General features: G+C 71.2%; 88 protein-coding genes and 3 pseudogenes (1 of these 91 running past the window's edge). 46 read left to right on the top strand and 45 right to left on the bottom strand.

Annotated features, from left to right (window positions below; translation table 11 throughout):
- The 7 genes and pseudogenes from P3T35_RS22020 to P3T35_RS21990 all read left to right on the top strand — a co-directional run.
- On the top strand, nt 1-1000 hold the 3' portion of the coding sequence (locus P3T35_RS22020; protein WP_101385504.1) for a hypothetical protein. It extends 401 nt beyond the left edge of the window; 1000 of the gene's 1401 nt are visible here — the last part of the coding sequence; its start codon lies off the left edge, out of view; the stop codon is at nt 998-1000.
- Entirely contained in the window at nt 997-2418 is a 1422-nt protein-coding gene (locus P3T35_RS22015; RefSeq protein WP_101383990.1) for a VWA domain-containing protein, read from the top strand. Before P3T35_RS22020 ends, P3T35_RS22015 begins: the two co-directional genes overlap by 4 nt.
- Nucleotides 2419-2558: 140 nt before the next feature.
- Nucleotides 2559-3680, top strand: coding sequence for an AAA family ATPase (locus tag P3T35_RS22010; protein WP_101383991.1), 1122 nt, complete (start codon nt 2559-2561; stop codon nt 3678-3680).
- A 30-nt stretch (nt 3681-3710) separates the two neighbouring features.
- Nucleotides 3711-6506 carry a DUF5682 family protein gene (locus P3T35_RS22005; protein ID WP_101383992.1) on the top strand — a complete coding sequence of 932 codons (2796 nt, stop codon included), beginning with the start codon at nt 3711-3713 and terminating at the stop codon, nt 6504-6506.
- A gap of 195 nt (nt 6507-6701) precedes the next feature.
- Nucleotides 6702-8345: a multicopper oxidase family protein gene (locus tag P3T35_RS22000; protein WP_180356765.1), complete on the top strand. Its 1644-nt coding sequence runs from the start codon at nt 6702-6704 to the stop codon at nt 8343-8345.
- Nucleotides 8346-8487: 142 nt separating this feature from the next.
- Nucleotides 8488-8751, top strand: a pseudogene (locus P3T35_RS21995) (helix-turn-helix transcriptional regulator); the annotation flags it as partial.
- Nucleotides 8752-8842: 91 nt separating this feature from the next.
- The gene (locus P3T35_RS21990) at nt 8843-9697 is read left to right on the top strand and encodes an alpha/beta fold hydrolase (protein WP_101385506.1); all 855 of its coding nucleotides are present in this window, start codon (nt 8843-8845) and stop codon (nt 9695-9697) included.
- Between the two features lie 16 nt (nt 9698-9713).
- On the opposite strand, the gene P3T35_RS21985 is transcribed toward P3T35_RS21990, so the two are convergent.
- A complete protein-coding gene (locus P3T35_RS21985) occupies nt 9714-10604 on the bottom strand; it encodes an oxidoreductase (RefSeq protein ID WP_101383995.1) in 891 nt (296 codons plus the stop codon).
- A gap of 848 nt (nt 10605-11452) precedes the next feature.
- Here P3T35_RS21985 and P3T35_RS40430 point away from each other — a divergent pair.
- Nucleotides 11453-11749 (top strand): hypothetical protein, encoded by a 297-nt coding sequence (locus tag P3T35_RS40430; protein ID WP_348533427.1) that lies wholly within the window; start codon nt 11453-11455, stop codon nt 11747-11749.
- 256 nt (nt 11750-12005) lie between these two features.
- Here P3T35_RS40430 and P3T35_RS21975 read toward each other — a convergent pair whose 3' ends face one another.
- From P3T35_RS21975 to P3T35_RS21955, 5 genes are all read right to left on the bottom strand, one after another.
- Nucleotides 12006-12737 (bottom strand): class I SAM-dependent methyltransferase, encoded by a 732-nt coding sequence (locus tag P3T35_RS21975; protein WP_101383996.1) that lies wholly within the window; start codon nt 12735-12737, stop codon nt 12006-12008.
- A 207-nt stretch (nt 12738-12944) separates the two neighbouring features.
- On the bottom strand, nt 12945-14243 hold the full coding sequence (locus P3T35_RS21970; protein WP_101383997.1) for a DUF3533 domain-containing protein: 1299 nt from the start codon (nt 14241-14243) through the stop codon (nt 12945-12947).
- Between the two features lie 92 nt (nt 14244-14335).
- A complete protein-coding gene (locus P3T35_RS21965) occupies nt 14336-15274 on the bottom strand; it encodes an AraC family transcriptional regulator (RefSeq protein ID WP_101383998.1) in 939 nt (312 codons plus the stop codon).
- A gap of 45 nt (nt 15275-15319) precedes the next feature.
- A complete protein-coding gene (locus tag P3T35_RS21960) occupies nt 15320-16243 on the bottom strand; it encodes an NADP-dependent oxidoreductase (RefSeq protein ID WP_101383999.1) in 924 nt (307 codons plus the stop codon).
- A 185-nt stretch (nt 16244-16428) separates the two neighbouring features.
- Nucleotides 16429-17556 (bottom strand): MFS transporter, encoded by a 1128-nt coding sequence (locus tag P3T35_RS21955; protein ID WP_280707404.1) that lies wholly within the window; start codon nt 17554-17556, stop codon nt 16429-16431.
- 356 nt (nt 17557-17912) lie between these two features.
- On the opposite strand from P3T35_RS21955, the gene P3T35_RS21950 reads away from it, so the two are divergent.
- Together P3T35_RS21950 and P3T35_RS21945 are read left to right on the top strand one after the other, a co-directional pair.
- Nucleotides 17913-18281 carry a helix-turn-helix domain-containing protein gene (locus P3T35_RS21950; protein WP_101384001.1) on the top strand — a complete coding sequence of 123 codons (369 nt, stop codon included), beginning with the start codon at nt 17913-17915 and terminating at the stop codon, nt 18279-18281.
- A gap of 181 nt (nt 18282-18462) precedes the next feature.
- Nucleotides 18463-18885, top strand: coding sequence for an SsgA family sporulation/cell division regulator (locus tag P3T35_RS21945; RefSeq protein ID WP_101384002.1), 423 nt, complete (start codon nt 18463-18465; stop codon nt 18883-18885).
- Nucleotides 18886-18892: 7 nt separating this feature from the next.
- Here the strand turns inward: P3T35_RS21945 and P3T35_RS21940 are convergent, their stop codons facing one another.
- A complete protein-coding gene (locus P3T35_RS21940; RefSeq protein WP_101384003.1) occupies nt 18893-19384 on the bottom strand; it encodes an NUDIX domain-containing protein in 492 nt (163 codons plus the stop codon).
- Nucleotides 19385-19408: 24 nt separating this feature from the next.
- Nucleotides 19409-20893 carry an SDR family NAD(P)-dependent oxidoreductase gene (locus P3T35_RS21935; protein WP_101384004.1) on the bottom strand — a complete coding sequence of 495 codons (1485 nt, stop codon included), beginning with the start codon at nt 20891-20893 and terminating at the stop codon, nt 19409-19411.
- A 364-nt stretch (nt 20894-21257) separates the two neighbouring features.
- On the opposite strand from P3T35_RS21935, the gene P3T35_RS21930 reads away from it, so the two are divergent.
- On the top strand, nt 21258-22229 hold the full coding sequence (locus P3T35_RS21930) for a 2-hydroxyacid dehydrogenase (RefSeq protein ID WP_280707361.1): 972 nt from the start codon (nt 21258-21260) through the stop codon (nt 22227-22229).
- A gap of 29 nt (nt 22230-22258) precedes the next feature.
- Here P3T35_RS21930 and P3T35_RS21925 read toward each other — a convergent pair whose 3' ends face one another.
- On the bottom strand, nt 22259-23050 hold the full coding sequence (locus P3T35_RS21925) for an arylamine N-acetyltransferase (protein ID WP_280707357.1): 792 nt from the start codon (nt 23048-23050) through the stop codon (nt 22259-22261).
- Between the two features lie 360 nt (nt 23051-23410).
- Here P3T35_RS21925 and P3T35_RS21920 point away from each other — a divergent pair.
- The 3 genes and pseudogenes from P3T35_RS21920 to P3T35_RS21910 all read left to right on the top strand — a co-directional run.
- A pseudogene (locus tag P3T35_RS21920) lies at nt 23411-23998 on the top strand (IS630 family transposase); the annotation flags it as partial.
- 91 nt (nt 23999-24089) lie between these two features.
- Nucleotides 24090-24386 (top strand): transposase, encoded by a 297-nt coding sequence (locus P3T35_RS21915; protein ID WP_280707402.1) that lies wholly within the window; start codon nt 24090-24092, stop codon nt 24384-24386.
- Nucleotides 24387-24406: 20 nt separating this feature from the next.
- The gene (locus P3T35_RS21910; protein WP_101384007.1) at nt 24407-24961 is read left to right on the top strand and encodes a GNAT family N-acetyltransferase; all 555 of its coding nucleotides are present in this window, start codon (nt 24407-24409) and stop codon (nt 24959-24961) included.
- Between the two features lie 25 nt (nt 24962-24986).
- On the opposite strand, the gene P3T35_RS21905 is transcribed toward P3T35_RS21910, so the two are convergent.
- The gene (locus P3T35_RS21905; protein WP_101384008.1) at nt 24987-26138 is read right to left on the bottom strand and encodes an MFS transporter; all 1152 of its coding nucleotides are present in this window, start codon (nt 26136-26138) and stop codon (nt 24987-24989) included.
- Nucleotides 26139-26334: 196 nt separating this feature from the next.
- Here P3T35_RS21905 and P3T35_RS21900 point away from each other — a divergent pair, with 196 nt between their 5' ends.
- Nucleotides 26335-27294, top strand: a complete 960-nt coding sequence (locus P3T35_RS21900; protein WP_101384009.1) for an ArsR family transcriptional regulator — start codon at nt 26335-26337, stop codon at nt 27292-27294.
- Between the two features lie 155 nt (nt 27295-27449).
- Here the strand turns inward: P3T35_RS21900 and P3T35_RS21895 are convergent, their stop codons facing one another.
- Nucleotides 27450-28343 carry a VOC family protein gene (locus P3T35_RS21895; protein ID WP_101384010.1) on the bottom strand — a complete coding sequence of 298 codons (894 nt, stop codon included), beginning with the start codon at nt 28341-28343 and terminating at the stop codon, nt 27450-27452.
- A 296-nt stretch (nt 28344-28639) separates the two neighbouring features.
- Here P3T35_RS21895 and P3T35_RS21890 point away from each other — a divergent pair, with 296 nt between their 5' ends.
- On the top strand, nt 28640-29533 hold the full coding sequence (locus tag P3T35_RS21890; RefSeq protein WP_101384011.1) for an SDR family oxidoreductase: 894 nt from the start codon (nt 28640-28642) through the stop codon (nt 29531-29533).
- Nucleotides 29534-29594: 61 nt separating this feature from the next.
- Here P3T35_RS21890 and P3T35_RS21885 read toward each other — a convergent pair whose 3' ends face one another.
- Both P3T35_RS21885 and P3T35_RS21880 read right to left on the bottom strand, forming a co-directional pair.
- Nucleotides 29595-30599 carry a zinc-binding dehydrogenase gene (locus P3T35_RS21885; RefSeq protein ID WP_101384012.1) on the bottom strand — a complete coding sequence of 335 codons (1005 nt, stop codon included), beginning with the start codon at nt 30597-30599 and terminating at the stop codon, nt 29595-29597.
- Between the two features lie 57 nt (nt 30600-30656).
- Nucleotides 30657-32864, bottom strand: coding sequence for an MMPL family transporter (locus tag P3T35_RS21880; protein WP_101384013.1), 2208 nt, complete (start codon nt 32862-32864; stop codon nt 30657-30659).
- 237 nt (nt 32865-33101) lie between these two features.
- On the opposite strand from P3T35_RS21880, the gene P3T35_RS21875 reads away from it, so the two are divergent.
- Nucleotides 33102-34508: a histidine kinase gene (locus tag P3T35_RS21875; protein ID WP_101384014.1), complete on the top strand. Its 1407-nt coding sequence runs from the start codon at nt 33102-33104 to the stop codon at nt 34506-34508.
- Nucleotides 34505-35170 (top strand): response regulator transcription factor, encoded by a 666-nt coding sequence (locus P3T35_RS21870; protein ID WP_101384015.1) that lies wholly within the window; start codon nt 34505-34507, stop codon nt 35168-35170. Before P3T35_RS21875 ends, P3T35_RS21870 begins: the two co-directional genes overlap by 4 nt.
- Nucleotides 35171-35337: 167 nt before the next feature.
- On the opposite strand, the gene rfbB is transcribed toward P3T35_RS21870, so the two are convergent.
- Entirely contained in the window at nt 35338-36315 is a 978-nt protein-coding gene (gene rfbB / locus P3T35_RS21865; protein WP_101384016.1) for a dTDP-glucose 4,6-dehydratase, read from the bottom strand.
- A gap of 157 nt (nt 36316-36472) precedes the next feature.
- Nucleotides 36473-37147 carry a response regulator transcription factor gene (locus P3T35_RS21860; protein WP_101384017.1) on the bottom strand — a complete coding sequence of 225 codons (675 nt, stop codon included), beginning with the start codon at nt 37145-37147 and terminating at the stop codon, nt 36473-36475.
- Nucleotides 37148-37414: 267 nt separating this feature from the next.
- Here P3T35_RS21860 and P3T35_RS21855 point away from each other — a divergent pair, with 267 nt between their 5' ends.
- Complete coding sequence (locus P3T35_RS21855) at nt 37415-38104, top strand: response regulator transcription factor (RefSeq protein WP_180356766.1); 690 nt, start codon at nt 37415-37417, stop codon at nt 38102-38104.
- Between the two features lie 65 nt (nt 38105-38169).
- Here the strand turns inward: P3T35_RS21855 and P3T35_RS21850 are convergent, their stop codons facing one another.
- From P3T35_RS21850 to P3T35_RS21830, 5 genes are all read right to left on the bottom strand, one after another.
- Nucleotides 38170-39414, bottom strand: coding sequence for a DegT/DnrJ/EryC1/StrS family aminotransferase (locus P3T35_RS21850; RefSeq protein ID WP_101384019.1), 1245 nt, complete (start codon nt 39412-39414; stop codon nt 38170-38172).
- 216 nt (nt 39415-39630) lie between these two features.
- A complete protein-coding gene (locus P3T35_RS21845; protein ID WP_101384020.1) occupies nt 39631-40995 on the bottom strand; it encodes a UDP-glucose/GDP-mannose dehydrogenase family protein in 1365 nt (454 codons plus the stop codon).
- Nucleotides 40996-41083: 88 nt separating this feature from the next.
- Nucleotides 41084-41500, bottom strand: a complete 417-nt coding sequence (locus P3T35_RS21840) for a heme-binding protein (protein ID WP_180356767.1) — start codon at nt 41498-41500, stop codon at nt 41084-41086.
- 133 nt (nt 41501-41633) lie between these two features.
- A complete protein-coding gene (locus tag P3T35_RS21835; protein WP_180356768.1) occupies nt 41634-42731 on the bottom strand; it encodes a hypothetical protein in 1098 nt (365 codons plus the stop codon).
- A gap of 69 nt (nt 42732-42800) precedes the next feature.
- Nucleotides 42801-43883 carry a methyltransferase gene (locus P3T35_RS21830; protein WP_280707352.1) on the bottom strand — a complete coding sequence of 361 codons (1083 nt, stop codon included), beginning with the start codon at nt 43881-43883 and terminating at the stop codon, nt 42801-42803.
- 279 nt (nt 43884-44162) lie between these two features.
- On the opposite strand from P3T35_RS21830, the gene P3T35_RS21825 reads away from it, so the two are divergent.
- The 3 genes from P3T35_RS21825 (at nt 44163) to P3T35_RS21815 (ending at nt 50702) form a co-directional block, all read left to right on the top strand.
- Entirely contained in the window at nt 44163-45626 is a 1464-nt protein-coding gene (locus P3T35_RS21825) for an NAD(P)/FAD-dependent oxidoreductase (RefSeq protein ID WP_101384022.1), read from the top strand.
- A gap of 100 nt (nt 45627-45726) precedes the next feature.
- Nucleotides 45727-49014, top strand: coding sequence for a ferritin-like domain-containing protein (locus P3T35_RS21820; protein ID WP_101384023.1), 3288 nt, complete (start codon nt 45727-45729; stop codon nt 49012-49014).
- A gap of 29 nt (nt 49015-49043) precedes the next feature.
- Nucleotides 49044-50702, top strand: coding sequence for an FAD-dependent monooxygenase (locus P3T35_RS21815; RefSeq protein WP_101384024.1), 1659 nt, complete (start codon nt 49044-49046; stop codon nt 50700-50702).
- Between the two features lie 383 nt (nt 50703-51085).
- On the opposite strand, the gene P3T35_RS21810 is transcribed toward P3T35_RS21815, so the two are convergent.
- The gene (locus P3T35_RS21810) at nt 51086-51679 is read right to left on the bottom strand and encodes a TetR/AcrR family transcriptional regulator (RefSeq protein ID WP_101384026.1); all 594 of its coding nucleotides are present in this window, start codon (nt 51677-51679) and stop codon (nt 51086-51088) included.
- Nucleotides 51680-51844: 165 nt separating this feature from the next.
- Between P3T35_RS21810 and P3T35_RS21805 the strand changes: the two genes are divergently transcribed.
- The 4 genes and pseudogenes from P3T35_RS21805 to P3T35_RS21790 all read left to right on the top strand — a co-directional run bounded on the left by P3T35_RS21805 (nt 51845) and on the right by P3T35_RS21790 (nt 54654).
- The gene (locus P3T35_RS21805; protein ID WP_101384027.1) at nt 51845-52804 is read left to right on the top strand and encodes a chlorophyllase; all 960 of its coding nucleotides are present in this window, start codon (nt 51845-51847) and stop codon (nt 52802-52804) included.
- 174 nt (nt 52805-52978) lie between these two features.
- The gene (locus tag P3T35_RS21800; protein WP_101384028.1) at nt 52979-53998 is read left to right on the top strand and encodes an aldo/keto reductase; all 1020 of its coding nucleotides are present in this window, start codon (nt 52979-52981) and stop codon (nt 53996-53998) included.
- A 159-nt stretch (nt 53999-54157) separates the two neighbouring features.
- Nucleotides 54158-54319, top strand: a pseudogene (locus tag P3T35_RS40425) (NUDIX hydrolase); the annotation flags it as partial.
- A gap of 56 nt (nt 54320-54375) precedes the next feature.
- On the top strand, nt 54376-54654 hold the full coding sequence (locus tag P3T35_RS21790; protein ID WP_280707409.1) for a hypothetical protein: 279 nt from the start codon (nt 54376-54378) through the stop codon (nt 54652-54654).
- Between the two features lie 48 nt (nt 54655-54702).
- Here the strand turns inward: P3T35_RS21790 and P3T35_RS21785 are convergent, their stop codons facing one another.
- The 4 genes from P3T35_RS21785 to P3T35_RS21770 form a co-directional block, all read right to left on the bottom strand.
- Nucleotides 54703-57837: a LuxR C-terminal-related transcriptional regulator gene (locus tag P3T35_RS21785; protein WP_101384029.1), complete on the bottom strand. Its 3135-nt coding sequence runs from the start codon at nt 57835-57837 to the stop codon at nt 54703-54705.
- A gap of 370 nt (nt 57838-58207) precedes the next feature.
- Nucleotides 58208-59665: a DHA2 family efflux MFS transporter permease subunit gene (locus tag P3T35_RS21780; protein WP_101384030.1), complete on the bottom strand. Its 1458-nt coding sequence runs from the start codon at nt 59663-59665 to the stop codon at nt 58208-58210.
- A 9-nt stretch (nt 59666-59674) separates the two neighbouring features.
- Entirely contained in the window at nt 59675-61090 is a 1416-nt protein-coding gene (locus tag P3T35_RS21775) for an amidohydrolase family protein (RefSeq protein WP_143677009.1), read from the bottom strand.
- Between the two features lie 144 nt (nt 61091-61234).
- Complete coding sequence (locus tag P3T35_RS21770) at nt 61235-62521, bottom strand: serpin family protein (protein ID WP_101384032.1); 1287 nt, start codon at nt 62519-62521, stop codon at nt 61235-61237.
- Nucleotides 62522-62769: 248 nt separating this feature from the next.
- Here P3T35_RS21770 and P3T35_RS21765 point away from each other — a divergent pair, with 248 nt between their 5' ends.
- Nucleotides 62770-62994, top strand: a complete 225-nt coding sequence (locus P3T35_RS21765) for a hypothetical protein (protein WP_101384033.1) — start codon at nt 62770-62772, stop codon at nt 62992-62994.
- A gap of 99 nt (nt 62995-63093) precedes the next feature.
- Here the strand turns inward: P3T35_RS21765 and P3T35_RS21760 are convergent, their stop codons facing one another.
- A complete protein-coding gene (locus tag P3T35_RS21760) occupies nt 63094-63423 on the bottom strand; it encodes a hypothetical protein (RefSeq protein WP_143677010.1) in 330 nt (109 codons plus the stop codon).
- 485 nt (nt 63424-63908) lie between these two features.
- On the opposite strand from P3T35_RS21760, the gene fusA reads away from it, so the two are divergent.
- The gene (gene fusA / locus P3T35_RS21755) at nt 63909-65951 is read left to right on the top strand and encodes an elongation factor G (protein ID WP_101384035.1); all 2043 of its coding nucleotides are present in this window, start codon (nt 63909-63911) and stop codon (nt 65949-65951) included.
- A 51-nt stretch (nt 65952-66002) separates the two neighbouring features.
- Here fusA and P3T35_RS21750 read toward each other — a convergent pair whose 3' ends face one another.
- The 3 genes from P3T35_RS21750 to P3T35_RS21740 are packed head-to-tail and all read right to left on the bottom strand — an operon-like array spanning nt 66003 to nt 69406.
- Nucleotides 66003-67649, bottom strand: coding sequence for a pyruvate, phosphate dikinase (locus P3T35_RS21750; RefSeq protein ID WP_101384036.1), 1647 nt, complete (start codon nt 67647-67649; stop codon nt 66003-66005).
- Between the two features lie 21 nt (nt 67650-67670).
- Nucleotides 67671-68303: a transcriptional regulator gene (locus P3T35_RS21745; RefSeq protein ID WP_101384037.1), complete on the bottom strand. Its 633-nt coding sequence runs from the start codon at nt 68301-68303 to the stop codon at nt 67671-67673.
- Nucleotides 68300-69406: a helix-turn-helix domain-containing protein gene (locus P3T35_RS21740; RefSeq protein WP_101384038.1), complete on the bottom strand. Its 1107-nt coding sequence runs from the start codon at nt 69404-69406 to the stop codon at nt 68300-68302. The genes P3T35_RS21745 and P3T35_RS21740 overlap by 4 nt, the downstream gene beginning before the upstream one ends.
- A gap of 558 nt (nt 69407-69964) precedes the next feature.
- Here P3T35_RS21740 and P3T35_RS21735 point away from each other — a divergent pair.
- Genes P3T35_RS21735 through P3T35_RS21725 form a run of 3 tightly spaced genes read left to right on the top strand, consistent with a single transcriptional unit; the run spans nt 69965 to nt 72508 of the window.
- Nucleotides 69965-70831 carry an ABC transporter substrate-binding protein gene (locus P3T35_RS21735; protein ID WP_101384039.1) on the top strand — a complete coding sequence of 289 codons (867 nt, stop codon included), beginning with the start codon at nt 69965-69967 and terminating at the stop codon, nt 70829-70831.
- A 50-nt stretch (nt 70832-70881) separates the two neighbouring features.
- Nucleotides 70882-71763, top strand: coding sequence for an ABC transporter permease subunit (locus tag P3T35_RS21730; protein WP_280707351.1), 882 nt, complete (start codon nt 70882-70884; stop codon nt 71761-71763).
- Nucleotides 71756-72508 carry an amino acid ABC transporter ATP-binding protein gene (locus P3T35_RS21725; protein WP_101384040.1) on the top strand — a complete coding sequence of 251 codons (753 nt, stop codon included), beginning with the start codon at nt 71756-71758 and terminating at the stop codon, nt 72506-72508. The genes P3T35_RS21730 and P3T35_RS21725 overlap by 8 nt, the downstream gene beginning before the upstream one ends.
- Nucleotides 72509-72791: 283 nt before the next feature.
- Here the strand turns inward: P3T35_RS21725 and P3T35_RS21720 are convergent, their stop codons facing one another.
- Nucleotides 72792-74324 (bottom strand): FAD-dependent monooxygenase, encoded by a 1533-nt coding sequence (locus tag P3T35_RS21720; protein WP_101384041.1) that lies wholly within the window; start codon nt 74322-74324, stop codon nt 72792-72794.
- 104 nt (nt 74325-74428) lie between these two features.
- On the opposite strand from P3T35_RS21720, the gene P3T35_RS21715 reads away from it, so the two are divergent.
- The gene (locus P3T35_RS21715; protein ID WP_101384042.1) at nt 74429-75031 is read left to right on the top strand and encodes a TetR/AcrR family transcriptional regulator; all 603 of its coding nucleotides are present in this window, start codon (nt 74429-74431) and stop codon (nt 75029-75031) included.
- 42 nt (nt 75032-75073) lie between these two features.
- Here P3T35_RS21715 and P3T35_RS21710 read toward each other — a convergent pair whose 3' ends face one another.
- The 3 genes from P3T35_RS21710 to P3T35_RS21700 are packed head-to-tail and all read right to left on the bottom strand — an operon-like array spanning nt 75074 to nt 79367.
- The gene (locus P3T35_RS21710) at nt 75074-76141 is read right to left on the bottom strand and encodes an ROK family protein (protein ID WP_101384043.1); all 1068 of its coding nucleotides are present in this window, start codon (nt 76139-76141) and stop codon (nt 75074-75076) included.
- Complete coding sequence (locus P3T35_RS21705; protein ID WP_101384044.1) at nt 76138-78345, bottom strand: beta-galactosidase; 2208 nt, start codon at nt 78343-78345, stop codon at nt 76138-76140. Before P3T35_RS21705 ends, P3T35_RS21710 begins: the two co-directional genes overlap by 4 nt.
- The gene (locus P3T35_RS21700; protein WP_101384045.1) at nt 78342-79367 is read right to left on the bottom strand and encodes an alcohol dehydrogenase catalytic domain-containing protein; all 1026 of its coding nucleotides are present in this window, start codon (nt 79365-79367) and stop codon (nt 78342-78344) included. Before P3T35_RS21700 ends, P3T35_RS21705 begins: the two co-directional genes overlap by 4 nt.
- Before the next feature lie 82 nt (nt 79368-79449).
- On the opposite strand from P3T35_RS21700, the gene P3T35_RS21695 reads away from it, so the two are divergent.
- Entirely contained in the window at nt 79450-80295 is an 846-nt protein-coding gene (locus P3T35_RS21695) for a sugar nucleotide-binding protein (RefSeq protein WP_180356769.1), read from the top strand.
- A gap of 6 nt (nt 80296-80301) precedes the next feature.
- Here the strand turns inward: P3T35_RS21695 and P3T35_RS21690 are convergent, their stop codons facing one another.
- From P3T35_RS21690 to P3T35_RS21680, 3 genes are read right to left on the bottom strand one after another with little or no spacing between them, the layout of a single operon-like run.
- Entirely contained in the window at nt 80302-81555 is a 1254-nt protein-coding gene (locus tag P3T35_RS21690) for a hypothetical protein (RefSeq protein ID WP_101384046.1), read from the bottom strand.
- Between the two features lie 9 nt (nt 81556-81564).
- Nucleotides 81565-82473 carry an inositol monophosphatase family protein gene (locus tag P3T35_RS21685; protein WP_101384047.1) on the bottom strand — a complete coding sequence of 303 codons (909 nt, stop codon included), beginning with the start codon at nt 82471-82473 and terminating at the stop codon, nt 81565-81567.
- Nucleotides 82470-84446 carry an aminotransferase class III-fold pyridoxal phosphate-dependent enzyme gene (locus P3T35_RS21680; RefSeq protein WP_180356770.1) on the bottom strand — a complete coding sequence of 659 codons (1977 nt, stop codon included), beginning with the start codon at nt 84444-84446 and terminating at the stop codon, nt 82470-82472. Before P3T35_RS21680 ends, P3T35_RS21685 begins: the two co-directional genes overlap by 4 nt.
- 285 nt (nt 84447-84731) lie before the next feature.
- Here P3T35_RS21680 and P3T35_RS21675 point away from each other — a divergent pair, with 285 nt between their 5' ends.
- From P3T35_RS21675 to P3T35_RS21665, 3 genes are read left to right on the top strand one after another with little or no spacing between them, the layout of a single operon-like run.
- A complete protein-coding gene (locus tag P3T35_RS21675) occupies nt 84732-85622 on the top strand; it encodes a PfkB family carbohydrate kinase (RefSeq protein WP_180356771.1) in 891 nt (296 codons plus the stop codon).
- The gene (locus P3T35_RS21670; protein ID WP_101384050.1) at nt 85619-86332 is read left to right on the top strand and encodes a haloacid dehalogenase-like hydrolase; all 714 of its coding nucleotides are present in this window, start codon (nt 85619-85621) and stop codon (nt 86330-86332) included. The genes P3T35_RS21675 and P3T35_RS21670 overlap by 4 nt, the downstream gene beginning before the upstream one ends.
- Entirely contained in the window at nt 86329-87216 is an 888-nt protein-coding gene (locus tag P3T35_RS21665) for a glycosyltransferase (RefSeq protein ID WP_101384051.1), read from the top strand. Before P3T35_RS21670 ends, P3T35_RS21665 begins: the two co-directional genes overlap by 4 nt.
- Nucleotides 87217-87247: 31 nt before the next feature.
- Here the strand turns inward: P3T35_RS21665 and P3T35_RS21660 are convergent, their stop codons facing one another.
- From P3T35_RS21660 to P3T35_RS21650, 3 genes are all read right to left on the bottom strand, one after another.
- The gene (locus P3T35_RS21660; RefSeq protein WP_143677012.1) at nt 87248-89755 is read right to left on the bottom strand and encodes a tetratricopeptide repeat protein; all 2508 of its coding nucleotides are present in this window, start codon (nt 89753-89755) and stop codon (nt 87248-87250) included.
- A gap of 186 nt (nt 89756-89941) precedes the next feature.
- Nucleotides 89942-90991: a hypothetical protein gene (locus P3T35_RS21655; RefSeq protein WP_280707341.1), complete on the bottom strand. Its 1050-nt coding sequence runs from the start codon at nt 90989-90991 to the stop codon at nt 89942-89944.
- Nucleotides 90992-91075: 84 nt separating this feature from the next.
- On the bottom strand, nt 91076-92038 hold the full coding sequence (locus tag P3T35_RS21650) for a peptidase (RefSeq protein ID WP_218976739.1): 963 nt from the start codon (nt 92036-92038) through the stop codon (nt 91076-91078).
- 756 nt (nt 92039-92794) lie between these two features.
- On the opposite strand from P3T35_RS21650, the gene P3T35_RS21645 reads away from it, so the two are divergent.
- The 5 genes from P3T35_RS21645 to P3T35_RS21625 all read left to right on the top strand — a co-directional run bounded on the left by P3T35_RS21645 (nt 92795) and on the right by P3T35_RS21625 (nt 99894).
- Complete coding sequence (locus tag P3T35_RS21645; protein WP_101384053.1) at nt 92795-95542, top strand: LuxR family transcriptional regulator; 2748 nt, start codon at nt 92795-92797, stop codon at nt 95540-95542.
- A gap of 240 nt (nt 95543-95782) precedes the next feature.
- Nucleotides 95783-97051 (top strand): ABC transporter substrate-binding protein, encoded by a 1269-nt coding sequence (locus tag P3T35_RS21640; protein ID WP_180356772.1) that lies wholly within the window; start codon nt 95783-95785, stop codon nt 97049-97051.
- Nucleotides 97052-97065: 14 nt separating this feature from the next.
- Nucleotides 97066-97971: a sugar ABC transporter permease gene (locus P3T35_RS21635; protein WP_101384054.1), complete on the top strand. Its 906-nt coding sequence runs from the start codon at nt 97066-97068 to the stop codon at nt 97969-97971.
- Between the two features lie 11 nt (nt 97972-97982).
- The gene (locus P3T35_RS21630) at nt 97983-98798 is read left to right on the top strand and encodes a carbohydrate ABC transporter permease (RefSeq protein ID WP_101384055.1); all 816 of its coding nucleotides are present in this window, start codon (nt 97983-97985) and stop codon (nt 98796-98798) included.
- Nucleotides 98799-98892: 94 nt separating this feature from the next.
- Nucleotides 98893-99894 (top strand): helix-turn-helix domain-containing protein, encoded by a 1002-nt coding sequence (locus P3T35_RS21625; protein WP_101384056.1) that lies wholly within the window; start codon nt 98893-98895, stop codon nt 99892-99894.
- An 80-nt stretch (nt 99895-99974) separates the two neighbouring features.
- On the opposite strand, the gene P3T35_RS21620 is transcribed toward P3T35_RS21625, so the two are convergent.
- The 6 genes from P3T35_RS21620 to P3T35_RS21595 form a co-directional block, all read right to left on the bottom strand.
- Nucleotides 99975-100247 carry a WhiB family transcriptional regulator gene (locus P3T35_RS21620; protein WP_101384057.1) on the bottom strand — a complete coding sequence of 91 codons (273 nt, stop codon included), beginning with the start codon at nt 100245-100247 and terminating at the stop codon, nt 99975-99977.
- A gap of 174 nt (nt 100248-100421) precedes the next feature.
- Nucleotides 100422-101408: an alpha/beta hydrolase gene (locus P3T35_RS21615; protein ID WP_280707335.1), complete on the bottom strand. Its 987-nt coding sequence runs from the start codon at nt 101406-101408 to the stop codon at nt 100422-100424.
- Nucleotides 101409-101585: 177 nt separating this feature from the next.
- Complete coding sequence (locus P3T35_RS21610) at nt 101586-102641, bottom strand: helix-turn-helix domain-containing protein (protein WP_280707333.1); 1056 nt, start codon at nt 102639-102641, stop codon at nt 101586-101588.
- Nucleotides 102642-102816: 175 nt separating this feature from the next.
- Nucleotides 102817-105543: a LuxR family transcriptional regulator gene (locus P3T35_RS21605; RefSeq protein WP_101384059.1), complete on the bottom strand. Its 2727-nt coding sequence runs from the start codon at nt 105541-105543 to the stop codon at nt 102817-102819.
- Between the two features lie 211 nt (nt 105544-105754).
- Nucleotides 105755-107890 carry a TOMM precursor leader peptide-binding protein gene (locus P3T35_RS21600; protein WP_180356773.1) on the bottom strand — a complete coding sequence of 712 codons (2136 nt, stop codon included), beginning with the start codon at nt 107888-107890 and terminating at the stop codon, nt 105755-105757.
- A gap of 200 nt (nt 107891-108090) precedes the next feature.
- Entirely contained in the window at nt 108091-108222 is a 132-nt protein-coding gene (locus P3T35_RS21595) for a hypothetical protein (protein WP_280707330.1), read from the bottom strand.
- A gap of 312 nt (nt 108223-108534) precedes the next feature.
- On the opposite strand from P3T35_RS21595, the gene P3T35_RS21590 reads away from it, so the two are divergent.
- The 5 genes from P3T35_RS21590 (at nt 108535) to P3T35_RS21570 (ending at nt 115187) form a co-directional block, all read left to right on the top strand.
- On the top strand, nt 108535-110811 hold the full coding sequence (locus P3T35_RS21590; RefSeq protein WP_180356774.1) for a xanthine dehydrogenase family protein molybdopterin-binding subunit: 2277 nt from the start codon (nt 108535-108537) through the stop codon (nt 110809-110811).
- Entirely contained in the window at nt 110808-111740 is a 933-nt protein-coding gene (locus P3T35_RS21585) for an FAD binding domain-containing protein (protein WP_101384061.1), read from the top strand. Before P3T35_RS21590 ends, P3T35_RS21585 begins: the two co-directional genes overlap by 4 nt.
- Entirely contained in the window at nt 111737-112234 is a 498-nt protein-coding gene (locus P3T35_RS21580; RefSeq protein ID WP_101385513.1) for a (2Fe-2S)-binding protein, read from the top strand. Before P3T35_RS21585 ends, P3T35_RS21580 begins: the two co-directional genes overlap by 4 nt.
- On the top strand, nt 112218-113201 hold the full coding sequence (locus P3T35_RS21575) for an amidohydrolase family protein (protein ID WP_101384062.1): 984 nt from the start codon (nt 112218-112220) through the stop codon (nt 113199-113201). Before P3T35_RS21580 ends, P3T35_RS21575 begins: the two co-directional genes overlap by 17 nt.
- Before the next feature lie 243 nt (nt 113202-113444).
- On the top strand, nt 113445-115187 hold the full coding sequence (locus P3T35_RS21570; RefSeq protein ID WP_101384063.1) for a pyruvate dehydrogenase: 1743 nt from the start codon (nt 113445-113447) through the stop codon (nt 115185-115187).
- Nucleotides 115188-115343: the final 156 nt, after the last annotated feature.

The following is a 115343-nucleotide window of genomic DNA, read 5'->3' as shown; positions in this document are numbered from 1 at the left end:
GGCCGGGTGGCAGGGCATCGACCACGAACTGGTCTCGGGTGCGGCACAGATCGTCTCCGCGATGCTGCCCGACCCGGGCCTGCGCCGACTGGCCGTGCTGCTCGACGGGTTCGCCGCCGAGCTCGCCGCCAGCTGCCCCGGCGCCACCCTTGAGCACATACCGCTGCGCCGCTGGGCCGACCTGTGGTCCCGGGCGCTGCTGCTCACCCAGCCCGGCGCCGGCGGCCCGGCCCCGACCGGCAGCGCCGCCGGCCGACTGCTGCCGCTCGGCGTCGACCTGCAGGAGCACGCGACCGCCGCACAGGCCCAGGTGCACGCGGTGCTGGAGCCGGCCGACGGCAGCCCGTCCCGCCTGGTGCGGGCGTCCGTCGCGGTGCCCAAGCCCGACACGGTGGTTGGCGCCGGCGTCTGGCAACTGCTGCGCCCGCACCTGTCGTTGCTGGCGGCGCTCGGCGAAGGCCGTTCGATGGAGATCACCGACCTGCCGATCACCGACGAAGGCGACCTGATCTGGAACGATGCGCAGGCCCGCGCCGGCGAGTCGGCCGACCCCTTCGCCACTGCCCGAGTCGCCCTGGCCGCCGCCCAGTTGCCGACCACCGCCCCGCTGGACCGGCACCCGGTGCGGATCGCGATCCCGCTACTGCTGGAGGGCTACCGAACCGAGGGCGACGGGGACGCCGTGGCGTTCACCCTGGCCGGGGCCCCAGGCTGGGTGAGGATCGCCGTCGACACCGACCGGATCCCGAGCGCCGGCCCGCTGACCCCGGCCGCGGTGGCCGCGTCCACCGCCTGCATCGGCCTGCTCCGCTGGGACGCCGGGGAGTTCACGGTGCAGCCGCTGGCCGTCGAGACCACCGTGCGCAAGAAGACCGTGGCCGTGCACTCCGGTGCCTGGGCCGGCGGCACCACCGACAAGCTGGGCGCCAAGGGCGAGAAGGCCGCCACCGAGGCGGTCGCGGTGCTGCGTGAGCGAGCGGGCAGGTTGCTGCGGAAATGACCGAATCCATCGACGAACTGACGGCCAGTCAAAGAAATAGTCAGGACAACAGTCAGGAGAACCGGCGCCAGGCGCTCTACTGGCGACTGCTGGCCCGGCTCTTCGACCCCGAGGAGCAGCCCAGCCTGGAGTCCGCGAGCCTCGCCGTGGTCGAGGACATCGGCCTGCCGGCGGGCCTGCTGGACCCGGGCACCTCGGTCGACTCCATCGTGCAGCGCCACCCGGCGCTGGCCGAGGAGTTCGACGGCCTGATGGCGCCGGAGCCGCTCGGCGACAGTGAGCGCGACCGGGCCGCCGACGTGCGCCGCGCAGCGCTGGCCGCCAAGGTGCTGCTCAACGTCTTCGCCACCGGCTCCGGCACGGTCAGCGCCAAGCAGCTCTCCCGCTGGCAGTCCGACGCCGGCTGGCTGGAGAAGGCACTCGGCTGCCGCCCCGGTGAGCTGCGCGGTGGCAAGGGCAGCGGTGGCAAGGGCAGTGGCGGCAAGGGCAGTGGCGGCAGAACCCCCGACCTGGGCACCCTGATCCCGGCGATCGGCCCGCAGCTGGGCGAGCTCGAAGCCGACCTGGTGAAGCGCATGCGGCTGCGCGAAGTGCTAGCCAACCCCACGCTGGCCGCCCAGTTGACCCCGAGCATGTCGCTGATCGAGCAGCTGCTGCGCGACAAGCACAACCTCTCCGGGGTGGCGCTGGCCAACGCCAAGTCGTTGATCCGGCGGTTCGTGGACGAGGTCGCCGAAGTGCTGCGCACCCAGGTGGCCAAGGCCACGGTCGGCGAGCTGGACCGCTCGGTGCCGCCCAAGCGGGTGTTCCGCAACCTGGACCTCGACCGCACCATCTGGAAGAACCTCACCAACTGGAGCCCGGAGGAGGAGCGGCTCTACGTCGACCGCCTCTACTACCGGCACACCGTCCGCAAGACCACGCCGAACCGGCTGATCGTGGTGGTGGACCAATCCGGCTCGATGGTCGACTCGATGGTCAACTGCACCATCCTGGCCTCGATCTTCGCCGGCCTGCCCAAGGTGGACGTGCACCTGATCGCCTACGACACCCGCGCCATCGACCTGACCCCCTGGGTGAACGACCCGTTCGAGACGCTGCTGCGCACCAACCTCGGTGGCGGCAACGACGGGCCCATCGCGATGGCGATGGCCCGCCCGAAGATCGCCGAGCCGAAGAACACCGTGATGGTGTGGATCTCGGACTTCTACGAATTCGACCGCTCCCAGCCGCTGTTCGAGGGTATCGAGGCGGTGCACCGCTCGGGAGTGAAGTTCATCCCGGTCGGGTCGGTGACCAGCTCCGGCCGCCAGGAGGTCAACCCCTGGTTCCGGGAGCGGTTCAAGGCCCTGGGCACGCCGGTGATCTCCGGCCACATCAGCAAGCTCGTGAACGAGCTCAAGACCTTCCTCGCCTGATCGGCGACCATCACCCGACCCTCCTCGCCTGATCGGCGACCATCACCCGACCCTCCTCGCCTGATCGGCGACCATCACCCGCCCCTCCTCGCCTGATCGGCGAGTGTCACCCAACCTTCGTGCAAGAAAGGCCCTTTCGCATGTCCGACCTGCTCCGCGCCCCCGCCGAGACCAAGTACGCCGAGGAGCTCGCCTGGCTGGAGTCGATCGACACCGGCCCCAAGCCGTTCTCCTGGCGCCTCTCGCCGAAGATGATCCGCCTGTTCATCCTCGGCTCCGAGCGCGCCGACGGCCTGGACCGGCAGATCGACCAGAAGTGGTTCGGCGACCGCAGCCTGGTGGAGCGGGCCATCGTCACCCTGGCCTCGGACCGCGGCCTGCTGCTGATCGGCGACCCCGGCACCGGCAAGAGCTGGCTGGCCGAGCTGCTGGCCGCCGCGATCTGCCGCAACTCCACCCTGGTGGTGCAGGGCACCGCCGGCACCACCGAGGACCACATCAAGTACTCCTGGAACGTCTCCATGGTGATCGCCAAGGGGCAGTCCCGGGAGTCGATGATCCCCTCGCCGATCATGACGGCCATGGAGTCCGGCGCGATCGGCCGGTTCGAGGAGCTCACCCGCTCCACCAGCGACGTGCAGGACGCGCTGATCTCGATCCTCTCCGAGAAGTACATCTCGGTGCCCGAACTCGACAGCGACAACAGCGACAACATCGTGTTCGCCAAGCCCGGCTTCTCGGTCATCGCCACCGCCAACAGCCGCGACCGCGGTGTCAACGACCTCTCCTCCGCGCTCAAGCGCCGGTTCAACTTCGTGCGCATCCCGGTGGTGACCAACAAGCGCAGCGAGGCGGAGATCGTCCGGTTCCGCACCGAGGAACTGCTGCGCCGCCACCAGATCGAGCTGGACGTGCCGCCGAACCTGCTGGACGTGCTGCTGCAGAGCTTCGCCGACCTGCGGGAAGCCGCCAACTCGGCCGGCAGCGACGACGAGAAGCTGGAGTCCTCGCTCTCCACCGCCGAGCAGATCGGCGTGCTGGAGGACGCCATCCTGCACAGCAACTTCTTCGGCGACCGCGCCCTGAGCGCCCGCACCCTCGCCTCCTCGCTGGTCGGCTCGCTGGCCCGGCGCGAGCCGGAGGACCTGGCGATCCTCAACAAGTACCTGCACGGCGTCGTCGAGCCGCGCAGCAAGGAAGCGGGCGGCGACTGGCCGGAGTTCCTGGAGGGCGGCCGCGACACCATCGCCACCCTGTCCTGAACCATCGTGCGTGAGGAGGGATTTCACCAGATGAGCAGCAGTCACGAGGGGACCTTCGACGCGCTGCGCTCGCAGCTGCGGGAGGCGGCCGCGAGCTTCGCCGACGGCCCTGACGCCCTGCAGGGCATCCTGCTCGGCATCGTGGACGACGTCGACCGGGCGGTGGGGGAGCCGCTGGAGATCTTCCCGGTCTGCCACCACTCGCCGGCCTCGGCGACCGCGATGGCCCGCCGACTGCGCGAGAAGCAGCCCAAGGTGGTCTACCTGGAGCTGTGCGAGGACATGGCGCCGCTGCTGACCGAACTGCGCAACTGCCGACTCCCGGTGGCGGTGCAGGCGTTCGCCAGCGAGGTCAAGGGCTTCCCGGCCGACTGGGCGCCGCTCTCGGTGGTCGCGCCGATCACCGAGGCCTCCGCCGAATACCAGGCGATCGCCTATGCGTTGGACACCCCGGGTGTCGAACTCGTGCTGGTGGACCGCTCCTCGGACCACGTCTTCCAGTGGCAGGACGCCGCCGAGCCGGAGCCGATCGACGCCGATGCCGAGGCGCTGACGGCCGGCGAGGTCGCCCTGCACGGCGACGCGGTCGGCGTGGAGATCGGCGACCTGCGGCCCCGGTTCGCCGAGTTGGAGGAGCACCTGCTGCGCCACGGCCGGGTGCGGCACTGGTCGGAGTGGTGGCACCAGTACGTCGAACTGCCGCTCGGTGACGCCGATCACGACACCTACCGGCAGGTCATGCTGCTGATCGGCAGCCTGTTCCGGCGGCTCGCCCCCGGTGACCCGCACCGGGTGCGGGTGGACGAGGACCGCGAGCGCTACATGTGGACCAGGATGCGCCGGCACCTCGCCGCCAGCGGCGCCGACCCCGCGGACTGCCTCTATGTCTGCGGCGCGTTCCACGCGGCCAGCCGGGTCGCCGAGTTCGGTGTGCACGGCAGCGACGGCTTCGAGATCAGCCCGCGCACCGACACGGTCTGGCAGCACGGCCTGATCCCGTCCAGCCATGCGGCGATCGAGGCGCAGTTCGGCCTGGCCGGCGGCTCGGTGTCGATCGCGGCGACGCTCTGGGCGAAGAACCTCAAGCGCACCGGAGTGCAGCCGTTCCAACTCGCCGGCCAGGCAGGGGCCAAGAAGCGCGGCAAGGCGGGTGCGAAGGCGGCGGCCGTCCCTGCGCCGGCCGCCGCCCCCGCCGACCAGCTCTCCGGATTCCTGCGGCGGCCGCCCGTGCTGGACCGCCTGGACGAGGACGAACTGCTCGGCTGGTCCGTGGAGATCGTGCGCGCCGCCCGCCGCAACGGCTACCTGGCGTCCACCGCCGACGCCATCGCGGTCTTCGAAACCTCCATCCTGCTGGCCGGGTTGCGGGACCGGGCCAAGCCCACCCCGTACGACTTCCTGGACGCGGCGGTCACCTGCATCGAGAAGGACGCCGTCCCTGGCCGGCGCGACGTCCGGCGCCTGGTCGAGATCATGATGGGCGGCGACCGGATCGGCCAGGTCGGCTACGACGCGCTGCCGCCGCTGGCCCGCGACGTCCACGACCGGCTCGCCGCGCTCGGGCTGAAGCTCGAACAGCGCGGTGTGCAGCGGGCGTTGCTCGACATCGCCGGGCAGCCGCAGCTGGCGGGCTGCTCGGACGTGCTGTGGATGCTGCGCTCGCTGCTGCCCGGCGGCGCGGTCCGCCCGATCATGGGTGAGCGGGGACTCGGCGGGCCGCCGCCGCTCCAGGAGTCCTGGGACCTCGCTCTGGGCACGCACCAGCGGGAGTTGATCCAGCTCGGCTACGAGGGCGTCAGCATCGAGCAGGTGCTCGAGCAGCGGCTGCGGCGCAGGGCCGGCCACCCGCAGGCCACCGCGGCCACCGTGCTCGGCACCGTCGAGGACGCGCTGCGCTACCTGCGGAGCAACCGGCTCGCCCAGGAGTTGGGCACGCGGGCGCTGGACGTCCTGGTGACCGAGCGCGGCGTGGACGGCGCGCCGGAGGTGCTGCGTCTGGTGCGCACCCTGCTGGCGCACTACCGCACCGCCGAGCCGGTGCTGCCGGGTTGGCTGGAGTCCTTCGTCAAGACCGGTTACGCGCACTACTGCACCAGGCTGCCGATGGCCTTCACCGACGAGGACGCGACCGTCCGCCAGGTCGGCGCGATGCTGGGCTTCCTGTTCAGCATGGAGGGGCTGGCGCTGTCGCTGGGCTGCGACCGGACCCAACTGGAGCTGGCCGTCGCCCAGTCGCACCCCACCGACCAGGCGAAGACGGCGCTGCTCTGGGCAGGACAGGTGCAACTCGGTGCGCTGACCCGGCAGGAGCTTCGTGGGCGCTGCGACGCGCTGCTGGCCAACCCGCTGGTGCTGCCCGCCTATCCGCGCTACCTCAGCGGTTTCCTGCACGCCCTGGAGCCGGTCCCGAACCTCACCGACTTCGTGGTGGAGGCGGTGTCCAACGCGTTCGGCCGACTGCCCGACCCGGTGCTGCTGCCCTGGCTGCCGACCCTTATCACCACTTTGCGCGGTGACGGCGCCGAGCTGGCGCCGCTGCTGATCCGGGAGGCCGGGCGGATCTTCCCCGGTCGGCTTGAGGTGCTGGACAGCTGGGTGCCGCCGTGGCTGGCGCAGCCCGCTGCCGCACCGCTGCGTCGCCCGGGTGGCGGGCCGCGCGGTCTGGCGCTGCTGGCCGCTCACCCGGCGGCGTGCGATGCGGCGGCGCAGCTGCTGGGCTGCGAGGGGGTGTGGCTCTCGGTGGTTGACGAACCGTCAGGTGCCGTACTGCTGGGCGAGTTTCCGCAGACCGCGGTCGCGCTCGGCCGACTGCTGACCGCCCGGTGAACACCGCCGCCCGTCGCCCTGCTTCCGGGGCGGCGGGCGGTGTGCTGCCGGCCGGCTTTCGACGCAGCAGGCCGATGGCAAGTCCCTGCACGCACTACCTGACGTCAACCCTTGTTAACCCGAACGGAATTCACCAACGTTGGGAGCGGCCGAACAGCTCATCGACCCCTCTGGAGCACTCCCGTCATGCCTCCGATGTCCGACGACACCGTGGCGGCCGCCGAAGCGCATCGGCAGCAGACCCGCCGCACTCGCCGCTTACTCCACGCCATGACCGCGGTCGCCCTGCTGATAACGGCGGCGGTCGGCACCGCGGCGATGGCGGACACGCCGCCGGACCCGCACCCGTCGACCGCCGACCAGGAGCAGGGCATGCACCCCGGTCGGCCGTTCCACGACCCGGCCGACGCCGACACCGCGGGCAGCCAGGACCTCAACATCACCCTGGGCGCGGCCGACACCCGGTTCGAGGTCGGCGGCCGCAAGGTCTACGGCCAGTCGTACAACGGCTCGTTCGTGGCGCCGACCATCCGCATGACGCCGGGCTCGACCGTCACCATCAAGCTGGTCAACCACCTGAGCGTGGCCACCAACCTGCACTTCCACGGGCTGCACGTCTCCCCGGAGGGCCAGTCGGACGACCCGTTCCTCTGCGTGGCCCCCGGCGCCGAGACCACCTACCAGCTGGCGATCCCCGCCAACCACCCGCAGGGCACCTTCTGGTACCACTCGCACGCCATGGGCAAGACCTGCCCGCCGCCCGGGAGTACGGACGGCATGGACGGCATGGACGGCATGTCGGACACCCCCGACCCGTCCGCCACGCCCAGCGCGCCCAGCTCGCCCGGCACCGGCTTCACGCCCGGCGACGTGATGAACCAGGTGTTCGCCGGTCTGTCCGGTGCGATCATCGTCGGCGACGACCGCACCCTGCTGCCCCGCGACCTGCGCTACACCACCACGCACACCATGGTGCTGAAGGACGTCCAACTCGACTCCACCGGCCACATCGTGCAGGGCTTCATCAACTCCAAGGCCCCGACCGTCCGGCTGGTCAACGGCCAGCTGCGGCCGGTGCTGACCATGAAGCCCAATGAGACCCAACTGTGGCGGCTGGTCAACGCGGGAGCCAATATCTCCTACCAACTCCAGCTGGACGGCTACCAGTTCACCGTGGTCGGCGAGGACGGCGTGCCGGTCAACCAGGTGAGCACCCCGGACCGGCTGCTGCTGCCGCCGGGCAAGCGCTATGACGTGCTGGTCACCGCGAGCGACCACCCCGGCACGGCGACCCTGCGCAACGTCGCCTTCAACACCGGTCCGATCGGCGACAACTACCCGGACGTACCGCTCGCCACGATCAAGGTGGCCGGCCACCCGGTGCCCAAGAAGTCCACCGTCTCCGGCAGCATCCCGACCGCGCCGGCCGACCTCTCGGCGGTGCCGGTCGCGCAGCACCGCACCGTGGACTTCACCCAGAGCTCGGACAACATGAGCTACTACATCAACGGCAAGCAGTTCGCGATGGACTCGCCGGCCTTCGACACCCCCGCCAAGGTGGGCACCGTCGAGGAGTGGACGATCGTCAACCACACCGGCGTCGACCACCCGTTCCACCTGCACACCAACGCCTTCCAGGTGGTCTCGGTCAACGGGGTGCCGCAGCCGTACACTGCCCGGGACGACACCGTGCCCGTGCCGCACGAAGTCAACGGGGTGCCCGGCCAGATCGTCATCCGGGTCGACTTCGCCGACTTCCCGGGCAAGTGGATGTTCCACTGCCACATCGCCGCGCACGAGGACTTCGGGATGATGAGCTACATCAACGTCGTGCCGTAGGACCGTTCCGCACTGAGCACTCCGAGAAGCCGCGCCCGCCGGGCGCGGCTTTCCCGCGTTCGGCCGCAGCGGCACAGGCCTTCCCAGCGGCCTCCCATCGGTTCCCCAGCGGCCGGCGCAGCGCCGCACCGGCACCGCGGCGGTGCCGGCCGAGCTGCGGCGCCAGGGCCTGACGGTTCGCGAGTACGAGGTGTTCCTCCTGCTGCTCCATCGGCTCGGCAACCAGGAGATCGCGCAGCGCCTGTTCATCTCGCCCCGCACGGTCGAGAAGCACGTGGCCAGCCTGCTCGCCAAGACCGGCCGACCGCACCGGGCCGCGCTGTGCGACCACGCGGCGGAAGTGCTCAGGCTGCTGGAACCCGTTCCGGTACCGAACCACCCCATCGGCTTCTCGACCACGAGCTGAGCCCGACTCGTGCCAATGGAGTTCGCTCACCCTTGGACCTGACTGCGACCTGATGGCCCGTCAACCTCAAGAAGTGGGTATGGTCCGCCACATGACGACCGAGTTCGACATCCGGCTGACCGACGGCCGCACCCTGCACGTGTACGACCACTCCCCGGCCGGCGACACCGAGCGCGGTGCCGAGCCGCTGCCCGTGCTGTGGCACCACGGCACCCCCAGCATCGGCCTGCCCCCGCAACCGCTGTTCGCGGCCGCACGACGGCACGGCATCCGCTGGATCTCCTACGACCGCCCCGGATACGGCGGTTCGACGCCCGCCGCCGGGCGCGACCTGGCCGCCGCTGCCGCCGACACCGCCGCGGTGGCGGACGCGCTGGGGATCACGCGGTTCGGCGTGCTCGGCGCCTCCGGCGGCGCCAACCACGCGCTGGCCTGCGCCGCACTGCTGCCGGACCGGGTGGCCGGTGTGGTGAGCGTGGCAGGCCTGGCCCCGTACGGCGTGCCCGGGTTGGACTGGTTCGCGGGCATGTACCCCGGCGGCAAGGCCGAGCTCCGCGCCGCCGTCGCCGACCGCGCGGAACTCGCCGCCGAGCTCGCCTCGTCCGACTTCGACCCCGAGATGTTCACCCCGCAGGACCACGCGGCGCTCCAGGGCGACTGGTCCTGGCTCGGCGACGTCGCCCAGCGCGGCACCGCATCCGGCCTGGACGGCATCCTGGACGACGACCTCGCCTATGTCGCGCCCTGGGGCTTCGACCCCGGGCGGATCACCGTCCCGGTACTGCTCCTGCACGGCGGCGCCGACCGCGTCGTCCCCGCAGGCCACGGCGAATGGCTAGCCCGCGCCATCCCCGGCGCCGAACTGCGCCGCCACCCGGCGGACGGCCACCTGTCCATCCTCAACGCCGCGGCCTGCGCGCTGTCCTGGCTCCGCATCCGGGGATAGCGTCCGCCCTGCCCGGTCAGCCGAGCCGCGCCAGCTCCTCGCCCGTCAAGCGGAGCGCGCCGGCCGCGACGTTCTCCTCCAGGTGCGCCGGGTTGCCGGTGCCCGGGATCGCCAGCACGTTCGGGCCTTGGTGCAGCGTCCACGCCAGTCGCACCTGGGCCGGCGAAACCCCGTGCGCCGCCGCGACCTCGGCGATCCGCTCATCCTCGCCCGTCCTGGCCGCCGCGCCCTGCTCGCGGGTCTCCCCGGCGATCGCGAAGAACGGCACGAAGGCGATGCCCTGCTCACCGCACCGCGCCAGCACCTCGTCGTGCTCCTGGAGCCCGAGCCCGAACTTGTTCTGCACGCACACCACCGGCGCGATCGCCTGCGCCTCGGCCAGGTGGTCGACCGTCACATTGGACACCCCCAGGTGCCGGATCAGCCCGGCCTCGCGCAACTCGGCCAGCGCCCCGAAGTGTTCGGCGACCGAGGACATCGAGGGCATCCGGCGCAGGTTCACCACATCCAGGTGGTCCCGCCCGAGCTGCCGCAGGTTCTCCTCCACCTGCCCGCGCAACTGCTCCGGCCGCGCGGTCTCCCACTCCCCGGACGGATCCCGCCCCGGCCCCACCTTGGTCACGATCACCAACTCGTCGGAGTACGGTGCCAGCGCCGTGTTGATCAGCTCGTTCGCCGACCGCAGCCGGGAGAAGTAGAACGCGGCGGTGTCAATGTGGTTGACCCCCAACTCCACCGCCCGCCGCAACACCTTGATCGACGTCTCCCGATCACTCGGCGTCCCGAGGTCGAACGCCGCACTCCCGGTCAGCCGCATCGCCCCGAACCCGAGTCGGTTGACGGTCAGATCGCCGAGTCGCCAACTGCCGGCGGCGGATGCGTCGATGGTCGCCTTCGTGCTGCTCATGTCCTGCTCTCCCTGCTCACTCATGGTTCCGCTGCGGAACGCATCATGGGGTCCCGATCACCATGGCGAGAAGGGCTCGCCTGATCGGGAAATGTCACACCTGGAATGGGAACCCGGCACCGGCCGTGGGTCGTTTGGTCTGGTGTAAGTCACCGCGGAAACCAACGCCGCGCGGACGGGCCCGGAGGCGCGCCGACGAACGCTCAAGTCGCCCCGGTTTCATATACACCATCGGGCCCGCACCAGCGACTTGAACCGCCCGACACCGCAATGCCCCAGCCAGAACACACCGGCTGACGGATCAGCCAGGCCGACCGTCGATCCGTCATGAGGAACCAGGCTGTGCAAACGGTCGGGGCCGGCGCGAGCGGGGGCGCGGTGGACGCGGCCAGGACAGCCCAACGCCACCGCGCTCAACCTCAGCACCGACGGCCCCCGTTCGCTTACTCGGCTCACGCTCCGCCGGGCCGATCACCGCCCAAACCCGTTTGCCGATGCCATCACGAGGGCCATAGCCCCAGTCCAGCGAAAGAAGATCAACTCACCGAACTGACCACCTGCCGGGCGTCCGTGGAGCACTGCATTGGTGACCACGACGCGCGTATGAGTCCGCGCCAGCTGGCGACCCGGGTGGGGTCACGCTGAAGACCGTGGAACGCTGGGCAGCAGATGAGGCACTTCTGCCGCACCCAAGGAACCGCACAGACGCAAGCCAATCGCTAGGGGTGAGTGAAGCCATGCTATGGCCGAGTATCGTCCGATCAACAGTCAAGATTGGCGCGGATCGAGAGATCATTGCTGTCTACCCCTACCGATCAGCGTGCCCGACCTCCACCTGGGCCCAACTGGTGGCCGACACGAAAGCTGACCTCCTGTTGTCCGGGTTTACGAACTACTTCCTCTGGTTGGAGCAACCTGACTTCGCCGCGACGCTCCGTGCCAAGGCAGAGTCCGGGTGCCGGGTCCGGTTCCTGGTCGGCGACCCGAACGGAGCGACCACCCGTGCAAGGGAGTCGATCGAGGACACGTCCCTCACCGTCTCCACGCGGATCCGGATGACGCTGGAGAACCTCGCCAAGTTGCGGGAAGTTCCGGGAATCGAAGCGCGGTTCAGTGCTGCGCGGAAGACGCCACCAACCATGTGAGCCTTTCCGTCTTCCGGTTCGACGGTGACGCCCTCGTGACACCTCACTTGGCGCGATTGGTCGGCCATGACTCGCCGATGATGCACCTCCGTCGGCGCGAACCCAGCGGAATGTTCGACCGTTTCGTTGAGCACGCTGAAGAGCTCTGGGGGCGGGGCCAGTCGATCGCCTGAACGAACGGGTGGGACGCGGAAGCCGTCGTCTTCCGCGATCGGCTGCGGGCCACTGCCGGCGACGGCCTGACGCGGCCGGTGACTTACTGGGCCGGCCGCTGTGCGAGGAAGACGAACTCCTTGCCCGGGCGGTCCGGGGCGTCGCGGATCTCGCGGAGCTGGTAGCCCGCGGTCAGCAAGTCCGCCTCGACCTCCCCGCTTTCGCGGAAGTGCAGGGTGGAGTCCGAGGTCAGTTCCTCGCCGGTGGAGGCAAAGACGTAGTGCCAGCGAAAGGTGACCAACTGGCGGTCGACGTCGATCAACTCTACCCATGACGCCACCTCGCCGACGCCCGACACATCCGTCACCGTATGGGAGTTCGCCCGGGTCCAGGACTCCCAGGCGCGCCTTGCCGGGTTCCGCGTCTCGAAGACCAGGTGGCCACCCGGTCGCAGTGCGTTTCTCGCGCGGGTGAGCGTGGTGTGCCAGAGACCGGGATCGACTATTGCCTGGGCGACGTTGGCGGTCATGGTGACCAGGTCAACCTGCAGCGGCGGCAGCGCGGTTGCATCACCGTGCAGCCAACGGACTTGCTCCGCACCCGGTTTGGCGCGGGCCACATCGAGGGAGGCGGCGGCCGGGTCCAGGCCGGTGACCTCGAATCCACGGTCGGCCAGTAGCAGCGCGAACACGCCCGTCCCGCAGCCGATGTCCAGCACCGTACGGGCGTTGAGGTGCTCGGCGATGCGGAGATACGCGTCGAGGTCCGGGCGCTCCGCCTCCAGCGGGTCGTAGAGTACGGCGAGGCGCGGGTCGGTGAAGAGCTCGTCAGCCATGCGGCTGAAGGTAGCGAGCCGGCGAGGGGAGCGCTCAGGGTTTTCGACGATGGTTGCGCCCAGGGTGCGTGATCAGGGCTTCGAGGGCACCGTGTGCTCTGGCCGTTGAAGTGCTGGTGGCGCGGTAGCTGTTGAGGTTGTCGGAGACCGGCGCCAGGGCGTCGCGCGCGCAGTTCCTGGCTCGGCTCCAAACACTGCCGCCTCCCGTCAGACACGGTCCTCGGGGGGCTGCGGCGTCAGCCGGTGCAGGCCCTTGTGGTCGTAGTAGCGGGTCATCAGGAACCCGAAGAGCAGTGCCGCCGCGATCGCGATCGCGATCATCACCCAGCCCCGGGTCAGACCGGCGTCGGCGCGGGCGTCGAAGTAGATGATCGCCCGTACCCCGCCGACCAGTTGGCGCATCGGCTCGAAGTTGCCCAGGAAGCGGTAGAAGCCCGGCGAGGCCTCCAGCGGGACGGTGGCCCCCGAGGAGGGCAGCGCCAGCGCGATGAAGACGAACATCGAGATCAGCTGCCCGATCCCGCCGAACGCCGCGTTGATGGCCTGGACGCCCAGCCCCACCGCCAGCGCGGCGCAGTACGAGAACAGCCAGAGCAGCCCCGCGTGCGGTGCGTCCATCCCCAGGATCGACACGGTGGCGACCATCACCAGCGAGCTGGTCACCAGGGCGATGCCGGCCGTCATCCCCATCTTCAGCAGCAGCGTCTGGGTGCGGCTGATCGGGACGGTGGGACGGCGGGTGTGCAGCGGGCCGATCTCGGTGTCGGCATAACCGAGCGCCGTGTCGACACCGTTGTGGATGATGTTGCCGCCGACGAAACCGGCCAGCACCAGCAGCAGGGTGTAGTAGAAGGCGGTCAGGCCGAGACCGCTGTGACTGCTGATGGGATAACCCGGCCTGGTGGTGATGGCGACCGGATCGGCCAGCAGCAGGCTGGTGGTGGCATCGGCACCGCCGGCGGCGGCGTTGGCCGACAACTGCTTCCCGATCGCGGCGGCCGACTGCTGCGCCGCGCCCTGGGTGATCTGGCTGGCCAGCGAGGAGGCCAGGCTGCCGGCACTCGGGTTGGTCAGCACCGTCAACGTCGGCCGGCCGGTGGCGTTCGGGGTGGCCAGCGCGGCGATCGAGGCGGTGAAGTCGGCGGGGATCACCAGCGCGCCGTACACCTTGCCCGACGCCAGCTCGTGCTGCGCCCGCGCCAGGCTCTCCCGGTGCCAGGAGACCTGGCCGCTCGGCGTGCCGGCCACGACCGCCGCGGCGACCTGGGTGCCCACGTTCTGCTGCTGGCCGGGCGGCGGCGGGCCGGTGTCGCCGTTCACCAGGGCGATCGGCAGATGGTGCAGGCTGCGGCTCGGGTCGACGATGCCGCCCATGTAGAGCAGCGAGAGGAACATGGCGACCAGCCCGCTCAGGACGGTCGGAAACAGCCACAGCTTCCAGCGGCGCAGCAGTGCGAGGGCGCCGACCTGCCGGGGGCCGGGGCTCGGGGGGATCGCGGACGCCATGGGACTCCACGGATAGTCGGCCGTTGAACACGGTCGACCATAGTTCCTGGGGTATCGGCACAGCGCCCGCGACACGGGCGATCAACGGGCCGTCAGGCGGCCCGGCTCTGGCGGCGGTAACTGCCCGGCGCCTGGCCGTACTCCCGCTTGAAGGCCTTGCCGAGGGCGTACTCCGAGCCGTAGCCGGTCCGGTCGGCGACGATGCTCAGCGGGGTGTCGCTCTCCCGGAGCAGCTTGGCGGCCGTGGTCATCCGCCAGCGGGTGAGGTACGCCAGCGGGGGCTCGCCCACCTGCTCGGCGAACCGGCGCGCGAAGCCGGCCCTGGAGAGCCCGGCCCGGTCGGCCAGCGACGCCACCGTCCACGGCGCTGACGGATCGTCGTGGATCGCGGACAGCGCCGACGCGACGGCCCGGTCGCGCAGCGCGGCCGCCCAGCCGCACGCGGTGTCGGCGGGCTGCTCGTCCAGCCAGGCGCGCAGGATGTAGAGCAGGAGCGAGTCGATCAGCAGCGGCACGATGCCGTGCGAACCGATCCGGGGGTTCTCCAGTTCGCGGCCGAGCAGCTGCACGGCGGCGGTCAGTTCGGGGTAGGCGCCCGGCCGGGCCGGCAGGTGGATCAGCGCGGGCAGCTGGCCGAGCAGCGGGTGCGGCCGGCCCTGGTCCAGGTGGTAGGCGCCGCAGAGCAGGCTGGTGCGGGCGCCGTCGCCGCCGAGCGACAGGGTGCCGATCGGGGCGTCCGGGTGGCAGCTGGTGGTCCCGGACTCGGCGACGGGGGAGGAGGGGTGGTCGGCCAGGACGTGCCCGCGCCCGTCGCGCAGGAAGACCACATCACCCGGGCCGAGCGCGATCGACTCGGTCGGGCCCGCGGTGCCCTCCCCGGGCAGCAGCCAGCAGGTGCCCTGCAGCACCACATGGAAGCTCGCGCCGGGCACCGGTGCCAGCCGCAGGCCCCAGGGCGCGCGGCCCTCGGTGCGCACCGAGGCCGGCTGGCCGGTGCGCATCGAACTCAGTGCCTCCGTCAGGACGTCCATCCCGTTCCCCTCCATGTGGTGCTGCCCAGCACCGGTTGACTGCTGTCAGACCGTCAGGACGATCTTGCCCTGGGTGTGGCCGCCCTCGATCAGCGCATGGGCCTTGCCGGCCTCCTCCAGCGGCAGCACCTGGGAGACGTGCGGACGGACCTTCCCCTCCTCCACCAGTGCGGCGATGGCCTCCAGCGCCGCGTAGTCCGGCTCCACCGAGACGCCGACGAACCGCCGGCCGGCGGCGGCGACCTGCTCGGCCAACTCCGGGTTGCCGTGCTCCAGGACGGTGACCAGGGTGCCGCCCGGACGCAGCACCTTCAGTGACTTCTCGCCCTCGGCGTTGGAGTCGAACACCACATCGACGTCACTCAGCACCTCGGAGAAGTCGACGGCCCGGGAGTCGATCACCTCGTCCGCGCCCAGGCCGCGCACGAAGTCGTGCCGGGCCGCGCTCGCCAGCGCGATCACATGCGCGCCACGGGCCTTGGCGATCTGCACCGCCAGGTGGCCGACGCCGCCGGCCGCCCGGTGGATCACCACCCGGTCGCCCGGGCCGATCTTCGCCCGGTCCACCAGGCCCTGCCAGGCGGTCAGCGCGGCGAGCGGCAGCGCGGCGGCGTGCACGTGGTCGATGCCGGCGGGCTTGCGGGCCACCTGCCGCGACGGGGTGGCCACGTACTCGGCGTAGCCGCCGGCCTCGCGGGGGAAGAACGGCATGCCGTACACCTCCTCGCCCACCTCGTACCGGGCACCCGGGCCGGCCTCCTCGACCACACCGGAGATGTCCCACCCGAGGCCGAACACCGGCTCGCCCAGCAGCGGGAAGGCGCCGGAGCGGACGGCCGCGTCCACCGGGTTGATGGCGCTGGCGTGCACCCGGATCAGCACCTCCCCGGAGAGCGGCTTGGGGCGCTCGGTCTCCACGACCTCCAGCACCTCGGGACCGCCGAAGGACTTCTGAACAACAGCACGCATTGGGGTTTCCCTCCCTGATGGCCCGGCAGTTCGCCGGGCTCTCGTTGACGTGATCAACGGTAGGCGGGACGGGTGAGACGGAAAATGGCCCATGGTCCAGCTTTTGTGTCCCAGCGTCCACAGTGTTGCGGCTCTCGGCCATCCCCGGCTTCCAACTGGGGTGGGCGCCGACGGCTGGGTCGGTGTCAGCTGGGTTCGACGATGCGTCGGCGGTTGACCGTCACCAGCACCCCGCCGACCAGCGCCAGGCCGGCCAGCACGGCAGCGAAGACCGTGGCTCCGGTGGTCAGGCCGATCGCGTCGCTGAGGTAGCCGGCGGCCACCGGCAGCAGCCCGGCGGGCAGGTAACCACCCACATTCAGCGCCGCGTTGGCCTCCGCCAACCGCTCGGTCGGCACTGCGGCGCTGAGCAGCGACAGACCCGCCAGCTGGCCCAGGCCCTGGCCGGCGCCGGCCAGCACGGCCGCGAGCACCAGCAGCACCACCGAGCCGCTGCGCACCGCGGCGACCAGCACCGCCATGGCGAGCACGGTCGAAGCGCCGCTGGCGAGCAGCACCTGGCGGCGCTTGGCGCGCTGGACCGCGAACTGGGCTCCGGTGGCGGCGGTGAACATCACAAACGCCATGGCTCCGGCCAGAATTCGGCTGCTGGAGTGCAGCAGGCCGGCCAGCAGCGAGGGGCCGAGCGAGAGCACGAACGAGGTGGCCGTGATGCCGGGCGCGAAGGCGGCGATGCCGAGCAGCAGCGGCACACGGCCCTCGGCCGGTACGCCGGGGATCCGCACCCAGCGCCCCTGGCCACGCTCCTGCGGCCGGCGCAGTGGCATCCGCAGTACGGTGACCACGGCGGTCAGCAGCAGGGCGGCCTCGACGACGAAGACGGTGACGGTGGGGCCGGGCAGGGTCTGAGCGAGGACGCCGGCCAGCAGCGGGCCGAGTCCGGCGCCGACGACCATGGCGCAGGAGGCGACCAGGGCGCCCAGCGGGCGGCGCGCGGGGCCGGCCACGTCGGTGACCGCGGCCATGCCCGCGCTCACCACCGCGCCGACCGCGATGCCGGTGAGCAGGCGGGCGACGATCAGCGCCGCGACCGACTCCGCCGTGGCGAAGACGGCGCAGGCCACCAGGCCCAGGGCGAGCGCGGGCAGCAGCACCACTTTGCGTCCCAGCCGGTCCGAGGCGATGCCGCTGACCAGCAGCGACGCCAGCAACCCCGCGATGTAGCAGGCGAAGACGACGGTCAGGGTGCCCTTGGAGAACCCGATGGAGCGCTGCCACAGCACATAGAGCGGGGTCGCGGCGTTGGACAGCATGAAGACCGCGGTCACGGGCCAGGCCGCCGCCCAGATCCACCGGCGCGGGGCGTCGGCGGCCGCCGCGGGGGCGGGGATCGACCGGGTCGGTATCGGTGCGGAAACGCTACTGCGGGCGAAAGCCATGAGAGGTCTCCCGGGAGACGGTAGGGGTGTCCTGAGGGTGTCCTGACGACACGTCAGGCAGAGCGGAGCAGAACAGGGCGGCACAGAGCAGAACAGAACAGAGCAGAGCAGAACAGAGCAGAGCAGAGCGAGAGTAGTACGAGATTTCTCGAACTGACCATACAGTACGATTGAAGTCGTACTGCTCGCGACGATTGACGTCGTACTGTTCGTGATCGGGAGGGACCCACGTGACCAGCACCGCGCCGTCACCCTTCAAGGCGCACCCGCCGCGCCCCGACACGCCGGAGCCGCTCGCCGAACCCGCCGTCGAGGAACTGCGCCTGGAGCACATCCTCGGCGCGCTGGCCGACCCGCTGCGGCTGGCCATCGTGCAGAAGCTCCTGCTGGACGCCGAGGAGTTCGACCACCCGTGCGGCTGGTTCGGCATCGATCGCCCCAAGTCCTCGCTGACGCACCACTTCCGGGTGCTGCGCGAGGCGGGAGTCACCCGCCAGCGCCAGTACGGGCTGGAGCGCCGCAGCCAGGTGCGGGTGGCCGATCTGGAGCAGCGCTTCCCCGGACTGCTCGCCCTGGTTGCCGACTGGGAAGCGCAGTAACCGGCTGATCCGGTATCGGCAAGGTGTGCAGGTCCGCACCGGCCCGGGCGAGTTGGCGCAGGCTCCGGCGGCTTCGCGCCGATCCGGCGGGCGTCGCCGGGTTTGGGCGGCGCGGATCGGGGCAGGAGCGCTCGCACGACAGCGCCTGGGGAGCGCACCGGCCGGATCGGAGGCGTACGAGATGAGCGTGAACGAGTCGACGGTGACGGCCGAGGTGGAGATCGAACTACTGGTCCCCGGCCAGCCGGAACGGATCGCGCTGCGATCCACCTGGGCCTATGACAGCTACGATCCGCTGGCGGTCCGGGTCGACTTCCTGATGCCGCTCGGCGTTCCCGAGCGCTGGACCTTCGCCCGGGAACTGCTCGCCGAGGGCCTGGACGCCCCGGCCGGCCACGGCGACGTGGTGCTGCAACCCGAGGCCGACCTCGACCACGTACGGATGCTGCTGCGCGGCGCCAACGGAGCGGCGGCCGTGCTGCGGGCGGCCGAGCGGGCCCTGCGGGACTTCCTGGACCGCAGCTACGCCCATGTGCCATCGGGCGGCGAGCAGTGCACACCCGCGCTGGACCGCTGGCTCGGCGGGGTACTGGAGGAGGACTGACGAACCGTCAGAGGCGATAGGCGTGCACACCCGGCGGCAGTTCGGCGGCGTTCGGCAGCCACTGCGCCAACACCCAGGCGGACGGCCCGAACATCGGCTCCGGCAGCTCGTCCAGCCCCCGCCGCTCCCAACCCGCGCAGGCGTGCGGCTCCGTGACATACGCCGGATCGTCGGACGGCGGCGCCAGCACCGCCGCCGTCAGCCGCGGCCACCCGGCCAGATGGTCCAGCACCACGCCCAGCACCCGCATCCGCTCGGCGGGCAGCACGATCCCGGTCTCCTCGGCCAGTTCGCGCGCGGCGGTCTGCTCGAAGGACTCGCCGGGCTGGTCCGCCTTGCCACCGGGCAGGCTCCAACTCGGCGACTCCCCGGCCGTGGTGCGGCGACCGATCAGCACACCGCGACCGTCCATCGTCGGAACGATCACCCCCGCGCCGATCAGGGGCGATTTGATCGGCGGGTTCACCAGGAGGGGGCGCATGGCCGGGGTCGCGGTCATCTGATCACCGGTTCCTTCCAGTTATCACCAGTTGCTGGGCTCGAAGTCCTTCAGGAAGCAGCCGAACAGATCCTCGCCGCGCTCACCGCGCACCACCGGGTCGTACACCCGGGCCGCGCCGTCCACCAGGTCGAGCGGGGCGTGGAAACCCTCCTCCGCCAGCCGCATCTTCTCCGGGTGCGGCCGCTCGTCGGTGATCCAGCCGGTGTCCACGGCCGTCATCAGGATGCCGTCGGTCTCCAGCATCTCCCGGGCACTGGTCCGGGTGAGCATGTTCAGCGCGGCCTTCGCCATGTTGGTGTGCGGGTGGCCGGCGCCCTTGTAGCCACGGGAGAACTGGCCCTCCATCGCGGAGACGTTCACCACGTACTTGCGGCGGGCCGGCGACGCGGCCAGCGCCGGGCGCAGCCGGCTGACCAGGATGAACGGCGCCGTCGAGTTGCACAGCTGGACCTCCAGCAGCTCGATCGGGTCGACCTCGCTCACCGTCTGCACCCAGCTGTTGGTGTCCACCAGGTCGGGCACCAGGCCGCCCGCGTCGATCGCCGTGCCGGCCTCGATCCGGGCCGGCGAGGCCGAACCGGTGACCAGCGCCAGCTCGGCGACCTGCTGCGCCGACAGCCCGTCGCCGCCCGCCCGACCGGGCAGCGCCGGACGCTCCACCGAGCCGCTGCCGAACGCGCCGATGACCTCGCTGGCCGGCAGCTCACCGGCCGGCAGCGGTGCCGACTCGGCGCTCACCAGCTCCGCGTAGGCGGCCGGGGAGCGGCGCACGGTCTGTGCGGCGTTGTTGATCAGGATGTCCAGCGGGCCGTCCGCGGCCACCGAGTCGGCCAGCGCGACCACCTGGGCGGGGTCGCGCAGATCGATGCCGACGATCTTCAGCCGGTGCAGCCAGTCGGCGCTGTCCGGCATCGCCTTGAACCGGCGGATGGCGTCGTTCGGGAACCGGGTGGTGATCGTGGTGTGCGCGCCGTCCCGCAGCAGCTTCAGCGCGATGTACATCCCGATCTTGGCCCGGCCGCCGGTGAGGAGCGCACGGCGACCCGTCAGGTCGACCTGCTGGTCGCGCTTGATCCGATTGGTGACCGCACACTTCGGGCAGAGCTGGTGGTAGAACGCGTCCACCTCGACGTAGCGGTCCTTGCAGACGTAGCAGGAGCGCGGCCGCGTCAGGATGCCGGCGATCTCCTGGCTCGTGGTCGGCGAGGTGAGGCCGAACACACCGGCCGTCTCGTCGTCGATCCGCCCCGGCGCGCCGGTCGCGGTCCGGGAGGTCACCGCACGGTCGTTGGCGGTCTTCGCCGCCCGCGTCTCCTGGCGGCGGCGCTGCTTCACGGTGCGGAAGATGTGCGCGACCGCCCTGCGGACGGCGATCGCGTCCGGGTGGTCGACATCCAGCTCGTCCAGCTCCGCCAGCACGTCCAAGCAGTGCCGCAGCCGCTCGGGGTCGATGCCGGGACCGTACTCGATCTCGCCCGCGACCTGCTGCTCCACTGCCCTCGTCATTCCGCTGCCGCTTCCCTGCTCGTCCTGGTACCCGCACTGATTACTCGATGAATCGTACGGAGTGCCGGTCGAGCGGCCAAACGACGGCCGGTGGACCGGTAGCGGGCGGGTGCGGCCCGGTCGGTGGGTGGTCGGTAGATTGCGCGACATGATCCCTGCGCCTGCCACCGCGTCCGCCGCCACTGAGGCCGTGGCCACCGCGTCCGCCGCCACTGACTCCGATGCCAGCGGGTCTGCTGCCGCTGAGTCCGATGCCAGCGGGTCTGCTGCCGCTGAGTCCGCTGCTGCCGCTGAGTCCGCTGCTACCGCGCCCGCTGCAGCCGAGTCCCTTGCTGTGGAGTCCGTTGGTGCGGAGTCCGTTGGTGTGGAGTCCGCTGCCACGGAGTCGGCTGCCACCAGGTCCGCGCCCGTCGTGCTGCTGCCGTACCCCGCCGAGCAGGTCCCCGGCCTGCCAGACGGCCTTGAGCTGCACACCTTCGACGGCGACGCCTGCGACGGCCGCCCCGGGCCGCCGCCCGCCGAGCTGCTGGCCCGCGTCGAGCTGCTGGTCACCCCCTATCTGCGGACCAGCACCGTGCTGCCGTTCCTCGGCTCGATGCCGCGCCTGCGGGTGGTGCAAACGCAGACCGCCGGGGTCGACGACATCGCCCCGCACCTGCCCGCCGGGGTCACCCTCTGCAACGCGCGCGGGGTGCACGACGCCAGCACCGCCGAGCTCGCCGTGGCGCTCACCCTGGCCTCGCTGCGCGACCTGCCCGGCTTCGTACGCGGCCAGGACGCCGAGCAGTGGCGGTCCGGCTTCTACCCCGCGCTGGCCGACAAGAGGGTGCTGATCGTCGGCTACGGCTCGGTGGGCGCGGCGATCGAGGCCCGGCTGCTCCCCTTCGAGGTCGAGGTGACGCGGGTGGCCCGCACCGCCAGGACCGTGCCGCAGGGCCCGGTGCGCTCACTCGCCGAGCTGCCCGAGCTGCTGCCGCACGCCGATGTGGTGATCCTCGCCGTGCCGCTCACCGACCAGACCCGGCACCTGGTGGACGCCCGGTTCCTGGCCGCCATGCGCGACGGTGCGCTGCTGGTCAACGTGGCCCGGGGCGCCGTGGTGCGCACCGACGACCTGCTCGCGGAGCTGACGGCCAGGCGACTGCGGGCCGCGCTGGACGTCACCGACCCGGAGCCGCTGCCCACCGGCCACCCCCTCTGGCACGCGCCCGGCGTGCTGATCTCGCCGCACGTCGGTGGCAGCTCCTCGGCGTTCCTGCCGCGCGCCCAGCGGCTGATCGGCGCACAGCTCACCCGGTTCGCCAAGGGGGAGCCGCTGGCGAACGTGATGAACTGATGCTGCCGGGTCGGCCCGGGTCAGCTGGGTCAGCCGAGGCGCTGGAGCTGGTCCAGGGTGAGCGTGATGCCGAAGTGCTCGCGGTAGGCGTCCAACCGCTGCTGGTCGGTGGCTAGCTCCTGCTCGGTCCGCTCCCCGTCGTCGCCGGTGTGGATCAGCCGGTTGCGGACCAGGGAGACCCGACCGGACTTGGTGGGCAGCGAGCACAAGGTGCGCTGGGTGAAGGTGGACGCCGGGGACGTCGCCTGGAACCAGCAGACTGGTGCGAAGTCGGCGAGCTGGTAGGGGCGTTGGTCGATCCGGTACTGCGGCTGACCGTCGGCGAGCACATCCAGGTCAGGCGGAAAGCCGCTGCTCCCGGTGCGCTGCTCGGTGATCCGGAAGGTACCGGCCGGGTCGACCTGCTCGCCGCGCTCAGCCAGGCACAGCGGCAGGAAGCTGAACCGGCCGAAGCCCACGTCCACCAGCCACGCCTGCTCAAGCTGGACCCGCAGCGTCATGTGGTCCATCGGGATCCCCGGCGTGCCCTCGGTGAACACCCGGGCACCGAGCAGCTCCACCCGGTAGCCCAGCGCGGTGAGCAGCGCGGCGAACGCACCGTTGAGTTCGTAGCAGAAGCCGCCGCGACGCTGCTCCACCACCTTGGCGACCAGCGCGTCCTGGTGCAGCGTGATCGGCTCGCCCAGCCGGACGCTCAGGTTCTCGAACGGCACCGCGGCGAGGTGAGCTCGCTGCAGGGCGCGCAGGCTCGCCAGGTCAGGGGAACTGGGGCGGGGTACGTCGATCCGCTGGAGATAGGCCGCCAGCTGAGCGTCACGCACGGTTCCCCCTCTCGGTCCGGTTGCCATCGGTACGGCGACAGTTGATCTTCCGTCACACTACCGTGGCCCACTGACAGGGTGGTTGGGCAGGCGCTGTGGGCGGTTGGACGGTTGGGCGACCGCGGCCGGCCGGCCGACCGGCTGGCTGGCTAGTGGCTCGGCTCGATAGGTCGGCCGGGAAATTGATCGACTGCTGGTAGTCCGTCAGGCTGTCTTCGGGATCTGATCTTGGAGGTGGTCGTGGGGCGTCGTTCGGGAGTGTTCGCTCGGCCGGTGAGCGTGGAGGAGGGCCGGCGGCTGCAGCGGATCGGCCGGACCTCGAAGGAACCGGTCCGGCTCCGGCGGGCAATCGTGGTGCTGATGTCTGCGCAGGGGCAGTCGGTGCGAGACATCACCACGCTGCTCCAGGTCGGCGAGGAGTACGTGCGAGATGTCATCCACGCCTTCAACGAGCGGGGGTTCGACGCGCTGGACCCAAAATGGAGCGGGGGACGCCCGAAGACGATCAGTGACCAGGTGCGCGAGCGCATCTGCCTGATCGCCCGGACGTCCCCCGCCGATTGGGGCATCGCCGCCTTTTCCACCTGGAGCCTGGCCAAGCTTGCCGAACACCTGGTCAAACACAAGGTTGTCACCGCCGTCACTAGGGAGACCCTGCGCCGGATCCTGCGCGAGGGCAAGGTGTCCTGGCAGACGACAACGACGTGGAAGGCCTCCACTGACCCGGCCTTCATCTCCAAGATGCACCGGGTCTTGGAGCTCTACGACACGCCACCCGCCGACGGTCGGGTGATCTGCGTGGACGAATTCGGTCCGCTCAACCTCCAGCCCCGCAAGGGCAAGGCCTGGCGGCCCACGCGTTCGCCGCGTCGGCTGCGGGCCACGTACAACCGGTACGACGGTGTGATGCACATGCTCGCCGCCCTCGACCTGGCCACCGGCAAGATCTACTACCGGATCCGCAAGCGGAAACGGTGGCGCGAGTTCCTCGGCCTGCTCAAGGCTATGTGCCCGCTGGCCCGGGGAGAAGCTGTACATCGTGTTGGACAACTTCTCCCCGCACAAGCACCCCAACGTGCGGGCCTGGACGGCGGCGAACGAGGTCGAACTGGTCTTCCTGCCCACCTACGGCTCGTGGCTGAACTGGATCGAGTCCGAGTTCGCGGCGCTCCGCTATTTCGCGCTCAACGGCACCGACCACCGCAGCCACGACGAGCAGAACGCCGCCATCGCCGCCTACGTCCGCTGGCACAACGCACGCGCCCACCCCAAGAGCAACTTCGCGCCCGACTCGGTGATCCGCGGCTGGACCGACTACCCCGCCCGGGCCGCCTGACACAGCCCTACGATCTCGGCATGAGCGACCAGAACCCGGCCAACGAAGAGCTGACAACCACCCGACTGTCGTTGCGGCGTCCGACCGCGGCCGATATCGACGCCATCTTCGCGATCCACAATGACCCCGCCACCTGTGTCCACAACCCTTCCGACGCACTTGCCCAGCGTCATGACGCTCAGCAGCTCTACCTGCGTTGGAACGACCAGTGGCAACGCTGCGGCTACGGCTACTGGGTCGTCCGGCACCACGACATGACCCGCCAGCTGGGGTTCTGTGGAGTCAAACCCATGGACCTCGCGGGAATGAAGATCCTCAACCTCTTCTACCGCTTCGACGCCTCCACCTGGGGACAAGGCCTGGCCACCGAGGCGGCAACCGTCGTTGCCGCCTGGGCAGCGCGGCAGGTCCCGGACCTCCCGCTCATCGCCCGAGTCCGACCGGACAACATCGCCTCCCAACGCGTGGCGATCCGCGCTGGCCTGAACCGAGCAGAACATCTCGATGGACCTGGCTACGACGGATTCGACTGGATCTTCGCTGCAAACCTGCCCAACAGTCACACACCCAAATAGCCGTCCAACCTTCCGAGCAGAGCCACTAGCGCGGGCGGTCGGCCAGCCCTGGCGCCAGGACCGAGGTGACCGCCAGTGAACCCGCGGCCAGCAGTGCGATGGCGACTGCCGGGCCGGCGTGCTCGGCCACCGCGCCGGCCAGGGCTGCGCTGAGGCCCTGCGCGGTGCCCATGCCCGCCGAGTGCAGTCCGAGCGCCTGGCCGTGGCCGGTGGCGGGCGTGCGGGCGAGCAACTGCTCCTGGAGCGGGAGCGCGGCCGCATAGCCGACCGAGGCGACTGCGGCCGTCATCAGTGCGAGGGCCAGGGGTGGGTGGACGGCGAACAGCAGATAGGGCGCGGCGAGGAGGAGGTTCAGCGGAATGCCGAGCCGGGCCCGCAACCGGGGTGTCAGGAACCGGCCGACCACCGCGTCCCCGAGCAGCATCCCGGCGGCGGCCGCGGACAGCAGCAGCCCCGCCTGCCGGGGAGCGTAGGGCAGGAAGAGCGACTCGCAGCCCACGATCAGGCCGTTCGGCACCCAGAGCGCCAGGTACACCGAACGGCGGGCCCGGTCGGCGAGCAGCCGGGCGGTGGGCACGCCCCCGTGGCCCGCAGCGGCGCGCGGTGTCCGGCGGCTCAGCCCCAGCAGGGCCGCGATCGCCCCCGTCAGATGCAGCGCGGCGCCGAGCAGCAGCGTCTGGCCGGGTGTCAGGACGGCCGTGAGCACGCCGCCGACCGCGAAGCCGCAGACCTGCAGCAGGCCGTTGGCGACGTTCAGGGCGGCCCGGCCGAGCGGGTACTGGTCGCCCGGGAGCAGCTCGGACAGCAGTCCGTAGCGCACCCCGCCGCCGAGTGCCCCCGCCATTCCCAGTACCAGCAGTAGTCCGAACAGCGCCCACTCCGGCAGACCCGGTGCCGCCTGCAGCGCCGTGCCGGCCGCGAACAGCAGGGACAAGCCCGCCAACGTGGCCCGTGGCGGCAGCCGGTCGGCGGCGCGCAGCAGCGTGGCGGCGCCCAGCACCTGGGCCAGCGCCGAGCCGAACATCGCCAGGGCGGCCAGCAGCGGTGACCCGGTGGAGTTGAAGACCAGCGTGCCAAGCGCCAGCGAACCGACCGTCTGGGCGGCGACTTGGGCGCTGTTGAGGAGGAAGAGCGGTGTGAACTCCGGGGTGCGGAACAGGTTGCGATAGCTGGGCATGCAGGGAGCCTGCCGGGGGATGCGGCGGCGCGGGTACCGTTTCGCGGGAGCGCGAAAGGCGGGGCCGAAAGGCGGGGCCGAAAGGCCGGGCGCGAAAGGCGGAGGGCGATGGGTTCGGGGGGCGATGGGTGCGGGGGTACGGGGTGCGAGGGAGTAAGGGCTGCTGGGGTATGGCGGGGTGGAAAGGTCGCAGGCGTTGAGTTGGTGGGAGATCACCGCGGACACCCTGGCGGCAAGCCGGTTCGCGGTCTCGCCCCTCGCGGAGACCACGGCAGCCCTGAAGCTCCTGGAGCGGGCGAGCGCGGCCGATCCCGGTGAACGGACCTGGTTGGCCGCCCACCTGCCCGCCTACCGCGCCTGCCTGGCCGCGGACCCGGTCACGGCACGCCTGGTCCGAGCGGGCCTGGGCGGCTCCTGGAACGCGACCTTCCTGACCCCGACCCCCGACGCGACCGAACCCGACTTCGCTCGTGAACTGGACCGTCTCGCCAGTACCGCCCCCGCCGTCGCCCGCGCCGACCTGGCCGAGGCGCTCGGTGGCCCGCTCCCCGCCGAGCTCGACCGCCCCGACCTACCCCAGCGCGCGGCCGAATTGCTGGACCGTGTCTGGCGGCACACCGTCCAGCCGGACTGGCCGCGCCGACGCCGGATCCTGGAGTGCGACATCCTGGTCCGCACCGCCCGGCTCGCCCACGGCGGTTGGGAGTCCGCCTTGGACGAGCTACGCCCCGGCATGCGCTGGCTCGGTGCCAGCCGCCTGCGGATCACCTTGCGTGATCAGCCGCCACGTGAGCTCGCCGGCACCCGGCTGCTGTTCGTACCGGTGACGCCCAGCCAGGGCTGGCTGGCCTGGGACCAGCACCGACACGCCGTCATCTACCCCTGCACCGGCGCACTCGCCGACGCTGGGTCCGCCGCCCCGCCCGAGGCGCTCGCCAGGCTTCTCGGCCCGGCCCGCGCCCGGGTGCTGGTCCTCCTGGAGACTCCGCTGAGCACCACGCACCTGGTTGCCCTGACCGGCCAGCCGCTGGGCTCGGTCGGCCGCCACCTCAGGGTGCTGCACGATGCGGGCCTGCTCCGCCGCCGGCGCTCCGGACGCCTGGTGCTCTACGGGCGCACGGAGTTGGGTAACGCGCTGGTCGGCGGACGGGACTGAGGAGTTGGTACGTCGGGAGTTGCTACGTCAGGGCTGCTGCCTCGGGGCTGCTGTGTCGGGACTGCTGCCTCGGAACTGCTTCGTCGGGAGTTGCTACGTCAGGACTGCTGCGCCGGAACTGCTGCGCCGGGACTTGCTACGTCAGGACTGCTGCGTCAGTCATGGGGGTTGCCGAGCAGGCCGGTGTCCGGATCCCGGGCGGTGAGGCAGTAGTGGGCGCCCGTCGGGTCGCTCATCACGGTCCAGTACGGGTACTCGGCGACGAAGCTCGCGCCCAACTCCTCATGTGCCACCCGGGTGGTGGCACGGTCTGCGCAGGCGAAGTCCAGGTGGGCGCCGGCCTTGGCGGGCTCGCCGGTGCTGTGCGGGGCACCCTGGGTGCGCTCGATGCCTGGGGTGGCCGGAGGGGCGGTGGCCCGAGGCCCCAAGCGGTGTGGGGAGGCCGGGGCGGTCATGGCGTCCCCGGTGCCCAGGCGGTGGAGCAGGATCCGGACCGGCAGCCCTGCCGGTGGCTTCACCGCTCGGAACTCCGGCCGCGATCCGGTCAGCACCGGCCATCCCGTCAGTTCGCCCCAGAACGTTGTCTCCTCCTCGTACAGCTCCGGCGGAATGTCGATCGAGACCTGGTCGAGCCGGGCGCCTTCGAAGATGCTGGGCCGTCGCGCCTCGCCGTGCCAGGTGACCGCGCAGAACAACTGCCCTGCGGGGGAGGCGAGTACCACGAAGCCCTGCTCGGCCACCACGGTTGCACCCAGCGAGACCGCGCGCGCCACCAGCGCCGGGATGTCCTCGACCGCCAGATCCAGGTGTGCCCCGCCCGAGTCGCTCGCAACGCCTTGCAGCTTCAGGCAGGCGTCCGGTTCGGGTGTGCCGTTGGTGGTCCTCGTCTGGTGCTCGACCTTCGTCCCGTTCGGTAGCAGCGTTGCGAACTCCCGTTCTGTACCGCGTCGTTCGGAGAGCGAAGTCCCCGTGACCGCCGTCCAGAACTCGGCTGCCACGGTGAAGTGCTCCCGCGGCCGGTCCACGAAGGCGTATACCCAGCGGATCATCTCCGCTCCCCTCAGCTGGTCATCCCGATCCCGACATCCACCGCGATGCCATGAAGCCGGCAGCCGAGAGTGATGAGGCATGGTCGATATGACGGGACATCATATTCCCGGCTGGTGTGGACTTCTCCGATTCCGTATGAGCTGCAGTGATACCCGACCGGTATGGCCCGGTGCGGAGCCGGTCTTGGACGCGCTCGCGCTCGCGACCGCATGGTGGAACTGCCGGGCAGCTGCGAGGAGCAACCCAAGCAGTGCCAAGTGTGCCGAGAGTGTCGAAAGTACTGAAGGAGTGCACCATGCGCGTGTTCGTCACCGGCGCCACCGGATTCATCGGTAGCGCCATCGTTCGTGAGCTGTTGGGGGAGGGGCACAAGGTACTCGGCCTCGCTCGCTCGGACCGTGGCGCGGAGGCACTGACCGCTGCCGGCGCCGAGGTGCACCGCGGCTCGCTGGAGGACCTCGACAGCCTGCGGGAAGGGGCGGTAGCAGCGGACGGCGTCATCCACACCGCGTTTGCACATGACTTCGCCGACTTCGTCGGTGGCGCGCGAATGGACCGGCGCGCGATCGAGGCACTGGGTGAGGCGCTCGTGGGATCGGACCGGCCACTGGTCATCACCTCCGGTACGGCTGGTCTGGCCTCTGGTCGACTCGGCACGGAGGATGACTCCGCCGACCCCGAGTCGCCCAGGGGGTTCCGCATTCCTTCGGAGCAGGCGGCACTCGGGTTCGCCGACCGCGGTGTCCGGACCTCGGTAGTCCGGCTGCCGCCGTCGGTGCACGATGAGGGCGACCACGGCTTCGTCCCGACCCTGATCGGGGTCGCCCGCGACAAGGGCGTATCCGCCTACCCGGGCGACGGCACCAACCGCTGGCCCGCCGTCCACCGTCTGGACGCCGCACGGCTGTTCCGACTCGCCGTGGAGTCGGCACCAGCCGGCAGCCGACTGCACGGCGTTGCCGACCAGGCCGTCCCGGTCCGCGAGATCGCCGAGGTGATCGGCCGGCACCTGAACCTGCCCGTCGCTGCCCTCCCCGCCGAAGAGGTGGTTGACCACTTCGGCTGGCTCGGCGGCATCTTCGCGTCGGACGTCCCCGCATCGAGCGCCGTGACCCAGCAGCTCCTCGGCTGGAGCCCGGTCAAGCCCGGCCTCATCGAGGACCTTGACGCTGGGCACTACTTCCACTGACCGCTTGTTCGCCCCACCACCCGCGGGCTGACCGTTCGCCGCAGCAGTCGCTCGCCGGTGCTTACGCTTGGTCGGCCACCTGGAGCAGCAGCTTGCCCTGCACCGCACCCGCCTGCATCCGCTCATGGGCCTCGACGGCGGCGTTGAGCGGCAGCACTCCGGTGATGTCGATGGTCACCTGTCCCGTTGCCAGCAGATCGAAGGCGGCCAGGCCATGACTGCGCGCCAGCTGCGGATCACGACGGGACAGGTCGGCTATGTTGTAGCCGGCCAGCGTGCGGTTGTTCTTCCAGAGCGACAGCAGGGGCAGCTCGAGGTCGGGATGGCGAGCGGCCTCACCGAAGATCGTCACCCGGCCGAACGGGGCGAGCGCCTCCAGGCTCGCCAGGCGGGTGGGGCCACCGACCGGGTCGAGCACCACATCCACCCCGCGGCCTCCGGTGGCCTTCAGTACGGCCTCGCCGAAGCCCTCCCGGCCGAAGAGTTCGTCATAACCGAACCGGGTGGCGTACTCGGCCTTGGCAGTGCTGCCCACGGTGCCGTACACGGCCTTGGCGCCGAGGGCGCGGGCCAACTGCGCGGCGGCCGAGCCGACTCCGCCGGCCGCGGCGTGGATCAGCACGGTGTCACCGGGGCGGAGCCGCGCGGCCTCGGCGAGCAGGCCGTAGGCCGTGGGCAGCACCAGGCCGGCACCGCCTGCAGTGCGCAGGTCGATCTCGCCTGCGGCGGTGTGCAGCGGGAAGACCAACTCGGCGGGCGCCACGGCATACTCGGCGTACCCGCCACCCGTAGGCAGGTACGCCGCGACCGGGTCGCCGATCGCGAGCCCCTCGCCCGGCTCCACACCAGGGCCGAGCGCGGCGATGTGCCCGGACGCCTCAAGCCCGGTGACGTCCACACCGTCCGGCGGCCCGAAGTCACCGAGGCGGTGCTGGACCTCGCCATAGTTGACGCCCGCATACGCCACCTTGATCAGCACCTGGCCGGGCCCGGGCTCCGGCATCGGCAGCTCCATGGGGCGCAGGACCTGGGGCGCGCCGTTCTCGGTGAATCCGATCGCCTTCATCGACAACCCTCCCTTTGGGTCGTTCTGTTGCGTCATTTTGCAGGCCAACGGGCCTGTTCAGTGCTTTGTTCCCGACCTGCGGACTATGTGCAATGAGAAGTCGGCGGGCTGTGCAGGGTCGGTTGGTGGGATGGTCGCGGGGATTGGTTCGGCGTGTGCTTGAGCCAGATTGACACGCCGCCAGAGGGCCGCCAGCGGTGCCGGTGCCCACCAGGCCCAGCGCCCAAGCAGTCGCATGGTCGCCGGCACCAGCAGGATGCGCACCACGGTGGCATCGACGCCGACCGCTATCACCAGCCCCAAGCCCAGGAGTTGGAGGAAGGCGAGCGAGGAGAGGACGAACCCGCCGACCACCACGGTGAGCAGCAGCGCGGCGCTGGTGATGACGGGCCCGGTGCGTTGCAGGCCCACCGCCACCGAATCGACCGGATCCCCAGTGCGGTCGTATGCCTCCTTGATCCGGGAGAGCAGGAGGACCTCATAGTCCATGGCGAGGCCGAAGGCGATCGCCACGATCAGCACCGGGAAGTCGGCGTCAATGGCGCCGATCGGGGTGAAGCCGAGCACGGAATGCAGCCAGCCGTCCTGGAAGACCAGGGTGATCGCGCCGAGAGCGGAGCCCAGCGAGAGTAGGTTGAGCAGCACCGACTTGATCGGGATGGTCACCGAGCCGAAGGCGAGGAGGAGCACCACCGAGGAGACGAGGGCCACGAAGAGCGCCATCCAAGGTGCCCTGGCCGTGATCATCCCGACGATATCCACCCGGGAGAACGGCATGCCGGTGAAGAGCACCCTGCTGCCGGGCGGCGCCGGCTCGGCACGCAGCCGGTCCACCATGGTGCGGGCCTGACGGGACATCGGATCCATCGCATAGGACGCGGTGATCCTGGCAAGGCCGTCATGCACCGCCGTCACTCTGGCGTTCAACACCCCGGGAACCGTGTTCAACCCGGCGGCGTAGGAATCGAGTTGCGAACTGGTTGTGATCCCGCCCTGGACCACGGCGGTCATCGTGCGGGTCGGGTCCTGGCCGAAGTCGGCGGCGAACTCCCGGGTCACCACACGGGCATCGGCACCGGTTGGCAGGACCCAGTCGCCGGGGCGGGCCCAGTTCACGCCGAGGATCGGTGCCGTCAAGCCGACCAGCACTGCCAGGACCGCCACCGTGGTCAGCCGTGGCCGGCGCATCACGGCTCGGGCGGCCCGGTACCAGCGTGCGCCAGCGGCGCGGCCACGGGGGAGCGGAACCCGCCAGGCGTTCACCCGATGCCCGGTGATGCGCAGCAGCGCGGGCAGCAGTGTCAGTGAGCCGAACACCGCGAAGGCGACCACCGAGACACCCGCATAACCCATCGAACTGAGGAACCGCGAGGGGAAGAAGAGCAGACCGGAGAAGGAGATGGCGATGGCCAGGCCCGAGAACGCCACTGTGCGGCCCGCGGTGGCGACGGTGCGCTCGACCGCGCTGTCGACTGGTGACCCGGCGGCCAACTCCTCGCGGAAGCGGGTCACCAGGAAGAGCGCGTAGTCGATGGCCAGCCCCAACCCCAGGATGGTGATCACGTTGGTCACGCTGCTGCTGACCGGTGCCGCCAGAGTCACCAGCCGCAGCACGGCGAACGAGCCGACGGCCGTCACAGCACCGACCGCCAGTGGCAGGCTGGCGGCGATCGCGCTGCGAAACACCAGCACCAGCAGAACCAGCAGCACCGGGACCGACAGCAACTCGGCCCGCCCGATGTCCTTGCCGGTCAGCGTGTTCACCTGCTCGGTCATCGCGGTCAGCCCGCCGAACCGCACAGTGAGACCAGGGACCTCGAAGCGTTGCTCGATCCGCTGCAGCGCTTTGACCCGCTGCTGGTCGTCGGCCGAGGTGAACTGCAGCGCCACATAGGTGGCGTGGCCGTCACGGCTGAGGAAGCCGCTGCTGCCACCGGTGGACCAGTAGCTGTCCACCCGGGCCAGATCCTGGTGCGGGACACCGGCGACGACCGCCCGCACCCGGTCACCGAAGCCCGGGTCGGTGACTCGCAGCCGGTCGCTGCGGTAGACCACCACCACGTCGTCGGAGAGGCGCCCCAGCGGCCCGGCGAGCAGCCGATCGGCCTCGCTGGACTGGCTGCCCGGATCGTCGAAGCCAGCCCCGCCAGTGATCGCGCCGAACACCCCGGAGCCCCAGCCGCCGGCGAACAGGGCGAACAGGACGGCACCGATGACGACCCACCGTCGATGGCGGGCGGACCAACGCCCAAGGGACGCGATCATGGCTGGACTCCTTCACGAGCTGAGGGGATTTCAGGTTCGGGTAGTGCGGAATGCTTTGGATCGAACGTTCAATCAGGCCCTGGTCCAGCATGGCGTTTTGGCACCCCCCGGAACCTCAGGCAACTGGCCGGAGAAAACCGGCCAGAAGGAGGAGCGCAGATCTCCACCCCGAGGTGGAGATGAATTCCACCTCGGGGTGGATCAAGAAGTGCGGCCTGACGCCGTAGTGTCGAATGCATGGTGCAGAACTGGACCGCCCGGTTGGCCAGCCGTCGCTTCGGAGCGATGCGGCTGGTCCTGGTGGCCTTCGGTCTCGGATACCTGCTGCTGTTGCGGGACCCGAGCGCTTTCGCGCCGCGGGATTGGGCGATCGCCGTGGCCGCCCTGATGCTGTGCTGGATCGGGGCGGCCGGCCCGCTCAGCGCGGCGATCGGTCAGTCGGCTCTGCTGCTCGCCGCTGAACTCACCGCTCCTGCCGTGCTGCTGGAGGTGAAGATCGGTGTGGCCGCAGCGGTGCTCGACGTGGCCCTGCGCCGCTGGGGTCGGCCGGCGGTGGTCGCCGCGCTGGCGGTGGCCGCGGCCGAACTGCTCGGAGCGGGGAGCAGCGGCCCCTGGATCGACGGGCTGCCGGCAGCGCTCTACCGGTCCGCCCTGGTCGGCGGTGTGCCCTTGCTGGTCGCGGGGTACCTGCGCTCCAAGGAGCAAGCGGCACAGGCTGCCCAGGAACGGGCTCGCGAAGCGGAGCGCGGGCGGGAATTGGCCGAATGGGGTGCCAGAGCGGGCGAGCGGGCCGCCATCGCCCGCGAGCTGCACGACATGGTGGCTCATCACCTCTCCTCCACGGTCCTGAGGGTCGGTGTGGCCCAGCACGTCCTGCCGCAGACGGACCCGCGCCTTACCGAGGTGCTGGCGGATGTGCGTACCAGTGCCACGGCAGCCCTGGCCGACCTGCGGCGGCTCCTCACGGCGCTGCGAGATCCGGAGGCTCAGCAACTGGCTCCGCTGCTGGCCGATCCGGCCGATCTTCCCGATGCGGTGGCGGATGTGGTGAGCCGGGCCGAGACCGCCGGAGTCCGGGTGGCCGCTGAGATCTCGCCACAGCTCGCCGAGCTTGACGCCGTGCGTGGGCTGACGGTGCTTCGGCTGGTGCAGGAGGGGCTGGCCAACGTCGTCAAACATGGCGGTGCGGCGGCCGAGGTGAGGCTGCTGATCACCCGGCGCGGAGCAGCGATGGCCGTGGAGTTGGAGAACACCGTCACCGGTCCGACCCGACAGGCCCCCGGTTGGAGCCCGGTGACGACCGGCTACGGGTTGCTCGGCATGCGAGAGCGGGTGGCCCTGGTCGGTGGAACGATCGAGGCGGGCCCGGTAGCGGGAGGTTGGCGGCTCGCGGCCCTCCTTTCGGACCAACTGCCTGGCCGGCTGGAGCAGGATCCTCCCGCCCCACCCCTCCCGGGTGCGGCCCACGCCCGGGTCGAGTACTTCCCAACGCCCGGCAGTTTGCTGCTGGTTGACCCGTCAGCGTCGCCCGGAGAGCATCCGCCCGATGCCGTCATGTCCGGTGCAGTGGCGCCCGATGCCGTCACGCACGGTGCCGTCGTGCCCGATGTTGTCCTTCCCACCCCTCAGGAGGTGCTGCCATGACCACGGAGAAGGCCGACATCAGCGTGCTGATCGTCGACGACCAGCACCTGGTCCGCTTGAGTCTGCGGATGCTCTGTGAGTCCACGCCCGACCTGCGAGTGGTGGGCGAGGCGGTCAACGGTGCCGAGGCCGTTCGACTGAGCGCAGAGCTGCGGCCCAATGTCGTCCTGATGGACCTGCACATGCCGGTCATGGACGGCATCACCGCCAGCCGGGCGATCCTGGCGTCGAGTCCCGACATCCGAATCGTCGTCCTGACCACGTTCGATGACGATGACAAGCTGTACGCGTCGTTGGCCGCCGGCGTTTGCGGCTTCCTGGCCAAGGATGTCGCTCCGACCACCGTGCTGGACGCGGTTCGTCGGGCCGCCGCAGGCGAGAGCCCGTACAGTCCGGGTGTACTGAAACGGCTGGTGGCCCGGGCGGCCGACGGCTGGGCCGAGCACCGCCCCCAACCGGAGCCGCCCACTGGCGACATCACCGGCCGTGAGCGCGAGGTGCTGCGCCATCTCGCGGCCGGCTTGTCGAACAGCGAGATCGCCACACGCATGCACCTGGGCGTGACTACGGTGAAGACCCACGTCTCCAACCTGATGGCCAAGACGCACAGTCCGAATCGGGTGCGCCTGGCAGTACTGGCAATCGAGCACAACCTCGCCTGAGATTGCGGCAACCGCGCTACCCGGCCGGCTGGCTCGGGCGGTGCAGGCGGTGCACCCTCGCCGGCCGCTGTGCGACAGCTGTCGGCAGTCGGCGCCGGCCGCCGACAGCTCTCGGCGATGGTCGGTGGCTGGTGGCCGAGGTCCGTACGGGCGGGCGCCTCGCCGGGTCACTCCAGAGCCGCACGCCCAAGCAGCGGCTCCCACCAGTCGCGGTGGTCGCGGTACCAGGCGACGGTCTGCGCAAGGCCGTCGGTGAACGGGATGCGCGGTTCGAAGCCCAGCTCGGTCCGGATCTTCTCGGTGTCCAGCGAGTATCGCAGGTCGTGGCCCTTGCGATCCGGCACCCGCTCCACCAACCCCGGGTCCGCGCCAAGGGCCGTGAGTAGGAGGTCGGTTAGTTCACTGTTGCAGATCTCGGTACCGCCACCGATGTGGTAGACCTCGCCTGCTCGGCCGCGGTCAAGGACCAGGGCGAGGGCCCGGCCATGGTCCTGGACGTGCAGCCAGTCGCGGACGTTGCGCCCGTCCCCGTACAGCGGCACCGAACGGCCGTTCAGCAACCTGGTGGTGAAGAGCGGGATCACCTTCTCCGGGAATTGGTAGGGGCCGTAGTTGTTGGAGCAGCGGGTGACCACCACGTCCAGGCCATGGGTGCGATGGCAGGCCAGGGCCAGCAGATCGGCCCCGGCCTTGCTGGCGGCATAGGGCGAGTTGGGGGCGAGCGGTTGCTGTTCGGTCCACGAGCCGCTGTCGATCGAGCCGTAGACCTCGTCCGTGGAGACCTGGACGAACCGGCCGACCCGGTGCCGAAGTGCGGCATCCAGCAGTACCTGAGTGCCCATCACATTGGTGCGAACGAAATCCTCGGCGCCCCGGATCGAGCGGTCCACATGCGACTCGGCGGCGAAGTTCACCACCGCGTCCTGACCGGCCATCACCTGGTCCACCGCCACCGGATCACAGATGTCCCCGAGTACGAAGGAGAATCCGGGATGGTCGGCCACTTCCGCAAGATTCTCCCGGACGCCTGAATAGGTCAGCTTGTCGAATACCGTGATGCGGTCCTGTGATCGGGTGCGAAGCATCGAGCGGACGAATTCCGAGCCGATGAAGCCGGCACCGCCGGTTACGAGTACGCGCGTCATGGGAGAAACGTACTGCGGCCCGCAGCTCGGATGGTGGTCCATGGGCCGGATGATCCTCAGGCCAGATGATCCGCAAGCCGGACTGGCCGTCTGCCGGACGATCCGCACGCCGGACCACTGCGCGGCGGTACCGGGGGCCGCGGTGGTGGCAGCGGTATCAGGGTCGGCGCGCCGGGGGCGGGTTCAGAGCGTCGGGCGGTGCGACGCGGTGCGCGAGTGCCACGGCCGCGACCGAGGAGTGCACATCCAGTTTGATCATCAGATTCTGCACATGGGTGCGCACGGTGTTGGTGGACAGGAAGAGCCGCCGCCCGATCTCGGCCCGGCTCATCCCGGCCGACAGGCACCCCAGCACCTCGCGCTCCCGGGCGGTGAGGCTGGCCAGCCGCCCACTCTCCTCCTCCAAGGTGTCGCGCAGCGTCATCAACTCACTCATCACCCGGGTGAGCAAGGCGGGCGGGATCCAGGTCTCCCCGCGCCGGACCCCGCGGATCACCGTCAGCAACTGCTGCATCGAGCTGTCCTTGGACACCCAGCCGCGCACCCCGGCCCGGATCGCCGCACAGGCCAGATCCTCGCTGCGGCCACCATCGCTGAGCACCACCAGCGGAACGCCGAGCCGACACGGCCATGGCGAGGCGGCGCCCTCCTCGGCAACCAGTCCGATATCGGCCACCACCACATCGGCGTGCTCCGCGGCGGCGACCCGGCAGGCCGCGCGCATCCCGGTGACCGCATGGCTGGCCATCCCGACCTGCCGCAGTCCCAGGGCCAACACCTCGGCCACCGAGCGTCGGCGGTCGGCCACCACGACCTGGATCTCGCCGGCCACGGTTCGAGAATACGAGCGCCGGTGGACTGCGGCGATGTTGTCTGATTCGCTGGATGACACGGGGGATGCCGGATCACGCGGCAGGCGCACCGGAATCCGCTCCGGGCAGCGGTACGGAGCGCGACGCCCGGCGGCCGGCCGCACAGGCAAGGGCACGCCATGACCGATTCGTCCACGGGCCGACCCGGGAGCCGCCCCCGGGAACGCTCCGCAGCACCCGCAGCGCCACCGGACGCTGCGACGGGACCCCGCCCGCTGGCCCGCCTGGTGATTGCGGACGCCAGCCGGCTGCACGCCGAGGCGCTGGCCCTGGTGCTCGCCGGGCGCGGCTATCTGGTGCAGGCGACCGCCACCACCAGAGGCGGGCTGCTGCGTGCCGTAGCCGCCTGCCGACCGGAGCTGTGCCTGCTCGACCTGCAACTCCTGGACGGCCGAGCTCTGGACGCCATCGCCCAGATCCGGCGCAGCGACCCCGGCATCGGGATCGTGGCGCTCTCCCGAGAGCTGGACCCGGACGCGGTGGTCGCGGCGGCCGCCGCCGGAGTCGCCGGCTACCTGGGCAAGGACAAGGGGCTTGAGCTGCTGGACCGGGCGTTGCGCACGGTCGCGGCCGGTGAGCGCTTCATCGAGCCGACCCTCGCCCAGGAGGCGCTGCGCCGGGCCCGCACCCCGGACCACGCGGAGCCGCTGCACCGGCTCACCCATCGGGAGCACGAGGTGCTGGCCCGCCTGGCCGAGGGCGACGACACCATCGAGATCGCCCGCGCGCTGCGGATGACCACCAGCACCGCCCGCACCCATGTGCAGAACGTGCTGGACAAGCTGGGCGTGCACTCCCGCCTGGAAGCCGTCGCCATGGCCCATCAGGCCGACCGCGCCGCACCGACCGGACCGCTCGGCCAAAGGGCACCGACAGGCCGGAACGGTGCGCCGCACCGACCGGACCGCTCGGTCTAAGGGCACCGACAGGCTGGAACGGTACCGACTAGGGCGCGGAACGGTACCGGCTAGGCCGCCTGGGGTCAGCGAGCGAGCCGGTGCAGCTCGGTGCAGATGCGCTCCACCCGGTTCTCGCTGAGACCGGGGTAGAGCGGCAGCGAGAGCAACCGGGGAAAGAGCTGGTCGGCGCCGGGCAGTCCGCTGATCGGCCGCAGCGCCGCATGGCGGAAGTAGCCGAGCCGGTGCAGCGGAACGTAGTGCACGGCGGTGCCGATGCCGCGCTCCGCCAGCGCAGCGGCCAACTCGTCACGCGACCGGCCGTAGCGCTCGGTCACCTGCAGCACGTAGAGGTTCCAGGCGTGCCGTCCGCCGGTCGGTATGGACGGGGGCAGCAGCGTGCCCACGTCGTGCAGTCGGAGCGTGTAGGCGGCAGCCAGTTGTTCGCGCAGGCGCTGCCAGCCGGGCAATCGGCGCAGTTGAGCACGACCGATCGCGGCCTCCAGATCGGGCATGTTCGCCTTCAGGCCGCCGTCCTCGACCGTGAAGTGCCAGGCACTGCCGGGCGTACCGTCGCGCTGGCGGACATCGGCGGACATCCCGTTCCGGCCGGCCCGGCGGACCCGGGCGGCGAGCTCGCCGTCATCGCAGGTCACCATGCCGCCCTCGCCGATCGGCAGATTGGAGGCGGAGGAGAAACTGAAGCAAGCGGCCCGGGACAGAGCGCCGACCGCGCGCCCGTGGATGGTGGTGCCTGGGCCGTGCGCCGCGTCCTCGATCACCCGGTACAGCGGCAGGCCGGCCGCGGCCGCGAGCTCAGGCAACGGGGCCGGGGCGCCGCCGAAGTGCAGCATCAGCATGGCGGCCGGACGGATCCGCCCGTGTGCGTGCCCCTGCAGTGCGGCGGCCACGGTCGCGGGGCTGGGCATCGCCGTAACCGGGTCGACGTCCACCAGCAGCGGCCGCAGGCCCGCGTGCAGCACCGCCTGCGCCACCCCACAGAAGGTCACCGCCGGCACCAGCACGATTCCGCCCGGTGGCAGTCGCATCGCCCGCAGGGCCAGCTCGATCGCCGCCGTCCCCGAGGAGACCGCCACCGCATGCCGGGCCTTCACCCGGGCCGCGAACTCCCGCTCGAACATGGCAGCCTGCGCTCCGGTCGCGACCCGACCGGAGGCCAGCACCCGCAGGGCGGCGACCCGCGCCTCCGGGCAGATCTCGGTCCGGGTGAAGGGCACCGCCTGCTCCGTCTGCTCCGCCTGCGCCTGCTCCGCCTGCGCCTGCTCCGCCTGCGCTTGCTCCACCTGTTCCGTGGTCAGCTGGACGGTCATCGGCCGGTCCCTTCTGGCGGATATCGGGTGCGTCGCGCCCGACTCGCGGCGCACCCGGTACACCGAAGGTAGGCCCGCCTGACCGTCGACGGGATCCGGCCGCAGGACGAGTTCGGCTACGCCTTGTGCGGATCGACCCGGCTCGGCTGCCTGCAGGGACCGCGGTCTGGGAGGGGTGCACCCGCGCCGACCGGGGCCCGACTGACGGTCGCGAGGTCAGCCTGCCGGTGCGGCGGTCGCCGGTGGGACCGTTGGACGGCTGACCGGGCGGCCGAGTTGCCAGACCGACCAGCCGGCGGCCACCCAGGGGGCCGGATCGACTGCGGTGCGCACGTCCACCAGCACCAGACGACGCACCATGATTGCTGCTGCGGATGGGAGTTGAGGGTTCGCCACATATTCGGGCCACTCGGTGCCGATCACCAGCAGATCCGCGTCGGCGGCGGCTTCGAGGGCGGTCTCCCGGTACTGCGCCAGTGGCAGCTCCCGCTGTGCGTACGGAAGCGCCTGCGGGTCGTGGATCACCACGGTGGCACCGCGAAGATGGAGGCGGTCGGCCAGCCGCACGGCGGGGGAGTCCCGCACATCGCTGGTGCCGGCCTTGAACGCGGCACCGAGGAAGCCGACCCGGACTCCGTCCAGGGTGCCGCCCGCTGCCCGTTCCACCAGCTCCACGGCGGCCTCCCGGCGGCCCTGGTTCACCGCCTCGACGGCGTCCAGCAGCCCGGCCGCCCGCACCGCACCCAGCTCCTTGACCCGATGTGTGAAGGCCGCGAGGTCCTTGGGCAGGCAGCCGCCGCCGTACCCGATGCCCGGCCGCATGCCGAGCGGCCCGATGCGCGGGTCGATGCCGAGCACCCGGGTGACCTCAGCGACATCCGCCCCGGTCAGCTCGCAGACCTCGGCCATCGCGTTGGCGAAGGAGATCTTGGCGGCGAGGCAGGCGTTGGCCGCGGACTTGGCGACCTCGGCGGTGGCCGGATCGGTGATGATGAGTTGGGCCTCGCCACGGGCCAGGATCGGCGCATACACCTCCTCCAGGGCCTTGCGGGCCGCCGCGGAGCTGAGCCCGGCCAGGATCCGGTCCGGCTTCAGGGTGTCGATGACCGCATGGCCCTCGCGCAGGAACTCCGGGTTCCAGACCAGCTCCACGCCGGGCACATTGGCCAACTGGTCGACGATGGCCTGGAGACGGGCCACCGTGCCCACGGCCACCGTGCTCTTGCCCACGATGGTGCACGGCCGGTGCAGCAGCGGGACCAGCGAGCGCACGGCGCCCACCACCTGGTCGACGTCATAGCCCTGCCCATCCGGCAGCAGCGGGGTACCGACGGCGATGAAGTGCAGCTCCGCGTGGTCTGCGGCCGCAGCCAGCTCGGTGCAGAAGCGCAGCCGACCGGTGGCGGTGTGCTTGGCCAGGAGCTCGTCCAACCCGGTCTCGAAGAACGGCGCACGGCCGGCGGCCAAGGCCCGGTGCTTCTCCGGATCCTGTTCGACACCGATCACGTCGTGCCCCAGCTCGGCCATCGCGGCAGCATGTGAGGTGCCGAGGTGGCCGCAGCCGATCACCGATACGCGCATGAGGTCGAGTCTCCCGGGCGGAAGGTGCGCTGCCGGTGCGCTGCGCGAGCGCACCGGCAGCAGTCGGATGGGACGGCGGACGCCGGTGTCAGCCCGCCGCGGCGGCCTCGACGCCGGCCTCGGCCACCGGCTGGTCCTCGCCACGGGTGCCGCCGGCCACCCCGATCGCTCCGGCGATGGCGCCGTTGATCATGATCGGGATGCCGCCGGGCAGTAGGGCGAAGCCCGGCTGGGCGGCCATGGTGGCGAGCAGCACCGGGTCGGCCGCGGCGGCCTTGCCGAAGTCGAGGGTGGGGATGCCCAGCCCGGCGGCGGTGACCGCCTTGTGGGTGGCCACCGTTGTGGCCCAGAAGGTCGCACCATCGGCCCGGGCGACGGTCAGCACATTGCCGCCGGCGTCCACCACCGCGACCGCGACGGCGACGTTCAGCTGCACGGCCTGGGCCAGGGCGGCATCCAGGATGCGGCGGGCCAGGGCGGCGTTCAGCACGGGGGCGTTGCTCATGGGGGAGTCCTTTCGATGGATATGCACAAGTGGTGTGACGATATGACTGGAGTAAGCTGATTCCCTTGTGATGCAGAGAAGTTGACGATCAGTCAGACATGACATCATGCCGCTCTCTCAGTATCACGGTGGCTCAAGAGAGCCCGAAGCGGAACATGGCCTCGGGCACCGGGCCGGGTGGGCCGGTGGCGCAGATCTCCTTGTCGACGATGCGTTTCAGATAGCCGGCGCCCTCGGTGCCGCCGGAGCCCTTGATGTCCTGTGGCAGATAGATGCGGCCGAAGCCGTAGTGCCGACCCCGCCAGGAGAGCAGCGAGCGCTCCACCATGCTGAGCGCGGCACTGAGATCCGGGTCGCGAACGGTCCGCACGGCCGCCCGCAGCGGCCAGAAGTCCCGGTAGGGCGACTGGTTGAGCCGCTGCAGATGGCGCAGCCGCAGGAAGATCTCGGCCTTGCGCGGGTCGAACCCGTAGACCGCCAGCTCGGCCAGATGGTAGTTGAGCGACTGCACGGCGCTGGCCGCACCGGTCGCCGCCCGGAAGCTCATGAACTGCTCCGGCGAGAGCGTACGCAGCACATGGAGCACACCACTGAACAGCTCCGCGCAGCCGGCGGTACGCAGGGTGTGCTGCACCGCCGATCTCCGGTCGCCCGCGCAGATGGCCGCTATCGCCTGACAAGCACTCCAACGAGTGAGGAAGAAGGCGAGCTCGCAGGCGTGCACCGAACGAAGGAACAGGTGCTCGTGGTGGATCGACGACTGCGGCAGGCCGGTGCATTGGACCAGTACCTGGAGCCGCCGGCCGAGCCGCTCGTCTGACTGCCCCCAGGGAGCGGTGAGCAGGCCGTCGAGCGTCTCGACCAGGGCGGCCACCCTGGCGCGGCGCTCCATAGCCTCGGCGGGGCCGTACCCGGGCTGCGGCGGTAGCGGAGTCCGCTCCCGCTCCGCCAGGTCGAGCAGGGTGGCCCGGAGGGCAGTGATCCCGGCCTCCACCGGCTCGCGGTGATAGAGCGTCAGGAACCAGTCATAGACGTGCAGGCTGGTGTAGCGGTAGTACTCGGGGATGTCCGGCTGCCGGCTGAACGGACGAGTGAGCAGCGCGACCACCTGGCGCTCCTCCCGGGACTCGGCCGACTTCTCGCTGTGTGGTCGGCAGGCCTCCTCGTAGTAGTCGGCGAGCTGCTCCCGCTGAGCCGCGCTCAGTGCGGCCCGCCCGAACGAGCTCTGCATGCGTAGTATTTCCTCGCTCCGGCCGGGGAGTGCCGGACCGGCCGAAGGCTCCGGGCATTCGGTCATGGCTCACCACCACCGTCCGGGCGGATGGGCGTTATCGGCTCGCCGCCCGATCACCAAGTGCTTCTCCCGGCTGGAACGGCGCACCTCGCAGCCGGTGAACCCGGCCCTCCGCAGCAGGGCGAGATACTCCGCCGCGGTGCGATGGCGCCCCTGGGTCTCCGCCTGCATCGACAGGTTCATCGCGGCGGTCGCCAGCGGACGGTAGCCGTCCTCGTCGAAGAGCCGCTCCATGACCAGCACCAGGCCACCCGGTGCCAGCGCGCGATGAGCCTTGCGCAGCAGCTCCAGGCAGGTGTCGTCGGTCCAGTCGGAGAGGATGTAGCCGAACGCCAGGCAATCCCCGGGCGGCAGTTCGTCCCGGTGGAAATCCCCAGGGATGAAGGCGAGCCGGGCGCCGAGCCGGTACCGCTGCCGGGCCTGCTGCAGCCGCTGCGCCACCTGCGGCAGATCGAACACGGTGGCGCGGAGCCCGGGACGGCGCAGCAGCGCCGCCACCGAGAACGGTCCGCCGGCACCGCCGACATCCACCAGGTGGTGGACCTGCTCCAGGCCGGCCGCCTCCACCAGCTCTCCGGACACGTCGAAGCTGAGCTGCCACATGGCGTCCAGGAAGCGGTCGGTGGCCTCCTCGTCCCGGTAGATCTCGGCGAAGGGCTCGGGCCGGGTGGCGTCGGCCGCGGCCTTGCCCCGGGTGAGGCAGCTCTCCAGGTGCCGCAGCCGGCCGAACGTGCTGTCGACCAGGTGGTGCACGAAACCACCGAGATAGCGCGTGTCACTGCCGTCCAGGTAGGGGCGGGCCTGATCGGGCACGGTGTAGCGGCCCTCGCCGTCGGCGGCCAGCACCTCCAGGGAGCGGAGCAGGGTGAGCAGCCGCCCGAGGGTGTCCTGGTCCACCCCGAGCGCGGTGGCCAGCTCCGCCGAACGGCTCGGCCCGTGCTCGGTCAACTCGCGGAAGACGCCGTGCCGCACGGCGAGATCCAACGCACAGGTGGCGAACAGCCCGTAGACCGCGCTCTCCAGCGCCTGGGGCATCGGGCCGTGGGCAGCGGGCGGTGCGGACTGCGGCTGCGGTGTCGTTCGTGCCATCTCTGATCCCTCCTTCTCAGGCGCGCGTGTGGTCGCTCCCCAGCATGGCCGTGGCAATGGGTCGTTCGGGTGCGTGCCATGGCAAACCGTTCGATCATGCGGGGTGGTCGCCGGTCAGTTGGCGTAAACGGGTGGTGACCGTGAGGCTTGGTCGCTGATAACCCGTCAGGCCTGGGGATGTGGACGAAGGGTGACCTTTCGGACAATTGATAGATAGTCGGGGAACCAGCCCCCGACCGACGACCAGCACCAGCCGGTCGCCCGACCGAAGGGGATGGCATGGCGGCGAAGCGCGTCACGATCATCGGAGCCGGTGTCGCCGGTCTGGTGGCGGCCTACGAGCTGGAGCGGCTCGGCCACCAGGTCGACGTGTTGGAGGGCCACCCGGAGATCGGCGGCCGGATACGCACCCACCGCTTCCTGCCTGGTCGCCCCGGTCCGCTGGTCGAGCTGGGCGCGATGCGGATACCCGCCGCCCACGAGCGCACCATGGGCTACCTGCGCACCCTCGGCCTCGCCGACCAGTTGCAGGAGTTCACCACGCTCTTCCAGGACGAGGCGGCCTACGTCCACACCAGCCAGGGCCACCAGCGGATCCGCGAGGCCTCCGCCACCCTGGTCGAGGAGCTGAGCGGCCGGCTGCCCGCCGCCGAACTCGCGCGCTACAGCCCGGAGATGCTGCTCTTCGGCGCCTGGATGGCGGTCCGGGTCAACGCGCTCGCCCCCGGCGACTTCCGCGACGCGGTCAGCCACGGGCTGGACGCCGAGCTGATGGGCCTGGTCGCCGGGATCGACCTGAGCCGCTACACCGGCACTCCCGGCAGTGCCGAACTGATCGACCTGCGCGCCCTGTTCGCCGACCATCCGCAGATCAGGGCCGGCTGCCGCGGGCGGCTCTACCGCTTCGTCGACGACATCGTCAATGAGACCGGCTCCACCCTGCTACGGCTCCGCGGCGGCCTCGACCAACTGGTGCACCGGCTGCGCAAGCGGCTCCGCGGCCCGGTGCACTGCGGCAACGAGGTGACCGGCCTGGAGGTCGGCAGCCGCCAGGTCCGGCTGCGCATCCGGCACGGCTTCGGCACTCGGACTCGTGCTTGCGACTTCGTGCTCTGCACCATCCCGTTCTCGGTGCTGCGCGGCCTGGAGCTGCACGGCCTGGACGACGAGAAGATGGCCGCCATCGGCAGCCAGCGCTACTGGAACGCCACCAAGGTCGCGCTGCACTGCCGGGAGCCGTTCTGGGAGTGCGACGGCATCCGGGGCGGCGGCTCCTTCACCGGCGGGCTGATCCGCCAGACCTACTACCCGCCCGTCGAGGGCGACCCGCGGCTGGGCGTCGCCCTGCTGGCCAGCTACACCATCGGCCGGGACGCCGACCAGCTCGGCTCGCTCAGCCGACCCACCCGGATTGCGGCCGTGCTGGAGGAACTCGGCGCCGTCCACCCCGAACTGCGCCGCCCCGGCATGGTGCTGGCCGTGGCCGACCAGGTCTGGGGCAGCGAGCCCTCCACCCAAGGGGCCGCCGCAGTGCGCTGGGGCAAGGACGCCGTCGCCTGCGACGAGGAGCGCGACCGGATGGCCCGGCCACAGGGCCGGCTGTTCTTCGCCGGCGAGCACTGCTCCAGCTATCCCGCCTGGATCGAGGGCGCCGTGGAGTCCGCCCAGCAGGCGGTGCGCCAGATCCACCGCTATCCGGCCCCGGCACTCGAAGCCGACGAGCCATGTGAGGTGGGCGCATGAGTGAGCGATGGGGGTGCCCCCTGCCGGAGGCTGGGGGAGAGCTCATCATCAAAAGGTGCGTGTGGCGCGAAGCGCTCGCCGAGCCCTGCGAGGTGGGCGCATGAGCGTCTTCGACCTGCCGCGGCTGCACTTCTCCGGGACGGCCACCACCCAGCTGCCCACCGGTCTGCGCACCGGCCTGCTGGATCTGGCGCGAAACGCCGCGCTCACCCCGGTCGGCCAGCCGTTTCCGGCCGACCGCCCGGCCCACGAATACCACCAGCAGCTCGACCAGTTGGAGCTGCGGACCGCCCCGGGCGCCCACTTCGGCGGCAACGGCCACTTCACCGTCGATGCCACCGTCACCGGTGTCGACCCGCAGCCGTCCGAGCCCGACCGGGTGGTCGGCCGCAGCGTCGACCTGTGGGGCCACTACAACGAGTACTTCGCCACCACCGCCAACCGAGCCAGGGTCTTCGACATCGATCCGGCCTCCTCCTGGACCACCACCCTGATGGTGGGTCACTTCTGCTTCGGGCGGCTCGGCCGCTCCCATGACGTCGGCTATCTGTGCAGCGGCGAGGTGACGGGCTGGCAGCCACCCCGATGGCAGGTCTTCCCACCCGGGCGGTCGGCCGTGCCACGGCTGCCGCTGCGCAGCGTCCACCAGTTCACCGTGCCGGCCGAGGCGCTGAGCTGGCCGTCCGACGAGCCCTCACAGACCGTGGCCCGGCTGCGTGAGCTCACCGAGAGCGGCGCGGCGGCCGGCCTGGTGGTGCAGTTCGCGCTCAATCTGCCGCCCACCCCGCTGCCCACCGGGCGGCCCCTCAGCTGGCAGCTGGACGGCACCATCGCCCCCTGGCACAGCGGCGAACTGCGCAGCTATCCCGCCGGGCGCCTGCTGACCGCCCGCCCCGGGCCTGGGCCCGAGCCGCAGCCGCTGACGCCCGCCGCACCGCGGCAGCTCTGCGTCGCCGTCGACGACCAGCAGGTTGGCGTCAACCTGATCGCGGCACCCGGCGGCGGAGCGGGCCGCGGCCACTGGGAGCTGCGCACCGCCGGCACCGACCGGCTGATCGCGGAGCTGCCCGACCCGCTGCCACGCACCGTGCTCACCGTCCCCCGCGCGCCCGACCCGGCTGGCTCGCCCAGCCCGGCCGACCCGGTGGAGCCGCTTCAGCTGGACTGGGTCGCCCCCGACGGCACCCGGCTGCCGGCCCTGCACGAGCAGGAGGTGAACATCCAGAGCGACCAGGCCGGGTTGATCATGGAACACCCCCGCCACCCGGGAGACGCCGAGTACGACACCGGGGTCACCATCCGCTCCCTGGTCCGCGGCCGCCCTGCCGCCGTCCAGGGCATCCGAGTCGAGCAGTACCCGAACCCGTGGGCCCGCCCTCTGGACGAGGGTGCCGCCGAGCCGGTGGTGCGCCTGCGGTCCGGCGGCCACGAAGCGGCGGACCAGGCGGCCGAGGCCGACTGGGGTGATTGGGGCGACTCCTGCAGCCTGGACACCGACTCCGACGGCCTGGCCCGATTCACGGTGCGCGGCGCCCAAGCGGGCTGCGCCCGCCTGCTGTTCGCCCCGCCCGACGCTCTCGGCCCGCCGAGCCCGCCCGGCCTCCCCTTCCCGCCCGACGCTCCCGGCTCGACCGACCCGCACAGCCCGACCGACCCGCTCGCCCCGGTCGACCCGCTCGCCCCGGCCGAGCGCAGCCCGGCCGGCCTGGCAGCGAGCGCCGCGGAGCGCTACGACGACCCCGACATCCACGGCTACTGGTCCGGCGTCGGCCATGCCGCCGTGCGGGTCCTGCCCGATGACTGGCGGCTCGCCGAACTGCCGCCCGAGCAGCTGACCTTCGACCTCCTCTACCGCGAGGTCTTCGCCTTCTACGAGCTGACCTCCAGCTTCATGAAGGAAGAGGTCTTCAGCCTGGCCGACCGGGCCCGAGTGGAAACCTACGCCCGGCTGGTCTGGCAGATGTGCGACCCCCGCAACAAGACCCGCACCTACTACATGCCGCCCACCCGCGACCTCACCGAGCCCAAGGCCCGTCTGCTGCTCGCCTACCTGCGCAAGCAGCAGACCCCATCCGCCCTGCTCACCCTCGACTCCGCCCGGCGACGGGCCCCGACCCGCCTGACCACCCGTGCCCAGCTGGTCGCCGCCCTGCAGGAGGCCGTCACCCTCGAACTGGCCGTCACCCTGCAGTACTTGTACGCCGCCTACTCCCTGCCCACACACGGTGCCGGCCTGGCCTACCAGCGGCACGGTGCCTGGAGCGCGGAGCGGCTGCGGCTGATCAGCGGCGACGGCGGCGAAACCCTCGACCACGGCATCCGCAGCACCTTGCTGCGAGTCGCCCGCGAGGAGATGACCCACTTCCTGGTCGTCAACAACGTGCTGACCGCGATCGGTGAGCCGTTCCGGTTCCCCGCCATCGACTTCGGCACCGTCAACCGCCAGTCGCGGATCCCGCTCGACCTCGCGCTGGAAGGCCTCACCCCGGGCAGCGTCCAGCGCTTCATCACCCTCGAACAGCCCGATCGCACCCTTCCCGAACCGCGTTACGGCAGGCACACCGCCACCGGGCCGGCCCGCTCCGACACGCTCAGCGGTCTCTATGCCGCCATTCGCGAGGGGCTGCGCCACCAGCCGGAGCTGTTCGAGAAGGGCACCCGACGAGCGGGTGGCGAACACCACGTCTTCCTCCGGCAGGCCGTCAACTCGGCCCATCCCGACTACCAGCTCCAAGTCGACGACCTCTCCAGCGCCCTGTTCGCCATCGACTTCGTCACCGAACAGGGCGAGGGTCAGGAGTCAGCCCCGGAGCAGGGGGGATCGGGAGGGTCGGGAGAGGAATCGCACTACGACTCCTTCCGGAGGATCGCGGTCCTGCTGGACAGCCTCGGCCCCCTCGACCTCGACCCGAGCCGTCACCTGGTCCCCGCCCTCGGCTACCCCGTGCTGCGCAACCCGACCAGGCACACCGCCAACGGAAACCAGCAGCAGATCACCGACCCGACGGCCCGTGAGCTGGCCCGACTCTGCGACGAGTCCTACGCGCTGACGGCACAGTTGATGGTCCAGCACTTCGGTGAGGCGAGCACGCCCAGCCTGCGTCGCTCGGTGCTGATGAACGCCGCCATCGATGTGATGAACGGCGTGCTCCGCCCGCTGGCTGAATTGCTGGTGACCGTCCCGTCCGGCGTGCCCGGGCGCACCGCCGGTCCGCCGTTCGCGCTCACCCGGGCCCCCACCCCAGTGCCCGACCCGCTCCGAGCCCGGGAACTGCTGCGCCGCCGCACCCGTCGGTTGCGACAGGCGGTGCGCGACTGCGAGCTCATCCCCGAGCACGTCGGCGGGACCTTGGACTACCTGGACGGGCTCTTCGGAGGCGGCTCATGACGGAGAGCTTGAGGGAGGCCTCTCAGAGCATGGGGGACGCCCAACAGAGCCTGCCATCCGAAACCGAGGTGCTGATCGTCGGCGCCGGACCGGTCGGGTTGGCGCTCGCCCTCGAACTGCGCTTCCAAGGCGTCGACTTCGTGCTGATCGACGCGGGTGACGGTACCGTCCCGCACCCCAAGGTGAGCGCCGTCGGCCCGCGTGCCATGGAGCATTTCCGCCGCTGGGGCCTGGCCGACCGGATCCGCGAGGCCGGCTGGCCCGCGGACCACAGCCTCGACACCGCCTGGGTCACCCGGGTCGGCGGCCATGAGGTCCACCGACTGCGGGTCGGCAGCACGGCCACCAGAGCTCCGTTCCGCCACACCCCCGAACCCGAGGCCATCTGCCCCCAGCACTGGCTCACCCCGCTGCTCGCCGACGCCCTCGGCCGGCATCCCGACGGGCCGCTCCTGTTGCGCCACCACCTGGAAGGCCTCCAGCAGGCGAACGACTCGGTCACCGCGAAGGTCAACGACCGCACCCGCCACACCACCGCGACGATCCAGGCCCGCTACCTGGTGGCCGCCGACGGCGCCGACTCCGCGGTGCGCGCCGCCATCGGCATCACCGCACCCGCCAGGTACCCCACCCAGGTGCTGCGCAACATCCTCTTCGAGGCCCCCGAGTTGCGCGCTCAACTAGGTGAGCGGCACGCCCTCTTCTACTACCTGCTGCTCTCCGACGCCCTCAGGTTCCCGCTGCGTGCGGTGGACGGCCAAGGGATGTTCCGGCTCTCCATCCGGTGCGGCGGCACACCCGAGGCCGCGCAACCGGCGATGGCCCTGCTCCGCCGCGCCATCGCGGTGCCGACCCCGCTGCGCGTGCTCTCCGATCAGTACTGGCGGCTGACCCACCGGTTGGCCACCGAGTTCCGCAGCGGCCGCGTCTTCCTGCTCGGCGACGCGGCGCACACCCTCTCGCCCTCCGGCGGCTTCGGTGCGAACGCCGGCATCGCCGCCGCCGCCAACCTGGGCTGGAAGCTCGCCGCCGAACTCGCCGGCTGGGCAGGCCCGGCGCTACTCGACAGCTATCAGGCCGAACGCCGCCCGGTGGCCCTCGAAGCGCTGGACGAGGCACACCGCAACCTGCGGCGCACCATCGACCGGACCTTGCCCGCCGAGCTGTACGAGGACGGCCCGGTCGGTGCCGCCGTCCGCGCCGACCTGGCCGCGCGACTGGAATCAGAAGGAGCCCGGCGGGAGTTCGACGCGCCCATGATCCACATGGGCTACCGCTATGCCTCCCGGGTCGTGCTGCCGGAGGAGCCGGTGGGCAGTGCCGCCGCCCTTGCCGACGAACCGGTGGACCGTCCCAACAGCCGCCCCGGATCGCGCGCTCCGCATGGCTGGCTCGCCCCGGGCCGCTCCACCCTGGACCTCTTCGGTCCCGGCTTCCGGCTGCTGGCCTTCGATCCGCAGGCCGCCGACCCGGGGCCGCTCGAGCGAGCATGCCGCGCGCGCCGTGTCCCGCTGGCGGTCACGGTCTGCCGGGACGCCACGGTGGCCGGCTGCTACCGCGCGCCGCTGGTCCTGGTGCGGCCGGACGGGCATGTGGCGTGGCGCGGTGGGTGGGTGGATGCGCCGCGTGGTGCCGGGGCGGATGCGGTGGTCGACACGGCGCGGGGCGCGGGCGAGGGTGAGCCATGACCGTGCGGAAGGAGCGGAGGCAGAGGCAGCGGCCAGCAGTTGTGATCATGGTGGCATCGACTCGCGGCGCCTTCTCCCATCACGCAGGTCAGGGCATGATCACCGGCGAGGAGACAGTGGAGACGGTGGAGACGGTGATGGGCAGTCAGTCGCCGGCCGGGGTCGCCGCGGAGCTCGACGGGCTCGCGATCGCGGACGAGTACCGGAGGTTCGCGCGGTACCAGGCGAGGGGGCACTGGCCGTTGATGGTTGGTGTTCACGGTGCGGAAGACCGCAGCTGTCCGGCAGCGAGTGGGCGGTAGTGCGCGCGCAGCGCCTCCAGGAAGCTCTGACCGGCCGGCCGCTCGGCGACGATGCCGGCCAGGTCTGATGTCTGGCACTCGTCAGGGTGACTGTGGTTGCCGCAGGCCCTGGAGGAGCAGCACGATCAAGCGGCGAGGGTCGTAGCGGGGATCGCTGTTGCCTCCGATGCAGAGGTTGCCGATGCCGCGCATCAGTTCGTAGGCCTGCGTGCCCGGCTTGATCTCGCCGGCGTCGACCGCGGCGTCGAGTAGCTGTGAGCAGACGGGTACCAAGCGGTCGAGGAAGTAGGCGTGCAGCGCGTCGAAGCCGCTGTCCGACTGCAGGGTGCCGGCGAGTCCGTGCTTGGTGACCAGGAAGTCAACGAAGAGGTCGACCCACTGGCGGAGCGCTGCGAGGGGAGAAGCGGTGTCGGCCAGCAGGTTCGGGCCGGCCTCAGCGCAGGCTTCGACCTGATGGCGGTAGACGGCGACGACGAGTTCCGCGCGGGTCGGGAAGTGGCGGTAGATCGTCCCGACTCCGACGCCGGCTCTGGCCGCGATCTCGCGGATCGGCGCATCGACGCCGGAGGTGACGAACACCTCGGCGGCGGCGGCGAGGAGCGTCTGCTGGTTGCGCAGCGCGTCGGCCCGCTTGCTTCGAGTCGGCGCCTCTGTGGACCGGTCTGCGGTGGACACCACGTTCTCCCTCGGTGGTTGACTAAGCGGAACGCTGTTCCGTATCGTATCTGGAACAAGGTTCCGCTTTGAGACTAGCCGAAGCGAACCCCCCCCGTCCGTCTCACCCGCCGCCGCCAGCCGAACGAGACCGGCAGCAAGGCCGCGGGAAGGGAAAGGCACCTCATGACTTCATCGACTTACGCAGCTGACACCGTCGGCGAGCCCACTGCTGTCCTCTCGGTCAGTCCGGTGGTCCTGCCGGCTCCCGACCGCGCAGTGGACCTGCATGTGCGAGTCTCCGCCCCGGTGACCGGAAGCGACCTGCCGATCATCCTCCTCTCGCACGGCCAGGGGCCCTCGAACAACCTCTCCTCGCTGAACGGCTACGCCCCACTCGCCAACTACTGGGCGGCGCACGGCTTCGTCGTCATCCAACCCACCCATCTGAGCTCCAGGACGCTGCGCCTGGACCCCGGCACAGCTGGGGCGCCGCTGTACTGGCGGTCGCGGGTCGAGGACATGAAACGCATCCTCGACCGGCTCGACGTGATCGAGACCGCCGTCCCGCAGCTCCTCGGACGCCTGGACCGGAGCAAGGTCGCCGTGGCCGGGCACTCGATGGGCGGCCACACCGCGAGCGTGCTGCTGGGCGCCCGGCTCACCGACCCCCACGACGGCACGGAGGTGGACCTGGCCGAGCCCCGGATCAAGGCGGGCGTGCTGCTCGCCGCGCCCGGCAGAGGCGGCGATGCCCTCACCGAGTTCATGGCCCAGAACTACCCGTTCTTCGCGACCACGGACTTCTCCGGGATGACGACGCCCGCCCTCGTGGTCGCCGGCGACAACGACCCCTCCGCCCACCTGACGGTTCGCGGCGCGGCCTGGCACACCGACCCGTATGTCCTCGCCCCGGGCCCCAAGTCCCTGCTCACGCTGTTCGGCGCGGAGCACGGTCTCGGCGGTGTCTCCGGGTACGACGTCGCCGAGACCACGGACGAGAACCCCGAGCGGGTCGCCGCAGTCCAGCGACTCACCTGCGCCTACCTCCGTAGCGAGCTCTACCCGGGGGATCCCGCCTGGAAGGCAGCGTGTGAGGTGCTCAGGGCCGGGTCCGACCCGCTCGGACAGGTCGAATCCAAGTAGGCCTACCCAGCCGACCCGCGCCACGCATGGCCGTCCGGCCATCACGCCATCCGGCCGGCTGTCCGGCCATCGCGCCGTCCGGCCGTCCGGCCATCGCGCCGGGCGGCCGTCGCGCCGTCCGGTCGGTCGGCCATCCGGCCATCACGCTTCAACCCGTCATGGAGGAACACAGGCATGCAGTACCGCAACCTGGGCCGCACCGGTGTGCAGGTCAGCACCCTCGCGCTCGGCGCGATGAACTTCGGCAGGATCGGACGCACCACCCAGGACGAGGCCACCGCCATCGTCGACGCCGCTCTCGAGGCCGGGATCAACCTCATCGACACCGCCGACATGTACAGCGGCGGCGAGTCGGAGGAGATGGTCGGCAAAGCCATCGCCGGGCGCCGCGACGACATCGTGCTGGCCACGAAGGCCGGTATGCCCATGGGCGAGGAGCGCAACCAGCGGGGCAGCTCACGCCGCTGGCTGATCACCGCGCTGGATGACAGCCTGCGCCGCCTCGGTGTCGACCACGTCGACCTCTACCAGATCCACCGATGGGACCCGGGCACCAGCGACGAGGAGACCCTGTCCGCCCTGACCGACCTGCAACGCGCCGGGAAGATCCGCTACTTCGGGTCCTCGACCTTCCCGGCCCACCGCATCGTGCAGGCTCAGTGGGCCGCCCGCGAGCACCAGCTGAGCCGTTTCGCCACCGAACAGCCCAGCTACTCGATCCTGCAGCGCGGAGTCGAGACCGACGTGCTGCCCGTGACCGAGGAGTACGGCCTCGGGGTGCTGGTGTGGAGCCCGCTGGCCTCGGGCTGGCTGTCCGGCGCGGTCCGTGAGGGCAGGCAGATCACCACCAGCCGCTCGGCGTTGATGCCGCAGCGCTTCGACCTCACCGTCCCGTCCAACCGGGCCAGGCTCGATGCGGTCGAGCAGCTGGCCGGCGTTGCCGACGAGGCCGGACTGACGATGATTCAGCTCGCGCTCGGCTTCGTGACCGCGCACCCCGCCGTGACCAGCGCGCTCATCGGCCCCCGCACCCTGGACCACCTGCACTCGCAGCTCGCGGCCGCCGACACCGTGCTCCCGGCCGATGTGCTGGACGCGCTCGACGCCATCGTCGCACCCGGTGTCGACCTCGCCGCACACGAGAAGCACGACACTCCGCCCGCGCTGCTCGACCCGTCACTGCGTCGCCGCTGAGCGCCCGAGGGCAGCATCCGTGCCGCGTTCACGGGACCGGTCTGGCCGGCATCGAAAGGCCTGGCATCCAGAGCAGACAGCCGCTCCAACTCGGCGTCGTGGTCGTGGTCGTGGTCGGTGGTCGGTGGAGCACGTCTGGGTGTTCGGTAGCGTGGCCGGATGGCTTCGATGAACCTCCGACATGCGGTCCGCGCGCTCATCATGGACGAGGCCGAGCGCATCCTGCTGTGCCGGCTCGTCATTCCGAAGCCGTCCGGACCGATTGTCGTCCGGGTGGCACCCGGTGGTGGCGTTGAGCGGGGGGAGACCCTGCTGGCCGCCCTTCGTCGGGAACTGCACGAGGAGGTGGGACTCGCCATCGACGATGCCCGCCGCATGTGTGGCATCAGGAGGTTGTCGATCCCGGGCACGCGCCCGGCTATGACGGCGTGGTCAACGACTACTTCCTCGTCCACACGACGGCGTTCCAGCCCCGAGGCGCGATGTCCGACGAGGAACTCGCGGCTGAGAACATGACCGGCTTCCGCTGGTGGCGGCTGGCGGAGATCGTCGGCTATGACGGCCCGGACGTGTTCTCGCCCCGCGACCTCGGGAGCCCGCTGTCGGCGCTGATCGCCTTCGGGCTCCCGACGGGGACGGTGCGGCTCGGTCTCTGAGGTCGCGGAGAAGGCGGTGGTCCAGGGGCGTGGGGCGGTGCCGCGGGCTCAGCCCTCGCGGACCCGGAGTGCGAGCTCAAGGCGTGAGTGGATGCCCAACTTGCGGAAGATCTGCCGCAGATGGAACGCCACGGTGTGCGGGGAGAGGAACATCCGACCGGCAATCTGGCGGTTGGTCATGCCTTGGGCGGCGTACTCGGCCACCGTGCGCTCCGTGTCGGTGAGACTCGGCCAGCCGTTGGCCGGGCGGCGTTCCCGAGGGTGACCAGGGCGTTCCCGGAGCGATCGCTGCCGCATGCCCAGCGCACGCAGTCGCCGTCGGGCCCGGGCGGCATCACGATCCGCGCCCAGGCGCAGATAGCCGTCCAGCGCATCCTCCAACTTCTTGATGGCCCGGGCCCGGTCGACCGTCCGCAGCAACGCGCCCAGGTCCTCGACGGCCGAGACCCGGGCCCAGGCGTCACGGTGGCTATGGGCCGCCGTCTCCAGTGCGGGGGCGTCATGCCTCAGCAGTCCGTCGGTGTGGGCGGCGGCCGCGTGGATGGCGGGGGTGTCGGGGTTGGCGTCCGCGAGAGCCCGGATCGCCGTGCCGACACCAGCGGCGTCGTCCGGTCGCCCGGTCAGCAGTAGCGTGCGCACCAGCCAGGGGGCGAGCGCCGGTTCGCGGGCGAGGAGCGTGGGCGCGGTGGCTGGGGCGGGACTCGGCCACAGGGTGGCGAGTGCGGTGCGCAGGTGGTCCGAGTCGTCCTCGGCGGCGGCGAGTTGAGCCTCGATCCACTGGGCGATGGTGGTCGGGTTCGGCTTCGGGTTCGGGGGAGCGGGGAGCGGGGGCTGCGGGTGCGGGTGCGGGTGCGGGTGCGGGTGTGGGTGCGGGGACTTGGCGCGTGCAGACTTGGGGCGTGGCGACTTGGAGGGGGTGGGTGCAGCCGGGTGAGGTGCGGTCCCCGGGGGTGGGGGTGGGGCGGATCGCTTCGGTTGCTTGGTCAGGGCGCGCGTGTGCTCGGTCGCTGACGTGAACTCGCCGCGCTGCACCGCGAGGATGGCCAGGATGGTGCGTGCCTGGTGCTCCGGCCAGTCGAACCCGGCGGCACGGGCCTGGTTGAGCGCCGCGGTTGCCTCGGCCAGGGCGTCCAGCGGGCGGCCCTCGGCCATGGCGAGCTGGGCGGTAACCAGGTGGCGCAGCAGCGGAACGGTGAACTCGGCGCCGGCCGGGGCCGCCGCCAGGGCCGCCCTGGCCTGGGTGGTGTGGCCGAGTTGCACCAGCAGCAGGGCATGCAGCAGTTCGGGCGGACTGTGCCAGCCGGCCGCCGAGCCGTCGGCGCGCAGGGCGACTGCCTCTGCGGCGAGCGTCAGCGCCTCGGCGGCCCGCCCGTTCCGCCAGGCGAGCGTGGCTTCGCCGAGCCGGACGGCGGCACGGGGGTCAAGCCCCTGTGCGAGGGCGAGGCGATGGACCTCCGCCAGTTGGCGGGCGGCATCAGGAGCCGCTTGCGCTGCCAGCGCCGCGATCTTGGTGAGGAGCGCATCCAGTCGCACCGTGGCCGGCAGCCCGGGGAGGGTTGCCGGCTCGGCCACGGTGGCGAGGCACTCGCGGTACTCGCCGCGGAGGAGCAGGGCGGTGGCCAGTGAGGTGCGCAGGCGGGCGGCGACGATCGGGTCCGGCACGGGTGTGGGTGTGGGTGCGGGTGCGGGTGCGGGTGCGGCTGCGGCTGCGGGCGCGGGCGTGAGTGGGCTGGCTGTCGGCGCTGGGAGCGGGTGGCCGAGGCTGCCCAGCGGGGCGTGGGCGTGGGCGGGTGCGGCTGCGGGTGCGGGTGGCGGTGGGATCGGAGGGTGGGGCTCCGCGCCCAGGGCGTCGCGGGCGAGGCTCATCGCCTTCGCCACCGCGCCCGAGCGCAGGCAGGCCTCGGCGGCGAGGGCCACCATCGGGGTGGCGGCCCGGGCGTCGGCGAGGACGTCGACGCCGCGCAGGGCCAACGCGGCTGCCGTGCCCGGGTTGTCGGCCAAGGACTCGCTGGCCGCGACGCGTAGCAGGGTACCGGTGGCCGGGTCGCCGGGGTGGGCGCCGTGCAGCAGGTGCGGGGCGGCCGCGGTGATGGAGTGGCCGCGCGCCAACTGGATGCTCAGCGCCTGCCGGTGCAGTGCGGCCCGGATCGCGCGCGGGAGATCGGACAGGACTACTTGGCGCAGCAGCTCATGGCGGAACGTCAGCTCGTCCGATGTGCTGTCCAGCAGGCCGGTAGTTGTGGCTGCGCGAAGCGCGGTGGCGAGCGCGCCCACGGGGCGTTGGAGCAGCTGTGCCACGTCCTCGGGGAGACTGGACCGTCCCAACACGGCGGCGGCTTCCAGTAGTTCACGTGCGGACGGGGTTACCGCCCCGATCCGGCGACCGGCCAGTTCGTGCAGCGCGGTGGTGGGTGCGGTCGCCTCGGTCAGGTGGGCGTGGCCGCCGTCGAGTCGCAGGGTGGCGTCTACGTCGAGCGCGTTGAGCAGTTCGATCAGCAGCCGGGGGCTGCCCTGGGCCATGCCCAACAGCTCGGCCAGCTCCGCATCCGGCGGCGCGCCGAGCAGGTCGGCGCTCACCTGCAGCACGGCGGCGGGGGCGAGCGGGCGCAGCAGCAGTCGGGGGACGCGGTCCGCGGTGGGGGGTGGCTCGCCGCTCCAGGCCTCACCGGCGAGCACCAGCAAGGCCTTCTCGCGGTACGCGGCGAGCAGTTGACGCAGCATCGGCAACGGCACGGCGGGGTGGTCGCAGGTGATGAGCACGGGGGCGGTGTGGAGGTGCTCGGCCAGCAAGCTGTGGGCCCGGCGCAGCGCCGGGTGCACGGGGGCGCCGCCGGATGCGGTATCGCTGGGGGCATAGCCGGTTGCCGCGATCGTTGCCGTGCCGGCCGCCGATGCCGTGCCACTTGCCGTACCGCTTGCCGTTGCCATGGCACTTGCCGATGCTGCCGAGCCGAGCGCGGCGACCAGGCTGGCGGCCAGCGGCTCGGCGGTGCCGCGGAGCACCCGGACCACCCGGAAGCCGCGTGCGTCGGCGAGGCGTTCACCCTCCCGGAACAGCCGCGTCCGGCCGTAGCCCGCCGGTCCGCTGACTGCGGCCAGCAGTGCTTGCCGGCTCCCCAGGACGCGGTCCATCCACAGGGTGAGCTGGTCGAGTTCGGCGTCTCGTCCGCGCAGCGGTGTCATGCCGGTGGCCGGTGGCGGTTGCTCTGACGGAGCATGAGCCTGGGCGGGTACGCGGGGGCCGGTCAGCAATGGGGTCCTCGCCGGGTGTTGTGGTGGGCGGCAGTCGCGGGTGGGCCGGGGACGGGTGCCCCACAAACGGCCGGGGCGGTTGGCGCGGTTGGCCGCCTCGGGGGCGGATGGCCGCTTCGGGGCGGCCCGAGTGGCGCAGGGCGGTTCGGTGCCCGGGAGGCGGATGGTCAGAGGGTGTGCGGGGCGGGGCGGCCGAGCGGGGTCCGGGCGGCGGCGGGCTCCTCGGTGGCGTGGGTCATGGGCAGGTGGGGTCAGCCTGGGCTCAGTGCAGGCGGTGCGGGCAAGTGCGGCACGTTGGGGCTCAGGCATCGACCGGCTGCGGTTGGTCCTCCCGCCGCGCCAGCCGCCCGCCTGGGAGGAGCAGCGCCAGGGCCGCGCAGCAGAGCGCGAGCAGCAGGGCCAGCCCGTAGGCATCCGCCAGGCCGGAGGCGAACTGGGCTGGGTACCCGGGGCTGCCGACCGAGGTGGTGACAGAGCGTATGGCGAGTGCACTGAGCACGGCGACGCCCAGGGCCTGGGAGACGCGCTGGGTGGCCTGGAAGAGCGCGGTCCCGCGGGTGACGGCCGAGCGCGGGACATCACTGAGCGCGGTGACCTGGGTGAGCGGCGGGACGACGCCGGCGCCGGCCCCGGCGATCACCAGTGGCAGGGCCAGCCGGGCCGGATCCGGGTCGCCGGCCCTGGCCCGCAGCAGCGCGATGCCCACGGCGAGCAGCAGGAACCCGGCGGTGAGCGGCAGCCGCGGCCCCCAGCGGTCCCGGATCCGGCCGCCGAGCAGCCCGGTGGCGCCGCCAGCCACCGCCATGGGCAGGACGGCCAGTCCGGCGTCGAGCGCGGTGGCGCGGTGGACCACCTGGATGGAGAGCGGGAGCAGGAACTGCGTACCGAAGAAGGGGACTTGACCGAGAACGTTGATCGCACTGCTGATCCCGTAGCTGCGCAGGCGGTAGAGCCGGAAGTCGAACGGACCCGCGTGGCCCGAGAACTGCCGCACCACCAGGAAGACGAGCGCCGCCGCCCCCGCCCCGAAGGCGAGCAGCGCCATCCCACGCCGACCCGACCCGAGCTGCGTGGCCCCCAGCAGCAGACCGCCGAAGGCGGGGCAGATGGCGGCCAGGCTCAGCCAGTCCGGTCGCGGGCGGGAGGGATCCCGAGGTTCGTCGGGTGCCAGCACGCGGTGGCCGAGCAGCACCCCGACCACCCCGATCGGGACGTTGACGAAGAAGATCCAGCTGGTCAGATGGGCGTCGATGAAGGCGCCGCCGACCAGCGGCCCGATCATCGGGGCGAAGACCAGCACCAACCCGAAGACGCCGAAGGCGATGCCCCGCCGCTCGGGCGGGAAGGCGGTGAACAGCCGCGCGGAGCCCAGCGGCAGGGCGAAGCCCCCGGCCAGGCCCTGCAGCACCCGGGCGGCGATCAGCAGCCCCAGGGTCGGCGCCAGCCCGCAGAGCAGTGACGCACCGGCGAAGCCGACGAGCGAGGCGAGGAAGACCCGCTTGGTGCCGAACCGGTCGCCCAGCTCGCCGGCCAGCGGGGTGGCGATGCCGAGCGCCAGGGCATAGCCGCTGACCACCCACTGGACCTCGGACGTGGGCGCCGCATAGTGCAGTTGCAGCGCATGCACCGCGACATTGACCACCGTGGTGTCCAGGATGGTCATGAACGAGCCGACCGAGACCGCCAGCAGCGTCTGCCAGGGCGAGCGGTCGCCGGGGCGGGGCGGTGCGCCGGGCCGGGTGGTGGAGTCGGAGGCCATGGCAGTCCGTCAGCTCGGCAGGGCCGTCGCCGGGGCGACGGGCAGTCGGCCGGCCACCACATGACCGTCCTTGAGGACCACACGAAGGGCGTCCAGCGCCGCGAGATCGGCGCTGGGATCGCCGTCGACCAGGAGCAGGTCGGCCGGCAGGCCGGGGGCCAGCACTCCGAGCCGGCCGGCTTGGCCGCAGACCGCCGCGGCGCCTTGGGTCGCGGCCTCGATCACCTGAAGCGGGGTCAACCCGGCGGCGAGCAGCCGGTGCAGCTCCTGGCGGGGTCGCCCGGCGGGGATCCCGGGGAGCCCGACCCAGTCGCTGCCCAGCGCGACCCGGCCGCCGGCCGTCGTGAACCGCCGGACCACCTCGACCAGCAACTGCTCGATCTCGGTCAGGGTGGCGTCCGGCAGTTCGGGCAGGCCGGTGCGGATGCTGATCAGCTCGCTGCCGAGGGTCGGCACCAGGCGCACGCCGGCCGCGACCATGCGATCGATCCACCGGGCGAAATCGGGCAGGGCGTCCAGGCGCAGTCGGCCGGCACGCTGCAGTTCGACGTATCCGGTCTCCGGGGGCAGCGGGAAGAGCAGGTGCTCGATGCTGTCCACGGCAGCGGCCAGCGCGACATCGAGCTGGTCGACATGGTGGACATGGGAGCGGACCGGCAGCCCGTGCTCGTGCGCCCGGCGGGCCGCCGCCTGGATCAGAGCGGGGGCCAGCACCGGGAGCCGGCCTGGCGATCGGTAGTTGAAGTCGAAGGACTCCTGGGTGACCTTGATGAAGTCCACGCCGCGGGCGGCCAGTTCGTCGACTGCGGCCCGGGCCTCGTCGGCGGTGTGGACGGGGCGGGCCGCCGAGCCGTCGCCACGGATCACCGGATAGCCGCCGGGCGCGGTGATCGCCGGTCCGGCGACGAAGACGTTGGCCGCGCCGGGCTGCCGCCCGGCGCGGTGCAGCTCCTCGATCAGCTGGGGGCCGCTGCCGGTATTGCCGATGCTGGTCACGCCGTCCTGAAGAAAACCGTGCAGGACGGCGGGAATATCGCGTTCCACATGGGTGTGCGAATCGATGAATCCCGGCAGCGCCGACAGCCCGTCACACGGCACGATCCGGGCGAGCGGCGGAATTCCGATCGAACCGGTGGGCCCGAGCCGGATGATTCTCCCGCCCTCGATCAGCAGATCGGTGGCGGGGCGCGCCGCAGCCCCTGTGCCGTCGATGAGCCGGGCGCCGATCAGCGCGACCGGGCCTGACCAGGACTCCGACTCCGACTCCGGCTCCGGCCAGGACTCCGAACCCGACCAGGACTCCGAGCCCGACCAGGACTCCGAGCTCGACCGACGCTCCGAGCCCGACCGAGGCTCCGAGCCCGACCAGGACTGCGATGCTGCGACGGAGTTCACTTCCGTCACATCCGGTTCTTCAGTATTCATCGAGGCACCCCCTGACTAAGCTGACAAATCAGAAAGTCGGTCAACTTCTCTTTCGGCCGGTCCACTTCTGATCTGCCGATCCATCGGCAAGATAGTGTGCTAACCGAAAAGCCGTCAAGAGGTGCTTGAATAAAGCGAAAATACTCAGTTGGTCGTCGGATCAGTCACCTGGCCGATAAAGAGCGGCTGTCCGGTCTGCACATTGCGGATCAGGAAGAAGAACGGGCGGTCGAGGACCAGATGCACTGCGACCAGCGGCGGCGCCGCCGCAGTCGCGCCCATGCGGACCCCGCTGCCGGCCGCCGCCGTGGTGCCCTTCTCGTCCACCAGCACCATGGCCTTCTGCACCACCTGGCAGATCGTCGGCGGCCTCGCCCCAGGGGCGGCCAGCCCGGAGAAGTCGGCCGACGGGCCGAAGGCCGAGCCCATGCCGAGGGCAGCCAGCGGCTCGTTCAGCGACCCGCCGCTGTTGAAGCTGAACTTCGGCACCGCCAGCTCCACCTCGGTGTCGTGGAGTGCGCCGAGCATGCCGTCCAGGGCGGCACCGCTCAGGCTCTGGCGGAAGGCTTCGAGTCCGCCCGAGTCGGGCAGCACCAGGTCCATCGCCAGGTTGCCGCCCTGATACGGGAGTTCCACCGCCTGCCAGGACGGGCCGGTGCTTCCGCCACCGCCATGGGCATAGCCCAGCCGACTCGTCTGGTTCATCATGCGGACGGTATCCGTGCTGCCGTCAAGCCGGTGGAACGGCTGGTCGGCGCTGTCCTCCGGCTTGAACGGCTGCTGCCACTTCGCCGTGAAGTAGAGCGCGTCGGTGAGCGTCAGCAGGGTGCCGGGGCCCAGCGAGCCCGGATCGAACAGGTCCTTGATCCGGCCCCCGGTCTGCTGCTCGACCAGCGCGTTGACGGCCTTGGTCGCTCCCTGCGGGTCCTTGTCGAAGTCCGCCGTGTAGAGGCCCGCGTGGAAGGCCGCGGCCAGCAGCGCCAGGTAGTCCTGGCTCACCGGATAGCCGCGCTGGGTCCAGGCGGCGTCCGACTGTTTCAGCACCAGGCCGTCGCCGCCCGACTTCTGATCGCCGGCCAGCGCGCCGAGTGCCGTCGCATAGCGGTCGGCGGGCAGGTCGGTGTGCAGCACGGTGCTCATCTCCCGCGCCGTGGTGCCACGCGCACCCGGCAGCGCCATTCCCAGCGCCGAGGCCAGTCCGGCGGGGGAGAGCACCATGTTCCGCTGCCCTCCCATGGTTCGGTAGAGGTCCAGGCCGAACGCCTCGGTGCCGGCCGCGGTGCCCTTCAGCTCCGGATCGGTCGGCACCGCTTCGGCCGCCGGCGCCGCGCGCAACTCGCCCGCTCCCGGTATGCCGCTGCTGCCGCATCCCGCCAGTAGCGCCGCCAGCGCCGCGATCGCCGCCACCCAGCCGGTGCGCTTCGTTCGCATGCTCGTCCCCCCGCCTCTCGTCGCACCCCGTGATCGTGGGTGCCGGTTCCGGCGATGGGACGCGGCGACCGGTGAACCGGTTCCGCGGTGGCGGATGCCGAGTGTCCGGGGGCGGCGGACACCAAGTGAGAGGAGGTCAGAACCGGTGGCGAACCTGTTGCACACCTGTTTCGATCACGTTCGAGGGACTGCGTTAGGGTCTCGCTTGTCAGCACGTCAGCAGCAGTGACCAGGGCAGGGGAGTGACCATGCGCGAGTACTACGAGCGCGAGGAGATCATCGAGCGCGACGGCTTCTTCGGTGGCGAGGAGGTCATCGAGCGCGAGGAGATCGTGCGCCGTGACCGCTGGGGCCGGGAGGAGATCATCGAGCGTGAGACCGTCGTGGAGCGCGACGGCTTCTTCGGTGGGCTCTTCGGTGGCGAAGAGGTCATCGAGCGCGAGGAGATCATCGAGCGTCGCGACTTCTTCTGATCGGTCGGCCCGAGCCGAGTTCTGCTCGGTGGGCTGTAACCGAGCGCCGGGCCCCGGGGGATGACATCTCTCGGGGCCCAACTGTTCGGTCCGGCCGGATCACACCCGGACGGCGGGCCCGGTGATGCGGAAGGTGCTGGAGTTGCGGACGCCCAGCTGCGCGCGGACGGCTGCGGCGCTGCCGGGCGCGGCGGCGGTGAGCTCGGAGCGGCCCTCGCCGAGGCGGGCGGACTGCTGGCCCCGGTAGCGGAAGAACACGCTCAGCTGGTGCGGGTGGTCGGCCTCGATGCGCAGGGCGTTGGCGCCCCAGCGGGCCGGGTGCTCGGTGCCGTCCAACTCGATGACCGGACGGGTGAGCAGGTGGTGGAACCAGGCCGCGGACATCGACGGACGCACGGTGACCACGAGCTGTGCAGCTGACTCTGACATGACGTCAACGATAGCGAACGAACCATCTGGGGTTCCGCGTGGCGGTCGAAAAATTGCTGTCGTCCTGACGGTCAGGCGCGCTACCTTCGCTTCCAAGAACGCGCCACGACCGTGAGTTGGCGCGTGCCGTGCCGAGCGAGGGGAGACCAGCCATGCGTGACCGCTGCGCTGTCGTCGTTCCCCGGGGCCGGTACGAGGTGATCCTGGTGTCCTCGGGGGCCCGGTGCCGGCTGCGCGCCCGGCACCGCAGGGCCTGACGAACGCCTGACCGGCGCGCCCGGTGCGTCAACTACGTGCCCGGCGCGTCAACTACGCGCCCGCGCGTCACGTACGTGCCCGGCGCGTCAAGCACGCGTCGACCGCGTCAAGTACGCGTCCACGTACGGGCAGCACGCGTCAACGGACGCACCGCGTGCCCGAACACGGCTTCGTCCCGGCACATCGCGCCGCCCCGTTCCACCACCTCACCGCTGAAAGGCACGGCCGTGCGCACCACCGCCAACTCCCTGACCACCGTTCGCAACCTGGGCATCCTGGCTCATGTCGACGCGGGCAAGACCACCGTCACCGAGCGGATCCTCTACACCACCGGCGCCACCTACAAGCGCGGCGAGGTCCACGACGGCACCACCGTCACCGACTTCGACTCGCAGGAGCGCGACCGCGGCATCACCATCTTCGCGGCGGCGGTCAGTTGCGACTGGGACGGTCACCGGATCAACCTCATCGACACCCCTGGCCACGTGGACTTCGCCGACGAGGTGGAGCGGTCGCTGCGGGTGCTGGACGGCGCGATCGCGGTCTTCGACGCCGTGGCCGGAGTCGAGCCGCAGAGCGAGTCGGTGTGGCGCCAGGCCGATCGGCACGGCGTGCCCCGGATCGCCTTCGTCAACAAGCTCGATCGGGCCAGCGCCGACCTGGACCGGGCGGTCGACTCGATCCGGGAGCGGCTGCACCCGACGCCGCTGGTGGTCCAGTTGCCGATCGGCGCCGAGGACGGCTTCACCGGTGTCGTCGACCTCGTCCGGATGCGCGCCCTGTGCTGGTCCGGCAACGGCGAACGCACCGAAACACCGGTATCCGAAGCCCTGTTGACGACTGCCCAGGAACGAAGGCGGCAACTCGCCGAGGCGGTCGCCGAACTCGACCCGACCGCACTGGAGGAGTACTGCGACACCGGCACGCTCACCGCCGAGGCACTCGCGGCGGCGCTGCGCACGGTGACCCGCAGCGGTGCCGGCCTGGTGGTGCTGTGCGGCTCCGCCTACCGCAACCGCGGGATCGAACCGCTGCTGGACGCGGCGGTCGCCTATCTGCCCGCGCCGACCGAACTGCCGCCGGTGCGCGGCACGGTGGACGGCGCCGAGCAGGAGCGGCCGGCCGACCCGGCGGCACCGTTCGCCGCGCTGGTGTTCAAGGTCAACTCGACGGCCACCGGGCGACTGACCTTCGTGCGGGTGTACTCGGGCACGATCCGGAAGGGGGAGACCGTGTGGGACGCGGCCACCGGGCGCACCGAGCGGGTCAGCCGGATCCTGCGGGTACAGGCAGACCGCCATGAGGAGGTGGCGCAGGCGGTGGCGGGCGACATCGTCGCGGTGATCGGGGTCAAGGCGGCCCGGCCCGGGGCGACGCTGACCGTGCCGGGCGCGCCGCTGGTCCTCGAACCGCCCAGCACCGCCGAGCCGGTGGTCTCCGTCGCTGTCGAGGCCCGCCGCGGCACCGACACCGACCGGCTGGCCACCGCGCTGGCCCGGCTGGTGGAGGAGGACCCGTCGCTCAAGGTGCGCACCGATCCGGAGACCGGTCAGACGCTGCTCTCCGGGATGGGTGAACTGCACCTGGAGGTCGCGGTGGAGAAGATCCGCCGGGACCTCGGGCTGGAGGTCGGGGTCGGCCGCCCGCAGGTGGCCTACCGGGAGACCGTGGTGCGGGGAGTCGGCGGGCTGGTGTACCGGCACGTCAAACAGGACGGCGGCGCGGGGCAGTTCGCGCACCTGGTGCTCGATGTGGCGGCATCCGACGAGGTGGAGGGATTCGAGTTCGCATCGACGGTGACTGGCGGGCGGGTGCCGCAGGAGTACGTCCGGGCGGTCGAGGCCGGCTGCCGGGACGCGCTGGTCGAGGGGCCGCTCGGCGGTCATCCGGTGACCGGCCTGCGGGTGGTGCTCACCGACGGGGCGACGCACCCGAAGGACTCCTCGGAGTTGGCCTTCCGCACGGCGGGCCGGCTGGCGCTGCGTGAGGCGCTGCGGCGCTGCACCATGGCGGTCCTCGAACCGGTGGTCGAGGTCACCGTGTCGGTGCCGGAGGACGCGGTGGGCGGGGTGCTCGGGGACCTCGCGGCGCGGCGCGGGCGGATCCTCGGCCAGGTCGGCCGGGCGGGCACCGCGGTGCTGACCGCGATCGTTCCGCTGGCCGAACTGTTCGGCTACGCCTCGCGGTTGCGCGGCCGCACCCAGGGCCGCGGCACCTTCACCACCCGTCCGGCCGGGTACGCCCCCGCACCGGCGGGGCTCGGCAGGTAGCCGCGCCAAGGGCCCGCTCCCGCCTGGGAGCGGGCCCCACCGCGGCGCGAACTAGCCGGGCGTCGACCGGCGGAGCACGGCCTGAGCCGCAGTGAGTCGGGCGGCTTCGTCACGCTCGAACTCGTCGCGACCGAACTCGCCGCTCTCGAAGTCACCGCCCTTGCCCGCGACTTCGTCGGCCCAGGCGAGCAGCCGGTGCAGCCGAGGGTCGGTGCCGGCGTCCACGACACGGGGACGGCCGACGACGACCTCCCCGCTGGTGCCGTCGAGGGCGATCAGGGTGCCCTCGGGGAGCGTCCGGCCGGCCACCCGGAGTGCGCCGGCCGCCGCATCCACCGTGAGACCGGCAGCCCCGACGACCGCGGGCTTGCCCAACGACCGTGCGACGACGGCGGCGTGGCTGGTCGGCCCGCCCCGGCTGGTCACGATGCCCACGGCGGCGGCCAGGCCGTGCATGTCCAGTGGCGAGGTCTCCGGTCGCACCAGCACCACCGGGCCCTGCGCTGCCATCCGGGCCGCGCTGTCGGCGCTGGTGGCCACTCGGCCCACCGCGACGCCGGGCGAGGCGCCCAATCCGCGAGCGAGAACGTCGGCCGCATCGTCCGGAGCGATCCGGGGTGTGCGCACCTGGCGCAGCTGCTGCGGGGTGATCCGCAGCAGCGCCTCGGAGCGCTCGATCGTGCCCGCATCGGCGAGGTCGACCGCGACGCGGACCGCGGCTCGTCCGACCAGCCGCCCGGGCCGCACCTGAAGCAGCCACAACTGACCGGCCTCGAAGGTGAATTCAACATAGCAGGCATCGCGGTAGTGCGCTTCGATCCGCTCCAGGGCGTCCAGCAGGCCCGCCCAAACGGCCGGCTCCCGCTCGGCCAGCTCCCGCAGCGGTGAGGTCAGCGACCGGCCCGAGACGACCTCCTCGCCCTGATGGCCGAACAGGACCTCGCCGAATGGCACCGGTTCGCCGGTGTTGGGGTCGCGGCTGAACGCGACCCCCGTCCCGCTGCGGCCGTCGCGGTTGCCGAACACCATCGCCTGGACGGTCACGGCGGTGCCGAGGTCGGCCGGAATGTCGTGCAGCGCACGGTAGGTGATCGCTCGCGGAGTGTCCCAGGACGAGAAGACGGCCGCGATGGCGCGCTCCAGGTGCCGGGCGGCATCCTCCCCGACCGGCTCACCGGTGCGTGTGCGGATAGTGTCCTCAACGTTCCTGACCACTACGGCGGTTCCTACCCGCTGTGCGATGGCTGCCAGAGTCTCCCGCTCCAGACCGAGCACCTCCGTCGCGTAGCTCGATAGGAACCGCAGACGGGAGTCGAGCGCGAACCTAGGATCTGCCGTCTCCGCCGCCAGCGCAGTGGTGGCCGCGTCGGTGAGACCGAGGTTGAGGACGGTGCTCATCATGCCGGGCATCGACACGCTGCTCCCTGACCGCACCGCCACCGCGAGCGGGCGCTCGGTGCCGCCGAGCTTGCGCCCGGTGGCGGCCTCCAAACCGGAGAGAGCGTCCGCCAGTTCGGCGTCGAGTCCGTCCGGGAGCCGGCCGTCGCGCAGGAAGGCGCGGCATGCCGCCGTACCGATGACGAAACCCGGCGGCACGGGCAAGCCGAGGCGCCGCAGGATGACCAGGCCGTGTCCCTTGCCGCCAAGGGCCTCGGCCGTTTCCTCAACTTCCGCTGAGATGGGGTGAATCCAGGACATCGGGTTGCCTTCTCGGTGACGTCAGTGCCGAGGCAGGCCCAGGGTGGCGAGCAGGTCCGCATGCAGGTGGAACCACACGGTGTGGTAGGAGGCAGTGCCGTCCGTGACATAGTCCAGCTCACCGGACTTGGCACGAGTGAGCGCATCGGCGAGCCGGGTGCGGTAGCGCTGAAACCGCAGCATTGCCGCGGACAGTTCGGCGCAGACGGCGTCGGCACGGCGGTCGAGATCTGCGAGCCGCTCCAACACCCGGGTGTCGTAAGCCTGGTCGGAGTGGTCGTTGAGGATCGTCGAACCGTCGATCGAGCGGGTTTGCCAGGCCGTGCAGAGGTCGAGCAGTTCGGGGTTGAGCACCAGGAAGCCGTTGAAGGCCCCGGCCACCACGGCCCGGGCATCGGCCGCGTCCAACTCCTCGGTGATCCGCCGGGCGTCCTCTACCCGACCGGCATCCGTGATGCCCCACCCACCGAACGGGCCGGCCAGGTGCGTCACCAGTCCGGCCACGGCGAGGTCGATCAGCTCCGACTCGACATCGGACTCCGGGAGTCCGGTGGCCGCAGCGACCCCGGAGAGGCCTGAGAAGCCGATGCAGCGAAGGGCGTGAAGCACCAGCAGGTCGGAGCCGGTGGCATGTGGCGAGACGGACTGGGTCATTTCGCGGCCTCACGTGGTGTGGTGTGGTGGGCATCGGCGCTGGCTGCGGCGTGCGCGGCGCCCCGTCCGTCGGCACGGGCGACGAGTTGGCTGCTGCTGACGCGAACGGCGTACTCGGTGGCGTCGTCAGCGTGCGGTGCGCCAACCGCCGCAGCGACCAGGGCACGGTCGTCCAGGACGAGTTGGAGGCGCGGCCAGGCGTCCGGGGCGAATGCGTGCCGCAGGCAGTGGGTGAAATCGCTGATCCTGAGCCGCACCAGGCGTCCGGTCTCGGCGGGGTCGCCGGTCACCACGGCGATGGTGACCTGGTCGCCCGGGCGGGCGGCGCGGACGAGTTCCTCGGCCGCGGCCAACCGGCTGGTGCCGAGTACGGCGATCACACCGTCGTCGGCGAATCCGGCCGGCCGGCCGCTGAGCAGATCGGGCAATTGGGCCGGCGGCGTCCACGGATCGCGGCAGGCTCGCGCCGGCCTCACATGGGGCAGGTGCGGCGGGGCCCAGGCGTCGGCGAGCCGGAGCTCGCCCAGATGCTCGCAGGCATCCGCCACGTCGAACGGATCGCCGAGTCCTAGTGCTGGTTCGACCAGTGCACCAGGCCCGTTCAGCAACCTCAGGACCAGCTCGGCCCGGCGGACCTGACGTGCCGTCACATCACCTTCTGATGCCCGCGACTCCAGTGCAAGGGCGAGTAGCAGCGCCTCCAGGCGGGAGACCTGCGCGAGCGCGCCACGGCCCGGCTCATCGTCGAACACGGCGGCCAGTGCGGATAGTTGCACCTGGTGGGCCATGGGATCGGCGGCGGCCAGGGGGAGCCGGTGCAGCCAGGTGCGGGCGAATCCGCCCAGCGCCGCGGCAATCGACGGCGGCGAGGTCGTCGGGACCTGGCTCGGGCTGCGCTCGACCGCGTCGATCAGGACCGCCAGATAGAGCGCGCGCTTGCTCGGGAAGTTGGAGTACACCGCGCCACGGGTCAAGTCGGCGCGCTCGGCGATCCGGTCGACCTTCGCCTCGGCATACCCGTGCTCGGTGAACTCCGCCTTCGCCGCGGCCAGCACGGCCACCCGAGTGCGCTCCTGCTGCTGAGTTCGAGTCAATCGGACCATGTGCGACTCCCTCCCTCGCTTGAGCTAGAAGATACACGGAACATCCGGATGACGTGGCCATCCGAGTTTCCTGGGTGCGGCGCTGCCGTCGGATCGCATCGCAGCGAGGCCAGCTGCGCGGGCCGTCCGATCCTGCGGCACCATGTCCCGCCACGTCGGCTGATTGACGGATCGTCAGATCGCGGCCCGGCGGCCGCTGACGTGCACGGACTTGACTCCGCCGCTGATCAGCCCGCATAGTGCCGCCATGGCTGGTTTTCTGGTTTCCCGCAGGCATGTCGACCTGCGCCGCGTGACGGCGATGAGCTGTCGCGCCAACCGCTGACCCCATTTCGCAGCCGTCCTCGGACGTCGGCTGTCGGCTTTTCGCCCTTTCCGGCCCGTTTCCGGCCCGCTGCATCAGCAGCCTTCTCCAACAGCCTTCCTTGGCAAGCTTCTTTAACAACCGCGTTGCCGCGTACGGTCGTTCACCCGTGCCAGCGTCCCGTGGGCCACCGGCCCCGGGCTGCCTGAGCGCGTGGTGCTGCCGTGTGCAGCCGCCTTCCTCCAGGAGCACCCGTGCGCTCGCGCCCGCTCGTCAGCACCCTCAGCATTCTCACCGCCGTCGCCGCCGCGGTGTCGCTCGCCGCCTGTGGCAACGGCTCGTCGGGCAGTTCGGCCGGCAACCCCTACCAGCTGGTGGAGCCGGGGACGATACACGTCGGCACGCTCTCCGACGCGCCCCCGAACGTCTACCTCAAGGACGGCAAGTTCACCGGATTCGACAACGACCTGTTCACCGCCGTCGCCGCCAAGGCGGGCCTCAAGGTGCAGTTCGCCGCCACCGACTTCTCCGCGTTGCTCTCCCAGGTGGCCAACCACAAGTTCGACGTGGGCAGTTCGTCCATCACCGTCACCGACGCCCGGAAGAAGACGGTCGACTTCACCAACGGCTACGACTTCGGCTACTTCGGTCTCGACGTGCCGACCGGCTCCTCGGTCAGCAGCTTCGACCAGCTCTCGGGCAAGCGCGTGGTGGTCGTGCAGGGCACGGTGCAGGACGACTACGCGACCAAGAACAACCTCAACCCGGTGCGGGTGCCCGACTACAACAGTGCGCTCAACCAGCTGAAGTCCGGTGCCGCGCAGGCCTGGATCGCGCCCGCCGAGATCGGCGAGAAGAGCGCGGCGGACAGCGGCGGCAAGGTGGTGCTGGCGCAGAAGCGGCTCAGCCCGGCGCCGACCGCGTTCGCGGTGGCGCATGACCGGCCCAAGCTCCTTGAAGCGCTGAACAAGGGCCTGGACGAGGTGATCAAGGACGGCACCTGGACCAAGCTGCAGGAGCAGTACTACCCGGGGCGGCCAGTGCCGGCCGACTTCAAGCCCGGCAGCGGGTCGGTGGCCTTCCCGCCGGTGACCGGGGCGAGCGCCCCCGCGACGCCCTGATCAAGCGCTGACCCGACAACTCCCGTTCCTGCGACCGACAGGAGGACGACGTGGACCAGTTGAGCACGCTGGTGGAAACGTTCTTCGACTGGGGATCGATGCGTTCCGCGATCTCCGATCTGCTCACGACCGGCGTGCCCAACACGCTGATCCTCGCCGCCTCCTCGGCGGCCGCCGGCACCCTGCTGGGGCTGCCGCTGGCGGTCGCCGGGACGGCGCGGACACGATGGCTGCGCTGGCCGGCCAGGCTCTACACCGATGTGTTCCGCGGCATGCCGGCCGCTGTGACGATCCTGCTGATCGGGGTGGGCCTGGCCCCGCAGGCGCTGGCCGTCTGGGGGCCGGACCCGTATCCGCTCGGCATCCTGGCACTCTCGCTGATCGCGGCTGCCTACTTCGGCGAGATCTTCCGCTCCGGCATCCAGAGCGTGGAGGCAGGCCAGTTGGAGGCGGCCCGAGCGCTCGGGTTCTCCTACCCGGCGGCGATGCGACTGGTGATCATCCCGCTGGGTGTCCGCAGGGTGCTGCCGGCCTGGGTCAACCAGCTGATCGCGCTGGTCAAGGACTCCAGCCTGATCTACTTCCTCGGGCTGACGGCAGGCCAGCGCGACCTGTTCCGGATCGGCCAGGACTCCGCCGCCAACACCGGCAACGAGTCCGCGCTGGTCCTGGCCGGGCTGTTCTACCTGCTGCTGACCGTGCCGCTGACGCACCTGGTCAATGTGGTCGACCGGCGGCTGCGGCACGGGCGGCGAGTGGCCGAGGACCCGGCGGCCGAGCTGCCCGGGCTGGTCGGGCCCGTCGATCCGACTGGGCCGGTCGTACCCGCCGATCCGGCCGAGCCGACCGAGCCGGTCGTTCCGAGTGGGCTGGTCGGACCCGCCGGTCCGGCCGAGCCCACTGTCGCCCCCGAGGGAGCCACCCGTGCCTGACCCGCGAGCCACCGACTTCACCCCGGTCAGCCTGACCATCCGCGACCTGCACCTGTCGCTCGGCGGCAATCCGATCCTGCTCGGTGTGGACATCGACGTGCCGAGCGGTGAAACCCTCTGCGTGATCGGCCCGTCCGGGTCCGGCAAGTCCACGCTGCTGCGGGCCGTCAACCGGCTGCTGGAGCCCGATCGCGGCGACATCCTGCTGGACGGCGAGAGCGTGCTGCGCCGCGATCCGGACCAGTTGCGCCGCCAAGTCGGCATGGTGTTCCAGCAGTTCAACCTCTTTCCGCACCTCAGCGTGGAGCGCAACCTGACCCTGCCGCTGCGCAAGCTGCGCGGCTTCTCCCAGGAGGAGGCGGTCGAGACCGCCCGGCGCCAGCTCGACCTGGTCGGTTTGCGCCACAAGGCCGAGGTGCGCCCGGGGAGGCTCTCCGGCGGCCAGCAGCAGCGGGTGGCGATCGCCCGGGCGCTGGTGATGGCGCCCCGGGTGATGCTCTTCGACGAGGCCACTTCGGCGCTCGATCCCGAACTGGTCAAGGGTGTCCTGGGGTTGATGGCGGACCTGGGTCGCCAGGGCATGACCATGGTGGTGGTCACCCATGAGATGGGTTTCGCTCGCGAGGCGGCCGACCGGATCGCCTTCATGGACCGCGGTGTGGTGGTGGAGGCGGGTGCGCCGGAGGCGGTGTTCGGCGACCCGCGCAGCTCGCGGTTGCGGCAGTTCCTGGCGGACGTGCTCTGAGGCCAGTTCGGGGAGAATGGTCCAGACCCTTGACGGGGGCAGCGGGCGGTGCGAACGTACCAGCGAGCCCTCTGCGGGGCGTCCTGAGAAACGCCGTCTCCGCGTTCCCCCACTGCTCTCGCCTGCCCCGGCGCGACACCCTGCCACGCTGCTGATCGGCAGCGCCCCCGCTGGGCGGTAGCCCGGGTGTTGCCGGTCGGCGGACCAACTCGTGGACGTTGGCACTGCTCTGGTGCGCTGCCCAGTGGCGCGCTGGCCGGGCGGTGGGCCTGGTTGTTGCCGGTCAGATGACCAACTCGGCGACGTGGGAGCTGACTTGGCTCAGGTCCGCTGTCCCGCTCGTCAATGCCACATAGCCGTCCGGGCGGACCAGTACCACCGCGTCGCCCGTGACGCCGTAGGCGCGGCGGGCGTGACCGGCGGGGTCGTGAACGGTCTCCTGGCGCAGCAGGGGGAAGCTCGGCAGGCCGGGCAACGGGGGCCGGTCGCCGAAGTGGAGCAGGGTGAAGTGCGGGCCGCGGAAGAGGTCGAAGAGGCGGACCGGCTGCCCGTCGGCGGTGCGGCAGGGGGCGTCCGGGGCGCGGTCGCCGGCCCGGACGCTGGTGGAGCCGTCGAGGTCGCGGCTGAGCGGTCCGCCCCGGTAGGCGATGGACAGGCCGCTGAAGTCGGAGCCCGCCGTGCTGGTCCGGTTGCGGAACTGGTCGGCCAGGGCGTTCGCGCCGCCCTCCCTGAACAGCGCCCGGTGCTGGACCGTGGTGGCGTCGAGCACCGCCCGGGCCACCGGCAGCCGCTCGGCCTGGTAGCTGTCGAGCAGCGCGTCCGGGGCGCCGCGCAGCACGGCCGCCAGCTTCCAGCCCAGATTGTGCGCGTCCTGGATCCCGGTGTTCATGCCTTGGCCGCCGGCCGCGGAGTGGCAGTGCGCGGCATCACCGGCGAGGAACACCCGGCCGCTGCGGTACCGCTCGACCATGCGGACGGTCGGCCGCCAGACAGTCGACCACACCGGGTCGCGCAGCTCGACCCCGGGCAGGCCGGCCCGTTCGGCGAAGAGCCGGCGGAAGACGGGTAGCGTGGGCTCGGGCACCTCGCCGTGCCGGTCCGGTCGCACCGCGGCGTTGATGGCCCAGTTGCCGTCGGACCGGAGGGGGATCAACGCCAGGGCGCCGACACCGAATTCAGCGTCCTCCCAGAGGTGCAGGTAGTCCATGTCCAGCCCGTCTAGGTGCACGGCGGCCATCAGGTACCGTTCCTCGTCCCAGGTCTCGCCGAGGAACGGGATGCCGGTCAGCTTGCGGACGGTGCTGCGGCCACCGTCGCAGCCGATCAGGTAGCGGGCGGTGATCTGCTCGCTGTGCTCGCCGTGTCGGACGGTGGCGGTGACCTGCTCCGCGTCCTGGGTGTAGTCGACCAGTGCGGTGTCCAGCTCCACCTTGACGCCGTAGTCGGCCAGTCGGCCGCGCAGCACGGCCTCGGTGTGGTGCTGGGCGAGCATCATCATGCCCAGGTACGGGCGGTCGGGGGTGGGGGAGTTGGCTGCAGCCGGGTCGGTCTCGCTGACGATCCGGGGACCCTGGTAGCTGCGGATCTTGAGGTTGAGCTCGCCGCGGGCGTAGATCTCGTCGACGATGCCGAGGTCGTCGAAGACCTCCAGGGTGCGCGGGTTGATGCCCCGGGCTCGGAGACTGTGCTCACGGAACCTTGAATCCCGCTCGATCACACGGCAGTTGACACCGCTCCGGGCGAGTGTGACCGCGAGCGCGAGGCCTACCGGGCCGGCGCCGACGATGAGGACCTCGGTCGATCGACTGGTGCGCATGGCTGTACCCCTTTGCGAATAAGATACGGCGCGTTTCCTGTCTTCGACTGTAGACTGACCTTGATAAGAAACGCAACGTATCTACTGAACCTGGTGCGGGATCCATGGCGACCAACACGACTGAGGGCGGCAGGACGTCGCGCCGACGCGGTGACGAGCTGGAGCGGGCGATCCTCGACGCCGTCTGGGCCGAGCTCGCCGAACACGGCTACGACACGCTCACCATGGACGGCGTCGCACTCCGGGCCCGGACCAGCAAGCCGGTGCTGTACCGCCGCTGGTCGAACCGGGCGGAACTGGTCATGGCGGCACTCGACCACAATGCCCCCGACTACCAGGAGCCGCCCGACACCGGCGAGTTGAGATCCGACCTGGAGACCTTCCTGGGCCGGCTGCTGCACCGCTTCGACGACCTGCCGCTGGCAGCCGTCCACGGCCTGATGGTCGACATGCTGCGCGTTCCCGAACTGCGCTCCCGCTTCCGCGCCGGCCTGCTGGCCTTCGGCCCGGTGGACACCCTGGAGGCCATGATGCGCCGCGCCGCGGACCGCGGTGAGGTGAACCCGGCCCGCCTGACCAGGCGCGCCGTCTCCCTGCCGCTGAGCCTGCTCCGCGACGCCTTCCTGGTGAGCGGCGAGGTCCCGGACGATGCGGTGATCGCCGAGATCCTCGACGAGGTGGTCCTGCCGCTGCTCAAGGCGCCGTAGCGGGGCCATTGCTCAAGGCGCTGTAGTGCGACCCCTGGCGTCTCACGTCGTCGTCTCGATCGCCAGCAGCGCCGCGCCGATCGCACCGGCATCGGCCCCGAAGTGTGCCGGCAGCACGGGCACGGCCGGGCGGTCACCGGGGGAGTACAGCTGCCGGGCGAACGAGGCCCGCGCGGGCGCGAGCAGGAGATCTCCTGCGGCGACCGGACCGCCGCCCACGATCAGTACGGCGGGGTCGAAAACATTGGCCAGGGCGGCCAGCCCGGTGCCGGTGAGCGTCCCCACCCGCTCCAGGATGTCCAGGGCCTCGGCATCGCCGCCGCGAGCGGCCTCGGTGACCGCCTCGCCCGCATCCCACGATCCTACGCCCGCGTGCTGCGCGTCCCCGTCGGCATCCCGCGCAGCCCCACCCGCATCCCGCGCAGCCCTACCCGCATCCCCCGCACCCCGCGCACCCGCACCCCCACCCCGCGAGCCGTCGCCGAGCAGGCGGGCCAGCAGCGACGCCGGACGGGCCGCAGCCGCCTGTCGCCCCAGGCGCGCGATGGCGGCGCCGGACGCCGACACACCCCAGCACCCGCGCTTCCCGCATTCGCACGGCGGCCCCAGCGGATCGACCGTCAGATGGCTGGCCTCGGCAGCGAAACCGTGCGCGCCGCGCAGCAGCCGCCCGGCGACGACCACGCCGCACCCCAGACCGGTGCCCAGTGTCACCAGCACCTGGTGCTCGTGGCCCCGCCCCGCGCCGAGCCGGTACTCGGCCCACGCGGCGGCATTGGCGTCGTTGTCCGCCACCACGGGCAGTCCCAGGGCATCCGCGATCATCGCCCGCAGCGGGGCTCGCGCGAAGTCCAGGCCGGGCGCGAATACCAGCGCCCCGGTAGCCGCGTCGACCATCCCCGGCAGCCCGACGCCGACCGCGGTGACCCGCTCGCCGCCCACCTCCGCCACCAACTGGCCGATGACGGCGACCAGTTCGACCGCCGTGCGGCGCGGGGTGGCCCGGCGCGCCCGGGCCGACACCGTGCCGTCAGCCGTCAGCCGCACTGCCGCGATCTTGGTCGCGCCGACATCGACGCCAACCGTCTCAGCCTGGGACGACGGGGTCATGGGATCTCCGGCAGCACCACGCGGGCCTCGCCCCGCACCGCGACGGTACGCACCTCGAAGCCACCCGGGCCACGCTCGGCAGCCAGGTCCTCGCCCCGCTCGCCACCGCCACCACGCGGGCCATCGCCCGGCCCGCGCAGGGCGGACAGGTCGCTCGGACCGCGCAGGGCGGACAGGTCGCACGGCCGGTCCGTGCGGAGCAGATCGCGTCCCACCCGCACCCGGACCGGTACCCCGTCGCCGGTCTGCTCGTTCAGCCCCTTCACGTAGCAGGCCCCGAGCCGTCCGTGCGACACCTGGACGACGGCACACCCGCCGCCGACCAGGTCCGCCGCGACGACGCGCTCCCCGCACACGGTCCGGGCCCGCAGCGGTTCGCCTGTGCGGTTGAAGAGGAAGACGAGCACTTCCTGCGGATCCGCGGTGGTCCTGCGCAGTTCGAGCCACGCCCCCGGCCGGGCACGCGCAGGCACGTCGCAGCTCTCGTTCAGCCACTCCTCGACGGTGGCCCCGATGGACTGCCCGTCGCCGGACACCACCCGCACCCGGCCCGCCATCGCATCAGCGAGCTCGACGCACGGGCGCAAGTCCTCGTCCAGCGTTGGCAGTTCGCCGATCACCAGCAGCGACCCGCCGTGCTCGCCGAACCGTGCGAGCCGCTGCTGCAGGGCCCGCTCCATGAAGCGGCCCGACGCGGCGACCAGTGGACCGGCGGCGGGATCGAGCGCCACGCGGCCGGTCAACTCCGCCAGTTGGAAGGGCAGGTTGCGTCGCAGGCAGTGGGCGACGAACGGCACCAGCGTCCGATCGGCCGATGGAACCCGCCAGTCCCCATGACCGGCACGGGAGTTCATTGCCCAGTCCCAGGCGCCGACCGCCGCGTACGTCGGATGGACACCCCACCGCACGCCGTTCTCCGGGCGGGAGACGGCCAGCTCATGCTGCCGCCCGGCCAGGAAGTGGGTCAGCACCCGCACCGCGGCGAAGGCCGGGCCAGGTGTCGCATCCAGCAGGATCGGGGCGGCATCCCCGTACGGCGGGTCGAACTGCCCGGAATCGCCGGCGGGCTGCGCCACCGCAAGGTGCTCGCCCCAACCCGCGGTCGCGCAGGCCGGATAGACGGCGACGCCGGTCGCCCCGCACGCCACGCCGAGCAGGGTGTGATGAATCGGCACCACCGGGAAGGCGCAGCTCGAATCCGCCCAGCGAAGGCCCCAGTTCTCCTCGATGTTGGGACCTCGCCCGCCCTTTGCCGCCAGGACGTAGTTGACCAGCGCCTCCTCATCGGAGATCACATTGCCGGTCCAGCTCGTATAGGCACGGGGCAGTTCGGTGACCGCGCCGACTCGGTTCCTGACCAGCCAGGCGTCGTACCGGCCGGCTGCCCGGCCGGGGTCGCGGTCGGTTCTGGCCGGCGGCGAGTACGTGGTGAACACGGGGACGTCCGGCCCGATAGCTTCGGCCAGCGCCGCCATCCCGGCGGCGAGCAACTCGGCCGACCAGCGCGCCCAACTGGCCAGCGAGAGCAGACCGTTGGCGGAACAAGGAAACTCCGCCAGGGTGGGCGCGGCCACGCCGGGCGCGAAGCGGGCGAAGGCTTGGGCGCCCGGCTGCGAGTAGTCGAGCGCATCGAGCGGAAGGGCGGTCTCCCCGTAGTGCCCCTCGTTGCCGATCTGGACGGCGACGACCGGACCGCCCGGATGCAGGAACGGCCGCAGGAGCAGGCCGACGGCGCGCAGCCAACCGGTCGCGTCCGCGAGGTACGCCGGGTCGAGAGCCGAGGGCAGTACGAACTGCTGGTAGGGCAGCGGCCGGCCGTCGGCCGACCGGGCGGCGTGCCGCCCCGGATCGAGGGTCGGGCTGATCCGGTCGGGCAGCCCGCCGAAGGGCAGCTCGGCATGGACGAAGGGGCCCGGCTTCAGCACCGCGAGCAGCCCGGTCGCCGCGATCAGCTCCAGGAAGCCGACCAGATCCCGGTTGCCGTCCCCGGCGAAGCACAAGTCGCCGCAGGCGATCTCGTGGTGCCGCCACGGCACGTAGCAGGTCACCACCTCGATGCCGGCTTCCCGCATGCTGTCCAACTTGGCCGCCCAGCGCTCGGGATCGTCCCGGTAGTAGGGGTACTCGCCCGCGATGAGGAACCGGGGGCGCCCGTCCAGCCACAGCGTCCCGTCCACGAAGGACGGCCGCCGCCCGGGACTCATGGCGCAACGCCTTCATCCGCGGTGAGCAGGATCTTCATCGCGCTGTACCCCTCGGGCTCCGAGGCCGGTGTGGCGGCCAGCAGGGTCAGGGCCTCGGCGTACCGTTCGAGCGGCAGCACATGGGTCACCAGCCCTTCCAGCGGCAGTTCGCGCGCGAGCTCCACCGCCAGCTCGAAGTCCGTCGGCCGGTACGGCCCGGCCCCCACCAGGCGGATCCCTCTGGTCACCAGGGCCCGCAGCGGGACGGCGGCGACGGCGGCCTCCCGTTCGCCCATCACCACGACGGTGCCCCCGGCCGTCACCGTGCCCAGGAGGTCACCGGGCAGCGCTCCCGTGGTGTCGATGACCACATCGGGTGCGCCGGCCGCGGCCGCCTCCTCGGTGGCCAGCACCCGCACCGCCCGTGGCAGCAGCCGGCGGGCGATGTCCAGCCGCCCCGGATCACGCTCGGCCAGTGTGACCCTGGCGCCGCGCCAGGCCAGGACCAGCGCGCACAGCGCACCGATCGGACCGGCGCCGACCACGAGCACCCGGTCGTCCCAGCGCGGCCGGGCCGCCGTCAGGTTGTTCAGCACACAGGCGAGCGGCTCCACCAGGGCCCCTCGCCGGTAGGGCACTTCGGCGGGCAGCCGGTGGACGAAGCGCTCGGGCACCACGGCGAAGTCGGCCATCGTGCCGTCCCGGTCGACGCCGACCTCCCGGCCCGTCTTCGCCCCGCAGTGGGCCGGCATGCCCCGGCGGCAGGGGCGGCACCGGTCGCAGTGGTACGTCGGGTTGATCACCACCCGGTCGCCCGGCGCCACCGCGGCGACCGCGGCCCCCACCGAGGCCACCGCGCCGACCGCCTCGTGCCCCAGCACCACGCCCCGCCGCGCGGGGAACTCGCCCAGCAGGATCGCCCGGTCCGTGCCGCAGATGCCGGTGGCCGCCACCTTGACCAGGACGTCGTGGGCATCGAACGACGGCACCGCGCGGTCATGGATCCCCGCCCGGCCCACATCCTCGAACACGACCGCCTTCATTGCTGCCTCCCACCGGATCTCTCACCAACAGTGCCATAAAATGTCTGATATGAGCCGATATTGGCCGCCGGGCGTATGTGACTTGCCGTCGGACTCGCGCCTGCGGATCCTGCTGCTCGGCGCGTCAGGGTTCGTGGGCGGCGGCTTGTGGAGCCATCTGAGGGCCCGTCACGGGGTCGTCGGGACCTTCGCCACCCGGCCGATCCCGGGGCTGGTCCAGCTGGACCTGCGCGACGAGCGCCGGTTGTCGGCGCTCGCGGCCGACGGCTTCGACCTCGTCATCCATGCGGCTGGCCTGGTCCCGCTGGAGGTGGCCGAAGCCGACCCCGAGCTGGCCCACCACCTCAACGTCCGTCCCATCGAAGTCCTCCTGGACGCCGTGCGCGGCTCGGCGGCCAAACTGGTCTTCCTGTCCAGCGACAACGTCTTCGACGGCACCCGTCACCAGTACACCGAGGACGACCACCGCTCCCCGGTCAATGTCTACGGTCGGACCAAGGCGGCGGCCGAGGACCTGCTGCTCGCCGACGGCGGGCACCTGGTCGTGCGGATCCCGCTCGTCTTCGGGCGCGGTCCCTGGGCGAACACCTTCCTGGCCCGCCTCGCGGGGTCGACGACCCTGGCCCGCACGGATCTGGTCTGCGCTCCCGTCTACCTGCCCAGTCTCGGCCCGGCCCTGGCCGAGCTCTGGGGGCGCACGGGCGTCGTGCACTACGGCGGGCGCGACGTGGTGACCCGGTTCGAGCTGATGTCCAAGGTCCAGCAGGCCCTGGAGCTGCCCACCCGGGTAGTGGCCGTCCAAGGCGACGAGGCCCGCGCCGGCTGCCGGCGCCCGCCCCGGCTGGTGCTGCGCAGCACCCGGCACCGCCTGCTGGGCCCCGGCCTGGACACCGCGCTCGCCCACCTGGCGGGCCGGACGCTCGCCTGACACCGGTCAGCCCTGGGGGAGATGGTCGGCCACCAGCGCCAGGTGGCGTTCGGCGTCCAGCTGCCCGGTGCGGCCGAGTTGCGCGGCGAGATCGTTGATCAGCAGCGTGCCGAGCAGATAGTGCCCGAGCGCGAGTTCCGTGGGCGCGGAGTCGTTCCCCCGCCCGTCGGGCTTGGGCTTGCGGTCCGAGAGCCGGCACGGTGCCTCGGCCAGGACATGCAGGTCATGGGTGAGCAACAGCCGCTCCAGCCAGCCCGGATCGTCGCGGAACAACCCGGACAGCCCTTCAGACGACGCCAGCTGGGGCAGGAACCGGTGAATCGCCGCGCGGTAGCCCGGGAACACCGGCTGCCGGAAACCCACTTGGTAGCCGTGCCGCCTCGACCGGCTCACCGAGAAGCCCGTTCGGAGCGCGGGATCCCATACGCTGAGGCTGAAGAGCGTCTTCGCCAGGTCGTAGACCGGATCCCACGGCGCGGTGGAGCCGCGCGGATCGATCAGCCGGAAGTCCTCGACGGTCGCACCGGGGCGGGTGGACAGCAGCACGTTGCGCGTGTTGAAGTCCCCGTGGGCGGGAGCCCCCAGGCGGGCGGGTGCCAGCCGGGCCAGCCGGCCCGCCAGCCGCTCCAGCACCAAGTGCGGGGCCCGGCACGGCATGCCGTTGACGATGAGGCGCTCGGCGGTCATCAGGTCGGCGGGCAGCGCTCGGTGCAGCACGGGCAGCCGCCGCAGGAACCGGCCCACGACGACCTCCGCGACATGGCCGGCCGGGGTGGGGTGCGACCGCGCGGCGTACCCGTCCAGGACCAGCGCCTGGACGACTGCCGTGTACCGGCGGAAGAACTCCCGCGTCCCCTGGGCGGATTCCCGCAGCGGAGCCGCCAGGTCCGCCGATTCGTAGAAGGGCGTCGTACAGGCCGACCAGCCGTCGCCGTCGAGGAAGTGCCCGATCGGCAGATAGTGTGCCGCCAACCGTGGTGCCAGAGTGCGCAGTTGGTCGATCTGCCGGAGCTTGTGGCGGAACGACGCCAGGTCGTGGCCGTCCACGGCGCCCGGTGCGGGTACCAGGATCTTGACCGCCAGGTCTTCCCCGGTCGCGGCGGTGGCCCGGTAGACCCGGGCCGGGGATCCGCCGTCCAGGATCTCGTACTCGACCGCGAGGCCGAGGGTGCCGGCGACGGCCGACAGGGCGGCCTCGTCGGTCCACCCGCCGGGCGGGCGGGTGGCCGTGACCGTGAGGTGCCGGCGATCGGTCACCACGGGTGCCTCCTACCAGCGGATCGAGTCGATCAGCGCCGCGTGCAACTGCGGTGTGCAGGCGGCGACGCAGGAGCGCTGGTTCAGCGGGCCGATGTCCAGCAGCAGGGTGTCGTGCAGCGGCTTGCCGTAGGCGTCGGTGATGGTGACCCCGGCCCGCTCCGCGAGGAGGACCGAGGCCGCGATGTCATACGGGAACAGGTGCAGGATGCTCCCGTGGCCGACGCGGCGGAAGTCCGGTTCGGTGGCGGGGCGATCGCGAAGCAGCCGGTTGCCGATGTCGACGTAGGCGTCCATCTGTCCGGTGATGATCCGTGAGATGGAGAAGGAGGCGCTGTTGAAGACGTACACGCCACCGGTGTTGGCCGAGGCGTCGATCAGGTGGCCGTAGGCCCCGATCATCAACTCAGCGGGGTGGCCGTTGAATTCGAGCGACCAGAACATCCGGTCGGGATCGACGGTGGCGGACAGGCGGGGCACCGGCGCCGGAAAGCCGCCGGATTCGATCCCGTCCCCGTCGACGTCGGCATAGAGCCAGTTGCCGGACTTGATCTCCTGGAGCATCGCGTACCGGATGTCCCCGATGGTGGGAGCCTCGCCGAAGGGCGCCGCGGCGATGGAGACGCAGGCCATCTCCAGGTCGGCGGCGGCGCCTCGGGTCCCGTCGATCGGGTCGATGACCAGCACGTACTCGGGGTTCCGGCCGATCGTGCGCAGCCCCTCGCTCTCGGTGTAGACGGCGATGGGCTCGCTCCGTTCCGTCAGGAAGTCCCAGGCGGCCCGTTCGGCGAGCAGGTCGACGGGGAACTCGGCGTCCCCGCCCTTCGCGGTGCCCTGCACATAGCGGCTGCCGACCTCGTGGAGGCCGGTGCGGACGGCCGTCCGGATCTGCCGGGACAGCTCCTGGACCAGGCCCTTCATGAGACCGAGAGGAAGAGTCGCTCCAACAGGTCGCACATCTCGTCCGCCTCCTGACGGGTGATGACCAGTGCCGGTCGCACCTTCAGCACATTGCCGTGCCCGTACAGCGAGGTCCGCAGCAACAACCCTTGCTCCAGGCCGAGTTCGGCCAGCTGGTTGGTGAGCCGGGGGTCGGGACGGCCGGCACCGTCCACGATGTCGATGCCGATCATCAGCCCGACGCCGCGCACCTCCCGCACGAACGACACCTTCGAGGCCAGATCGCGCAACCGGTCCAGCACGTACGCGCCGACGGTCCGCACGTTCTCCAGGAAGCCCGGACGGCCGATGACCTCAAGGGTCTTCAGGGCGGCCGCGGCGGCCAGCACATTGCCGCCGAAGGTCGAGTTGATGTGGTGCCCCTCCACACCGGCCAACCGCTCCTCGGTCAGGATGCCGGCGATGGGCATCCCGGCGCCGCCGAGGCCCTTGCCGAAGGTCAGCATGTGCGGGGCGACACCGAAGTGGTCGGCGGCGAACATCCGGCCGGTGCGCCCGAAACCGGTCTGGATCTCGTCGAAGACCAGCACGATCCCGCGCTCCTCGCACAGCTTCTTGAGCGCCTGCAGATAGCCGTCGGGCGGAACGACGTTGCCGCCGTTGCCGCTGATCGGCTCCAGCACCAGGCAGGCCACCCGGCCGGTGCTCGCGTAGTCGATGAAGTCGTTGATCCGCTCGACGCACAGCAGGCCGCAGGTGTCCCGCTCCTGCCGGTAGAAGCAGCGCAGGCAGTGCGGATCGGGGACGTGCACCACGCCGGGCAGGTGCGAGGGGAAGGGAGCCCGCCGGAACGCGGCGCCGGAGGCACCGATCATGCCGAGGGTCTGGCCGAGGTGGCCGCGGAAGAGCGTGATCACATCGGACTTCCCGGTGTGCACCTGGGCGATCTTGACGGCGCTCTCGTTGGCGTCGGAGCCGCTCGCCGACTTCAGGTGCACCCGGGTGAGGTTCGGGGGTGAGACCTCGGCCAGCTTCGACACCAGCGCGTTCAGCGGCTCGGTCTGGAACTTGGAGGTGACGTGGATCAGCCGGCCGGCCTGTTCGCGGACCGTCTCCACGATCTCGGGGTGGGCATATCCCAGGCTCAGATTGAACGTCCCCGAGGAGCAGTCGAAATAGCGCCGACCGTCCTCGGAATAGAGGTGGACACCCTCGCCCTTGACCACTCGGAGTTTGTCCGGGAGGTAGTAGTAGTGCTGGAGCGCACCCGCGACGTCCTGCTCGGACACCGGATCCGGTTTCGCACTGACGGCCTGATTCATCGGTTTCCCTCTTCGCGTCTTCCTGCTGAGAACTCCGGGCAGATCGATCTGCTCGAATGATTCGAACCGCAGATCCGCCTCATCGAGATCGAGCGAGGCGGTCATCGAGTTCGGTATGACGACGCACCGGATTCCGGCCCGCTTCGCAGCGCGGACGCCGCTGGGCGAATCCTCGAACGCCACCGCCCGCTCGGCGGGGACCCCCAGCGAGGCGAGCGCCGCGACATACAGGTTCGGCTCGGGCTTCGCGCCACTGCGGTCCCCGTCGGCGCACTGCACCGTGCGCCAGCCATCGGCGATGCCGCACTGCCGCGTGTACCGGGCGATCCACTCCCTGGTCGAGTTGCTGACGATGCCACGGGAGATCCCCAGCGCGTCCACCGCCCGCAGGATCCGATGCACCCCGGGGCGGCTGGACAGCCCGCCGAGCAGTTCCCGCTGCCGGCGCCGGACCCGCTCCTGCGCCTCCCGGCGATCCACCGGACGCCCGGTGAGCCGTTCGAGGTGCGTCCACAGGTCGAAGCCGATGGTGCCGACGACGGACGACCACACCTCCCTCGGAAGCGGGTGGCCGAATTCCAGGAAGATCTCCGCATGGGCACGGAATATCTCGGACTCCGGATCCCACAGGGTTCCGTCGAAATCGAAGAGGACCGCATCCACGTCCTTCACGCACACCTCCGTCCTCACACGTACCTCCGTCGAGCGGCAGGGTGGCCGCACGGCCGCTGGTTCGTGCACGGATCCGAAATGCCCAGGGGCCCATCATCACGGAGCCTGCCCGGGGCCGCCATTCACGGTTGGTCAACATGCCCTCGATCGGCGTAGGAGGCAGTGCGGGTCCGGGCATGCGGTGGTGTTCTGGAAGCGATGATCGTCTGCTGCCGTGATCGTCTGGTAGCGGTGATCGTCTTGGAGTCGGTGCCGGCGACGGACCGGCGCGAGAGTCGAGGAGCGATGGACGAAGACCTCCGCCTCGCCGGTGCGACGACTCCCTGCGGCCGGCCACGGGTGGCCGTGGTGGGACACGTCGAATGGACGACGATCGCCGGTCTCGACCAACTGCCCACCGCCGGCGAGGTGATCCACGCGGAACCGCTCTGGCGAGGCCCTGCGGGCGGCGGCGCGGTCGCGGCCGTCCGGCTCGCCGAACTGGCCGGCGACTGCACCTTCTTCACCGCCCTCGGCGACGACCGAGCCGGGCACCGCTCGCGAACCGAGCTCGAACGCCGAGGTGTGCGGGTGCTCACCGCCTCCCGGGCCGACCCGACCCGTGAGGCGGTGAGCCTGGTCGACCGCTCCGGGGAGCGCACCACCATCACCCTGGGGAGGCGGCTGCAACCCGCTGCGGCGGATCCTCTCGACTGGGATCAACTGGCCTCCTACGACGCGGTGTTCTTCACCGCCGGGGACGCCGCCCTGCTGCGCCGGGCCCGGCGGGCCAGGGTGCTGGTGGTGACGGCGCGTGAGTTCGGCACCGTGCTGGAGTCCGGTGTCAGGGTCGACGCGCTCGTGGGCAGCGGCTGCGACCCGGCCGAGAGCTGCGACCTGGCATTGCTGCGAACGCTGCCCGACCTGGTGGTCAGCACCGAAGGCCGCCGCGGTGGCGTGTTCACCCGCTGCGGCCAGGCCCCGCGCCGCTACCGGCCCGCCCGGGCGCCGGGGCCCCTGGTGGACACCTACGGGGTCGGGGACAACTTCGCGGCCGTCCTCGCCTATGCGCTCGCCGCCGGGGCGACCACGGCCGACGCGCTGGCCCTCGCCGCCCGGCACGGCGCGGCCTGCACCGCGCGGCGGGGTCCGTTCACGGTCGAGCCGGCGCCGCGCCGACGGGCGGCCCGGGTGTGAAGCGGCACCTGGTGCTGTGGGACATCGACGGCACGCTGATCGACGACGGCGGCCTCTGCCAGGTGATCTACCCGCGTGCCTTCGAACGGCTCACCGGCCGGCCCGCCCGCCACCCGGTCGCCATCGCGGGCCGCACCGAACTGGACATCATGGCCGAGCTGTTCGCCCGGCACGGCGTCAGCCCGGTCGCGCAGAGCCTGGTCACCGCCGAGCTGAACGCCCAACTGCGGCGGCTGGACGATGAGTTCCGAACCGCAGGACGGGTCCTGCCCGGTGCCGTCGAGGCGCTGCGGGCGATGGGGGAGCAGCGGGAGGTGGCGCAGTCCGTCCTCACCGGGAACCTGAGGGCCAACGCCCTCCTGAAGCTGCTGCTGTTCGGGCTGGCGGAGTTCATGGATCTCGGCGTCGGCGGCTACGGCGACGACGGACACGAACGGGCAGCCCTCGTCCCGGTGGCCCGGCGACGCGCCGCGGCCGCGTACGGGCACGACTTCGACGCCGACAGCACCGTCCTGATCGGCGACACCCCGCGCGACGTGCGGGCGGCACGCATCGGCGGGGCCCGGGTGATCGCCGTCGCCTCGGGTGCGAGCAGCGCGGCCATGCTGACGGACGCGGGGGCCGATGCGGTGCTGGCCGATCTGCGCGACACCGCCGCGGTGCTCCGCACCGTCCAGGCGCTGCGCCCGGCCGCGTGGAGCACCGGATGAACGACCAGGTCCATCCGGTGAGCCTGGTCTCGGTCGTCATGCCCGCGCGCAACGCAGAGGCGACGATCGCCACGCAGCTGGCGGCCCTGGGCTGCCAAACCTACCCGGGCCCTTGGGAAGTCATCGCCGTCGAGAACGGATCGAGCGACGGCACCCGCGCGCTGCTGCGGTCCTGGCAGCAGCGGATGCCGCAGCTGAGGGTGGTCGACGCCGCCGACGGCTGCGGTGTCAACCGCGCGCGCAACATCGGCTGCCACCACGCGCGCGGCGAATTCGTGCTCTGCTGCGACGCGGACGACGTGGTGGCCCCCGGCTGGATGGCGGGTCTGGTCGACGTCCTGGGCACCAGCCCCGCCGTCGGGGGCGCGCTCGAACGCCGCAAACTCAACGCCCGGGTGGCCCTCGCCGCGCGCCCGCCGAAGGAGTCCGACGCGCTACTCGACACCTTCGCCTTCCTGCCCTACCCGGCGGGTGCCAACTGCGGCTTCCACAAGGAGCTCTGGCGCCGCCTGGGCGGCTTCGACGAGAGCTACCGCTACGGCAGCGACGATGTCGAGTTCTTCTGGCGCGCCCAACTGGCCGGCCACCGGTTGGCTTTCGCGCCCGGCGCCGTCGTGCACTACCGGCTCCGTGCCGAACCACGGGCGATCGCGGGTCAGTTGTACCGCTACGGCCGCTCGCACCCCCAGCTCTACCGGGACTTCGCCGACCACGGCATGCCCCCCTCCCGGCTGCCCGACGCCGCCGCGGCCTGGTGGCGCCTCCTGACCCGCCTGCCCGACCTGGTCGGCCCCGCCGACCACCGCGCCGCCCTGCTGGCCCAACTCGCCCTGCGCACGGGCCGGATCGTGGGCAGCGCCAGATACCGGCGGTGCTACCTGTAGCGCTGCCTGCCGCTCAGAGTCACTGAACTGTTCAGGCGACGATCCGAGCGTCGGGGCTCATGCCCATCTCGGCTCGGATCGTGCGCACTTGCTCGAACTGAGCCGCGGCGAACTCCGGATCGGTGGCCCGGTGCAACTCGGCCAGCTCGCTGCGGGTGATCTCCTCATCACGCCGGACCCCGTAGCGGATGGCCAGCGCCAGCGCGGTGCGCAGGATCTCGTCGGCTTCGCTGTCGTCCCCGGACCGGCGGAGCGCCACCGCGTACCGGTTGAGAACGGTGGTCCTGGTCTCCGGATGCTCGGCGACGGGCGCCAAGTCCAGGGCGGCGAGGAAGACGGCGCGGTCCTCAGCCATGCCGTGGTCGCCCGGCCGGTACAGCGCCCAACCGCTCAGGCCCAGTGCTTCGACGACTCTGTCGCCGTGGCGGTGCGCGGTGTCGGCGGAGACGCGAAAGGCGGTCGCCGCCTCGGCGAAGCGCCCCACGCCCGCCAGGGCTCTGCCCAGGTGGGAGCGGGCGCGGGCGTCGTGGCCCACGATGCCACGGGCCACGACGATGTCCAGGATCTCTTCCAACGTGGGCAGCGCCTCAGCGTAGCGACCGAGATCCAGCAGGCTGTTGCCGATGTTCCCGAGGGGCTTGTAGAGCTCGTCGGTGCGGCCGGAGGCGCGATAGAGCTCCACGGACCGCCGGTAGTGCTCAACGGCTTCGCGCAGGTTGCCCAGCGAGTTGTACGCGTTGCCGACCAGATTCTCCACGGCGGCCTCGGCGTCGACGTCGCCCAGCTCGTGGAAGAGCGTCCGCGCCACCGTCAGCTCCTCGATGGCGCTGCCGCGGCCGGTGCGCCAACTCGCGGTTCCGATGCACTTGGCAACGTGTGCGCGAGCGCGCGTGTCCTGGAGCGCGTGGGCCGCGGCGTCCGCGAGCCGGTTCGCCGCATCCCAGTCGTCCATGTATCCCCGGGTGCAGAGGAACCACCACAGCGCCTGGGGGAGTCGCCAAGCGTGCTGCGTGCGGCCGGTCCGGGCGGCCAGTTCGATCGCCGCGCACAGACCGGGCCGTTCGTCCTCCAGCCACGCCATCGCCTCGGCGAAACCGGCCAACGGTGGACCGGATCGCGGCGGACACGCCACCGGCGGGTGGGTGACCGCGGTTCCGGGCGCGAGGCATTCCGCCGCACGGATGGCCTGATGCAGGTAGTAGTCCAAGCCGCGCTCCACAGCTCGGTCGTGCTCGTCGGCACGGCCGACCGCGACCGCCCGGGAGTGGGCGGCCACCAGGTCGTGCATGCGATAGCGGCCGGGCAGATGCTGCTGCACCAGGTGGACGTCGACAAGGTCCTCGATCAGCGCCTCCGCCTCGGACGCCGCCAGATCCGCGACCGCGGCGGCGCCGAAGACGTCGAAGTCGGGCCCTGGAACGGCGGCCAGCGCCCGGAACAGGCTTTGCGTGTCGACGGCGAGGTGACGGTAGGACAGGTTCACAGTGTGGTGGACGGCATCGCTGCCGAGCTTCTGCAGTCCACCATCGCGCAGCCTGGAGTCCAGATCGGCCACCGTCCACAACGGCCGGCTCCGCAAGCGCGCGGCGGACAACGCCACCGCCAGCGGCAGACCGCCGCACCTCGCCGCGACCGAGCGCGCCGCCTCCGGCTCGGCGGCGATACGCCCGTCCCCGGCGATCCGCGCCAGCAGCCCGACCGCCTCCGGCGCGCTGAACGGCTCGACCACGTATCGTTCGGCCCCGTCCAGGCGGAGCAGGCAGCGGCGGCTCGTGATCAGCACCCGGCACGCCGGGCCTGCCGGGATCAAGTCCCGCACCTGGTCTTCGTCAGCGGCGTTGTCGAGCAGGATCAGCATTCTGCGGTCGTGCACCCGGTCGCGGAACATGGCCGCGCGCTCGCCCGGATCGGCCGGGATCTGCGTGGCCGGGACCTCCAGGGCCCGCAGGAACGACTCCAGGACCGTCGCCGCGTCGGTCGGCCGGTCCACCGGATCGAAGCCGCGCAGGTTCACGTACAACTGGCCGTCCGGATACCAGCCGTCGCGGACCAAAGCGTGCGCGGCGTGGACGGCCAACTGGGTCTTCCCCACCCCGGCCATGCCCTCGACCACCGCGACGGCCGTCGCCGGCGCACTCGGCGCGACACGCGGTGTCAGCGCCGCCACCAGCTCAGCGAGGAGCCGCTCGTGCCCGACGAAGGTCGACAAGTCGTGCGGCAACTGGCGGAACACGCCGGTCGGTCCGCCGGACTTCGCATCGGCATGCACCCGCACGCACGCGTCGCGCCAGCGGGCCACTTCCGATTCCGCAACGCCCAGACACCGGACGATCGCGACGACCAGATCGAGGTCGAGCCGGCGGCGTCCGACCTTGAACAGGTCACTGACCGTCGAGTACGCCACCACGCGCGGCGGCCGCATGAGCGGGCCGACGCGCTTGGCGATGGTCCGGTAGGAAGGGCGGCCGGCGTTGATCCGCGCCTCGTCCAGCAGCCGCACGAACTCCGACACATCCCGAGCCCGTGAGGGATCGGGCATGGCGAACTGGCTCACGTCAGACCCCCGTCATCCCGTGCAGTCGCCGCTCACCCTAGCCGGGGGTGACCGGACTTGTCCGGGAAACGGGCTTCCAGCCGTGCTGACAGGCAGAGTTGGCCAGTTGGCGACTAACACGGCCAGAGCGTCGGTCTTCGTCGGGCGAACCTGCAGAGGCTGGACAGGAGGTCAGGCCGATCGCGTCTGCGCCCAGTTGTAGAGCTGGTGGGCGCTGTCACCCAGGCGGGTGGCGTAGAGCGTGTTGGCCTGCCCGCCCGCGAGGTCGTCGCTGGTGGTGGTGACGCCGACGACGGTGCCGACACCGGTCCGGGTATCGAACTGCGCGAGGTGGGGACCGCCGCTCGCCCCGTGTGACATGTCGCAGGGCTCACCCCACAGGAGGGGGGCTTTGGGGCCGGGCTGGGCCGGTCCGGCGCAATGGATCATGCGTGATCCGTTGTACTTGGCGCTGGGGTCGTTGAGTTGGTCCTTCGGGTAGCCGAAGGTGTGGATGAACTCGTCCTTGACAGGCTTGGTGAACGCGATCCGCTGGCTTCCCGTGACATCCGCGATCCGTCGTCCCTGGGCTGAACGGTTCGCTACCAGGATTCCCGTGTCGTAGCCGGCGACAGCGACATCGCTCGAGGTCGTCTTGCCCGGATCGGCGTCCCAACGGGAGGAGGTGGCCACGTTCTTGATGCTGAAGCCGCCGAGCGGTTTCGTTCCGTTGCGGTAGCCGGGCACGAAATAGAGGTTGTGGCTCCACGTCTTGTCGCTGGCGGGAGCCCCGACGCCCCGCAGACAGTGCGCTGCCGTGATGATGGTGCTGCGGTTCGCGCTGTTGACGACCGTTGCGGTGCAACTGCCGTCGTAGCCGTCGGAGAAGGTGAAGAAGAGACGGCCGACGCTCTCGTTCACCGCGCCGCCGTGCGTCCAAACGGCCCCAGGATCCAGCGTGTTCGGGGGAAGCGGACGCGGATCGTCAGGCGTGTTGTCGTCCGCGGGCACGGGGGTGGCCTCGGGGACCAGGGCACCCGCCAGCTTCATCCGCGTGGGGGTCCAGTAGGCATCGATCCGGCTGCGCTCCTGTTCGGTCGTGGCACCGGAATGCGTGGTGATGGACTCCGGTTCCGCGGCGAAGGCCGCGGTCGGCAGCAGCACTGCCGCCGTGGTCGCACTCAGCAGGAGGACTCCCGCGGCGGCGAGGTTGCGCGGGAACGTTCGGTGTCCGGCTGACATCGTTGCCATTCTTGGTTGGGTCCAGTTCTTTTCGAGGGATGGTCGCGATCAAGCGGTGGGTGAGGCCGAGGAGTTACGCACCGCTCAGCCGACGCTCCAGGCGCTTTCGGCGGCCTTGTACAGCGGCTTGGTGATCGCGGAGGTGAACTGCGGGCCGACCAGGTGCCGGGCGCAGGAGGTGGTGCCGGCGTTGCAGACCTGGCCCGAGGAGTCGAAGAAGGCGCCCTGGGTGTTGTCGCCCACGACGGTGCCGATCCCGGAGGACGGGTCGAAGTCGGCGACGCGGGGACCGCCGCTGGAGCCGCCGCCCATCACACAGGGGGCGCCCCACTCGCCCCGGGGCTCAGGGTGGTCCTTGGTGCCCGGGTACTCACGGGTCTGTCCCACGCAGTAGGCGAGCTCGGCCCCGGTGAACTCGGGCAGGCCCGCGCGCGAGGGATCGCCCGAGGCCTCACGCGGATAGCCGAACTCGTGGACCGACGCGCTGCCCGGCCGGTCGAAGCCGATGCGCTGGGCGGCGCCGACGGCGTCCTGCACGCGCTTGCCTGCGGCATTGCTGTTCAGGACCAGGAACGCCTGGTCGTATGCGTCGAACTTCAGCGCGTCCTGCTGGTCGTTGAGGAGCCAGGTGGCATCGGCGACCCCGGCGCGTGCGACGAACTTGCCGTACGGCGCGAAGCCGTCGTGGTAGCCCGGGACGAACATCTCGTTCGACAGCCACTCATCGTTGTCACCAAGGAGGTCGGTGCTGTTGACGCAGTGTGCCGCCGTGACGATGGTGCTGTGGTTGGCGCTGTTCACGACGGTCGCGGTGCAGCTTTCGTCCTCGCCGTGGTTGGTGAAGAAGAGCCTGCCCACCGTCCTGCTCAGGGTGGCGGCACCAGTCCACGAGGCGCCGTCGGGGCCGCTCTTGGGCGGGTTGCCGGACGACGGCTGGGTCAGGGCGGCTATTCGCGCCGGCGTCCAGTAATCCAGAACGGCCTGCTGCTGCGCGGCCGTGACCGCCTCCGGATGGACGGCCACCTGGTGTGCGGCGGGGCCGTCCATCGGTGCGGCTCCTGCGGGTGCAGCCAGCGCGAGGCCAGCGGCCAACACGACTGCGGTCAGGGCGACTTGGGTGCTCGCTCGGCTGTGGGTCCGGTTGCGGTGAACGCGAGTTGGGTCATAGGTAGGTGGCATGTGCGGCACTGTAGTGACGGGGTGTCAGAATCCCGTTCGCAGAGCGTTTCGCCCTTTCATCGATAGCAGCAGATTGCTGTAAAGGGCGTTTCATTCTTGTATCGATGATCGCGGGCGGCGACCGGCTGACCGAGCAACCCGTCGAATCCGATTGCCGGCTGTGAAGGTCCGAGGGAGGGGTTGGGTGTGGAACTGACGACACGCGGGAAGCGATGGCTGGTCGTAGTGGGCGTGGGCGTGGGCGTGGGCGTGGGCGTGGGCGTGGGCGTGGGCCTGGTCGGGCTCGGGGCGGCGGCCTGACACGCATCGGGCGACGACTACCCGCTGCCGGCTGGCGTCGCCGCCCGTGCCTCAACCCTGATGAAGCAGCGTCACGCCCGTCTCTGCCAGCCGAAGCCTTCTGCCGGTGGTGTGGCCGGAGTCACTTGCCCCATTGACCACTCTGAGCTGCCATTATTTGGATAATGGGCGCATCCGGCGCGCGTCGTCCGGGCCTGGTCGGCGTCGCTTTCCGGCAGCGGCAGCGGCAGCGGCACCGGCAGCCGACGCCGAGGGGCGGAGCCGCCAGCCGGAGTGGGCTGAGCCCGGCATCGGCCGGAGAGTGCGGGCAGGAAAGGCGCGTGAGTGGCGGGGTCAGGCGGATCGCTGTCCCGTTGCGGTCTGCGCGGCCGAGAGGCGGAACTCGAAGAGTTGCAGGCACTGATCGCCTTGGTGGCTCGCACGGGAAGCGGGGGATTGGCCCTGCTCCGGGGGGAACCGGGTATCGGCAAGACCACGCTGCTCGCCGAGGCCGTCACCAGGGCCAGGGCAGCGGGATTCTCAGTCGGTCTCGGTAAGGCCGATGAGCTGCACCGCATCGTGCCGCTCTCGTCGTTGGCGGCCTGCATCCTGCACGGCGCTGAGCCGTTGCTCTCCGGCGATGCCTTTGCCGATCTCGCGCGGAGTCACGATCAGCGGATCTGGCTGGTGGAGCGCATTGCGGAGGCGATCGAAGCCAGAGCCGGCAGCGTGCCGGTGCTGATCGCGCTGGATGACGTGCAATGGGCCGACCCGCTCAGCCGATTTGCCTTGAAGCAGCTTCCGACCCGCCTGTGGACCTCGCCGGTTCTGTGGATCCTGGCCGGGCGGCCGGAGCCCGCTGGTCCAGCAGAAGAGGTCGTCGCGGCCGCGAGGGACACACTCCCGACGGTTACTGTGCCTCTGGGGCCGCTGTCCGGCGCGGCTATCGGCCAACTGGCCAGCGACACAATGGGTGCAGCCGTCGACGAGCGGGTACGGGAGTTGCTCGACGGAGCCGGCGGGAATCCGTTTCTGGCGGTCGAGATGCTCGCTGGACTGCGGACCGCCGATGATTCGGGTGAACTGGTGCCCTCACGGCTCGTGGTGGGTGTGCGAGGCAGACTCAGCTCCCTGCAGCCAGGCACACTGCGCCTGCTTCAGATGGGAGCGGTGTTGGGACGCAGGTTCGGCTTCCACGACGCCACCGCGCTCTGCGGCCAACCGCCCACCACGTTGATTGCGGAGCTGGAGGAGGCGGTGCGCGCCGGACTCCTGGACGATGACGGCGATCAGCTGGTCTTCCGGCATGATCTGGTGCGCCAGGCAGTCTATGTCGACATCCCGCCGTCAGCCCGGAAGGCACTGCACCGAGAGGCTGCCAACCACCTGGTCTCAGCGGGCCGCCAGCCGATCGACGCGGTGCCGCACATCCTTCGGGGTGCCCTGCCCGGGGATGAGGAAGCCGTGGCGCTGCTGCGGCGAGCCGCTGACGACGTGCTGCCGGTCGCGCCGGGTCTCGCGGCCGACCTGATGGTGCACGCCCTGGAACTGGTGCCGTCAGTGCGGCCGTTGAGGTTCGTCGTGGGTGAGCAGGCGATCGTCTGCTTGACCCGGGCAGGCCGGAATCGAGAGGCGCTGTCGACCGGCGACCGGTTGCTGGACTGCCGACCGCCGTTGGAGGCATTCAGCCGGCTGCAGGCTGCCCTCGGCGGGACGCTGTGGAACATGGATCTCGCCGGTGAGTTGCGCCGCCGGGCCGAAGCAGCCCTTGCGATCGGGGGCGCCGCTCCGCAGGTCGGGGCGAGGCTGGCGGCCCTGCGTGCGCTGGCGCTGTCCCGCGAGGAGGATCTCGTCGCGGCGCGTGAGGTCGGTGAGAGCGCGCTGCGTGCCGCCACCGTGAGCGGGGACCGGGAGGCGCACGTCCTGGCCCTGTGCGGGCTCGGCGAGATCGCGCTCAACGCGGGTGAGAACGCCGTCGCGCTCCAGCAGTTCGCCGCGCTCAGCGCCGTCGACTCCGCTTTCCTGCCCGAAGAGATCGTCGCCCACCAGCACGTGGACGACTTCGAGTCCAGCGAACGACTGCTCCTGCGGGCAGCGGACCAGGCCGGGTCGCCCCGTCAGGCAATGCTGCTGTGGGGACAGGGCCAGCACCATCTGGCGCTCGGCAAACTCGCCGACGCCGACGCCGACTTCGTGACGATGGAGCGCCTGGAAGACGACGTCCAGGTGCCCGTCCAGCAGGTGAACTCGCGTGTGATCCGCTCTCAGATCGCCCTGCTGCGCGGCGATCCGGAAGCGGCGCGGCAGCACCTGGCCTCAGCGCGGGAGAGACTGGTGGCCAAACCGAACCCGGGCAACACTGCCGCGGTGCGCTTCCTGGAAGCGGTCCACGCCGAGGCCGACGGGGACATCGGGCTTGCCATCGACAGGATTCGGCAGGTGCAGCAGGAAGGTTTCTTCATGCGCTGGCGGCTGTTGCGCAACCAGATCGACGCCGCGATCCGCATGGCCCTGCGAGGCGCGGACCGCGAGCTCGCCGAGGACCTGGCCGCGCAGGCCCAGGCCTACGCGGAACGCAACCCGGCCGTGCCCACTGCCAAGGGCATCGCTGCGCAGGCCGCCGGGCTCGTGAGGAACGATCTCGTCATGTTGGAACACTCCGTGACACTGCTCAAGGCGAGCCCTCGCCCGTTGGTCCGGGCCGCCGCCCACGCTGATCTCGGACGGGCACTCCTGGCAGCAGGCCGGAAACCTCAGGCAGTGGCCGCCCTGATCCACGCCCACGGCATGTTCGCCGAGTCGGGCGCCCACGCCGCAGCCGAACGCGTACGGCGCGATCTGGCCGGTGCCGGGGCCGGCAGCCACCGGGCAGTGGCCATGCAGCGCCCCGTCCAGGGCTGGGAGGCCCTCACGGCCTCGGAGAAGAAGGTCGCGCGCCTCGTCGCCGAGGGCTGCACCAACCGGTCGGCCGCCGACCTGCTCGTCGTCTCCCCGCACACGGTCAACACCCACCTGACCTCCGTCTTCCGCAAGCTGTCGATCAACTCCCGGGTTCAGCTTGCCAACCTGGTCATGGCATTGCCCGACACCTGAACGGAGCTGTTGGCACGTCAGCGTGAGGCTCCGCCATCTCGGAGAGGGCGTTCTGTGATGGTCCAGCAGGTTTCGGTCTGAGCCGAGAGGAGGTTCGGCGACCCCCGGAGGCGTGGCCCTGGCCCGCAGGCCTACGCTGATCGAGGCGCCTGGGGGATCTTGAACCCTCTTCACCTCCACGGCCCCTCTTCACCTCCACCCACACCCCGGCCACCCACGACACTCGGTAAAGGCACCGCCATGACCTCACCAGCCAGACCACGGGCGCGGCGCACCGCCGCCCGCCTGGGGACCGGAATCGTCGCGCTGGGCCTGGTTGCCACCGGGTGCGGTGGCCCAACCGGTAGCGCGGCCGGCACCGGGTCAGCGGCAGGCAGGGTCACCTCCATCACCGCACTCGACTACTACAGCGACGAACCTGAACACACCCAGTGGGGCGAGTTGCTCAGCACCTGCGGCAAGACTGTCGGCGTCACGGTCGAGCAGACGAGTGTTCCGGGGGCCTCGCTCATCCCCAAGGTCCTTCAGCAGGCGTCGTCGCGGACGCTTCCCGACCTGTTGATGCTGGACAACCCCGACCTGCAGCAGATCGCACAGACCGGCGAGCTGACCCCACTGGACCAGTACGGCATCGACTCCAGCGGCTTCGCCAACGGCATCCTGTCGGCGAGCACGTACCAGGGGAAGCTGTACGGACTGGCGCCCAACGTCAACACGATCGCCCTCTTCTACAACAAGGACATGCTCTCCGAGGCCGGTGTCGCAGTGCCGAGGACCTGGGACGAGCTGAAGGCGGCGGCGGCCAAGCTGACCCGCACGGGGCGCTACGGCATGGCGGTCGACGCGAACGCCACCTTCGAGGGCACCTGGCAGTTCCTGCCCTTCCTGTGGTCCAACGGCGGGGACGAGAAGCAGTTGGACACCCCGCAGGCCGCGCAGGCACTCCAGCTCTGGGTCGACCTGGTGAAAAGCGGATCCATGTCGAAGTCGGTGCTGAACTGGAACCAGTCCGACGTCAGCGATCAGTTCGTCGCCCGCAGGACAGCCATGATGATCAACGGCCCCTGGCAGATCTCCGCTCTGGACGAAGCGAGGGACCTGCACTGGGGGGTGGCCACCATCCCGGTCCGACAGGTGGGGCAGACCTCTGTCACACCGCTGGGCGGTGAGGTGTGGACGGTCCCACAGAGCGCTTCCAAGGCCCGGCAGCAGAAGGCCGCTCAGGTCCTCGCCTGCTTGAACGACTCCACGAACATGCTCGCCCTCGCCAAGCAGCGCTTCACCGTGCCCTCCCGATCCGCAGTGGCTTCCCAGTATGCCGAGCAGGACCCGTCGATGGCTGCGTTTGTGAACAGCGTTGAAGTGGCCCGGGCCCGTACCGGCGAACTCGGCGTCAACTGGCCCAAAGCGGCAATCGGGATATACACCGCGATCCAGTCCGCGCTGACGGGCCAGCAGACGCCGGAGGAAGCACTCAAGCATGCGCAGCAGATCGCGACCGGCTCTTGACGGGACACCGCCTGATGGGATTCGGCGCCGCCCGGACACGCTTCCGGGAACCGCTCGCCCAGTGGCTGTTCATCGCGCCCGCCGCGGCATACCTCCTGCTGTTCTTCGGCTACCCCATCGTCAAGAACATCGTGATGAGCTTCCAGCGGTACACGATCACGACGTTCTACACCGGTGCCGCGCCGTTCGTGGGGCTGCAGAACTACTCGAAGATCCTCTCCTCGGACCTGTTCTCCAAGGCCCTGCTGACCACCCTCCTGTTCACCGCGGGTTCGATGGTCGGGCAGTTCGTACTCGGCCTGGCCCTCGCCCTGTTCTTCCAGCGCAGCTTCCCGCTCGGCCGCGTTCTGCGCTCGCTCCTGTTGCTGCCGTGGCTGCTGCCGCTGGCCGTCTCCGCGACGACGTGGAGGTGGATGCTTGACGCCGACACGGGAGTCGTCAACGAGGCGCTGCGCGCCCTGCACCTCCTGCCGTCCGGCGTCCCCTGGCTCACCGGCACCTCACAGGCACTCGTGTCGGTGACGCTCATCAACGTATGGATCGGAATCCCCTTCAACACCACGATCCTGTACGGCGGCCTACAGGACGTCCAGACGCATGTGTACGAGGCGGCGAAGCTGGACGGCGCGGGCCCGGTGACGACGTTCCGCTATGTCACCTGGCCGCTGCTGCGGCCCGTGGTGAACGTCGTGCTGCTGCTGGACGCGGTCTACACGGTCAAGGTGCTGGACATCATCCTCATGGTGACAGGCGGCGGACCGGCCAACGCCACGGAGACCATCGCCACCCAATCCTACGAACTGTCCTTTCGGCAGTTCGAATTCGGGCGCGGTGCCGCAATGAGCAACGTACTCATCGTCATCTCGCTCGTCTTCGCCATCGTCCACCTGCGCGCCAACCGTCGCGCCCAGAACGCCTGAGAGGCGATCCCGTGAAGCGCGCGCCCAACCGCGGCTGGCCGTCCACGATTGTCGGGATCATCCTGCTCGCGCTGATGCTCTTTCCCGTCTACTGGATGGTGGATGCCTCCCTCCAGCCGACGGGCAACACACTGCGGGGCGGCTGGTTCCCCTCCCATCCGGACTTCAGCGGTTACGTCACCGCACTTCGCGATCAGGGGCGCAGCCTCGTCGCCAGCCTCGTCGTGGCTCTCGGTAGCGTCATCCTCAGCCTCGGGCTCGCTGCCCCAGCGGCCTACGCGCTGGCCCAGTTCCCCACCCGAGGCACCAAGCTCGTGCTCTTCGGCATCCTGATCACACAGATGGTGCCGGGCATCGTCGTGGCCAACGCGCTCTACAGCGCCTACAACGACCTGGGACTCCTGAACTCCTACCTCGGGCTGATCCTCGCCGACTCCACCGCGGGAGTCCCCTTCGCGATCATCATCATGTGTTCGTTCATGCAGAGCATTCCTCGGGAGATCATCGAGGCCGCGCGAGTGGACGGCGCCGGGAGACTGCGTGTCTTCGGAGCCGTGGTGCTCCCGATGAGCGCGAACGCATTGATCACGGCCGCCCTCTTCACCTTCCTCTTCGCCTGGAGCGATCTCCTGTTCGCCCTCACACTGACCACCACGGAGACCCTGCGGCCGGTCACCGTGGGCATTTTTCAATACATCGGCGCTCAGACGAACCAGTGGAACGCCATCATGGCCACCGCTGTTCTGGCATCCGCTCCGGCGGCCGTGCTACTCGTCGTCGCTCAGCGCCAGGTCGCCGCCGGCGCCACCAGCGGGTCCCTCAAGTGAGGGCCGCACCTCTGATCTAGCGGATTCACGCGATGTGCCGACCCGGCCCCGCTGGCACGGTGTTCCGAAGACACACCTGCTCAGGGGAGTTCCCATGACTGTCGTACTGACCACGGCTTGTGCGCCGGACGGCGATAAGCTCGACTACTGGAACAAGGCCCTGACCCGCACGCTCGTTCCGCAGGCGGTCACCCCCCGCGTCAGGGCGCCGTTCTCGGGTCAGATCACTTCGCACCGTCTGGGCTACCTCCAGGTCTCCACCATCGAGGCGGACCCGCAGCGCATGAGCCGCACCCACCGGCACATCGCCCAGTCCGACGGGACGTTCGTGTCCGTTGGACTGCAGAGCTCCGGGCGTGGCGCACTGGCACAGGACGGGCGCACTGCCCACCTGGCGCCGGGAGGGCTCGTGGTCTACGACACGACCCGCCCCTATACCCTTGACCAGCCCGAGGCCTTCCGTATGCACCTCTTCCAACTGCCGCGCCGCGTCCTGACAATGCCCGAGGCGGATCTCCACCGCGTCACCGCGACGGCACTTCCCCCGGACGCGGGCGTGGCGGGCGTGCTCACACCCTTCCTGACCGCGCTGACCACTTCCGCCGGGCGGTTCAGCCCCTGCGTGGGCGAACAGCTGGCGGGTACCGTCGGCGGCCTGCTGGCCGCACTGATCAGCGAGCAGGCCGCAGCGACCGGGCCGGCGGACCGGGGGAGTGCCGGTTGCGGCATGGCACTGCGCGTGCGCGGCTACGTCAATGATCACCTGTCGGATCGCGACCTCTCCCCTCAGACGATTGCCGCGCACCACCACATCTCCGTCCGCTATCTGCACAGACTCTTCGAGGGTGAGGGAACCACGATCACTCGGTGGATCCAGCAGCGCCGGCTGGAGGAGTGCAGCCGCGAGCTCGCGCGTCGTGGGCGGGTCAGCCCGACCGTGTCCGCGGTCGCCCAACGCTGGGGCTTCGTCAACGCCGGCCACTTCAGCCGCGCCTTCCGCGCCGCATACGGCATGTCGCCACGGGAATGGCGTAGCGCGACCCTCACCACGCTCCAGTCCGCAGGTGGCCCGCGCCCAGTTCCGGCGGATCGATAACGAACTGCGCGAGGAGTACGAAGCGCACGCTGAGCGCGGAGGACCTGTTGTCCGGTCAGGAGCCCCGGTTGGATGAGAACTCACCGTGGACTTCTCCTGGCCAACTCGCCGCGCTCACGCTCACTGAGTTCTCCCCACACGCCGTGAGGCTCCCGATAGTCGAGGGCGAACTCCGCGCAGCTTGCGAGTACTGGGCAGCTTGCGCACACCTGCCGGGCCCTGGCTTCGCGCTCTCGGCGGGCCTTGCGGTGCTCGCCGCGGGGTGAGTGGAAGTGCGTGGCATCCATGCCGCGGCAGGCGGCCGACTGCTGCCAAGCCCATTGCTGCAGCAGTGGTTTGTAGGGCTTGCGCATGGGTGGTCTCCTCGGTCTCCGGCCCTGCGCGGGAGTTCTGCCACGGTAGGGCGCGATACCGTGCCGCGGTGCTCTGTGCGGGCACGGCGGGTTTTCGGTGAGCGCCCCGAGGCTCGGGTGTCCGCGGATGTCCGTGGATCCGGCTCCCGCACCGCACCGCCTGCCGCCGGGGCCTCACGCCAAGTGGCTGTGCAGGGCGATGTGGACGGTGTCCACGACCTGGATGAATGCCGCCCGGGCGGTGCCGGTGTGACAGGCGGCATCGAGCAGGAGGAAGCCGTGCACGACGCCCTGGTAGCGCGTGGCCACCACCGGGACACCGGCTGCGCGGAGCCTGGCCGCGTAGGCCTCGCCCTCGTCCCGCAGGACGTCGGCCTCGGCGGTGACCACCAGTGCCGGTGGGAGCCCGGCGAGTTGTTCCAGGGTGGCGCGAAGGGGCGCGGCGGTGGCCTCCCGTCGGCGGGGTAGGTCGGGCAGGTAGGCGTCCCAGAACCGGCGCATGTCGTCGCGTCGCAGCAGGTACCCGTCGGCGAACCGGCGGTAGGAAGGAGTGTCGAAGTCGGCGTCGGTCACCGGACACAGCAGCACCTGGTGCACCAGGTGCACGCTGCCTCGCTGCCGGGCGAGCACAGTCAGCGCCGCGACGAGGTTGGCACCCGCCGAGTCGCCCACGGCGGCGATCCGACGCCCGTCGAGCCCGATCTCGTGGCCGTGCGCGTGGATCCACTCGGCGACGGCGAAGCACTGCTCGACGGCCACCGGGTAGCGCGTCAGGGGTGCCCGGGCGTAGTCGACGAACACCACCGCGGCGTCGGCTCCCACGGCGAACTCGCGCAGGAGGCGGCCGTAGCTGGCGGCGTCCCCCAGAGCCCAGCCGATTCCGTGGAGGAACAGCACCACCGGGGTCGGTTCGGCGGCGCCAACCGGCCTGACCACCTGTACCCGTACGGGCCCGGTCGGTCCGCCGGGCAGCGCGAACCATTCGGCGGTCGTGTCCTGCGGTCCGTCCGCCAGGGGGAGGGAGGAGAGGTCTGGGAGTTCCTCGTAGAGCCCGCCTCCTTCGCCTCCGGTAGCGGGCCGACGGGCACGGGCATCCACCAGGTCCTGGAGCGCGCTCTCGAGCACCAGGGGCCACGTGTGCGAAGGGGGGGTGTCGGACACTCAGGTCTCCTGGCGTAGCGGCCGGTCGAGTCGGATGACACGGAGGTGGCTGTCCTCCGCGCCGGGTCCGCCGGCCCGACCAGTGATCCGAAGGCTGCGGGCTGCGTCTGTCCGGCCTGTGCTGCGCCCGGAACACGGTGCACCGTGCCACAGGGACGGGCGGCAGCACTACGCACGCTAGTCAGAGATCGGTCGGCCGTGCTGCCGAGCAGGCATCGGCACTTGCTCCATCGTGCACGGTTGCGGGCCGGCAGGCACCGCACGGCTCGGCGCGCCGTCAGTCCCTTCGGTGGTACGGGACGCGCGCCACTCGCGCGGGGACACCCCGTAGGCGGCGCGGAAGGCCCGACTGAAGTGCGCCGGGTTGACGAACCCCCACCGCTGGGCGACCGCCGACACGGTCGGCGCGGTACGGCTGCGCCGGGCCAACTCCCGGGCGCAGGCCTCCAGTCGGCACTGCTGGATGAGCCGGCTCACCGTGACCCCTTCGCCTTCGAAGAGCCGGTGCAGGTAACGCACCGAGATGTGATGGGCCCGGGCAATGAGCTCCGGTGACAGCTCCGGGTCGCCCAGGTGGCGGTTGATGTGGTCCCGCACCCGCTCGACGAGATTGCCGTTCGAGGTGCGGGGGTCGGTGGCCGTCGGCCCGGTGAGCTGGGCGACAAGCATGATGAGCAGATCGGCGACGCTGCCGGCCAGCCGATCGCCGACGGAGGCCGGATAGGAGTGCGCGGAGGCCGCCAGCGTGCCGAGGAAGGGCAGCAGCACGGCCCCGAACCCCTCGGTGGAAGTGATGGCCGTCCCCGCCGCCTGCCGGATGTCGCACTCCGGTACCCCCAGCAGCCTGCGTGGTACCTGGAACACATGGGAGCGGAAGCGCTCCGGGTAGTCGAAGGAGTAGGGTCGCGCGGTGTCGTACAGCACGAGGCCGCCCTCCGCCACCTCCGCCCGACGCCCGTCCTGCCTCAACACGGCGCGGCCGGACACCTGTACGCCCACCCCCACCTGCGGCTCGGCCCGCGGGGACCGTGCGATCAGGCCGGCCGTGCGGGACACCCGCGTCGCGTCCGCCTCCATGGTGGACACCCGCACGTATCCGAGCCGGTGCGACTCCAAGCGGCCCTCGAACGGCCGGCCGGCCGGAGGCACCACCTCCACCGGCACCAGTGTCCGTGACACCGCCTCTCCCCAGAACGCCGCCTTCTTCTCATCCGGGACGGAAGCGGTCGTCACCAGCAAGCTCACCTGACTGCCCCTTTCGGCCGAAACCCTGCGCAGTCAGCCTGGTCGGCGGGTCGGCAGCCGCTCTAGGTCATTTGACTGCCGGTCTGCGGAGCGGGGACGGTCGTGCGCTCTCGGAACAGACGCAGTGCACGGGCAGTACAGGAAGCGGTGGAACCTCCGGGTCTCAGCGGGTGTCGAGGGCGTGGGCGAGGGCGGCCCGCGAGGTGATGCCGAGCTTGGGAAAGATCTTGTAGAGGTGCGCCGCGACGGTACGGGGCGACAGGCGGAGCGCGTGGCCGATCTCCTTGTTGGTCAGACCGGTCGCGGCGAGCCGGGCGATGCGCAGCTCCTGACCGGTCAGTTCCGCGACCGAGGCGGCCGAGGTGCTTGGCGCCGGCGCCACCAGGTCACCCGCGGCCCGCAGCTCCTCCTCGCAGCGCCGCGCCCAGGGGTCGGCCTGGAGCCTACGGAAGACGTGGTGTGCCGCACGCAGGAGGTCCCGGGCCTCGGCGCGCCGGCAGCGGCGAAGCCACGAGCCGTGGGCCAGCCGCAGGCGGGCGAGTTCGAAGACCCACTGCTCGGCCCCCGGCACGGCGTACGCCGCACGGTAGGCGGCGTCGGCCTCGTCGTCGTCCGCGGCCAGCGCGGCGGCTGCGGCCAGCAGGAAGGCGTGCCGGCCGGACAGCTGCGCGGACCGCTCGGCCTGCGCGGCGCCGAGGTGCGCACGTGCCTCGCGGCGTCGATCCGTGTGCACGGCGGAGTCCACGAGATCGAAGACCAGTGTGTGGAACCAGGGCAGGCACCGGGGCGGCCGTCCGGGCGCGGTGAGCTCGGCGAAGTGCGCGTACGCCTGCTCATGGTGTCCGTGGGCCAGGGCGGCCAGGCCCCGCAGATGGGCCAGCCGGTCCAGCACGAACCGCATGCCGGCGCGCGCGGCGGCCGGCCTGATGAGCTGTTCGATCTCCCGCAACCCCGCTTCGTCGCCCCGGCCGGCGAGGAAGTGGGCGTAGTAGTGGCGGAACATCAGCGCGTTGCAGTGGTAGCCGAGTTCCTCCGCCGCCTCGGCCTCACGCAGACACAGAGCTGCCAGGTCCCAGCGGCCGCGCAGGAAGTCCTGGTAGCACTTGGCCTTCGCCACCGAGCCCTGGGTGGCGTAGCCGTGCAGTCCGGTGAAGCGCCGCCACAGGTCGCCGTCGGCGCTGTCGACCGCCGAGGCGGTCCACAGCAGCAGCCAGGCTGCTCCCGCCTCCTGTTCCTCGTTCATTCGGTCGACCACGGCGCGCAGTTCCTCGGCCAGGCCCGGGGACGGATCGGTCCAGGCCCGGTGGCAGAGCCGGCCCGCTTCGGAGGCGTTCTCCCGGTGCCGGGCCAGTGCCTCCCAGGCTCGGGGATCGTCGGTGTAGGTGGCAGCGAGCAGCAGTTTGAAGTAGACCTGCTCGGCCAGTCCGCCGAAGGACTCGGCGCCGGACGCCGTCAGGGCGTCGAGGGCCGCGGGCAGCAGAACGGAGGAGGACTCGAAGTCGATCCGGTGGCTCTGGTCGACGTACACCACCGCGTAGGCGAACAGCGGGGCGATGTCCGGCGGCACCGGGGCGCGCTCCAACTCCTTCACCAGGGCTGCGGTGTACCGCAGTTGCCCGCCGCGGGCCGCCATCACTGCGGCCCAGGTGAGCCGGCGGGCCCGCTCGGCCGGGTCGGCGCTGAGTACGGCGGCCCGGTCGAGCAGCAGCGCCCCTTCCGCGTCGCCGCCGCGCCGGGCGAGCCGGCTGCCCGCCTCCTGCAGGCGGCCGGCGAGGGCGTCGTCCGGGAGCAGTGCCGCCGATGCCTCGTGGACCAGGCGCCGGGGGTCGTCCGGAGCGAGGAACCCGGCGAGGACGCGGTGGGCCTCGCGTCGCGCGGAGTCCGATGCGGTCGAGAGCACGGTCGTTCGGACCAGCGGGTGGCGGAAGACCAGCCGTCCGGCCGGATCGAGCCGGGCGAGGCAGCCGGCCTCGATCCGCTCCAGGGCCTCTTGCGCGTCATCGCCCACCGTCTCCCACAGCCACGCCCCACTGCCACCGTCCGGGCCCGTGGCGAGCGCCGCCAGCAGGAGAACACGGCCGGCCGCAGGAGTCAGCGATGCCAGCCGCTCGGCGAACATGCGCTCCAACCGCCGCCCCAGGGGCAGGCGATCAGGCAGTGGGGCGACACCCCGCTGCTGCTCGCCGCGCAGCTGCCGTGGCAGCTCGACGAGCGCCAGCGGGTTGCCCGCCGCCTCATCGAGGAGCCGGTCGGTTGCCGTGGCGGCCAGCTCCGGGTAGCGCTGTTGTAGCAGTGAGGCCGCATCCGGGCGGGACAGCGCCCGTACCTCGACGGGTTCCGTCGGCCACGCCTCGGCCGCCGCACCGTCCGGGCGGCTCGCGCCGACGATCACCAGCGGCAGCTCCGCGCAGCGCCGCCGGAGGAAGGCGAACACGGTGGCGCTCGACGAGTCGATCCAGTGCAGGTCGTCGAGGACCAGCAGCAGCGGGCTGCTTTGCGCCGCCTCGTCGAGCAGCGCCAGCGCGGCCGCTCCGACGGCGAAGCCGCTCGGCGGGGTTCCCGCGCGGGCGCCGAAGGCGCTCTCCAGCGCGTCCCGCTGGTGGGACGACAGCGCGTGGGAGCGCTGCAGCAGTGGCCAGGTGGCCTGGTGCAGGGCGCCGAAGGCGAACTCCGTCTCCGCTTCGGCGCCGACCACGCGCAGCACGGTGAAGCCGAGCTCGTGCGCCCGCTTCCCGGTCCACTCCAGCAGCGCGCTCTTGCCGATACCGGACTCGCCGCGCAACAGGACGGCTGAGCCGCCGCCGTCCACGGCCCGCTCCAGGGCCGCCTCCAGCAGGTTGCTCTCCTGCTGCCGCCCGACCAGAGCAGGGCCGTGCGTGTCCCGTCGCATCCTCGTCCCCCGGGTAAGTCAACCTCCCGGAGGCGGGTCCGCACTCGCTCTCCGGACGCTGTCACACGGTGCTCGTCGGAGCTCGTTCGTCCAGCAATCGCCCGTCAGCGGGCGCCCTGAAGGGTAACGCCCCGCAGAGTCCGTTGCCACCATGCGGACTGACGGGCCGCCGGGCCGGCCGGTGGGCAGGCAGTGCTCTCCGCGGTGCGGTTCAGAGGAACATGCCGATCGGGTTGAGGTCCTCCTCGGCGGTGGGGGCCGCGAGCCAGCCCAGCCGCACGGGGACGTCGTACAGGCGCCCGGGGGCGTAGCGCGGCCAGAAGTGCCGCAGTCCCGGCACCATGACCTTGACCACCGGCAAGCCGATGTCCGGACGCGTCTGGTCGGTCACCAGGACCTCCATGCCGCCCTCCTCCAGGGCCTGCCGCAGCGTCTCGACATCGGCCGGCAGGTCGGTCCGCTCCCGGCGAGGAGGGCTTGCGGCAGCCGTACCGGGATGGTCTGGACTGTCCGGCAGCGGCCGCAGATAGGGTTGGTTCGCCACCGTGGCGGTGCGCCACCAGTGCAGGGAGGCATCGTCCGCCGGCGTTGGCGACGCGGCGTGGGATACCGCACGCGCCGCGGCCGGCAGGAGCTGATCGGCCTCACGCATGGCCTTGGCGACGGCACCGCCGAGGTCCAGATCGGCCCCGAAGCCCAGCAGGATGCCTTCCGCGGGCGAGTCGGTGCGCCGGGAGACGGCCGCCGCGACCGGGACCCCGAGGTCGGAGGTGAGGTCAAGTACCCATGCCTCACGGCCGAGCGCGGCGTGGGTCTGTTGCCAGCCGGCGAGCTGCGGGAGCGCGGTGGTGTCCGGGGCGACAGCGGGACGTCGAACGCGGTTGTACCACCACAGCGCGACGCTGTCGCGTTCGATCAGTTCGAGGAGCCCGTGCAGGACGGCTTCCTCCAGGGTGCCGCCGGCAGCGCTGCCGTTGGAGTCCGCGTTGGTGAACGCCCGTCCCGGCAGCTGCGGGTACCCGTAGTAGAGCATGGCGGTGGGCACGTGAACGTGCCGCCGGCTGGTCAGGGACCACACCGGTGTCCAGTCATGAGCGGCATTCTCGTCGAACGGCTCGGGCACCTGGTGGAAGGCGACACCACGGGCGTTCCAGTCCGCCCGGCCCGCGTACTGCCGTTCGCTGTAGAGCTGGAGGGCGTCCGGGTGGACGGCTTCCCCCGCGAGGCTTCGGTAGGGTGCGCGGACGTGGTGCTCGTCGCCCTGCCAGACCGCGGAGAACCGCTCGATGGCCTCGCCCAGGGCTCCTGCCTTCGCCTGGGCCGCAGTTGCGCCCTTGCCCGCGCTCTGGCCGCGCAGCGGTCTGCCGCGCCTGGGGGCACCAGCCCCGTACAGCGCGAAGTTGTGGCCGGCCGTGCAGACGTGCAGGAGGTCGGTGCCCGTCTCCCGCGGTGTCAGATCGGTGACGATGCCCGTCACCGGGCTGACAAGATGCCCGTATGCCGCGAGCATCGCCTCGGCGGACAGGGAACGGCGGCCATCGCCGGAAGTGCCGTGCGCGGGCCGGTGCATCAGGGGCACCGGGCGCAGCGCCCGCGCTCGTAGCAGGCCGGGGTCGCCGCACGCCGGGCACTGCGGCCGGCGGACCAGCCGGTGGCGCCGCGTGCTCAGGGACAGCGTGTCGAAGGTCAGTACGCGTGGGTCCGGCTCCCGCACGCCGGCGATCCACCGGGCCGCGTGCAGGGCGACGAGCCGCGCGGTGAGCTGGGTCACCAGGTCACCTCCCACCGGCACTTCGGCCGGAATGTGACCGCCGCCCGTCACGCCTTCGATGAACGCGGCCTCCATATGGCGCCCCGCCAGATGGAACGCGGCACACTGCCAGCAGGCCGTCCGGCCCGGTTCCAGCACCGGGCTCAGGAAGGCCGTACCGCCCGTCAACTTCGCCACGCACCAAGGCCGCCGTGACACCCGAGCCTGCTCGTCGACGGCCGGCAGGTCAGGGTGGAGGAGATGATCGACGACCACGATCTCCAGATCGGCGTCCTGCTGAGCGACCCTCAGCCCGGTTGCTCGCACGGCCTCGACCAGTGCGGACGGGTCCGCGCCACCCACGGCCGTCACGCTGACAGCACCGCGGGCGAGACGGTGCTCCGCGCGCGCGGCATCCGTTCCCACGAGTTCCCAGTAGCCTGCTGCCTGCCGGTCCTCGCCCGGCTCGGACTCCACCAGAAAACCGGCTCCGACCAGCTTGTCGAGCTGGCGGCGCACGCTGTCGGCGGCGAAGGAGGTGGACGCCCGCTCGACGACCTCCTCCCGGGTGTAGCGGCCGTCGAGAAGCGGAGCCAACAGCTGGATCATGGCACCGTGCAGAACGGCGGTGCGGTCGGCGAGCAACAGAAAGACGCCGTCACCCGGCACCGGATGAACACCGATATGCCTCTTGAATCCGATGTGTTTGACGTTCATCACCTTTCCCGCAGCAGCCGAATGAAAGGGCCGCACAGGACGGCAGCGAATGCCCTTCCTGTGCGGCCCGCGGGGCTTTGTCAGCCCTCGACGGCCCAGCCCTGCCCGCAGAACGCCGGGACGGCCCAGCCCTGCCCGCAGAAGCCGGCCTCGGCCTGGCCCAGCTCCTCGATCACGATGCCGTCCTCTGCGATCTCCGACGTGATGTTCATCAGGGAACTCCCGATCTTTTCTGCCGACGGTGACGGTCACCGTCTCCTGACGACCATACATATCGACTGTCCTGCTTGGCAGTTGGAACTGCCTGCGTCGGCCGACAGTGCGCAGTTGAGCACCCCTGGTGCACTCTCGGCATAATCGCAGAGGCATGGACAATGCCGGTTCCCTCATATTTCCGCGCAGTGCACAGATCCCGTCCGAGAGCGCACCGGTCGCCAAGTCCCCCACTGCCCGCCGGCTGCGACGCCTACGCTGCATTCACGGTCACTCCCCGCAGTAATGACGAGGCGCAGAGGTGTGTATTCGTGGAGCAATGGACCAGGCGCGAGGACAGGCGGCTGCTTACCGGCCAAGGCCGCTATGTCGCCGATATCGCGGTGCCGGATTGCCTGGACGCGGTCTTCGTCAGAAGCAGGGTGGGCCACGGCACTTTACGTGAGGTGGACTGCACCGCCGCCCGTGCGCTGCCCGGCGTGGTGGGGGCGTGGTCTGCCGCGGACCTGTCGGAGCTGCCTCCGGTGCCATACACGTTGCTCGCCAGGCTGTCCACGGAGGAAGCCGTGGCCGGTCGGGAGTGGCCGGCGCTGGTGAAGGACCGGGTGCGGTTTGCGGGCGAGGCGGTGGCGGTGGTCCTGGGGGAGGACCGCTACCGGGCCGAGGACGGGGCGGCGGAGGTCTCCTGCCGCGTCGATCCGCTGCCCGCGATGGTGACGCCCTGCGCCGCGGCGGACGATTCGGTGCGGCTGTTCGACGGGCTGAGCAACATCGCGTTCCGGGGCGAGGCCGGGAAGCCGGTCGAGGAGTCGGTGTGGCGGGAGGCGGCGGTGGTGGTGGAGGGCGGGTACCGCCAGCAACTGCTCATGCCCACACCGATGGAGTGCCGCACGATCCTCGCCGTGCCCGAGGGGGACCGGCTGACGGTGTGGTCGGGGCACCAGATGCCGCACCGGCTGCGCCGGGAACTGGCGGCGCTGCTGGGGTGGTCGGTGGACCGGGTGCGGGTGGTGGTGCCGGACACCGGTGGGGCGTTCGGGTCGAAGAGCGCGGCGTTCCCGGAGTTCGTCGTGGTCGCCTTCCTGGCGGTGAAGCTGGGCCGGCCCGTGCGGTGGATCGAGGACCGGCTGGAATCCATGCTGGTCGCGACCCGGGGCCGGGGACAGGACCAGCGGGTGCGGCTCGCCGCCGACGCCGATGGGCGGTTGCTCGGCTACGAGTTGAAGATCGACGCCGACGTGGGCGCCTACCCGCACCTCGGGGCGGGGCTGCCGATGCAGACCGCTTGGCTGGCGACGGGCCCGTACACCACTCCCCAGGTGCATGCGAGCGTCCGCTCGGTGTTGACCAACACGATGATGACGTACCCCTATCGTGGTGCCGGCCGGCCCGAGGCGACGATCGCGCTGGAGCGGACGATGGATGTGATGGCGCGTCGGCTGGGCATGGATCCGGCGGAGCTGCGGCGGCGCAACTTCATCCCGCCCGAGAGCTTCCCGTACCTGACGCCCACCGGTCGGTGCTACGACAGCGGGAACTACGTCGCCGCGCTGGACCTGGCGCTGGAGACCCTGGGATACGACGAGTGGCGGGCCGAGCAGGCCCGGCGGCGCACGGATCCGGGCGCCCTGCCGCTGGGCATCGGCCTGTCCTGCTACGTGGAGCGCTCCGGCGGCGAGGCAGGCGGGCTGCACGAGTTCGGCAGCGTCGAGGTCGGCGAGGACGGCATGATCACCGCCCGGTGCGGGGCGGCGCCCAGCGGGCAGGGACACGAGACGGTCTTCGCCGAACTGGTCGCCGGGACGCTGGGAGTGGCTGCGGAGCGGGTCCGCCTGGTCGAGGGGGACACCGACGAGCAGCCCGAGGGGTTGGGCTCCTTCGCCAGCCGTTCCGCCCAGGTGGTCGGCGCGCTGCTGCAGCACGTCTCGCGGCTGCTGATCGAGGAGGTCAGGGAGCGGGCAGCGCGGCTGTGGGGCCTGCCGGTTGACGAGGTGGAGTGGTCCGACGGCATCGTGCGTGCCGCCAAGGCCGGCTCGGCGGCCATCGCTGTGGCGGACCTGGTGAAGACCACCGGGCCGTTGCGGGTGGAGGACCGTTTCGAGTCGGGGATGGCCTTTCCGTTCGGCTCCCACGCGGTGGTGGCCGAGGTCGATCCGGAGTTGGGCACCGTGCGGCTGCTGCGGGTGGTGACCGTGGACGATTGCGGAGTGGTGCTCAATCCCACCATCGTGCGCGGGCAGGCCTTCGGGTCGGCCATCCAGGGCATCGGCCAGGCGCTGTACGAGGGAATGACCTACGACGACCAGGGCGTGCCGATGCTGGCCTCGGGTCTGCTGGACTACCTGCTGCCGACGTTCACCGAGGTCCCGCCCATCGAGGTCAAGGACACCTGCACCCCGAGCCCGTCGACGCCGCTGGGCGCGAAGGGCGCGGGCGAGTCGGGGTGTATCGGCACCCCGGCCGCCATCGTCAACGCGGTGGCCGACGCGCTGCGGCTCGCCGACCCCGACATGTTGCAGATGCCGCTCACCCCGGATGTGGTCTGGCGAGCGGCCCGCGCTCCGAAACACGAGGAGGAGGTCCGGTGAAGCCCGCCGCTTTCGACTACGTCGTGCCGCGCACGGTGGCCGAGGCCGTGGAGGTACTCGGTGCCACCGGGCGCAAGGCCCAGGTGCTCGCCGGCGGGCAGAGCCTGATTCTCGAAATGCACCTGCAGCGCATCCGCCCCGAGCTGGTGGTCGACATCAACCGCATCGCCGGGCTCGACCAGTTGAGCGTGGACGACAACACGCTGCGGGTGGGCGCCTTGGTCCGCCACGGAGCCTTCGAGTCGGCGCGGGCCGTGCCCGGCCCGCTCGGCGCGCTGTTCGCGCGTGCCGTGGTCAACATCGCGCATCCGCCGATCCGCTCGCGCGGCACGATGGTGGGCAGCTTCGCGTGGGCGCACCCCGCCTCGGAGTGGTGTGCCATCGGCACCGCTCTGGACGCCGACATCGAGTTGCACGGCCAGGCGGGCAGGCGGGTGGTCGCGGCCGGCGACTACTTCGACGGTCCCTACCGGACCGCTCGCCGACCGCAGGAACTCATCACCGCCGTGCGGTTCCCGCTACTCGGCGACGACACCGGGGTCGGCTTCATCGAGCATCGCCGCACGCACTTCTGCTTCGCCCAGGTGGCCGTCGCCGCCGCGCTGACCGTGCGCGACGGGGTGATCAGCGAGGCGCGGATCGGCCTGGTCAACTGCGCCGACCGGCCGCTGCGGGCCCGTGCCGCCGAGCAGGCGCTGATCGGCACCGAGGTCGGCGCGCCCGTGGGCGGCTACCGGCTGCCCGACGGTCATCCGTTCGCCCGTGCGGGCCGGATCGCCGCGACACAGGACGCCGCACCCCTGGCCGAGCCGTTTGCCGATGTCGAGTACAAGCGGCACGCCATCGCGGTCCTGGTCGGCAGGACACTGCGCCAGGCGGCGAACGACCAGCGGTCGCGCCTCGCCCAGCTCAAAGGAGACCACAAGTGAAGATCACTCTCACGGTGAACGGCGAGGCCTATCCGCTCGACGTGGAGCCACGCCGCATCCTCGCCGACGTGTTGCGCGAGGACTGCCGGCTGACCGGCACTCACCTGGGCTGCGAGCACGGCGTTTGCGGGGCGTGCACGGTGCTGGTGGACGGCGAAGCCGTCCGGTCGTGCTTGATGTTCGCGGTGCAGTGCGACGGGAGTTCGGTGCGCACCGTGGAAGGGCTCGCCGGGCCCGACGGTGAGCCCCACCCGCTCCAGCGGGCGTTCTCCGCCGAACACGCCCTGCAGTGCGGCTTCTGCACCCCGGGGTTCCTGATGGTGGCAGCCGGGGCGCTGGAGGCCGATCCCACCATCGGCAACGACCCGGAGCGCGTCGACGGCCTGGTCGGCTCCAACATCTGCCGGTGCACCGGTTACGAACCCATCCGCCGCGCGATCCTGCGGGCCGCGCGCGAGCAGAGCGAAGGAGAGCGAGATGGCGGTAACCGGTGACATCCGCGCGGGGATCATCGACGTCCACGCGCACTGGCTGCCACGCGACCTGCTCGCCCTGCCGCCCGGCTCTCCGCTGGGAGGACTGAACGACCGCGACGGCGACCTGTATCTCGGCGATCTTCCGCTGTCGTTTCCGACGGCGGCGATGACCGACATCGAGACCGTCGTCTCCGACACCGTGAAGGCCGGCCTCGGCGCCCGCGTCATCTCGGCGCCGCCGTTCGCCTTCCCCGTGCACGCGCCGGAGCAGGCGGACGACTACATCACCGCCTACAACGAACAGCTCGCACAAGCGGTGTCGAGCACTGACGGAACACTCGTCGGACTGGGGTTGGTGCGGCTCGACGACGTGGCTGCCGCCCGGCGGCAGCTGACCCGGCTGGCGGCGCTGGACGGTGTCGCCGGCGTCGCCGTTCCGCCGCTCGCGCACGGCCACTCCTACGGCGCCGGTGTCATGCGCGAAGTGCTCGGTGTCGCAGCCGGGTTGGGTCTCGCCGTGCTGGTCCACCCGATGCAGCTGCCGCGGCCGGAGTGGGTGGACCACTACCTGGTCAACCTGATCGGCAACCCCGTGGAGAGCACGACCGCCGTCGCGTCGGTGCTGCTTGACGGCGTCCTGGAGGAACTGCCCGACCTGCGGATCTGCTTCGTCCACGGCGGCGGCTGCGCGCCGTCCCTGATCGGCCGTTGGGAACACGGCTGGCGATCACGGGCGGACGTGCGACGGGGAAGCAGCCGCCCGCCGGCCGAGTCGTTCGCGCGACTCTATTTCGACACGATCACCCATGACCCCGAGGTGCTGCGGCTGCTGCGCGCCCACGCCGCGCCGGAACGGATCGTGTGCGGAAGCGACTACCCCTTCGACATGGCGCAGCCCGACCCCGTCGGCTTCGCGCTGGCGGGCGGCATCGATGCCGCGACGCTCGAAGCCAACGGCCGCGCCTTCCTGGGGATCGGGTCCTGATGCGACAGCTGGCGCCACAACTCCCGGAACGGCAGAAATCCGGAGCCCGCTACGCCGTCGCCAGCATCGTGGCGGTGCGGGGAGAGCGCCTCGCGCGACAACTCGTGCACCGCCCCCTCCTCCCATCCATCCCAGGCTGGAGCCGTGCGCTGTCGGTTAGCTCCTGGTGCGCGTTACGAGCACGTCGTGGGCCGAGCCGAACTACCGTGGGCGTTCTGAGTTGCCATCCGGAGGGAGAGTGATGTGGCCAAGCAGACCGTGGCCGAGCAGTACGTCGACCTGATCGCGCGCGCCGGCGTGAGGCGGATGTACGGCGTGGTGGGTGACAGCCTCAATCCGGTCGTGGACGCGGTGCGCAGGCACGACGGTGTGGAGTGGATCCAGGTCCGGCACGAGGAGGTCGCCGCCTTCGCGGCAGGCGCCGAGGCCCAGTTGACTGGCCGACTGGCCGCCTGCGCGGGCTCCTGCGGCCCCGGGAACCTGCACCTGATCAACGGCCTGTACGACGCGCACCGCTCGATGGCACCGGTCCTCGCCCTGGCGGCGCAGATCCCCAGCAGCGAGATCGGCACCGGCTACTTCCAGGAGACCCACCCTGACCGGCTCTTCGCGGAGTGCAGTCACTACTCGGAGCTGATCGCCAATCCCGCGCAGATGCCGCGCGTGGTGCAGACGGCGATCCAGCACGCCGTCGGCCGGCGCGGCGTGTCGGTGGTGGCCCTGCCCGGGGACACCGCGGGCAGGAACGCGCCCGAGGGATCGGCTCAGTTGGCCGTTCCGATGGACCGCCCGGCCGTGCGTCCCGGGGACGCGGAGCTGGCGCGACTGGTCGAACTCGTCGACGCCGCGGAGCGGGTGACCCTGTTCTGCGGTCGCGGCGTCGCGGGCGCGCATGCCGAGGTGATGGCCTTCGCGGAGCGGGTCAAGGCACCGGTGGGCCATGCCCTGCGCGGCAAGGAGCACATCCAGTACGACAACCCCTACGACGTGGGGATGTCCGGGCTGCTCGGCTACGGCGCCGCCTATGAGGCGATGCACGAGTGCGACCTGCTGATCCTGCTCGGCACCGACTTCCCCTACACCGACTTCCTGCCCCGGAACGTGCGCACCGTGCAGGTGGACAACCAGCCCGAGCGGCTCGGCCGGCGCACCCGGCTGGACCTGGCGGTGTGGGGGGACGTGCGGGAGACCCTGGCCTGCCTGACGCCCCGGGTCCGGGAGAAGGCCTCCCGTCGCTTCCTGGACTCCATGCTGCAGCGCCATGCCCGGGCCTTGGACGGGGCCGTCAGCGCCTACACCCGCAACGTCGACACGCATACGCCCGTCCACCCCGAGTACGTGGCCTCGGTACTGGACGAGGAGGCGGCCGACGATGCGGTGTTCACCGTCGACACCGGCATGTGCTGCGTGTGGGCGGCCCGCTATCTGACGCCCAACGGACGGCGCCGGGTGCTCGGCTCCTTCGTCCACGGCTCGATGGCCAACGCGCTGCCGCAGGCGATCGGTGCGCAGTTCCTGGACCGCGGCCGCCAAGTGGTCTCGATGTCCGGCGACGGCGGGTTCTCGATGCTGATGGGTGACTTCCTGACCCTGGTGCAGTACGAACTGCCGGTCAAGGTCGTGGTGTTCAACAACTCCTCGCTCGGCATGGTCGACCTGGAGATGATGGTCGACGGCCTACCGCCGCACGGGACCTCCTATCCGCACACCGACTACGCGGCGATCGCCAGGGCCGCGGGCGCGCGGGGGATCCGGGTGGAGCAGCCGGCCGAGGTGCGTGACGCGCTGCGCGAGGCCCTCCGGCACCCGGGCCCGGCCCTGGTCGACGTGGTCACCGACCCCAACGCGCTCTCCATTCCGCCCAGGATCACCTCCGAGCAGCTCACCGGGTTCGCCCTGTCCGCCGGCCGCACCGTCCTCAACGGCGGCGTCGGACGCATGGTGCAGCTGGCCCGCGCCAACCTGCGCAATATTCCCGGAATCTGATGTGACATGACAGATCGGCGGGGGGGGGGGGGGGGGGCGCCCCCCCCCGCCCCCCCCCGGGGGGGGGGGGGGGGGGCCCGGGGGGGGGGGGGGGGGGCGCGCCCCCGCGCGCGGGCCGCGGGGGGGGGGGGGTCCCGGCCCGGGCGCGAGCCCCAG

It is taken from the genome of Kitasatospora sp. GP30, from assembly GCF_029892145.1.
Taxonomy (GTDB): domain Bacteria; phylum Actinomycetota; class Actinomycetes; order Streptomycetales; family Streptomycetaceae; genus Kitasatospora; species Kitasatospora acidiphila.
Note: the sequence above shows the minus strand (reverse complement) of the source record. Positions and strands in the feature narration are given on the sequence as shown.

What these genes read in the sequence shown, in the direction of transcription:
- P3T35_RS22015 (WP_101383990.1), top strand. Translation starts at nt 997, where the DNA reads ATGACCGAATCCATCGACGAACTGACGGCCAGTCAAAGAAATAGTCAG.
- P3T35_RS22010 (WP_101383991.1), top strand. Translation starts at nt 2,559, where the DNA reads ATGTCCGACCTGCTCCGCGCCCCCGCCGAGACCAAGTACGCCGAGGAG.
- P3T35_RS22005 (WP_101383992.1), top strand. Translation starts at nt 3,711, where the DNA reads ATGAGCAGCAGTCACGAGGGGACCTTCGACGCGCTGCGCTCGCAGCTG.
- P3T35_RS22000 (WP_180356765.1), top strand. Translation starts at nt 6,702, where the DNA reads ATGTCCGACGACACCGTGGCGGCCGCCGAAGCGCATCGGCAGCAGACC.
- P3T35_RS21990 (WP_101385506.1), top strand. Translation starts at nt 8,843, where the DNA reads ATGACGACCGAGTTCGACATCCGGCTGACCGACGGCCGCACCCTGCAC.
- P3T35_RS21985 (WP_101383995.1), bottom strand. Translation starts at nt 10,604, where the DNA reads ATGAGCAGCACGAAGGCGACCATCGACGCATCCGCCGCCGGCAGTTGG.
- P3T35_RS21975 (WP_101383996.1), bottom strand. Translation starts at nt 12,737, where the DNA reads ATGGCTGACGAGCTCTTCACCGACCCGCGCCTCGCCGTACTCTACGAC.
- P3T35_RS21970 (WP_101383997.1), bottom strand. Translation starts at nt 14,243, where the DNA reads ATGGCGTCCGCGATCCCCCCGAGCCCCGGCCCCCGGCAGGTCGGCGCC.
- P3T35_RS21965 (WP_101383998.1), bottom strand. Translation starts at nt 15,274, where the DNA reads ATGGACGTCCTGACGGAGGCACTGAGTTCGATGCGCACCGGCCAGCCG.
- P3T35_RS21960 (WP_101383999.1), bottom strand. Translation starts at nt 16,243, where the DNA reads ATGCGTGCTGTTGTTCAGAAGTCCTTCGGCGGTCCCGAGGTGCTGGAG.
- P3T35_RS21955 (WP_280707404.1), bottom strand. Translation starts at nt 17,556, where the DNA reads ATGCTGTCCAACGCCGCGACCCCGCTCTATGTGCTGTGGCAGCGCTCC.
- P3T35_RS21945 (WP_101384002.1), top strand. Translation starts at nt 18,463, where the DNA reads ATGAGCGTGAACGAGTCGACGGTGACGGCCGAGGTGGAGATCGAACTA.
- P3T35_RS21940 (WP_101384003.1), bottom strand. Translation starts at nt 19,384, where the DNA reads ATGACCGCGACCCCGGCCATGCGCCCCCTCCTGGTGAACCCGCCGATC.
- P3T35_RS21935 (WP_101384004.1), bottom strand. Translation starts at nt 20,893, where the DNA reads ATGACGAGGGCAGTGGAGCAGCAGGTCGCGGGCGAGATCGAGTACGGT.
- P3T35_RS21910 (WP_101384007.1), top strand. Translation starts at nt 24,407, where the DNA reads ATGAGCGACCAGAACCCGGCCAACGAAGAGCTGACAACCACCCGACTG.
- P3T35_RS21905 (WP_101384008.1), bottom strand. Translation starts at nt 26,138, where the DNA reads ATGCCCAGCTATCGCAACCTGTTCCGCACCCCGGAGTTCACACCGCTC.
- P3T35_RS21895 (WP_101384010.1), bottom strand. Translation starts at nt 28,343, where the DNA reads ATGATCCGCTGGGTATACGCCTTCGTGGACCGGCCGCGGGAGCACTTC.
- P3T35_RS21890 (WP_101384011.1), top strand. Translation starts at nt 28,640, where the DNA reads ATGCGCGTGTTCGTCACCGGCGCCACCGGATTCATCGGTAGCGCCATC.
- P3T35_RS21885 (WP_101384012.1), bottom strand. Translation starts at nt 30,599, where the DNA reads ATGAAGGCGATCGGATTCACCGAGAACGGCGCGCCCCAGGTCCTGCGC.
- P3T35_RS21880 (WP_101384013.1), bottom strand. Translation starts at nt 32,864, where the DNA reads ATGATCGCGTCCCTTGGGCGTTGGTCCGCCCGCCATCGACGGTGGGTC.
- P3T35_RS21875 (WP_101384014.1), top strand. Translation starts at nt 33,102, where the DNA reads ATGGTGCAGAACTGGACCGCCCGGTTGGCCAGCCGTCGCTTCGGAGCG.
- P3T35_RS21870 (WP_101384015.1), top strand. Translation starts at nt 34,505, where the DNA reads ATGACCACGGAGAAGGCCGACATCAGCGTGCTGATCGTCGACGACCAG.
- rfbB (WP_101384016.1), bottom strand. Translation starts at nt 36,315, where the DNA reads ATGACGCGCGTACTCGTAACCGGCGGTGCCGGCTTCATCGGCTCGGAA.
- P3T35_RS21850 (WP_101384019.1), bottom strand. Translation starts at nt 39,414, where the DNA reads ATGACCGTCCAGCTGACCACGGAACAGGTGGAGCAAGCGCAGGCGGAG.
- P3T35_RS21845 (WP_101384020.1), bottom strand. Translation starts at nt 40,995, where the DNA reads ATGCGCGTATCGGTGATCGGCTGCGGCCACCTCGGCACCTCACATGCT.
- P3T35_RS21840 (WP_180356767.1), bottom strand. Translation starts at nt 41,500, where the DNA reads ATGAGCAACGCCCCCGTGCTGAACGCCGCCCTGGCCCGCCGCATCCTG.
- P3T35_RS21835 (WP_180356768.1), bottom strand. Translation starts at nt 42,731, where the DNA reads ATGCAGAGCTCGTTCGGGCGGGCCGCACTGAGCGCGGCTCAGCGGGAG.
- P3T35_RS21830 (WP_280707352.1), bottom strand. Translation starts at nt 43,883, where the DNA reads ATGGCACGAACGACACCGCAGCCGCAGTCCGCACCGCCCGCTGCCCAC.
- P3T35_RS21825 (WP_101384022.1), top strand. Translation starts at nt 44,163, where the DNA reads ATGGCGGCGAAGCGCGTCACGATCATCGGAGCCGGTGTCGCCGGTCTG.
- P3T35_RS21820 (WP_101384023.1), top strand. Translation starts at nt 45,727, where the DNA reads ATGAGCGTCTTCGACCTGCCGCGGCTGCACTTCTCCGGGACGGCCACC.
- P3T35_RS21815 (WP_101384024.1), top strand. Translation starts at nt 49,044, where the DNA reads ATGGGGGACGCCCAACAGAGCCTGCCATCCGAAACCGAGGTGCTGATC.
- P3T35_RS21805 (WP_101384027.1), top strand. Translation starts at nt 51,845, where the DNA reads ATGACTTCATCGACTTACGCAGCTGACACCGTCGGCGAGCCCACTGCT.
- P3T35_RS21800 (WP_101384028.1), top strand. Translation starts at nt 52,979, where the DNA reads ATGCAGTACCGCAACCTGGGCCGCACCGGTGTGCAGGTCAGCACCCTC.
- P3T35_RS21785 (WP_101384029.1), bottom strand. Translation starts at nt 57,837, where the DNA reads ATGACACCGCTGCGCGGACGAGACGCCGAACTCGACCAGCTCACCCTG.
- P3T35_RS21780 (WP_101384030.1), bottom strand. Translation starts at nt 59,665, where the DNA reads ATGGCCTCCGACTCCACCACCCGGCCCGGCGCACCGCCCCGCCCCGGC.
- P3T35_RS21775 (WP_143677009.1), bottom strand. Translation starts at nt 61,090, where the DNA reads ATGAATACTGAAGAACCGGATGTGACGGAAGTGAACTCCGTCGCAGCA.
- P3T35_RS21770 (WP_101384032.1), bottom strand. Translation starts at nt 62,521, where the DNA reads ATGCGAACGAAGCGCACCGGCTGGGTGGCGGCGATCGCGGCGCTGGCG.
- P3T35_RS21765 (WP_101384033.1), top strand. Translation starts at nt 62,770, where the DNA reads ATGCGCGAGTACTACGAGCGCGAGGAGATCATCGAGCGCGACGGCTTC.
- P3T35_RS21760 (WP_143677010.1), bottom strand. Translation starts at nt 63,423, where the DNA reads ATGTCAGAGTCAGCTGCACAGCTCGTGGTCACCGTGCGTCCGTCGATG.
- P3T35_RS21750 (WP_101384036.1), bottom strand. Translation starts at nt 67,649, where the DNA reads ATGTCCTGGATTCACCCCATCTCAGCGGAAGTTGAGGAAACGGCCGAG.
- P3T35_RS21745 (WP_101384037.1), bottom strand. Translation starts at nt 68,303, where the DNA reads ATGACCCAGTCCGTCTCGCCACATGCCACCGGCTCCGACCTGCTGGTG.
- P3T35_RS21740 (WP_101384038.1), bottom strand. Translation starts at nt 69,406, where the DNA reads ATGGTCCGATTGACTCGAACTCAGCAGCAGGAGCGCACTCGGGTGGCC.
- P3T35_RS21720 (WP_101384041.1), bottom strand. Translation starts at nt 74,324, where the DNA reads ATGCGCACCAGTCGATCGACCGAGGTCCTCATCGTCGGCGCCGGCCCG.
- P3T35_RS21715 (WP_101384042.1), top strand. Translation starts at nt 74,429, where the DNA reads ATGGCGACCAACACGACTGAGGGCGGCAGGACGTCGCGCCGACGCGGT.
- P3T35_RS21710 (WP_101384043.1), bottom strand. Translation starts at nt 76,141, where the DNA reads ATGACCCCGTCGTCCCAGGCTGAGACGGTTGGCGTCGATGTCGGCGCG.
- P3T35_RS21705 (WP_101384044.1), bottom strand. Translation starts at nt 78,345, where the DNA reads ATGAGTCCCGGGCGGCGGCCGTCCTTCGTGGACGGGACGCTGTGGCTG.
- P3T35_RS21700 (WP_101384045.1), bottom strand. Translation starts at nt 79,367, where the DNA reads ATGAAGGCGGTCGTGTTCGAGGATGTGGGCCGGGCGGGGATCCATGAC.
- P3T35_RS21685 (WP_101384047.1), bottom strand. Translation starts at nt 82,473, where the DNA reads ATGAAGGGCCTGGTCCAGGAGCTGTCCCGGCAGATCCGGACGGCCGTC.
- P3T35_RS21675 (WP_180356771.1), top strand. Translation starts at nt 84,732, where the DNA reads ATGGACGAAGACCTCCGCCTCGCCGGTGCGACGACTCCCTGCGGCCGG.
- P3T35_RS21665 (WP_101384051.1), top strand. Translation starts at nt 86,329, where the DNA reads ATGAACGACCAGGTCCATCCGGTGAGCCTGGTCTCGGTCGTCATGCCC.
- P3T35_RS21660 (WP_143677012.1), bottom strand. Translation starts at nt 89,755, where the DNA reads ATGCCCGATCCCTCACGGGCTCGGGATGTGTCGGAGTTCGTGCGGCTG.
- P3T35_RS21655 (WP_280707341.1), bottom strand. Translation starts at nt 90,991, where the DNA reads ATGTCAGCCGGACACCGAACGTTCCCGCGCAACCTCGCCGCCGCGGGA.
- P3T35_RS21650 (WP_218976739.1), bottom strand. Translation starts at nt 92,038, where the DNA reads ATGGACGGCCCCGCCGCACACCAGGTGGCCGTCCATCCGGAGGCGGTC.
- P3T35_RS21640 (WP_180356772.1), top strand. Translation starts at nt 95,783, where the DNA reads ATGACCTCACCAGCCAGACCACGGGCGCGGCGCACCGCCGCCCGCCTG.
- P3T35_RS21635 (WP_101384054.1), top strand. Translation starts at nt 97,066, where the DNA reads ATGGGATTCGGCGCCGCCCGGACACGCTTCCGGGAACCGCTCGCCCAG.
- P3T35_RS21625 (WP_101384056.1), top strand. Translation starts at nt 98,893, where the DNA reads ATGACTGTCGTACTGACCACGGCTTGTGCGCCGGACGGCGATAAGCTC.
- P3T35_RS21620 (WP_101384057.1), bottom strand. Translation starts at nt 100,247, where the DNA reads ATGCGCAAGCCCTACAAACCACTGCTGCAGCAATGGGCTTGGCAGCAG.
- P3T35_RS21605 (WP_101384059.1), bottom strand. Translation starts at nt 105,543, where the DNA reads ATGCGACGGGACACGCACGGCCCTGCTCTGGTCGGGCGGCAGCAGGAG.
- P3T35_RS21595 (WP_280707330.1), bottom strand. Translation starts at nt 108,222, where the DNA reads ATGAACATCACGTCGGAGATCGCAGAGGACGGCATCGTGATCGAGGAG.
- P3T35_RS21575 (WP_101384062.1), top strand. Translation starts at nt 112,218, where the DNA reads ATGGCGGTAACCGGTGACATCCGCGCGGGGATCATCGACGTCCACGCG.